Genomic DNA, 97,470 nt, shown 5'->3' with positions numbered 1-97,470 from the left:
AACGCTCGACAATATCTACGTCAGACAGTTCAAAGATAGCTTTCAGCAGTAAGTATTTAAACATGCGAATGGGGTCGATGGCGTTGCGTCCATTATCCAAACAATATTTTGCTTCCAATTCCTCGTATATGAAGGTGAAGTCCACCAGTTCATTAATTTGACGGAGCATGTTGTCCTTCGGCACGACGATGTCATACAATGCCGCATAAGGACTCAGAACCAAGGTTTGTTGTTGACGAATCATCTCGCTCACCCGCTCTCCATGATGCTTTCATTATAAGCGAAAAAAGGTACAGCTTCCTCAATTTTCTTGAGGGGCTGTACCTTTAACATGAGATGGACTTTTTCAGTGGCCTCAGCGAACTCCCCGTCTTTTTTACATCGTTCGACTAGAACCCTCGATGCATGAGCTGGATGTGCCGATGGAACCCCCTAATCACTCGTCCCATAAGGTTGAAATACCTCGCTCCAATTCCATCGCTCATAGTAATTGATCCCGAGTGTCAGATTTGGAATCCACACATGCGCATTCTTGCCATCAGGTCTTGACAACATAACATCTGCTGTCGAACGATTGCTTCGAATCCACGCTACCTTCCTTCCATCTTCCACGAACACAGGCGCATAATCGCCGAATCCCATGGCGGGAGCCGACAGCATCGCTTGTTGCCCTGAATCAAGGTCAACCTTCACAAGCTTAGGCAACGGCCTCTTCTCCGCATCGATTGACCACAACGCTTCGTCAGCTCTCGACGCGACAATTGTACGATCATTGTACCAAGTGAAGCCAGTCTCTACTTTGTCCGCAGGAGTATAGATTTGCTGTTTCATTGGTGTCAAGCTGCTTAATAAGGTCAATTTTTTATTGCTTGTTGCTTCTCTTCCCTCACCCGCAATATAAGCAAGTTGATTTGCACTTGGTGCCCAGTTGAACCATTCTTCATCATGGAGCATGGTTCCCACTTTCAGAAAGATTGTCCCATCTGAGGACAGCAGGCAGAGTGTATTGCTATCTGCAGATAATGACGCAGTGGGAACAGCGATAAAGGCGATCCATTTCCTATCAGGAGACCATTTGAATGTGCTGGTTAACACGGCGAAGAAATCATCAGTTTGATTGGGAATCCGATACAGCAGTACTTTATTGGGTGTACCTGTTTCGGTGTCTAAGCCAATACGATATAACAATATATCCTCCCATTTCCCAGTTGGCAGCAGCTTAGAGAGTGTGGATACCAAGAATCCATTTCCGCTCGGATTCCAAGCATAGTTCCCGATGTTGTCTTCTATCGTTGTCACAATTGGGGTGCTAGGTGTATCCACATTGGCCATTCGAAGCGTGTAATCGGTTTGAAATGCGACTATGCTGTGCTTGGGCGACCACTGTATATTCTGACCCTTTCCTACTTTTCGAAGCGATTTCGTAGTCATATGGTATACCCAAACCTCATTCTCTTCCTTGCCTTTTGTAAAAGCGACCCACATCCCGTCATGCGACCATTTGGGATTCCGGATGTACTCCCCTGTTGTGATCTGTGTCTCTTGTGTGCCGCTAGTTATCCATAAATCATTGTTGCGAATAAACGCAGCTGTATAGGACGAATTAGTCGGCCATCCACTAGAGGGTGTCGACCATACGAACAGCAGCACGAATACAACTATGGCTTGTATGCACTTTCTCATGACACACCTACTTATCATTTTCCTTAGTGTGCCACTGAAGCGAACAGCATATGTGTTGGCCGGATCATGCATGGATACATTTACATAAACCTTCTGGATCTTATCAAGTCGCAGCACACAATTCTGCGAGTGTCGTTACGAGAGGACAAGTAAGTAAATTACTCCATATGCTCCGCAACCGTCATTGTCAATGGCGTGAATCAACCGCGAATTCCCTAACAATTAAAAACACTCGATTATAAAGCTGCCGTCAGCTTCATAAATCGAGTGTCTATTACTCTTACAATTAGCGTTAAGCACTAATTGACAAACCGATATTCCCAGAATACTTCCTTGCTATATTTAGCTCGAAATGCCGGATCTTCCAACGTTCCATTGTCTAATAAGAACCTCACTTGCGATTGGTGTGCATGAATAGCGTGTATTTTCTGCTCGACAAAGTCACTAACATCATTCACAACGCTTGGCTCCCCTAACACAGCCTTGCGATTCGAAGAGAATGCGATGCACAATACCCTAGGGCGCTCGCTCTCAGGTAGCAGCTTCACCGCTTGCACGACCGCAGCTCCGGTTGCATCGTGATCCGGATGCACACTATGACCCGGATAGAACGTGTATACAATTTCCGGCTTAAGCTCTAGCAGCAAGTCAGCAATTCTTCCCGCCAGCTTCTCCTGTTGTTCGAACTCAATCGTTTTATCATGATAGCCCCACATGCGGACATCTTCGATTCCGATCCGCTTGCACGCCTCCAGCAATTCTTGCTTGCGGATGAGCGGCAATGTCACCCGATTGGCAAAGAGAGGGTTGCCCATGTTCCGCCCCATCTCTCCCAATGTCAAGCATGCATAAGTAACGGTCATGCCTTGATGAATATGTCTCGCTAATGTACCTGCCATAATCCCTTCATCATCGGGATGAGGCAGCACGACGACAATGCGCTGTTGTGATTCCATTTGATGTCCCCTCTTCAGTTGTCTCCTAATAATGATCATTCGCAATCAGCAGTGAGAAGGCTTGTTCCTTAGAATGGCTGCTCACTAAGCATGAAGCTGACAAGCAAACGTCCCTCCGAATCATGGCCAGCCATAATCAGGCGTTTCTCGTCGCTCTCTTCCCAATGTGTCAGCCCTTCCGCATAAATCCACCCTTGCTCTGTCTTTAGGCCGATACGATAAGGGCCTGTTCCTGCCAATGTGCCATGTGAATAGCGGACGGGGGCATTTTTAAAAAATACGGATGCTGTCATTTTTGATTTATCCCGATGTGCCGCATAAGCACCAGTAGTCATCTCAAGATGCGCATATAACAACTTATCCTGTAAGCTTTGCAGCTGCTGTTGAACGCGATCTGGTTGTATAAGTTGCATGATTCGTTCCTCCATGGATCAATTAACCGCTGACTTTATGATATGAATTTCAGTTCTCATTGTATCATATAAAGTTATAGCTTACGTACCTATTCGCGCAAACAACCCGCATCCTACCGTAACCCTGCTTTAGCTTGCAATTAATGACCTATCTCGTCTCGAGTTCACATTAACAAGGTATATGCTGAACAAAATGAAGACAAGTCCTACTACCAAATTGAACGTAAATTGTTCATGCAAAAATATGACACTTGCGATATTCGAGATGAGTGGAATTAAAAAAGTAAAGGCCCCCACCTTGCTGGCCTCCCCAGACCCGATCAGCACAAAGTAAGTCAGCCAGCCTAATGCGATGACGAAAATAGATATTAACAATAAATTCAAGATAAACGACAAGTCCCATACAATATCTGACCAGTTCTCAATGAATGCCCCCGAACCCGTTAGCAGCAAGCCTCCGATCGTTTGCTGCAGCGATACGACCCACAGGGAGTCGACACGCTCGCTAATTCGCTTCATATAGACGGTTCCGAATGCCCAGCTAAGTGCCGTACCAAGTGCGAGACCGATTCCAATCACCGATGCATGCCCAATAATGCCAAACGCACAAATGACGGCAACACCCAGGAAACCAAGCACTAAGCCGAACATTTTTCTCGGATGCATCGATTCGCCCAGCCATAGCCATGAAAACACGCCTAGTAAGACAGGCTGAAGAAATACAACTGCTGAAAAAAGCCCTGCAGGCGTATAGAGCAAGCCGAATGTCATTAGGCCATAGTACAGCACAATATTCAAAAAGGCAGACACTAAATAAATGGGCCACGTTTCCTTGAGCCGCAGGCTTTTGTATCGCGGCAGCGCAAGCAGGAGCAAAATGATCCCCCCGATAAAGGTACGCAGCCCCGCAAATAACAATGGAGGCGCATACTGAAGACCTATTTTCGTCAAAGGCCAGTTCACACCCCACATAATCACAAGAAAGACAAGCAGCAAAATCGTTTTATGTTTGGACAGCTGGTTCATCATATTCATCCATTCCTTCCCTACCATTCTATCTGTAAAAGTTTACTTACACCTCCATGTATCATGTTATATTGTTTATGTGCATAAATAAAATGAATCATTGTTATAAGGAGCATATCAAAATCGTTATGACCATTACCCAATTGCGTACTTTTTTGACCGTAGCTGAAACCTCCAGCTTTACAAAAGCCGGAGATATTCTTCATATGACGCAGCCTGCAGTTAGCCGTGCCATTTCAAGCTTGGAAGCCGATCTAGGCGTTACTCTTCTGATTCGTGATCGAAAGAACGGCATACTTCTAACAGATATAGGAAGGCGCATGCTCATCCATATTCGCGACATTATGATTGGAATTGAGAAGCTGGAACAAGAGGCTGCTGCTGAAAAGGGATTGGAGATAGGCACGATCCGCATTGGCTCATTTCCAACCGCATCTGCCTTTTTCTTACCTAAGATTATTAGCCGTATCGAGCACAGATTCCCTCAGTTGGAAATCGAATTGCATGAAGGGACAATAAACGAGGTTAAAAAATGGTTGGCTTCACGTGAAATAGACATTGGCATTATTACAGAGCCTAGTTTCGAATTTGAGACCATACCACTGTACAATGACAAGATGGTTGCACTCTTGCGGGAAGATCATCCCTTATGTCACAAGCCCATTATTTGCATTCAAGATTTGAATGATGAACCGCTCATCATTTGCAAGGGAGGTAATGAAATCCCCATAATTAACATTTTTGAGAAGACGGAAACCAGCATGAATATCAAGTTTGTCGTTCATAACACGGGGGCTCTGCTCAATATGATCCAGGAAGGGCTGGGGGTGGCCATTTTATCAGAATTATCGCTGATTACTACACCTCCTCATATTGTGACACGCGAGCTCGATCCGATGGTACGAAGAGAGATTTTATTAGCTGCCCCTTCCCTTACGGAATGTTCACTTGCCGTCCAATTGTTCATACGAACAGCACAGGAGTTATTTTGTCATAAAGAAGAGCCTTGATAATCAGATTCTGTTCTGATTCCATCAAGGCTCTATATGCTTCCAATTTTGCTTCTAGCACAAACAGCCCTGCCTCAATTGAGAACAGGGCTGTTCTTCATTTTATTCACTCTTCGACTACTAAAGCCATTACGAATCCATCATAGCCTTTGCTTCCAACGGTTTGAATCGCTGTAGCATTTAAGCGTGGCTCAGCAGCAATCAGTTCGAAGAAGCTGCGCACGCCTAATACGCTTGGATCATCGCTATACTCGTCTACGACAGCGCCGCCGCGGACGACATTGTCCCCGATAATGAGCGTTCCCGGACGGGACAGCTTTAAAGCCCATTTCAAATATTCTGGATTGCCCTGCTTGTCTGCATCAATAAAAATAAGATCGAATGGGCCGCGCGCTTCTTCGTCAAGCTGAGCAAGCGAATCAGCGGCAAGTCCTGTTCGAATCTCCACTTTTTCCGCTACGCCTGCGTTCAGCAGGTTCGATTGTGCGACTTCGGCGTGCTTGAGACTGGCTTCCAGCGTGTATAGCCGGCCGTCCTGCGGCAGTGCACGGGCAAACCATATCGTACTGTAGCCGCCTAATGTGCCGATTTCTAATATCGTTCGAGCATCTTGGAGTTTGGCCAGAAGATGCAGCAGTTTGCCTTGATTGGGCGATACATCATGAGCCGGCAAGCCTGCAGCGGCATTTTCAGCCAGTACTGCTTCCAGCACAGGATCGGAAGGAATGAGTTGCTGATTAAAGTAATGATCAACTGCTGTCCATGTATCTTGTTGATTCATGTCCTTGCCTCCTATTGACTCATATACTCTTACCTGCTTAGATAGAGACGTTCTACAATCTCTTTCATATGCGTCAACTTCTGCATACTCCTGCTGCAATATTGATGGGTACGCTGCTCTAGTCCGTAACGATCTATGATCACAACCACCCCTCTCATGATCCAGAGGTGGATATTTTCTAGCAGTAAGTCAGCGTCTACCTTCCCGTATAGCATATATCCCTCTATGAAACTGTGCAATGACCTAATACGATCTTCTTGTTCGCCAGTCCACTTCACACTAGAATCCAGCAGGGCAGCAAGATCAAAATGAATATTGCCGTAACGCGCTTCACCAAAATCAATGATGCGGCATCCTGAATGCGTATATATGACATTCCACATGCCAAGGTCGGCATGAATCATACCATTCTTCTCATGCTGGTAGGATATTGCTTGCGTGACTGGAGCCTGAAGTTCACACAGCCATTCTGCTTCCTCATCACGGTATCGCTTTTGCACTCGATTCCATGTCAAGTCCAAGTCGAACCGATCTGGCTGTTCTGGGATGTTATCCTCATGCTGCATGACAAGATGCATTTGTCCCACCGTTTGTCCCAATTCAAAATAGTCGATCTCCTCGCGCGCTATCGAATCCATATATGGTTGAAGGTTGTAGTAAGTTTCATCCAACTTGATACAAACATCTTCCGCTGCAAGAAGGATTGGAGGTGTAATGTTATAGGATTGAAGTCGATTCGCAAGCTTATACTCTGTCTCTCCTTGAAGCTCGTTTTTCAGCTTGCGCAGCACGTATTTCCCATCGCTTGCCACAACTAGCTTGGCATCTGAACTCGTTCCCTTCGCTAACGGTTCAATACGTATGATCTGTCCAATTGAATAGGCTCTCTCCAGCGTACTGATCCAACTGCTCCATAACGGCTCACTTATCATCTTCTGCATTCCATTCCTTATGAAATTGCTCCAAGAACTCTTCCATAACAAGATGACGCTTATGAGCCAATTGTTTGCCGCTGTTTGTATTCATGAGCGTCTTCAGCTTTAACAGCTTCTCGGAGAAATGATTAATGGCCGTGGAAGGCTGCTGCCTATACTCGCTTTCGGTCATCGCTTCCCTAGGAGCAAGATAGGGATCATGCATAAGGTGACCCTTCCATCCAGCATATGCGAATGTGCGTCCGATTCCGATTGCCCCCATTGCGTCCAATCGGTCTGCATCCTGCACGACTTGTCCCTCAATCGAGTCCATCGGCGGATTATGACCGCCATTGTAAGACATATTCGCAATGATCGAAAGGACTTTGTCGCGAATCTTTGATTCGACGCCATTTGACTCCAGCCACTGTGCAACTTTCTGCAAGCCGCTGTCATGATCCGGATTAAGCTTGGCATCTGCCACATCGTGAAGCAGCGCCGCCATTTCACATATGAGCACGTCCGCTCTTTCTTCACCTGCAATGCGGACTGCCAGGCGCCTTACCCGAACAATATGCCACCAATCATGCCCGCTGCTGTCGCGGCACAGCTCATCGTGGACATATTGCTCTGCTCGTTCAATCCATCCTCGCTGCTCCTCGTTCATCTTCATTCTGCTGCCTTCCGAATGTCCGCAAGCTGTGGCGACGCCGGATGTCGCAACGCCTCCAGGACAACCTGAGCTTCATACCCATCACGAAAATCGAAATAATCGGCATGCTCTCCGTGAATGGCCCGAATGACCTGAGCGACTATCGGAGTTTGCTCGATTTCTTCAACGGCAACTTTCTCCAGTGGCTGTCCAATTGCTCCAACATGCAGCTCACTCCAATTTTCAAGGGCAATTGTGCCTTTACTGCCATAAACAACGAGAGAAACACGTTCCGCGCCTGCCATGCCCGATAAGCCATTCACATAGATCGGAACCTCACTGTTCAGCAGCATTTTTGCACGTATCCCTGTTTCACAGCGTTCTTCATCCGCTGGCAGTTCCAACTCGCTCTGTACATGCGTAATCGTGCCGAACAGTTTCTGTATAACGTTAATCCAGTGAACGCCTACTTCTAACACGAATCCACCCTGTGCTCGTGTCGAAATCCAGCTATTATGCTGCCAACTGCGCGGCCACGTCGGAAAATGCAGGATAAGCTCCATACTGCGGATCGTTCCAATGGCCTGCTCCTTAATCATCTGCTCCATTCGTTTCACTGATGGCTCGTGTGGCATTGAGAAATGAATAGCATGAACTACGTTCGCTTCTTCTGCCAGCTTGAGCAATTCAGCAGCTTCTTGTAAATTGTTAGCAAGCGGCTTCTCACAGAAGACATGAATTTTTTTGCGTAATGCCGCGCATACGATATCATAATGATAGGTAGGAGGGACAGATACGTATAGAAGATTGATATCCAATTCTTCAATCATTTTGGAATAGTCTGTATAGTACTGCACATGCGGGTAATCCTTCTGATATTGTTCACGTGCAGCCGCATTCGCCTCACATATCGCAACCAGTTCCACTTGTTCTGCCAACCCTGGATTGGAAATGGTTCGAATCATGTAATTCCCCATATTTCCTAAACCTACAACTGCTAATTTGATTTTGTTCCTCGTCATTGTTCGTTCTCCATTCCATTCGCATGTTGTTGTATGTATAAGTTCCACAATTCGGCAACAGGGACAGCTTTTCTGCTGCTGCGCTCCGCCGAGCCTTCATCCGTCCATAACGGTGGATAGTAACTGATTGCTTCATTTCCTTTCAGCGCTGCTATATCGTTTTCCCAGCCATCCCATCTGAATGTACGGTAAAAAAGCTCCAAGTCCCCATTGGCCAGCCACTCACAAAAATCGGAGTAAGACAATTCCGTATCCTCCCACTCTAATGTATCCGGGGCAAAATAATAGACATTATGTCCTTCGCTAGCGAAGCAGCCGCCATTCAAGGCAAAGAAACCACCTGCCAAGTCATAGGCAATTATGCATGCACCATGTAGCAGAGTGATGCCAATGTCATTACCAAAGCCATTCCAGCTCAGTAAATCGCCAAATACAGCATCATTTCCGGAGCCAAGCAGCTTAATCCAACCGCCATCTACTAGGACACCTCCCGAATGACGCGCAATTGCACCTAGGTAACTGCGTTCGCTTACTTGCAGACTCGATACTGTATTCTGTGCTCGTGCAGGATCAACGAACAAGACGTTAATGCGGTTAGTTCCTTCGTCAAAAATACGGAGTATCTCGTTCCATGTCTGCTCATTCACGTTCACGTCACCATTCACATCACTGCTCAATATTTCATCCCCTTTTCCGACATGATATTCTTGTTGATAGAAAGTGCAAATTTCGTTAGTAGCTTCACATTTTCATATCTCTGTCCTACTATGCGCTATATGAACCAAGACCGTCAATCAAAATGAATGCCTTAAATTTGAAATGGTAGGCTCCCCTTGCCGTATGACAGATTATAGTCCAAGTTCTGCAGCATAGTTGCCCCAGTGAGGTCGGTTCCCATCCTCATCTACGAAATCATACTCGTCAGACAACCCCCACGAGCTAAGGGATTGCCCTGTCTTTTCCATTTTGTTCGGATCTGCCGCAAGCGCCGCAATTGCTCTTCCGACATACATCGGTGTTTCCGACATGATGAAATGCGGATCTTGCTTCACCGCATTTCTTCCAATTCTCCTTCGTCACACCGAAGAGTTCAAGCATCGCTTCCGAACGCAAAAATCCAGGCGTAACCGCTACAGCAGTTACTCCGTGTGGGCGCAATTCTTCCGCCATCGCTGCTGCTAAGTGAATAGCGGACACCTTAGCTAAGCTGTAATACAGATTGCCGCGATAACGATAGTCAACGCCGTCTGTAATCTCAATAAGGAGCCCTTGCTTACGCGCTACCATTAGCGGAGATCCATAATAACTTGTGATCATATGCGAGTGAACCGCACGCTCCTGCATGAGTAGACCGCCCGCAAGCGAATGTTCCCAGAACGGCGTTCCCCATTCGGTTAATGGGTCTCCTCCCCATACATCATTGACCAATATATCAAGACGGCCATTCTGTTCCCTGCGAACTCGTTCGAAGAGAGCCTTCACTTCTTCTTCCTTCGTATGATCCACGCGCACTGGAACTCCGACTCCCCCGTAAGCCGTCACGATGTCTGCCGTATCTTCAATGGTTTCACTGCGCTGCATATCGGAATGGAGGGATCGTGTGCTCCGCCCCGTACAATATACGGTTGCTCCAGCTTCTCCAAGCATCGCCGCAATCCCACGGCCTGCCCCGCGGGTTGCTCCTGCTACTACTGCAACTTGGTCTTGTAATGGCTTCATGAATTGTCCTCCTCAATCGACATGTCTTCGATCTCATTATATCGGGACATATATGACAGCAACTGTCATATTGGATATGATACACTAAGATCACCTTGCAACTAAGAAAGGATGAGTCCGCTTGAGAGCTGATCGTTTACTGTCGATTCTGCTCATGCTGCAAAGCTACGGGAAGATGACAACCCGAGACCTCGCCGACCGATTAGAGGTCTCCGAACGAACCATTATGCGGGATATGGAATCACTCAGTATCGCCGGTATCCCCGTCTACGCTGAGCGTGGTTCCTACGGAGGGTGGTCCTTGTCAGAAGGGTATCGAACGCAATTGACGGGAATGAAACCGCAAGAATTGATGTCATTGCTCCTAATGAAATCCTCGTCATTAGTTGACGATCTCGGTCTTCGACAAGAACTCGACAATGCTTATCATAAATTGCTTGCCGCAAGTCCGATTGAAATGAGGAGAGACGCCGACATCGCTAGAGAACGTATACACATCGATGGAGCGGGATGGCGCCAAACGGAAGAGGGTACTCAATGCTTATCAATCGTTCAGGAGGCTGTATGGATGCAGCATAATCTGCGCATCACCTATGAACGTCATGACAGTATTGTGGTTCGAGACATCATGCCACTTGGCTTAGTTGCCAAACGAGGGGTTTGGTATATCGTGGCTCAGGTAGAGGACGGGTTCCGCAGCTATCGCATTTCACGGATACGCAACGCAGAAATTTTGAATGAAGCCTTTGCTCGTCCTGACGGATTCGATCTGGCTCGCTATTGGGAGGAATCCACGAAACAATTTACGTCTACCCTGCCTCGGTACTCCGCACGAATTCGTGTAAGAGATGAATTACTCCAGCGCCTTAAGCATGAACGATACGTAAAATGGTTGCATATCGAACCCGATCATAACGGTTGGTCATGTGCAGACGTCGAGTTCCATACACTTGATTCAGCAGCAGAGATAATCCTAGGATTTGGTGCTGCTATGGAAGCTCTTAAACCAGCAGAACTTCGAGACAAAGTCATAAGTGAAATACGAAAAATGCTTTCAACTTATGAGGGAGAACAATAGAGCACTCCATTGTGATCTCCCTCGCCTCCTGCTAGCTTTCCAAGAATTCCAATATATCGTCGCGAGTCAGCTCGTAATGCATCCAGCGCAGCCGCTCGTTGACTTCTTGCCATAACCCCTCTTCTGCAATACGAAGCGTCGTGTCCACTTTATCCATACGGAATGGCCGAATGATGTTATACAGCATATTAACGGCACCCCGTTCCGTATCTGTTAACGAGTATTGCTGGGTATAACCGCTGTAAAATTGCTTAAAGCGCTGCTCCATATACGCGCATTTTTCTCGATGCAACCACTCTTTCCGGTAACATTCAAAGCTAAGAAAAATGCCTTCCTGCATCAGATACGTCACGAATTTGTCATTGCCAGCCAAATTATAATCAATTATTCCTGCAAATCCCTTCTCTTCATCTACTAAAATATTATTTGTCGAGAAATCACCTTGCACACCGCCTGCAGGCAAAGATGGATATATCGCCTCTAATTGCTTGCGCTTGCGATTGTAGATCTCCCATATTTCTTCTACCAATCGAACATCTGCTGGCGAATGCCTCAGCTGCTCATACCAAGACAGTGCATCACTGTAGTTTTCCTCGTCTGAATCTAGCAGAACATACGGGCTGCTCCATGCATATTCGATCCTCTCTCGCTTGGCAGCAGAATGCATGCTCCCTATGCAGGCTCCCAGTTGATACAGAAATTCAGAGCCCAAATCCTCTAAGTCGATCTCCAAATCATCTATTGTCTTAGCAGTCATGAATTCTTCTGCCCAGTAATGGAACTGTTTATTGTCGATTGTCATGACAGACCCATAAGCGCCATTCTTCGAACAATAAAATTGTGGAGTTGCAATGCCATTTCGGCGGTACACAGATGCTAAATGGGCCCACCCATCGACCTTGCTGCTGTCCGTATACGAATTGCTATAGCACTTTAAAACGATGTTTTCCCCACTCGTCATGCTGACGATCGCGACATACCTGTGTTCATCTTCCCAACTATTATCAATTAATCGATAGGAATCAACTGTATCATCCATATACTCCTGCAACATGTTCTCCACATGCATTTTCGTAATCATAATCTGGCCACCCTCGCAAGAAATATTTCCTAATTATTTTCTAACGACATAGAATCCTATAAATCTGCCTATCTGCCTTGAAAATATCAAATTATTAAACAACTCTTTCACATGTACAGTCACACACAAGTGATATATTACCAAATTAAATATAAATTTTGTTAACAACTTTGTTGACAATGGCCTTTTCATTGAATAACATATAACCATACGGTTATGTGTGAGGTGAATATTACGGATATTTATCGTGTTCTAAGTGACCCGACACGCAGAACGATTCTTCATATGCTTGCCCAAGGAGATCGAACGCAATCGGATTTCGTTCAGTTTTTCGACATCTCTCAACCCGCCGTTAAAAAACACTTGCAAATTTTATTAGAAGAAGGAGTGATCAGCGAGCAGAAGCAAGGGAAATATCGAATTTACCGTTTGGAGCAAGCCTTGCTGCAATCTGCCTATCAATCCCTTTTGCAAGATATGGGTTACATATTAGGAGATCGCTTAACTCGACTCAAAACATTTTTGGAAGGTGAGGAAAACTAATGAATAGCTTACAAACTGTGAAGAGAGATATGCTGATCGAAGCACCCCTTGAGAAGGTATGGAGCGCATTAACAGAAGCAGAGCAATTAACTCGGTGGTATGCCAGGGAAGCAAGTGTTGATTTCCGTGTTGGCGGTCGAATGGAACTCGATCATGGATGGGGAGCGAGCACTTCAGGCGTCATTACTGAAATTGAACACGGCAAGCATTTCATTCTGCAAGGCGAGGATATGTCGTTGACCATTACCACACTTACCCAAGAGGCTGCTGGCGTTCGGGTTTCAATCGAGTACCGCCTTGAACTTCCTTTTGGAGATGCGGGACAAGCGATTGCCGACAATATGGCGTATGGAACCCTTCTCTTCCTTCACAACTTGAAGAGCGTATACGAGACCGGTCAGGATTCACGAGAAAAAATGTGGAGAACATGGATCGGCATTCAGCATATGACTGTTCATCCGCAAGACGGGCAGCCGGCTGGCTCCAAGGTATTGTCGGTTAAGGATTCTTCCCCAGCCGCTGTTGCTGGACTCCAACCTGATGACATCATAGTGAACATCAACAACAAGACCATTTCTAGCTACTCTGACTTGGAAGCAGCCATCTGTGAACTGGCGATTGATGAGCAAGTTAGCCTAACCGCATGGCGTAACGGAGATATCATAAGCATTACGTGTGGCATTGGCAGCTATCCCGTTCCATATTGCGTATAAGCATCATTCCAAATAGAATTGAAGAAGAGCAGATCGTTTATTTATCTAACGATCTGCTCTTCTATTTGCATGATGCATGGAATTTTACGAGGTTGAACCAATCATCTGCTTCAAAATAACTTCATAGGCTTCAACAAATCGCTCCATCTCTTCGTCTGTTCCGATAGACACTCTTAGGAAATGTTCTGTTGGAGGCATCATAAAATGGCGTACGAGTATCCCTTGCGTTCTCAATTGGGCCTGCATGGTTTTCGCTGAGATATCTCTCTCTATATTTCTCTATTTCTTTCTCTTCTTTTTATAGTTTTTACTTTTTTAGCTCTCTCTAGATTCTATGTGCTACTCACTTCTACTTTTTGTTTCCCTTTGTTTTCCTATGTCATTCGTCACCTATGATTCACCTAAGAACGCGGGAACTAGCTCGTTTTCCGTAATGATTCCGTCTCTAGATTCTACGCAGTAGGCTCTTGCATGCGGTCTGGAGCTGATCACTCGATGTATGTTCCGATCCAAATAGTGAATACCTACACCATCGTCAACAGCTATGCCATGTCCAACCTTGCCTTCCTGCATTAACCGATGATAGCTGGGTCTCCGCTCTTGTTCCCCATCATAATGCGGACAATTGCTTCCCGACAAAAAACCTAAGCAAGTTAATCCGGTTAGCTCCCCGGGTATCGAATCTGTTACTCCTTCTTCGAACCAGCAGATGGAGCCAGCACTTAACCCAGCCAAAATAATGCCTTGCTCCCATGCTTTCTTCAGAATGGCATCCAATCCCCATTCCTTCCACAACACTAGCATATTGCGTGTATTGCCGCCGCCAACATACATGATGTCTTTGCTCAGCACATAGTCTTCCAAATCCGTCGTCGGAGGGTTGAATAATGACAGATGGGAAGGCTCACATGCATGTTCTCCAAATGCCTTATAAAACCGCTGTATATACCCATCCGCATCTCCGCTTGCTGTTGGCACAAAGCATACTTTCGGATTTTCCGAACTAGCTTGCTGCAAGACATACAGATCCAGAAGAGGGTTCTCCGGCTCCATCGAGAATCCTCCGCCTCCCATTGCAATAATTTGCTTCATCATCGTTCCCTCCTGAGATTACTTGTTCATCATCTTTTACAGATTTCATTGATTTACATGATCGATGCAGCTACTTTGATTTCATCCGCAAACCGTCTAATACAACTCCCAAGCTGTGCAACGCAACGGCCAGCTCCTTCTCCGCATCCTGAGCATTAGCTAACCAGAAGGCTGCGTTCATAAGCCCGCCGTTCAACATCCGTGCTAATGCATGACTATCCGTAACCGCAATGATTCCTTCATCCATAAATTGCTGAAGCATTGTTGCCATTGTCGCTAAGCATTGAGACTGAGAAGGATGAGTAAATCCATTCCCAAGCACGGAAGGCGCGTCTCTAAGTACGATGCGCTGTATTTCCGGCTCAATTGCCATTTCAATATACGCACGGCATCGACCAACAAAGCCTTCCCATGCCGTTGCTGCCGCATTCGAAATATCGTGAAGGCGATTATCCATCTCTTGATCAATCTCATCAACAACTGCCGCAAGCAGACCCTTCTTATCGCCAAAATGATGGTACAGCGCACCTCGCGTCAATCCTACGGAAGCAGTTAACTCATCCATCGACGTATTGGCATAGCCGATTGTTCCGAACGCTTCTCTTGCCGCTTCAAGCAGCTTTCCCTTTGTCTCCTCGATCATTTCTTTTCTTGCTTTTCGAACCATGTTCCCTCCTGCACCGTTATGCTGTTTGCACGATGCTAGCTCAGTTTTATATTTCGTTCTATTCTACAATAAAATTTGAAATTAACAAGATTTATAACATACAGGAGCGAATCATTTCATACCGCATTTTTCCTCGATTGTTATTGACATACGCTACGTATGTTAATATTATATTTGCATACGCTTCGTATGTAAATGGAAACTACCCTATTTCAGCTAGGAGGAACATTGTAATATGTTACGTGCTTATCGAGAATTATTTGCTGCTCCGGGTTCTCTTATTTTTTCTGCCGCTGGATTTATCGCTAGAATGCCGATCTCTATGACTGGAATCGGCTTGGTTACCATGATTGCTCAAATGCGCGGAGAATACGGTCTCGCTGGAGCCATCGCTGCTACTTTTGCCTTCGCTTCGGCGCTGCTTGCCCCGCAAATATCCCGATTGGTTGATCGGTTGGGGCAATCACGAGTTCTTCGTCCCGCAGCAGCGTTAAGCATTATCTCCATATCGGCTCTGCTGCTATGTGCACGATTAGGCGCGCCCGATTGGACGCTCTTTCTGTTCGCAATCATGGCTGGCTGCATGCCCAGCATGCCCGCAATGGTGCGTGCACGTTGGACGGAGCTGTATCGGGGATCGCCCAAACTGCATACTGCTTATTCCTTTGAATCCGTCGTCGATGAAATTTGCTTCATTATCGGCCCTGTCATTTCCGTTGGATTATGCGTGTCCGTTTTCCCAGAAGCTGGCCCTCTCGCCGCATGCTTATTTATGGCATTTGGCATTGTACTATTTACGATGCACAAGAGCAGTGAACCGGCAGTACAGCCGCAGCATAACACGAGTCAGGGATCTGTGTTCAAAATCGGGGCATTGCGCTTGCTTGCTCTTACGCTTGCTGCAATCGGCACGATATTTGGAACCGTGGATGTTGTAAGTGTTGCCTTTGCCGAACAGCAGGGGAACACCATCGCAGCCAGCTACGTTCTGTCTGTCTACGCAATCGGATCATGCTTGGCAGGTCTTATCTTCGGCACACTTACAATCAACATGCCGTTGTATCGTCAATTTGCAATTGCGGTTAGTCTTGCATTGGTAACCTTGCTTCCTCTATTCTTCGTCAACAATCTAACTACATTGGCGATTACTGTCTTCTTTGCGGGTATGTCCGTCGCACCTACGATGATTATCACGATGGGATTGGTGGAGAAGATCGTTCCTTCACATCAGTTAACCGAAGGAATGACATGGGCAACAACAGGACTTGGTATCGGGGTTGCGCTTGGCTCTGCGCTTGCTGGATGGATGGTGGATCATTTTGGTGTACATATGGGGTTCACGGTGGCAATTGCAGCTGGTGTGCTTGCGCTTGGCATTATGATGGGCGGTTATAAAACCCTTCGCTCAGCATACAACTTTGCAGTAGCAAGTTCTGATCCAAGTTCAGATCATTCAATGAATGTGCCGAGCAACAAAACATATGATTGCTGATAAGAGGAATTGAAGAAAGGATACGATCAGAGTAAACGTAGAAAACGAAATCTGTACTCGAAAAAAGTCCACAAACGTATTTCCCGAAGAGACATGACAGAATCATGTTTCTTCGGGTATCTGCACAACATACCACAAGTCTGCTTCTTCGTGAACGTTTTAAAGCATGACTAAATCCTGCTTCTTCAGGTATGCCATTCTAGACATAAATGAAAACTCATTTTGTCTACTCATCCCATATGTGATCCAGCTTATCTGCGTAGAAACGAATTGCTTTCTCGAAACTAGCGATTCCTGCATCTTTCGTCGTATCTGCTAACTCTGTCAGCAGCAATTTCATCGCTTCTGCATGCTCACCAACATTGTACAGTGCCATTGCATAGAACACCTTAAGCTCTCTATGATTCGGGAATTCACTCACACCCTGCGCCAATATCTCCTTCGCACTTTCGTATTGGCCCAGTGTCCGATAGGTGCTTCCTAGGCCTAATAAAGCTCCAGGTCGATGAGATTCATCTAATTGATTGCGAAGAGCTGCTACATAATAGGGCACCGCCTGCTTCTCTAATCCTAAGTTATCGTGTGCGCATGCCATTTGATACAGCAGCTCGGCATTATTCGGGTCCTTCTCCAGCAATTGTGCAAAGATTGTTATCGCCTGCCCGGCTTGCCCTTGAGCCCTCAATTGAACTGCTTCTTCATATGTGCTTTCCATTTCTACCGTTCTTCTCCTTTATTGACCAATTGATAAATGGATCTATAATGAAATTAGCAATCATTTCTTCATCTACCAGAAATAATCGCAACCATCTTATCACGTAAGAACTTTTGTTATCAATCTAAAATGCTCTTACCGTCCTCTTTGTCAATCAACATTGCCTTTCAGCAAATATCATCGCTCAAACCTACATTCAGTAAAAAAGGAGGAATCGTTGATGGTACCAGTAATCAGTCTTGTTGCGGCCTGCATCCTATTTCTCATCAGCCTGCTCCATGTATATTGGGCATGCCGCGGTACATGGGGCACATCAGCTGTAATCCCTGAACGAAATGGCAAGCGCACATTCTCTCCACGACCCGGACTGACCCTGGTCATTGCTGGTCTTCTCGCCCTTGCAGCCGTCATTTTACTTATGCGTGCATCCTACATTTCATTTCATTTCAATGCTGTTCTCCTGCAAGCAGGCGCATGGATATGCGCTGTCGTATTCGCCTTGCGAGTCATAGGCGACTTCAATTATGTCGGGTTGTTCAAGCGAATCAGCAAAACGAAATTTGCAAAAATGGATACCTGGCTGTATGTGCCTCTATGTACTTTCTTATCGTTTGCATTTCTACTATCTATTTTCTTTGGTGGAACGCAGCAATAAAACCATGATTCCTTCTGCATACAGCACACTGCGAATAAAAGACTCGCTTCCCCTTCCGGGAGCGAGTCTTTGTATTTCCTTCAGCGTTGCAACAACCCTTATGCCCATTTAACAAACTGGATTGCAGCATCGAACCACATTAGAAAATTGGGTAATTGTGGGTTGACAGAAAAAACCATCGGTTATATAGTTAGTTACATGAGTAATTAACCAATTTGGTGGTGTAGATATGACAGTCACAATGGACGACAGCCGCCCCATTTTTGTGCAAATTGCCGAACGGATTGAGGATGACATCATCGAAGGTCGATTGCCTGAAGAATCGCAAGTCCCTTCAACGAATCAATTTGCTTCCTTTTTTCAGATCAATCCCGCTACTGCGGCTAAGGGCGTCAATGTGCTGGTTGATGAGAACATTTTGTACAAAAAGCGTGGGATAGGTATGTTTGTATCGACAGGAGCGCGAGCGAAACTTATGGAAAAGCGAAAAGAACTATTTTACGAACAGTATGTGGTATCCATGATTCGCGAAGCAGAGAAGCTTGGCATTTCTAAGGAACAATTAACAGACATGATTCAGAGAGGAGATCGAACGAATTGAGAACCATTGCTGAAGTTCAGGGATTAACCAAGTCATTCGGTGATGTTACTGTCGTACACGATGTTAGCTTTACACTCGAAGCTAACAAAATTTATGGCCTGCTTGGGCGCAATGGCGCAGGAAAAACAACGATAATGCATATGCTGACGGCGCAGTTGTTTCCAACAAGCGGTGAACTTCTTGTCTTCGGAGAAGCGCCTTATGAGAATAATCGCGTTCTGAGCAAGATTTGCTTCATTAAGGAAAGCCAGAAGTATCCGGACAGCTTTCGAGTAATTGACGTCATTGAGCTCTGCCCCTCCATTTTCCCGAATTGGAATCAGGAGTTGGCGAGCAAACTGCTGAATGATTTCAATCTTCCTTTAACAAGACGTATCAAGAAGCTGTCACGCGGTATGCTTTCTTCCGTTGGCATTGTTATTGGATTGGCAAGTCGAGCTCCGCTGACCATTTTCGATGAACCCTATCTTGGACTTGATGCAGTAGCTCGCAACTTGTTCTACGACCGCTTGATTGAAGATTATGCGGAACATCCGCGAACGATCGTACTGTCCACACATTTAATCGATGAAGTCAGTCAATTTTTAGAGCATGTAATTGTGATCGATGGAGGAAGGATCATTTTGAATGAGGAAAGCGATGCTTTGCGTGGCCGTGCTTACTCTGTCGTTGGTCAGCGAGAAATGGTCGAGTCATTCATCTCAGGCCATACCATCATCAATCGGCAGCCATTAGGCGGACTATTGTCTGCAACCGTGCTGGGCAATCTAACTTCTCATATCCGAGAACAAGCCGCATCGTTAGGCCTTGATCTCTCAACAGTATCCCTGCAGCAGCTTATTGTTCACCTCACAAAAAGAAAATCTGATCGCAAGGCGGTGGAGACGCGATGAATCGAGTAACAACCGTTATGAAAATGTACAGCAAGGATCACATCATGTGGTTTTTCGCTCCGTGGTGCTTTGTACTGCTTCCTAGTTTTCTGATCAACGTGTTGATCGGTTACTTGCTTCAACCGGAACAAGGCTACTACAGCGGCGGTGTGGTCTCCATTTTTATCTATTTACTGATTCTCGGCATTGTAGCCGTGACCCAGAACTTTTCATTCGCTTTTGGAATAAGCATCCGCAGAAAAGACTATTATTTCGGGACTATATTAATGTTCCTGATAGCCAGCGTAACTGTAGCCACAATTGTGATATTATTGTCTATTGGTGAACGAAGTATTACCCAAATGCTAGATGCAAATTTTCATTTCTTTACCCTGCCTTATATTACGGATGGGAGTTTGCTCGAACAATGGTGGGTTTACTTCGCAACAGCTGCTCATTTGTCTACTTTAGGATTCATGTTCGCTATGTTTTTCCGTCGTTTTGGCCGCACGGGAATGTTTATCTTATTTCCAGTCACCCTTGCCATCTCCTCCATCTTCAGTTATCTCTGCACGTACTACAGCTGGTGGGGCAACATATTCTCGTGGTTCGGCAGCCATTCAGCTGCGCAGCTTGCTTCTTACTTTTTCGCTTTGGCGGTTATCCATTCTTTACTTACCTTCATCATGATCCGCAGAACAACAATTGCTTAGCATATCTACAAACAAAGCCGCCGGATATATATCCAGCGGCTTATCAGCTATATCATTACCTAGTGACTCATGATTTCATATTAAGAAATGATTGCTCTTGCTTCTGCTTATTTAATCGAGACTTCGAACTTAGCTCCCGCTCCACCAGCAAATACAATGGTACCACCGCTTGGCAATTCAATTCCTTGTTTCCCTGTTGATGATAAGGAGAAATGTACGACATGCCCCTGCTCATTGTACACTGCAAATGAAGATTGCTTAGGCATTGTCGTAACGGTCAGCTTCTTCCCAGCAACAGCTTTAGGAAGCTTAAACCATTTTGCATAACCATCCTCTTGAATCGTTACTGTAGATTTCGAACCTTGATACAATGGTTTAATTGTATCCTCTGATACCATAATATACCCTGAACTATCTAAGTACTCCACTCCGTCCTTTGTGAAGAACTGATATTCCATTGTATCCCTTCCGCCCATTGCTGGGATTTGCACCTGATTACTTGCCGAATCCGGGCCTGTAATGGTCTTATCGTCCACGTAACCAGGCAGATCGGCGTGTTTATTGATTTTACCCCCATCCATAAGCAAATAAGTGAGGGAACTATATTTTTCATTCACTGGAAAATACTTTTTGCCTATGCGCTTCGTCCATGCGGATTCAACTTCTTTGGAGATATCATTTTTCTCAAGCTTCTCGCCAGTATACTGAGTCAGAGCAAGTTGAGAAAGTCCTGGTACATCTAGGTACATACTTTGCCATAAATAAGTACGTCCATTGTCTTTCGCATCGAACCGTATCTTCGTCGTTCCTTCTTCATTCATAAATGTGCCGTCTGCTGTATACACATATTTCGCTGCGGGCATATCAGGCGCTTGATTATAAGTGATAGACAGTTCGCCATTCTTGGCAATGGCCACTTTCATGACAACATTGGTTGACGCATAGTAACCTGCATACTTGGCAACATCAGCAGGCATTGCCGCTTTCTTCGGCTTGCCGAATGACTTATCAGGTTGTAACTCCTTAATCGTACCTTTCTCTTTCAATGCCTGCAACACCATCTCGTTCGCCAACATCGCATTCGTCGAGCTGGAACCACCTGAAGACAAGACGGCCGCTGCCATATTGTGCTCTGGAAGTACAACGAGCGAAGCATGATACATGATCGTGTCGCCGCCCTTATTCTCAGCTTGGATACCGTATCTATTGAATGGATAGAGCTTTACACTGTCCCATCCAAGTCCATAGTTCACAACCGTGTCGACTTCTCCTTCTGGCCAGAATCCGCGCTTATATTCCTCTTGACGCATTGCTTTAACAGATGTAGATGACAAGATTTTGTCATTCTCCCCTGTAAAGATTTGCGCGAAACGAACTAAATCCTCAGCCGTCGAGTATATTCCCCCCGCACCGATGACATTGCCGTTTTCCGTAGGGAGCTGCCCTTCATATGCAGGGTGATACGTGCCTGCAAACTTTGTTTTATCTGCATTGTCCAACGGTGTTTTCGTATGAGACATAGCTGCTGGTTCAGTAATATATTGATGAAGGAATTTAGTAAAGCCCATTCCACTCACCCGTTCTACCAGAATCTCAGCTAATGTAAATCCATCATTGCAATAAACAGAGAATGCACCTGGATCAGCCTTCAGCGTCTGCTTCTTCAATTGCTCCAGCATCGTATCATGGTTAATCGTGTCATTGTCCCCAAGCAAGAAGCTATTTCCTAACGTTGATCCCCGGAGCCCCGAAGAGTGATTCAACAGCATCCGCGGTGTAATCTTCTTGTACCGCTCATCCTTCATTGTGAATTCAGGGATGTATTGCACAACAGGAGTATCTAGATCTACCTTTCCTTCTTCAACCAGTTTCATAACGGCTACCGTGGTAAATACCTTGCTGGTTGATCCGATTCCATACATCGTGTTTTTCGACAGTGGTACTTTTCCTTGAGCATCATTCTTACCGGCTTGCCCAGATACTACGATGTTACCATGATCAATGAGTGCATATTGAACACTTGTCGTACCGAAAGTGTCCGTCAACAGTGAAGCTTTTTCAGTAGCAACTTTTTTAGTAGCGGAGTAATTCAAGCCCCCATTTGAAGCTGCGGCCATTGCGCTCGTCGGAACAAGCATTGCAACAACCATACTTATTGCCAATACCAAAGACAAGCTTTTCTTCATTCTTATGCCTCCCCAATTATGTACTTATTGGATAGTACGTTTGAACGCTAAGAAAGTTCAGTTTATTTCCAGTAACATCTGATTTATCTCGACGAATCACCCCCCATTAGCATGTTGGATCCCTTGATTTAGCTTCAGCAGCAAAGCTTCCGGGTTATCACACCTGAATACCACGGAACGTTTCGGGATCGTCCTCCCGAACAACCCTTTTGTCTCGATTGGTTCTTTTAGAACAATTTCGTATTGTGGGGAATCACAGATAATGACAGCATAATGCATATCTTTCGGAATTTTCTCCCCCATGCTGATTTCTTTGGCCTTCTGTATGACGACAACATTGTTCAGGGGCACTTCAATCCTGTTTTGATAACCACAACGAATAAAGATTCGATTGTCCACAACTAGATGTGGCAAGTATTTCGCAGATTTATATAGTGCCATCAGATAGAACAGTCCATAGATATTAATAGCTGAAAGGATCCATGCAGCAAGTTCACTCCACATTTGTACGAGAAAATGAAACAATACACCTTCGATTATAAGTAAAATGGATAAAAAGATGGCCATAGTTTTGAACTGAGAATGTTGATGATAGGAGAATGCCTCTCCCCGCTCCTTACCTGGTTTCTTCATCCAAATCATAATCGAAAAATAGATCAGATGACGTACATCTGATACGATGCTTGACATCTTCAGCTCCTCCTTAACTGATTTTCCTCAAATCGATTTACGGCCTCTTTGATGTAATCCTCTACTTCCTTGGAGAATATGGACACGTAAAGCTGCGAATGATCATCGAGATCTAACTCCGCTATTTTCTCCTGATAATGTGGTGCAATGTGTTCATTCATAGTCGTAATCATGTGCTCGATGGTGCGCTGGACCACTACTTCGGATGGCGCGATACTCCTAATTTGCAATAATGCTGCAATTGATTCACAATAGCGAGCATTTCCCTCTCAAATTTTAGTCGTTCCTGTGGGGAAAGATGCTTTAGAAGCGCATGTTCGATAACTGATTGTGACAATCGGTCTGATAGCCACTCTTCTTGTTCCTTTTCACGCTGGATCGAGTGGATGATCGCTAGTAACAGGTCACTGTCTAAATCTTCATCTTGCATGATCTGCTCCACCCGCGTAATCGTATTGATTACATAATCAAGCTCTTCTCTTTTTTTCGCGAGCATAGCTTTCTGCTTTTGCAGTGTATCGCGCATTTGAGGTGAATCATGGTTCGCAAGGTAATCCGCGATTTCCTGTAAAGAAAACCCCAAATATTTGAGAGTAATAATTTTCTGCATGGTTGAAATGTCATCCTTACTGTACAGACGATGTCCATGTTCATTGTAACTAGAAGGAGCCATCAACCCTTTCCGATCATAAAAATGAAGCGTGCGTTCTGTAACACCAGTTAGTGTTGCAAAAGCTTTAACGGTATACATGTGTTCATTCAATAGAACATCTCCTCTCGTCATATTACCTTCAATGTACACTATGACGTAACGTCATAGGCAAGGCTTGAAAACAGAAAGAATCAGCATCTCACCTTAGATATGGAGAAATGCTGATTCCAGTAGTACCCTATTCCAATAGTTATTATGATATTACCGTATAACTGAGCTTCTTTTTGCCAAAGTTAATAGCCGCTTGATGATTGGCAGTGCTATATTTCCCGAAATAGACATCAATCCAACGATATGAGAGTTTAGCTGTATTCTTGAGATCCCCTGTATCTTCCACAACAAACGTGTTTATCACGTAACCGCCTGGAATCGATATGCTCTCATTATTATTTAATACAATCATTGTACCAAACGGAAAAACAGGCTTGTTCCAGTTTCCCGCCCCCCAGATTGTCGGATGCACAGCAACACCACCGATGTAGGCAGCTTTTCCACCAGCAAACACCGGGTTATTGTCTCCTGCTGCCCCTGTATAAGCAGTAAAATCTTCATTCATATACGTGATATCCGCCTTCGCTGTAGATACTCCGGTAACTAGAAGTGCTGCTGACATGATTATGGCTGCAAACCACTTTCTCATCTTAATCACTCCCCTTGTCCAGACAATATCCTCCCCGTTACAGCATCGAACTCGATCTGCTGCAGTTGATCTTGATCATCTCGGCCAATCACCGTAATTGTAGTCAATCCTTCTCCTGCCTGAAGAATAAAGTGATAGCCGTTAGCCCATCCATCTCCAGGCAGTAAATGTCTTGACCGTATGCTTTTGAGCACTGCCACATTACTGTCAATCTTGACCTTGTCGGTAGATACCATCCATTCGGAATTGTAATTACCTATTCCAGGTATGACCTTATCCACTTTTCCATCCCGAATCGCAATAACAGCGCGCTTGTTCGCCGGGGCACCCACTTGTAAATTCCATCGACTCCTTGTACCTTCTTGTCCACTTGTCTTCCCTAACCCGTCATCCACGCTTGTCACATAGAGTAGGACAGCTTCGGGATTCCACTTTTTTGCCGCTACCATTCCAACATGCAGTGCATCGATAAGCGATAATTGACTGTGAGAATTAGTACGTTCAACATGCGAATCATCCATTACAAAATGGTATATTAGTAATGAACATGCTAATACGATGACTGCACTTAGCGTGGCAAACATCTTATTCATCCCTAGCAAGCACCTTCCTGTAATGTACTATGATATAGACCAAAATCCTTTTATTGCCATTATTGCTATCATTACTCTATCAGACCTTTAAAAACAAGCTCAATAGACAGACATGGATCTTGGAACAATCCCATTAAAGCCTATGAATATCACCGATTGCAAAAGGACTTTTCCAACTCTGCAGCGAAATCAAAATTTCCAAAGTTCAATTATTGTTGACAACCAGTTGTCAGGTTACCAATGTCATACTATATACAGGAACTGAATAGGAGGGATAACACGATGACAGCATATTATTACAACAATAAGGCTGCCTTAATTGATGCAATCCAATATACCTACAGGCGGTTTGATGAAGAATTCAACGATATCGAGGACAGTGCAAGGGATGTGCGGATCACTGGGGTAGATCGAACTCCAGCCGAGATCATCGCCTATCAATTAGGCTGGCTGCATCTCGTTATGGGGTGGGACAAGCAGGAACAGGAAGGCGAAATCGTACATATGCCTTCTCCAGAGTATAAGTGGAATCAACTCGGTGCATTATATCAATCTTTCTACGAGCATTATTCATCTTACTCGTTAACTGAATTGAGGAATCAACTTAAGGATGCCGTACAGCTGTGGGTGAAGTGGATTGATAGCTATAACGATGAGGCGTTGTTCATACAAGGGGTTCGCAATTGGACAGGGGACAAGCAGAATTGGCCGATGGCTCGATGGATACATATTAATTCGGTTGCTCCATTTACATCATTCCGTACGAAAATCAGAAAATGGAAAAAAGGTTTTCTGAGTATGTCTTAACTCTATTATCCTAGTTGTACAGCGACAGATCAGTACGCTCGTAACCGGATATGAACCGTCTGCCGCTGATTCAACTAGGAATTTATCTATTCACCTTTTTATCTCTTCTTTTATATCTATATCTATATCTATATCTATCTGTAATCTATTTCAACTCTTCTATATCTAGTTCAAGCAAATGATTGTATCTATTGTTACCTCGTCATAATAGAGGCAACGTCCTGAATGGCCGTCCGTGCAGCGCCGCTTATGCCCGCGAGTTGGAAAAATCCGTGATTGACACCGAAGTACTTCCTGCACTCTGCACCAACTCCTGCATCAAGCAGCCGCCGATACAACATTTCTCCCTCGTCTGCAAGAGGATCGAATTCGGCAAGAAGAATATGTGTGTATGGCAATCCTTCCAAGTCGCTGCGCTGAATAGGACTTGCCTCTGGATGTTTTGCCGGAATGTCTCCGAAATAAGCTTCAAAACCGCTGAGCAGTGCGTCGCGAGTGATCACGTAATCATCTCCGTACCGTTGATAACTCTCGCTTGAACCACTAGCGTCCAACATCGGATAAATCAAGATTTGTCTTGTTGGCATCCATTCCTTCTGTGCCTTGAGCCGCAAGGACGTTACTAGCGCAATATGTCCGCCCGCACTATCACCTGCCAGTGTAATATCATTCGGATTTCCTCCCCAAGATACGGCATGTTCACGCACAATTTGTGCGGTCTTATAGGCATCATCATGAGCAGCTGGATAGGCATGTTCTGGTGCCAAGCGGTAATCAACCGCTACCACAATCGAGTTCCCCTTGTTAGCTAATGCTCTTAACTGGCGGTCATGCGTTGTGAAATCCCCGCTTATAAAGCATCCGCCATGATAATAGATCATAACAGGAAGATTAGACGCATACGACGGTCGGTAAATGCGTAAAGGGATGGAATCGATCGTATGATCAGTGATTTCCCATATAGGCTCCGCTTCTCCTGCCAACACAACCGATTGAACATAACCTTGACGGCGCTCCTGATAGCTCTGCTGTCTCGCAGAAGGACGTCCTGATTCAATAAATTCCTTAACGATGCTTCGAATGCCTGGTTCCAAATCATTCAAGCGCTCCATGATGTGAACTCTCCTCCGATTGAAATACATGATGTAATGGCATAATTCCACCAATATTCATGTTACACGTGAATGATCGAGGAATGCAATCCTTTCATCGAACGGGCAGCTTGAACTCCAGTTGTGGAATATAATTCTTATCCGGGCCTTTTCTAACAAACGGCTTAATGACGATTAAGCTAGGCTTCACCTTGAACGGCTCGTAAGAGGTTGAGAACACCATTCCTTTTCCTTCTCCTGAACCATTCCCAGCAATTGCATTCTGTTCATTTCCCTGCTCATCCTCGATATCGAACTCCAGATTGAGGAACCCATCAACTTTATAGCTATCCGGTATTGCATCCAGCATTTTACGATAATCTTCTTCTCCGCTTGCCCCGTGGACACCGACGAGCAAGCGGGTTGTGATGGGGGTAATTTCTACTCGATCGATCGACATATTTATCGAATCATGTGATTTGGTCTCTGATGTCTTCAGGATAATCGTTCGCTCCGTATCCTTCTTGATCGGGAAGAGGAACTCGTAATTCTCATCCACATCAGCCAAATACACGACCATCTTCATTTCGAACGAGTCTGGAAGCTCAAGATCAGCAGAATCTAAAGCGGTAACGATTATCGATTGCGGAGCATGCTCCCCACCCGGCTGCAGCCCCATCCCGGTATTTATCTGCTTGTCTCCCATATAAAAATCGATATTATTGGCTCGCTTGCTAAGCATGCGCTGCTTGTTCCATAACTGAAAAAAAGAATCCTTCTCCGCTTTCGAATCTTCTCTGCTGAGCACTAGAGATAGCCTGCTGCCATCATACATCATTTCAGAAATCGAGAGCGTTACTCCCTTATGGGATACGCGCTGATTGACTGAGGTGACCATCCCCTTCTCTCCAGCGGTTTGCAAGCCAAGATCCCCCACCAGTTTGAATACGCTATTCATGAACGGAATCTGCTTCAACGTCTGTGCGATCGCTGGAGAGGCAAGACCCGAGAAGATCATGACAATCCCGAGGCTCGCTACACCCGCTGTTGAAATCAACACTCTGCGCAGCCAGCGGTTCTTCCGACTTCTTCTCTTCCGTCCAGGAAGCATCTCGTCGATGATCTGGTATGTCCGATCCATTCGGTTGCGAACGGATTCTGGCAGCTCGCTAATATATGGTTCCCTAAGCTGTTCCAGTCGCTGATCGATAGGCAGTTGTATGTCTTTCATCCGTTCATCTTCCTTTCTTCAGTATCATCCAGCCATTCTGCGAGCGTGTGACGTGCCCGATGCAGCCGTGTCTTCACCGCGCCCACGGACATATCCATCATCTCGGCGATCTGATGCATTGGCAAATCCTGAAAATAAAACAAAATAACAATATTGCGAGATACTTCCTCAAGCCGATAGATCGCCTGACGCAAATCAAGATGATCACTGTATTCAGCCGTGGCAACACCAACTTCTGGGAGTTCAGCCAGCATGATGATGCGAGCCTGCTTCCGCAATATCATATTGCATTCATTGATCAATATCCGAAAGAGCCAAGTCTTAAAATAGGCATGATGATTTAGGTTGGTCAGTGCGCGATAAGCCTTGAGCACAGTCTCCTGCATCGCATCTGCACAATCCTCATCCCTTCTGACGATCGACCTGGCCATGTTGAACATTTGGGCTTCATGCTGCTTGATGAGTCGAATAAACGCTTCTTTGTTACCTTCCTTAGCCAATCTCACTTCTGTCTCTATATCGCTATGCAAGCCGTTTCTACTCCCTTCTTTACCCCATACACGCGAATCAAACTGTCAATTAGATGCACAAGATAGGCAAAAGGTTTCATTAAACGCAAAAAAACTGCCAAATGTTCACTTTCATGCATTTGGCAGTTTACTTAAGAACAGGAATCGCTTCCTGCTTCTATTTATTTTTCGGATTCCCTATGCTTCCAATATAGACGCGTCTCAGACACGACGACTCCAGACAAACCGAGCAGTGCAACTAAGTTCGGCAGCGCCATTAATCCATTTACAATATCAGCAAGCTTCCATATCATATCCAGCTTGATAAATGCCCCAAAGCCAATGATCGCAATGAACACAAGGCGGTACGGCAGAATCGATTTGACACCGAACAAATAAACCATGCACCGTTCGCCGTAATAGTTCCAGCCAAGAATCGTCGTGAATGCAAATAAAATCAAGCAAAACATAAGAATGAGGGAACCGTATGGCAGCGCAGCATCAAATGCTGCCTGTGTCATGGCCGCTCCTTCCATTGGGCCATTCCATACACCCGTTACAATCAATGTTAATCCTGTAAGCGAGCAGACGATGATCGTATCGATGAATGTTCCAGTCATTGATATGAGTCCTTGCTCAGCCGGCCATTTCACCTTCGCAGCCGCGGCCGCAATCGGTGCGCTTCCGAGACCTGATTCATTGGAGAATACACCTCTTGCAATCCCGTTGCGGATCGCCATCATAACCGTTGCTCCCAAGAAGCCGCCTCCTGCTGCTGTTACATTGAACGCGCCATGGAAAATCAACGACAGTGCGTGCGGTATCTGATCCGCAAATGCAATAAGCACCACAAAACTCGCGATAAAATAGATAATAGCCATGACAGGAACAATTGTCGTCGTCACATGCGATATACTCTGAATCCCGCCAATTGTAACAAGTGCGGTCACGATAGTGACGATTGCCGCAGTGACTACTGCAGGCACTCCAAGGCTTGCTTCTGTAGATGTGACGATCGCATTAATTTGCGGAAATGTACCTATTCCAAGTAAGGCAACCAACACCCCGCTAATCGCGAAGAATACAGCAAGCGGCTTGAATTTCATGCCAAGCCCCTTCTCAATATAATACATTGGGCCACCTAGCACTTGTCCATTGTCATCAATGTTGCGATACTTGACAGCAAGCAATCCCTCCGCATATTTGGTAGCCATTCCGAAGAATGCAGCAACCCACATCCAGAACAATGCACCGGGTCCACCCACCTTAATTGCAGTAGCAACCCCCACGATATTACCAGTTCCAATTGTCGCCGCCAACGCAGTAGCCAATGCACCGAAGCTGGATACATCCCCTTCTCCCTCATTCTTCGACTTGAATATTAACTTCAAGGCGAGCGGCAGGCGGAACAACTGCAGCCCTCCCAAGCGGATCGTTAATAAAATTCCCGTTCCTACTAATAAAATAAGAAGCGGTGCTCCCCATACCATGTTGTTCAATTTGTCTAACCATTGTTCCATCATTGTCAAATCAGTTCCCCTCTTTGTGAATAATAAAAAGAGTCAAATCGAATGATTTGACCCTGGGGACATGTGTGCAGAATAAATAACCTGACGTAAGTGACATACCTAAATAAGATCATCATACCAATGACTTACGATTTTTCTACGCTTCTGCATCCCTGTCCTTTTACCTGAGAGTTTTAACGAATCCACGAGAATCAAATTCGTCTTGCCCCTTCGGTGCCCCAATCATGGAGTCTCTCCAGAGTCCTGTCCATTTACGGTCCTGCTTATACGTATTCGAGCTCAAGGTTCGATATGCCTAAGCGCCTGAGAGCTTACCCCTTCGGCTAGACGATTCGTCTATCTCCCGCAAACTTCATCCAGTTATAAAGTTGTAGGTAACATTATAGTAGACACACTATCATTGTGCAATGATCCACTGCATTGTAATTTATCCCATACCATCTATCACACATGTGCTCGTTGACTGTAATATAGGGATCTGGCCTCATTTAATAAATGAATGAGTTCACTCACATTCTGCACATTCGTATCGTAATTGGTAAAGCATGCACGCAGCGTTGGTACACCATGAATGGTAAATACGGATAGCCACACTTTCCCTGTGCTCAATACGTGTTGATTCACAAATAGAGCGAAGTCCTGGTCGTTTCGTGTCCATGCTTTTTGATCAAGAAAGCAAATGACAGGCAGCACGGTATCATTGGCAACTGTCCAGCCAGATCGCATTAATTCTTCTCGGAATAGCTTGCCCATTTCAACTTGATGTCGCAAGACAGCCCGATATCCTTCCCAACCCGCTGTAGCCAGGGATAAATACAGCTTCAATCCTATAAATCTCCGTGACCATTGAATGGAATGCGTATATGGATCAATCGTGGGCAACTCCTCACCCTCCTTCGGCATATAATCTGCCGTTATACGGAAGGTTTCATTCAATATACGTGAATGCCGTGTGAAGTACATGCCCGCCCCCATCGGAACGGACAGCCACTTATGTGCATCAAACGCGATTGAATCTGCTTGCTGGATACCATCTATATGGGAGGACAGCTCGGAATCCAATACGATTGCACCGCCATAAGCAGCATCCACATGAAGCCACATCTGTTCATGCTCCGCTATTGCTGCGATGTCCATTAACGGATCAATTGCACCGGCTCCCGTCGTTCCCGCTGTAGCAATAATAAGAAATGGGGCTAAACCTTGCGCGCGGTCTGTACGTATTTGTTCTGATAACGCGTCTATATCCATTTGCAAGGAATCGTTCGTACGAATGGAGCGAATTGAATTCGTTCCAAGCCCGCAGGAACGAGCCGCTTTCACCAATGAATGATGACTCTCTTCAGAAGCATACAGAATGGGTGGCTTCTCCAGAGCTGCTAATCCGTCTGTTGCATACTTTGGAAAATGATAAGATAGAGCCGTTAAGACTGCAGTCAAATTAGCTTCCGCTCCCCCAGTCGTGAAAGTTCCATCAGCAACATCACGCGGGTAACCAAATTGAACGGCGAGTTCACGCAGTACGTAATTCTCAATTTCTACGGCAAACGGTGCATGACTCCATGCAGCAAGCTGGGGGTTAAACGCCGCTGTTATCGTGTCTGCCATAATTCCCATAAAGTTCGGGCGTGGATTGTATAAGCCATAATATCCTGGATGTGCTGTGTGCACTTGATATCGACGCAGTCCTTCTATAACATGCTGAACCGCAGTTTGAGGCTTGACAGGAGCAGCAAAGTCAATTTGCTCCGCATACTGTACGATTTCTAACGGGATTAATTCTGGAGTAACTACTACCTCGTCGGTGTATGATAGATACTGACAGATCTTCTCTAACGTATATGAGCCTAGCATGTGCTGTTCCTCAGTTGATAGATCCAAGATCGGATTCTGTCTAAGCATACGGATTCCAGCAACTCCCTTCCACTGTTCAATTCAAGAAAGATGTTCCAATTGAATAATAGCTTACCGACCAAGACGATAATTGAACAGGTACAGTTTATTAGCCCGCTATGAGGTCAGGCCATTTATCCCCCTATTATACATACCGTCCTACCATTTACATCGTATTTTGAATATGAGCGCAAGATTTCGAAATCTCAACTCAAAAAAACCGCCCCTATTTCCTAGAGACGGTGTCTATTGCTTCCTTACTTTCTCATTTATGGCAATCGGTATACAGCAAAAGGTTCACCATACCGATATCGACGGCTTATTTCATCCAATCGGTTCAACTGTTCTTCATTAAGTTCGACATTGACACTCGTTATATTGTCCTCTAACTGCTCCACCTTCGTCGCTCCTACAATGACTGTCGATACACAAGGCTGGTGCATAAGCCAAGCTAATGACAACGAGCTTGGGCTGCAGCCGATATCCGTTGCCAATTCGCTCACCTGTTCACTTAACGCAAACCGTTCTTCATTGAAGAACTTGTAGAAATTCGGATCCGTATCTGCTCGTGAGCCAGCTGGCTTCTGATCTTCTACTCGATATTTCCCTGTCAGAATTCCTCCCGCAAGCGGATAATATGGAATGATTCCCACCCCTTGATCCTGACATAACGGAACCAGTTCCAGTTCTGGCGTTCGATCAGCCAGTGAATAGCTGGTTTGCATGGACACATAACGATTTAGACCAAGCCGTTCACTGATGCCAATCGCCTTCATCAGCTCCCAAGCAGCGTAATTAGACGCTCCGATATACCGCACTTTGCCTGAACGTATCATATCATCAAGCGTCCGCAGCGTCTCCTCAAGTGGAGTATACGGATCAAATGTATGTATTTGATACAGGTCAATATAATCGGTATTCAGCCGCTTCAAGCTATTGTCTAATTCCTGCTGCAAATGAATGCGAGATGAGCCGCGCTCGTTCGGCCCCTGTCCTCGAATTAATCCAGCCTTCGTTGTCAGCACGACATTGTGTCGTTTGCCTGTCAGTGCCTCACCGATGATGCGTTCTGATTCTGAACCAGCATAAATATTAGCCGTATCAATAAAGTTAATGCCATATTCCAGTGCTTGATGAATAATTCGAGTCGAAGCCAGCTTGTCAGCCCGCTTGCCGAAAGCATTTGTTCCTAATCCAAGCACAGACACCTTCAATCCACTATTGCCAAGACGACGATATTGCATGACGATCAACTCCTTGCTTTCCTTATTTAGCAGTAATTATATCACAAGCTATCCCCTTGATCTGAATCCGATCAAATATGTGTCTGCCTTATGATTCCACTTCCGCGCACAAAAAGAAAAACTCATGCAAGCATGAGTTCTTAACAACAATAAAGAATCCAGAATCTCTATGGATTACAAGACATTTATACGAATGGAAAAATCGTCGGACATTGCAATGGAAGGCTGATGCTGCATGACTCCGGTATCGGGATTAATGCCCTAGGTTGACAGAATGTCGCTTCAACCATCAGCGGTATTGTAAATTTCGCGATAAGCTCCAAACACCAATCCAATTGCAACTCAATCGTTAAGCTGTCAGTAATTCGTGCAGCACAATGGATATCGAATATTTGAGAAGTAATGTTGGATTCATCTAATGGGAGCGGTAAGCAGAGTGATACTTTCTCGTTATTCTTGACTAGTAGTGTAAACGTGCATGTTTCTCCTGTTCCACTATCTGTTAACGTAATCGTTACCTCTGCAGAGCACGTGGTCAGTACAATAGCTGCTTGCGATCCGATAATGGGCAGCGGCTGCCGCTTTACAACCGTGATGCTGCATTCTCCCATAGCTGGCACTGCATTGCAGCTCACCAGCACTTGCCGACCGCCAGCAATTGCTTGTTCTACGAAAGCCCTGCAGGTTTCGGGAATAGACTCTTCCACGATGAAATCACTCCGAGTTACAACCCAATCGAACAGTTTGCTGACAGAAATGCACTCTAAAGGACGTACAACTAGCGTCGTAATCGTAGCTGTAACAGGAGGCGTATTATCCGCCTGAGCGGTAGCCGTGTTGGTAACCACCCCTTCTAACAATGGAATGACAGTAATGATAATCGTCTGTTCTTGTTGACCCTCCAATGTGCCCAAGAGACAAGTAACGGTCTGCCCGGATACAGAGCAAGTGCCTCCTTCAGATTGAACACTGACAAATTCAACCGTAGGAGGAATGACATCACGTACGATTACATTCGTCAGAGGAAGTTCTCCGAGATTCGCAACACTGATCGTATATTGCAACAGGCTGCCGACAAGCACCGGGTTGCTTGAAGCTTGCTTTGAAATGGCGAGCGGCTGTAATACCGTAATGCTTGCGGTTGCTGTTTCAGAGTCTTCAACATTATCAGCGGTCACCACTGCTGTGTTCGTTAATGTCCCTGTTACAGTCGTAATTGCTTCGATCGTAATCATAGCGCACGTTCCAGGGGCAATGACACCGAAAGATGCTGTGATCGTGTGCCCGACCTGCGTGAATGTGCCTTCAGATACTTGAATACCAGTGACTTCAACGCCTGCAGGTAATGTGTCCACTGCAACCACATTTGTGGCCGCCGTTTCACCCATGTTGCACACCGTCACTTGAAAGATGACTTCATTCCCAAGGGTTACGAGATTCGGCTCGGCAAGCTTCTCAATGGTTAAAAAAGCAGGAGGAAGCGCATTGACGGTTGTATTAATCGTGGATGATACAGGTGCCGTTTGATTAGATGTCGCTGTAGCTGTGTTCGTTACGATGCCTGGAGCTGTAGGAATAACGGTAATCGTGATGATTTCAGACTGACCAGGAACAAGATCGCCAATCAATGCTGTCACGGTGCCAGCCGCTTCAGTTACGGTTCCTTGCGTAGTTTCTGCAGATACGAAGACGAGACCAGGTGGCAGCACATCCACCACTTCCACGCCGGTTAATAATTCCGTCGTCTCGTTGGAGACAACGATCGTATAGATGAGTTCTTCTCCAACAGTTGCAGGATCCGGCCCTGCAAACTTCGATATCATTAACTCAAGTATCGGCTCTTCGATAACTAGAGTTTCGGTAGTAGAGGATTGTGGCGCAGTCTCATCTGAAAACGTCGTTGCCGTGTTCAAGACTGTACCTGTGACCGTTGGGATGACGACGATAAAAATGACCACAGTCTCTCCCGGAGCAAGTGAACCAATCTCATTCGTAATTGTCGTGCCATCGAACGAAATCGTCCCTTGATCCGATTCAGCGGATACAAAGGTGGTTCCTACTGGAAGCGGATCATTCATAACAACATTGGTCGCTGTGCTTCCTCCAATATTGGAGACAAAGATAATATAAACGAGTTCTGAATTTACGGCGACGATTGGGGGAAAGTCCAGCTTCTCAATTTCTAGAATTGGAGGTGGCAGAGGATTTACGGTGTTGACTGCGGTTGAGGAGATGATGCCGGTCTGATTGGCTTGGGCTGAAGCTGTATTGGATATGAGTCCAGCCGCTGTTGCCAGTACGGTAATATTGACGGTAACACTCTGACCAACCGGGATCGTCCCGATATCTACGGTAACCGTTCCAGCAGCAAACGATGCCGAACCTTGCGTAGTTTGAACCGATTGAAACGAAACACCAGCTGGTAGCGGGTCAGTAAGTACAGTGTTCACAAGCGGGGAGTCTCCATCGTTGCTGACGACAATGGTATATACGATCTCTTCTCCAACGGTGACTGTATCAGGAAAAGAGGTCTTCTCCAGCAGCAGCGTCGGTGGAATATTGTCAATTTGAATCGCCAGCAGATTGACAGTATATCCGTCGCCATTCGTTCCGAATTGAAGGGCCGCAGAAGTTTGCCCATTCACGAGACTATTGGAAATACTTACGTTGGAAATATCCCATCCTTGGCGATTTCCTTCAATGATATTTGTCCCCGGCTGACCAGGTATCGGATTGCGATCACCGAATGTGGCAGTCGGGTTGATATTTCCATTATCATCATAGATTAGCGATTGGAAAAAGTTATTCGTAAACCCTGCTGGCTGCGGGATTGTAGTAAGGCTGGCCAGATTGGGACCGAATCGTACAAAGTCGCCTGTAATAGAAGCGTCTCCTTCTTGCGCGCTAACCAGCAGTCGCCCATTAATAGGCCCGAATGAAGGGGTTTGGAAGTTCCCAATCATTTCATTCACTGGCGGAGATATAGCTTGAATCGGCACATTTCCGACATATAAATTCATGCTGCGGAAAGGTAATGAAGGATTCACGTATACGACCCCGAGTGACCACCCGGCAAAGCTAGTCGTACGCGGATCCGGAACCAGTGTTCCAACGATTTTGCCAGCCCCGTATGTGCCCGCACCTCCTGCGGCTACAAGCGCCGTTACGTTCGCAGATCGCACATAACCTAAATCGCCTTCAGTATTAACCGCGTAATTGAAGAACGTCTCTGGCTGAATATTGAACATTCCTGCTGGTGTACTGAATCTGACCGGGTCATTCAAACGGGCCGATAAATCCTCGCCGCCTGGTGTATTGATCAAATATGTCCCGCCCCATACCAATTCAGCGTATACAACTGTACTTCCAGGAGGGAGGACGAGCGAATTTGTTGAGAAATTTATCATATACATATTCGTCGTTCCCCCGCCAGTCGCAGGACTGGACGGAACCGTTCCGCACACCGAGTTCGGATCATTGATAATAAAGGAGCCGATCGCATCAGCCGTACCCGGTGTACAAGCAGGAGAAAATCTAGAGGCGCGGCTGATCCCTAGAGAATTCCCAGTGAACGTAATCGCACCTCTTGTTATCGTACTGAAGCGCAATATAAATGGCATTGTCTACACATCCTTACAGCATACGTGATCGTGTGATCATTATATTCTGTACGTGCGCTGATAGTTCATTGACCCGATGTAGGCTTATCCACCCGTCCAAGTCCCTAAATGAGGGGCAATCATTGATTACAACTGAAAAATTATTTACAAATGCAAATACATTTCATATTGCTCGAGCTCATTTCGATTGAATCCATGCTTAGATACAAAACCTTCTAGATAATGATTATTCGCAAAAGAAACCGATACTCGCTCTGGCTGCTTCTCTCTTATCATGGTCATAAGCATATCGGCAGCAATCCCCTGATTTCGATATTCAACATCAACATAGAGAAAACTAACCTTGCCACTATCATTCATACATAAACTTGCAATGACCTTATCGTCTTTATAAGCTGTGACATAGTTATTGGTGTCAGACAACCTCATGTAATCCAAATCATTCTGCCAATTGATATGCGGGATGCGCCAATTATGCACATGCCGCTCAAAACATTCGAACGGAATTGGCTTAATTTCATGCCCCTCAACATTTCTGCCCAGCATACTAGCTGGATGATTCAAGGTAAAATAGCTAAGATCGTATACTTTGGAGTAGCCTTTCTTTTTATAGAATTGAATCGCTCTGTCATTCCCAACAATGACTTCAAGGAACAGCTGCCCACAACCGCACTCCACTGCTCTAGCCTTGTGTAGCTCGAACAATTTTGAGCTCACTCCGATTCCACGATAATCAGGATGGATTGCAAGTGCTCCACAGCGCATCGTTAGTATGCCTTCATATCTCTTCAATCCGCCTAGTATCAGTCCGACTGTGCGTTCCCCATCCATCGCAATATAGGAATTCTCCAACTGGTTGCCTTCAACGCCAAAGAAACGAGTCTTGAACATCTCCTCGGAGATTTCCATATTCACGATATAATCAGAAAAGCCAACTGTAAACGCTTCATAAATGTTTGAAATATCTACTTCTGAACATGCAAGATACTTTACCATTTGCCATCATCCTCCAGTTCATTCCTCTCGGGACATATCTTACTCCACACAAAGAAAAGAAATCAACCAAAAGGTTGATTTCAAGGTAGCTCAATCTAACTTAGCTCAATGTAAAGTTGCAGGGGCAGACCTCTGCTGCCTCGCAGAGATGGAGGCGGGATTGGTATGCTTAAGTATGAAGGCAATTTGCCCTGCATGAAGACTGGTATGATACAACAGGCGTCCAACCGCTTGTAGCGGTGTGATCGTTCCCATTGGCGACTTCACCGGAACATGCCATGCTTGTTCGGGCAGCGTACACATCGCTTGACGAATATGATGTTGCGAATGTTGAATCAATTGCAGCATGTCAAGAATGCTTGTATATCGATTCGGGTCTCCTGACGGCCCTCGACTCGTTCGAATTTCCACATCCGCAGGCAACTCTTGGCCAAAGTACCACTCTGTGAATAAATATTCCACCTCTGCATTGTGTCTAATCATGTAGCCAATTGTGGCACTGCCCACTCCATAACTCAATTCATCATCAGTCAGTTCCTGCACCATCTGATAGAACCGTTCTTGGATCGTATCCCATATGACCGATACCGTATCATACGTCATTCCTTCATCTCCCTCCTACGTTGTTGATTCAGACTGTTGATGTCCATCTCTGGCAACATGATCGAAGCGCAATGCTTCCAAATCGATATCATAGGCTTGGCCAAACCCAGCAACATACCGTCCTTCTGTAGGTGTCAGTTCAAACAATGAGAAATCAAGTCCTCTTAGCATCTGAATTAGACTTGATCCAAACGACGCTTCAAACGCAGCAAATATGTCCTCATTCGCCTCATTGTCCAGCTTCGCCGCTTGACATGCGAAGCGAGCACGTTGTCTAGCGAACATATTTCCGGTCTTGGACTCATCTTCAATCATGAGAACATCTACACACGGATTATGCTCAAGATACCGATAATGCTGGGCAATTTTACTCAAATAAATATACAGCTTGCCATCCTTCCGCACATAGGGAGCGTATGAGCCAAACGGAGAGCCATCTTCGGCAATTGTGCTGAGCACTACAGATTGAACACTATCAATAAAATTCATATATTTTTGTTTCATTTTGTCATTATCCTGTTGCTTCATTCCCATTCCTCGCTTCCTTATTCCATTTATTCAACACATGTATTCGTGGATGTTCTCGATCCGGTAAATACTGAATATCTGCATCTACTCCATATACACTGCGAATCAGCTCTGATGTAAATACCGTACCCGGGGTCCCACATATGCGGATTCCCCCGCTCAGGATGACACATACTCGGTCACTGTAGGCACTGGCATGGTTCAAGTCATGCAGCACCATAATGACGGTTAGATTCAGATCACGATTTAGTTTGCGAACCAATTCCAAAACCTCAAGCTGATGCGCGATATCGAGAAAAGTCGTTGGTTCATCCAACAACAGCACTTTTGGCCGCTGGGCCAGCGCCATTGCAATCCATGTGCGCTGAGCCTCTCCGCCTGACAAGGATACAACCGTTCTCTCCTTATAGGAGGTCATCCCCGTTAGCTCCATTGCCCAGCAGATAATCTCCTTGTCCTCATCATTCATCCGTTCATACCATTTCTTATGGGGCATTCGCCCATATCCAACCAGTTCTTCTACAGTCATATCCGAAGGGCTTGAATTGGATTGGCACAACATGCACATGATCTGCGACAACTGTTTCGAGCTGAACTGCTGCAACTCCTTATTCGCAATACAAATTCGCCCACTATCACAGGGAATTAATCGAGTAATTGCCTTCAGAACAGTAGACTTGCCCGACCCGTTAGGGCCGATGATCGTAAGCACCTCGCCTTCATTCACATCAAGTGAGAAATCGTGCACAATCTGCCTGTTCCCATAACGAATATTCAGTGATGACAGATGCAGCATCGGTTAGGCATCCCCTTTCCGCATCAAATATAAGAAGTACGGCCCTCCTACCATGGCCATGACAATTCCTGCGGGAATCTCTACAGGACTGAAGATTGTCCGACCGATGGTATCAGCGATGAGGAGCACCATTGAACCAAGAACAAGACTAAGAGGAAGACGATAACGATAGTCAGAGCCGATTAGTATTCTCGCAATGTGCGGCACAAGCAGGCCTACAAACCCAACAAGTCCGACCGTGGACACGGATATCGCTGCTAGATAGACCGCAATAAAAGAAAGCAGGATTCGAATATGTGTCAGATTAAGGCCTAAATTGTGTGCCACCTGCTCGCCCAATCGCAAAATATTCGCATGTCGTATACATAGCAGTGCTGCTGCCCATCCTATCAACGAATACGGAAGGATGACGAGTACATCCGCCATGCTGGTACTGGATAAACTCCCGTTCAACCATTGCAGAGCAGCAGGAAGCCTGTCGCTATACAAGATGGAGAGCAGTCCAATCATTCCTCCAAATACTGCATTAACAGCTACCCCAGACAAAATGATGCGCACAGGTGTTAAACCGAAGTGCTTTTTCCATGCGAGTCCATAAACCATAAGCGCTGCAATACTGCCCCCAACAATTGCCGCGAGCGGAACCATCGAATAATACCCAGGAATAACAAGCATAATGAACAGCACCGTTACTGCTGCACCACTTGATACTCCGGTGAGTCCTGGATCTGCAAGCGGATTAAGCACCACTGCCTGCATGAGTGCGCCTGAGGCGGCCAGATTAGCACCAATACATAACGCCATCAGCACCCTCGGAATGCGAATATCCCACAATATCGTATTGGCGACATCATTCCCGTATCCAAGTACAGCATCTAGTGTTTCCTTCATACTGAACTGCACGCTCCCAATCCCAATGGAGAGCAGCGTCAGAATGGCAAGCAGAGCAACTGCTAGAAGCAGCAGGATATATTTATGTCGTGACGTACTCTTCTTCACTCCGTAAGAACCCCTTATTCACCAAATAGGATGTGTGCCATATCTTTATAGGCTGCAGGCGCCTTGACTATGGACGCAATACCGTACAATTTGGAATCAAGAGCCTTCAATTTTCCTTTTTTAAAGGCATTCATTTTCTCCCATGCGCCATTCTTCTTCACGTCATCCTCAAATTTCTTGGCAACCGCATTCGGATCGCCGTGCGCGACCAGCAAGATGGCATCAGGATTTGCAGCAATTACACTCTCCATATTGAGCGGTACATAGTCCTCTGACTTCTTCATGACGTCAGACAATACATTTGTAGCTCCTAAATTGCGAGCAATACTTCCGGCGAATGTATTGTCATTCATTAGCATTAAGGCTTCTGCTGAACCGAACAGAATCATAACCTTAGGTGCAGACTTGCCCTTCACGGAATTGAGTACTGCCTGCTCCTCATGCTGAATCTTCTCCAGATAAGCATTTGCCCTGTCTTCTCGGCCGAACACACGTCCTAGTACAGTCGTTGATAATTTCAACTGTTCTAACGAATCTGCCGGCAAATAAGCCGTAGGCAATGACGCTGGCTTCAACTTCTTCTCAATGCTGTCTTTAATAGACATTGGGCTTACGATTACATCTGGCTGCAGTTTAGCGATTTGCTCGAGATCAGGCTGGTGTGAAGAACCTACACGGGGGACGTTATCAAATGCTTCTGGCAGTTTATTGCTTGACTTAGGGACACCAGCTGGCGTTACCCCGATTTCGTTCAAAATCTCTGTAATGGAGACTGATAATGTCACTATCTTCTCTGGCTGCTTCGTCCCGAATTGCTTCAAGAGCTTCTCTACTTCTGGGACTTCTTCCGGCTTCTTATCAACATGATTTGGCGAGTCTTGACCTGAATTTGTTGTCGACGCAGCCATAGGTATCGAACCTGCCTCCTTCGACTCCCCCTTCGCATTCCCGCAAGCGGCAAGCACGACGATCATGAGTGCGATGACCCCATATTTAATTACTTTCATTGATTATGTAAGCCTCCTTATTACCTTATGTATGAGAATGATTATCAATATTATGATAACGATTCTCATTATATAGATATTGATTCTCATTATCAATGATATTTTTAATCTGATTCTCATTTGATTATCATAAAGCTCGATATTTGCTGTAGTGGTGCGGGATTCACGGATCGAAGGAAGATTATGGACGCAAAAAGATATGCTATGCTGATTGCGAGTCAACTAGTCGGCTATCACATTTGTTTATCCATAAGGAGGATTACAACATGAACAACATCATGGCAACACGAATGGGAAAAACTCTACTCAGCATCGGAATATGCGCAACGCTCGCCTTGTCGGGTAGCATTGTTAGTGACGCTGCAGTCATGAAGGTGGAAGCAGCATCCTCTACTTCCGTAGCAAATAAAGTGATTCAAACAGGCAAGAAATATATGGGAATCCCTTATGTATTTGGTGCAAAATCAGGAAGAACGAGTGCTTTCGATTGCTCTTCCTTTACACAATATATCTTCAAAAAGCATGGGATTAAACTACCACGCTCTTCCAGAGAGCAATCGCGAGTGGGTACGAAAGTCTCTAAGAGTCAATTGAAGGCGGGAGACCTTATCTTCTCTGACACGAATCGTGATGGCATCATCAATCACGTATCGGTATATATGGGCAATAACAAGGTCATCCACACGTATAAGAAAGGTGTAGGAGTGACGATTTCCAACTTTAAAGGCAGCGCGTGGGACAAGACCTTTAAAACAGCACGTCGTGTGATTAAATAAGCGTGAATTGGACGAGCACTTCCTAACATTCAGTTGTTAAGTAAAAGAAATTATTGAAGCAGAATAAATAGAGGAGCCCGTATCATTCGGATATGAGCTCTTCTTCTTTTTACCCTTCCGAGGAATGAATAAGGATAACGAAGAATATATTGTCCTCTCCAACTTCTCCCCCTGACCTATTTACTGCAGTTTCCACTCCTCATTATCGGTTCGATATATGTTATATCCGATCGGATCACACTGCAGCAGCAGCGCTTATGAACTAGTGGTGATATGTCGGTGCATAGAACGATTATTTATTGTACAATATAAGAAACTCTACCTGACGTATGGGCAAACCTAACCGATGAACGAATGCTTCTAGATTGGTTCAATACGGTTTGAACGCCTAGGCTCATGTGAACGCGTCAAGTTCTGTTTCTATTATGACCTCATTCTTAGATACGTTGCGTATACGAAGTGTCGAGGTCATCCATCCCACACATAGGAAGGAGAAACATCAATGAACAAGGAACAAGTGGAACGAATTCATACGGGAGAGGGTTTTATTGCAGCATTGGATCAGAGTGGCGGTAGCACGCCGAAGGCTCTGCTGCAATATGGGGTTACAGAAGATCGTTACTCCAATGACGAGGAAATGTTCGAGCAGGTTCACGAGATGCGCACACGCATAATTACGAGCACAGCATTTGATTCGAAGTACATATTGGGGGCCATCTTATTTGAGAATACGATGGATCGGACGATCGATGGACAGTTTACCGCAGATTATTTGTGGGAAAAGAAAGGCATCGTACCTTTTTTGAAGGTGGACAAAGGATTGGCTGATCTTGAACAGGGTGTTCAACTGATGAAGCCTATGCCTGATCTGAACGACCTACTGAAGCGTGCAGTCAAGAAGCATATTTTCGGCACGAAGATGCGCTCAGTCATTAAGGAAGCGAACGCAGAAGGAATACGTAAAGTAGTCGAACAGCAATTCGAAGTCGGCATGCAGATTTGGTCTATGGGTCTTGTCCCAATTATTGAACCTGAAGTCGACATCTATAGCAAGGACAAGCAGCAATCAGAACAACTATTGAAGGATGAGCTTCTGAAGCAATTGAATGCGCTTGGCGAAGACGTAAGAGTCATGCTGAAGCTGTCCATCCCTACTGTCGATAATTTCTATCGTGAATTGATTGAAGATCCGCATGTGCTCCGCGTTGTAGCCTTGTCAGGCGGATACGATCAAGATGAGGCGAATGAAAGACTGGCTCGCAATCATGGACTCATTGCCAGCTTCTCACGCGCCTTGTCGGTAGGATTAACAGCGCAGCAGACAGCTGAGGAATTCGATGAGACTCTGTCCCGCTCTATTCATTCCATCTACGAAGCCTCCATTAGCTAACACAAATGCTTGCATGACGGACATCTCAATTAGCAGTGGACAGTCATGTGTGTAAATATGAAAGGAACTCCCGTGAATGCAGCCATTCACGGGAGTTTTTTGTTTACTTAACCCTTAACTATCCCGCCGGTACAAGATGAGATCCGATATATAGACGCAAGGATTGTTCGTATTCCATTCACTTAGTAGATTGAGTGGTACCTTCTAATGAACACAGCTGATTACTTGTTAGAAAGGCTTCAATCGTAGGACTCACCGTTCGATAGACCAGACTGATGGGACGACTTGTCGCCTGCTTCAATGGTCTGATCGCGATCTGCTCATTGGACTGAAACAACAGCTTTGGCCCAATGGTAACACCGATCTCTTGGGATACCATATTCATAATCGTGTTACAATGCAGGACTTCCATCAGCACATTTGGCGTCACCCCATGATTGGACAGACACTCCATCACCTGTGAATGATAGGACGCCAGAGGCATGATGAAATCGACACCCTCAAGCTGCGAGATATCGATTGTGTCCAGCTGTGCAAGTGGGTGCTTCGGCGACATACCGATGACAAGCTCATCTTCAAGAATGAATACTTGATGCAGATCTTGGTTCTGTCCCGCATTCATCATAAATCCAATATCCACAGTTCCCTTTCGAATCCATTCTTGAACTTCTTCATACGTTCCCTCAAATAAAATCACTTTCACACGCGGATGATGTTTTTTGATTTGTGCAATCATCGGTGGCAGCAATTGTGACGCTGCACTTGTAAAAGCACCAATTCTAAGCAAACCTTCAAGCTGGTTGTTCTCTAGCGATACTTCCTCGCGAATAATTGCTTCGCTGCGCAGAATTTGCATCATATGCGGAATAAGACGATCTGCTAACACCGTCGTACTAATCTTAGCTTGCTTGCCTCGATTCAGCAGCGCATGACCAAGCTCCTTCTCCAAACTCGCAATCGCATGGCTAACCGCAGACTGAGTCATATTCAACTGCTCAGCAGCCTTCGTGAAATTCCCCTGCTCCACTACCTTCATGAACACTTCATAGCGCGCCAATGTCATGAGTTATCCTCATACCTTTCATGCCAAACATTAATTTCACTAATATAAGTATACTCGATACAATACATTCAGAACAGATGCTTGCTCTTACAGCGATCCATGTGTTTCATGCATATTATCATAAGGTTGGTGATCATCTTGAGAAACATTACACTTCTACTATTCGGCATGTTCGCCTTAGGTGCTGATGCCTATGTGATGGCCGGAATACTCCCCCTTATCGCAGGAGACTTCAACATTTCTATTGGTGCAGCTGGACAATCAGTCAGTACGTTCACCCTATGCTATGCCATCGCAGCTCCATTCTTTGCAGCTATCTTAAGTCGAGCAAATACGAAACATATTTTACTTGCTGCATTATCGCTCTTTACATTGGCCAATATCATGACTGCGATTACGCATCATTTTGGCGTATTGCTAATATCTAGGGGAATAGCTGGAATCGGAGCGGGGTTATATTCGCCATTGGCATCCTCTGCGGCCGTTCATCTTGCTCCTGAAGGGCAGCGAGGTCGAGCCTTAAGTTTGATCTTGTTTGGCATGAGTGCTGGAACGGTAATCGGCGTGCCGTTAGGGATTTATATTTCTTCCTTGTATAATTGGCGATTGACAATGTGGTTTATTGTAATTGTCGGTCTCTTGGGCATAATGGCACTAGCGAGTCAGTTTCCTACAATTCAGAGCAATAGCTTGCCGACGTTGAGCGATAGATTGTCGCTGTTCCAAAATAAGCAAATCACGCTCGTAATGCTTGTTACGGCGATTTTAAGCTTTTGCAGCCTAGGATTATATACGTATTTGGATCGAATCATCGCCGCATTCGAATATGAGCAATCGATTTGGTTCATTTGGATGTGGGGGCTGGGCGGAATCGCCGGAAGCTTCTTGATTGGCTCAATTATGGATCGATATAAGCGTCCGCGAACGATTATGCTTATTCTGATCATCCTGCTAATGATGTCCATGATGCTCATGGGTAGTGTTCATCAAAACGCAGCAAGTCTCGCATTCTTGCTCATACTGTGGGGTGCAGCGGGTTGGGCATCCATAGCTGCCCAGCAGAAAACACTTGTTGAAATCAGCCCAAGCCACGCGACAATCTCTATCGCACTGCTTAGCTCGATGAACTATTTGGCGGGATCTGTCGGTACAATGACCTTCGGTGCCTTGCTTGAGCGGAATGCAGATCCTGCCAATCTCCCCTATCTCGCAGGAATGGTTCTCGTCGCTGGATTCTTGCTTCAATGCTTCTTCATGCACAAGGCACGTACCAGTAGAATCCGCACATCAACATAAGGCGCTTACTACAAAAAAAGGATGGACTTCATAATGAAGCCCATCCTTCTTTCTATCATTCCGATAAATTGCGTACATTCGCTTCGTGATGCGGTTTGTCCACAATACGGCTTTTGCTGTCCTTGTCCTGAACCGGAACAATGCCGAATGCAATCCATGACCACGAAGTAACACGCGAAATCATATATACGATGAACCAAGAACCAATGAAGGCAAATATCCAGCCGCCTGCAATATACAGTGCATACTCGAGCATATTTCCCTTAATCCCTATTTTCCGATAAATAAAGAGCAGGAACGGATGCAGCAAATATATGCCGAATGAGCATGCTCCGATGGAAGTCACCCAGGAAGATACTTTTCTTCCACAACGGTAAAATAGAACAAATGAGATTTGAATCAAAATGATGCACGACAATAAGGAATGAATATACCAAACGAGCTCATACCACAAGGTGTTGACGAATATCTTGCCAACATTCGCGCGATAAAACATGTATGCATGATAGATTCCAAGCCCAATCCACACACTCCATAAGACGACCCAGCCTGCGATTTGCTTATATCCCTTCGACAAGTGAACAAGCCAATTCCGGATCGATTCGTAATGCATAGCGATCCATGCCCCGAATATGAAGTATGACAGATAGGAGATTGCCAGATTCCCTCTTGGGATTTGCCAACCATACTTATTAACAATGATAAATCCCCATTGGAGCAGTGCAGCTGCCAGGAACATGAGCGGCACAGTCCGACGCATCTTTTGGAATACAGCCAGCAATAACGGAAACAATATATAAAACTGAACCATAATAATTATGTAATAGAGGTGCGTATACGCCCTGCCGCCGAACAGAGCTTTTATAAAGTCATATGCCACCGCCCACGATAGATCGAATAACATGTCGCTGCGATAGAGCTTCAATAAATAATAGAAGGCGGAAAAAACAAGGTATGGTACTAATATGTACAGTAATCGTTTCCGGTAAAACTGTCGTATCGTTCCTCCGCTTAACGGCTTGTCCGCATAATTATAAAACAATACGAACCCACTTAAAAAAATAAAAACGGGTACGGCAAATTTACTAAAGGTATTTATCAATAAGTAAAGCGGGTATGCCCGACTGCCGATTGTCGCTGCCAGCGCTTCCGATGTCGCATGGATCGCCAGCACCGCCATGATAGCAAGTGCCCGATATGCATCGAGCTCTTGTATTCGTTCTCTCTTTGTCACGTATTTACAACTCCTCATTTGAGTTTTCTTATCATACGAAAAGTGCTCCTCACCATATCTAACAATCGAAAAGCCAAAAATGTGACATTGACAAAAAAATTTTTTATATAAAAATTGTAGCACAAAAAAAGACCGAGTGCGGGAACATTTCGTCCCTGCTCTCGATCTTCTTCTGAACATTTACTTTTGCTGCTTGGTTTCCCGCGACCTATCCAATATCTCTTGTCCCTTGATTTGAAGCTCAGCAACCGCCTCATCCAGTGTTTTCTCTTTTTCAATCACAGAATTTAATGCATCCGACAGTAAAGCATCAAATTCGGAATGGAATCCTGCCGGAATACTCTTTTTATCAGACACTCCACTGACTTGCATTGGCTTTAACAGATAGAACGCATCCGTTTCCCGCCCTCTAAAATCCTTGAAATAGTCTGACCGCGTGGGGAGCGTATCGTTCATTGCCTTCCCAGCGACCTGTGCCATTTCCGGCCCGTTCACGAACTTGACGAATTCCCAAGCCGCCCGCTTGTTGGGAGAATCTACAGATATGGCATAGATCTCCGACAATTTCACGTAAGCCGATTCATCGGGCTTAGCAGGATTAACAGGCGCGGCTGCAACGCCCCAGTCGATCTCCGGTGTCTTCGAGTAGTAGGGAATATCCCGCAAGAAGGAAGCAAACCACGGCGCTTGAATCGTCATTGCAGCTTGACCCATGTAGAACATCTCGTTAGATCGGCTGTACTGCTTCAAGTAGTCTCTATGTTTCTCATAGTCGGCGTCATCGTATCCATCAAGCTGTTCGCCTTCCTTCATTGGAGGAGGAGCATAAGCCGCATGATTGCGGACTGCATCTGCCGTCATCTTCATCGCTTCTTTCCAACCATCCGAATCGATCAACAGCTTGCCTGACTTCGCGTCAACTAGCTTAAGTGCCGATGCAGCAGCGATATCATACATCAAACTTGCTGGCCCTTTCGTTTGATACAAACCAAACACTTGCTTCTTTCCTGATTCAACGCTCGCAAATCTCTCTGCCAGATCAAGAAGCTCCTTCCACGTCATTTTCCCGTTTGGCGGCTCAATTTGATACTTCTTGAACAAATTGCGATTATAATAGATGACGTTTGTCTCAAAGGATGGAGTAAGCCCGTATAGCTTTCCGTTCCCTTTTGCCCGCAGCCTATCAATAAGTCCAGGCATGAATCCGTCCAGCTTGTATTGATCCTGGCTAATAGCCGGTTCAATGTCATACAACTTTCCTTCTTGAGCGAAGGCCTCAAACATGCTTTCATTCAAAAACAGCACGTCCGGCTTGTATTTATCGAGCAGCTTTTTCTTTTCCTCTGTCAAATTGAATGCCTCGTTTTTTTCTGCTTCGTCAAATAATTCTGCTTCACTGATAACCTCAATGTCGATATCAGGGTTCATCATTTTAAAGAAGTTCCCATAATCACTATAAAATCGATCTTCATCTTGATAGACGACCCTGATTTTCCCCTTGCCGTCCTTTAATGGCGCAAGCTCTGATCGTTCTCCAAAGCAACCGCTTAAGAGTGATATGATCGTCAACAGCATAATGACGGTCTTTCCATTTTTCAACACGTACTACACGCTCCCTATTTTGCCTTGTCTTTGTTTGCAGATTCTCGTACTTTCATTAGCAATTCCTGTGCCTTCTCCTCAAGAGCAGCTGCTGCCTCATCAACTGTTTTCTCGTTCGCGACGACGGCATCCAGCTCCACACGCAGCAGCTTATCGAATGATGGGAAGAACTCGGATGGGATACGCTCATCTCTCTCAATGTTGTTCTCCGCCCTGATCTTTGGCGTATAGTACGGATCCGTACTTCTGCCCTTTATGTCCTTCATATAGCCGTTGCGCGAAGGAAGCTGGCCCTTCAGTGTACGAGAGCGGGCCTGCGCCATTTCCGGGCCATTTACGAACTTGACGAATTCCCAGGCTGCACGCTTGTTGGCTGAATCGGCTGCAACTGCATAGATGAATTCAAAGTCGATACTTGAAGAATCCATTGCAGGATCTATTGGCGCCGTAACTACACCCCAATCTTTCTTGTTATTGATAAGCTCCAGGGATGTGTAAGCATTGCTTATCATCATCGCAGCTTGATCATTATAAAAATAACTTTTTTGCGAATAAATCTGGCCTTCCGGATGGAAAAATACCGTTTTGCTACGCATCGCATCTGTTGTCTGCTTGATCGCTTTTTTCCAGCCCTCAGTGTTCAGAATCACCTTCTCTCCCTTCGGATCGAACAGTCTCAATCCAGAGGTATCGGCGATTCTGAACAAGAAGTAGCGTAAGCTTCCTATCCATTCGTAGTACCCGTGCACCTTACTCTCGCCGCTTCCGATATTGGCAAATCTTGCAGACAAATCAAGCACTTCCTGCCAGGTCATATTATTCTTCGGCGGTTCGATGTGATGCTCTTTGAACAATGCTGCGTTATAGTATAAAGCCTGTCGATCTATATAAGGAGCAAGCCCATATAACTTGCCGTTGCCTAAGCTTTTCATTCTATCGATGACCCCCGGCAAAAAGCCCTCCATATCATAGTCGTCCTGCCGGATTACATCCTCTAACTCATACAACATGCCATTTTTCGCAAATAACGGAAACATATCCGTGCCCATCCTTAATACGTCAGCACCGGAGTTTTCTAGCAGTTTCTTCATTTCCGCATCCCAATCTTCTCCATTAATCGAAGAGCCGAGATTTTTGAGTATCTGAGTCTGCGGAATGACTTCGACTTCAATTTGCGGATATTTCATATGAAAATACTTACCATAATCTCGGTAGAAGGCATCCTCATCCTGATAAAGCACCTTGATTTTGCTAGGCTGCAATGGCTCCAGCACTTCCTTCTTGCCCAAGCAACCGCTCATTAAGGAGACGATCGTCAACAGCAGAATTGCAACTTTCCATCTATGATGCATATTTTTCTAGCTCCTTTTTTTGATTAAACCTGTACGTAGTAGCGAACCCTTTGCTTCTTCTATTGTGAAATGTAAGCATAGATAGCTTGTGAAGCCTTTTTAAGGCTTCTTCTCCGCTGCTTCGCGCGCTTTTAGGAGTACCTCTTGCCCCTTGATCTCCAGCTCGGCTAACGCTTCGTCCACTGATTTCTTATTATCAATAACGGCTTGCATCTCTTCCTGCAGCGGCTTATCGAACAATCGGAAGAAGATATCTGGAACATGCTCATTCATCCATAACGTGTTCCCCTGCTTGACCTTCAGCAGATAGAATGCCTCCATGCTCTTGCCGTCGATCTCCTTTGCATAGCCAGTACGTGACGGGAGTGAACCGTTTATTGTTCTTGAACGAGATTGGGCCATTTCCTCCCCATTCACGAACTTGACGAATTCCCAGGCTGCACGCTTATTCGGCGAGTCGGCTGCAATTGCAGCGATTTCGAAAAGAGAAATTGATTGCGATGGCTCCGCAGGATCAATTGGCACCGTGACTGCGCCCCAATCTATCGGCTTTTCTCCCTCCACATAAGTAGGTCGCTGCTTCAATTCCATCATTACGAAAGCATTCGCAACCATCATTGCGGCTTTCCCTTCGAAAAAATAGCTTTTTTGCGTATACGTTTGACTCTCAGGATGGAAAAATACCGATTTATTGCGTACCGCACCCACTGCCAGCTTCATTGCATCTTTCCAGCCCTCTGAATTTAGAAGCACCTTCTCTCCCTTTGGATCGAACAGTCTTAAGCCGGATGTATCAGCGATTTGATACATCAGCCTGCCAGGATCTCCGAAGTATTCATACAAGCCGTACACCTTATTGCCGCCAGCACCGACATTAGAAAATCTCGCGGCTAAATCAAATAGTTCCTGCCAGGTCATGTTGTTCCTCGGTGATTCGATTTGATGCTCCTTAAATAAGGCCTTGTTATAATATAAAACCTCCCTGTTGAAGGATGGCGCCAGTCCGTACAGCTTCCCGTTGCCCAAACTTTTGATCTTGTCCAGCAATCCCGGCATAAATCCATCCACATCAAAGTCATCCTGGCGGATCGCGTCCTCCAAATCATACAGCTTGCCATCCTGGGCAAAGATCTTGAATACATAATCGTCCAGTAAAAATACATCCGCGCCCGAGTTCTCCAGCAGCTTCTTTTTTTCTACAAAATAGTCATCCGCATTAATGATTTTCCCAAGCTTTTTCAGCACCTGCATCTCGGGAATAACCTCGACCTCAATTTGCGGATATTTCATATGAAAATACTTCCCGTAATCGCGGTAGAAGGCGTCCTCATCCCGGTAGACCACCTTGATTTTGCTTGGCTGCAGCGGTTCCAGCACTTCCTTCTTGCCCAAGCAACCGCTCATTAAGGAAACGATCGTTAGCAGCAGGATCGTTATTTTCCATTTGTGATGCACGTTTTCTCACCCGTTTCCTTACTTATGACTTTCCTTTTGTTTTCTGCTTTGCTTCTTCTTGCAATTTGGATAATAGCTCCTGTCCCTTTATCTCCAAGGCGGCAGCCGCTTCATCTACTGACTTCTTGTGATCGATAACGGCCTGAAGCTCTTCCTCCAGCGTCTTATAGAACTTCCCGAAGAAAGGAAATGGGACATAGTCATTCATCCAGACGCTGTTGTGCTGAGTCTTCAGCATATAGAACGGTTCCATGCTCTTGCCCTTGAATTCCTTCAAATAACCGGTACGTGAAGGTAAATTACCAGTCATCGTCCGTGATCGGGCATGAGCCATTTCTGATCCGCTTGTAAACTTGACGAATTCCCAAGCAGCGCGCTTGTTGGTCGAATTCGCAGAAACCGCAAAAAGCGGATAAAAGGAAACATTCGTCGATTCCACCCCAGGCTCAATTGGGACAGTGACGACCTCCCAATCTACCGGCTCGTCCTCATTAAATCTAACGGCATATGTAGCAGGTGGGCCGAATATAGTCATCGCAGCCACACCATCATCAAAAAAGTCGCTTTTTGACGAATACATCTGATCTTCTGAACGGAAATAAACCGCATTGTTGCGTACAGCATCCACAGCCATTTTCATTGCTTTTTTCCATCCATCCGAATTGATAAGCACCTTCTTCCCCTTCGGATCGAAGAACTTTAAGCCGGAAGTATCGGCGATATCGAACATCAAATTGCCTGCATGGCCATTCGAAAAGTACAAGCCATGCACAGGACGGTTTCCATTTTTAACATTAGAAAATCTCGCTGCTAATTGCAGCACCTCTTCCCAGGTCATCTTGTTCGTCGGCGGATCAATTTGATTTTCCTTGAACAATTTTGTGTTATAGTACAGAGCTCCAATGCTTACTTGTGGAGCCAGCCCATACAGCTTCCCGTTGCCCAGGTTTTTGATCGAATCGATAAGTCCCGGCATAAACTCCTCGATATTATAGCCGTCCTGCCGGATGGCTTCCTCAAGATCATAAAGCTTCCCGTCGGTGGCGAACTGCTTGAACATTCCGCTGTCCAGCATATATACATCTGCGTCCGTTTTTTCGAGCAGCTTCTTTACTTCCGCCTCGTATTCATCCGCGCGGATCATTTTACCGAGATTTTTGAGCACCTGAACCTGTGGAATGACTTCGACTTCAATCTGCGGATATTTCATATTGAAGTACTTTCCGTAATCACGGTAAAATGCGTCTTCATCTTGGTAAATCACTTTGATCTTGCTTGGCTCAAGCGGTTGCAGCACTTCCTTCTTGCCGAAGCACCCGCCTATGAATGACATGATCAATACGAGTAGAATTGAAACTTTCCAAACTTTGTTCATATCTCTCCTTCTCCATCTCTGCTTTTTCCCCCGGGGTAGGAAACCGTTTTAGATTCACCCTCTCATGAGGCTTTCCTATATATAACAATCTGGATGATGTGAAATGTGACACATTGCGAAATTTACTAGTCAGAAAAGTATCCTTATCGGCGATCTGTGCACTTAACGCAAGTCAGCGGCACGTCATTCGGATGTTAATCGCAATAGGTACGCAATAAAAAAAATCCGTCAAAGTGTGAACTTTAACGGATTTTAGACATTCAGATTAGTTATTGTACAAATTTGGCATTCATATTGTAATTCTATTTTTAGACCAATAACGTCTATTGGCACAGCAATCATGCTGGGCCATCTGATAAAATATACACCGCGTTCTTATCGGCATCCAATGCTGCTCTCATTATCGTTTCTTTGCCTTTAACGAAACCGTAATCTTTATTTGTGTTGTCCCATTTCACTTCATATCCCGTAATATCGATATTGAATAATTCCTTGGCAAGCGGAGCGACCACTTCCTGTGCATCTTTTGCCGTAATCCTTTGGTCGGTCATTTCTTTTTTTCTTGTATGATGAAATACGTTCACAATCTTTCCCTTTATCGCATCCATCTCAAGAGATACTGCATTATCCTTAATTGACAACATATGATAATTTTCCCCGCTAGAAACAAGCAACGCCTCTGTTACATTCAAATCATGATCGAAAGCCGTTTTCATCGCTTTCGATGCCATTTCCTGCCATTTTGAATCGAGTTCTTTCTTGGCAAGCTTAATTGTAACCTCACTGACAAAATCTGTTCCACTCCTCCATACTGCCTGAAAACCTTTCCCTGTCAAAGCATACGCGAAATGATCTTTTAGTTTCTCCTTTTTTCCATCATAAGGCCGCATTAGAATCGCTTCTTTATCAAGGACGTATGTTTTCTTTGCGTATGCCTTTTTCAGTGCTTTCAGAACCTTCTCCTGAGTCTCTTTGCTGATTTTATCAAGTGGAACCGCTCCGTCTATCGACCATACTCCTCCTTTATCATTAAAGTAGACAGTGTACTTACCATCTACCGATGTAACCTTCGCCTCTGAACCGCCCAATGACTCGGCAACATTCTGCAGCTTAATCTCTTTTCCAGCAAATTGATTTACCGCTTTTTGCAATTTGACTGCCATCGTTTTGTCAATTTGAACCTTCTTATTATTCGTTTGCTCCTGCTCATGCGCTGCCTCTGCTCCTACAGGAATTGGGCCTGCCACTGTAACCAACATACTTGACACAATCATAGCCGCTAGAATTGTTTTGTTTACATTCATCTTATTTTCTCCTTAGTTTCATATGTAAACCTCCCTTTTATGCTAACATTGAGCATCTAATACTCAACTTAACATTCAATGAATAAAATTTAAGAATAAAATCAGAAATGAATTTTCACAATTCGTCATTTATTTGTTGTCTTTGCCGCGCAATCGTTTCTCTTGCGCTAGATCATGCGCGACCCGAAGCGCTTCTTGGCCCTTCGTCTGCAGTTCATTCACCGCCTCATCCACCGATTTCTTATTGTCAATGATGGATTGCAGCGCTTCGGACAACAATAGCCAGAAGGAACTGTTAAAGTCATCAGGGACATTCTTGTTGCCCCACAAAGCATCCAATGCGGACAGTTCCTTCAGCTTCAATGCATAGAATGCTTCCGTGCTTCTGCCGTCCAATTCCTTGAAATATTCCGGTCTGGAAGGAATGGTAGGGATCATGCCGACAGTCGTTCGAGCTGCCACCTTAGCCATTTCCGTGCCGTTTATAAATTTGACGAGTTCCCATGCGGCCTCCTTATTGCCGGAATCAGCTGCGATCGCATAAATTTCGTGAATGGTTATATTTCCGGTTTCATCGGGTGTCGCAGGATCGATCGGAGCTGTCACAACATCCCAATTGATTTTCTCGGCTTTCTTATTCCTTAAATGCGCCAAATCCCACGGCCTTCCCAGCTTCATTGCAGCCTTACCTGTGAAGAAGAGCCCTTTCTCCGGTTCAATGGGCTGCGGACCTTTATTAGCTGGTGGTATATACAGTGCCTTGCTTCGCACCGCATCCGTCGCCTGCTGGATGGCCACCTTCCAGCCCTCCGAGTTGATCAACAGCTGCTCTCCCTTCGTGTCGAACAGCCTCAAGCCTGTTGAGGAAGCAATTTCATACATCAGGCTGTCTGCTCCGCCATATTCTTGGGCTAGCGCATACAGATGCTTATCCGTACCGCCTGCATTCGATATGCTTGTCGCCAGTTCAAAAAATTCCCTCCAGCTCATTTGATTTCGAGGAGGTTCAATATTATGCTCCTTGAATATATCACGATTATAGTATAATACAGTGGTATCTATAGTGGGGGAGAGTCCATACAATGTCCCCTTGCCCATTGCTTTGAGCCTGTCGGTAAGACCTGGCATGAACCCTTCGATATCATAACGATCTCGCTTAATGACTCCATCAATTGCATACAGCTTCCCGCCTTGGGCAAATTCTTTGAACGATGTCTCATCCAGCAGCAATACATCGGGCTTATACTTGTCCAGCAGTTTCTGCGACTCTTTCTCAAAATCGAATTCAGGATCTCCGAACTTGGAGTACAACTCCGATTTACTCACTACTTCAACATCAATATCAGGTTGCTTCAGTTTGAACAATTGCCCATAATCTCGATAAAATGCCTCTTTATCCTGATAGACGACTCTAATTGTCCCTTTTACCTTATTGAAGGTCTCTACTTCCGATTCTCTACCAAAACAACCGCTTACTAATAACATGATGATGAGAAGCATTATCCCCATTTTCCAGCTAGTCCGCACTCGCAATTCCCTCTCTCCCTTGCTTCGTTATGTATATGGCTCTTCATATTCGGGAACCAGAATTGAGATTCCCTTACGATTTCTTCGCCGCCGTTTCACGCGCTTTTATTAATGCTTGCTGCCCCTTCATCTCCAGCTCTGCGAGGGCTTCATCTATCGTTTTCTGTTTATCAATGATCGCTTGCAATGCTTCTGCTAATAACGGGTCGAACAGGTCATAAAACCCGTGAGGAATGTTCTTGTCATCTAACAGTCCTTTTCCTTGTTTCGGCTTCAAGAGATAGAACGGTTCCGTGCTTCTGCCTTCTAAATCTTTAAAATAGCCTGTACGCGTAGGCAGCTTCCCGTTATTCCCCAGCGTCGCAACCTGAGCCATGTCCGTTCCATTTACGAATTGGATAAATTCCCATGCTGCCCGCTTATTTTCAGAATTTGCGGATATCGCATAAATTTCTGACAAATGCACATAGGCTGATTCATTCGGGCTGGCAGGATCGACCGGTGTCGTAACAATGCCCCAATCGATATTCGGCGTTTTTTCATACATCGGAACTTCTTTCAAACGAACAGAGAACCAGGACTCTTGAAATGTCATCGCGGCTTTTTCTTGATGAAAAGGCTCGTAATAGCAATCCATACGCTCATTGTTGGCGTCTTGCTCCGGGATGTATACGGACTTATTGCGGATCGCCTCCGTGGTCATTGTTACAGCTTCCTTCCAGCCCTCGGATTGAATAAGCAGTTTCTCTCCTTTGGCATCAACCAGTCGAAGCCCAGATCCAGCCGCAATATCATACACAAGCTTCTCGGGTTTCTCCGTTTGATACAGGCCATATGCCCCCTCTTTCGCGAATCTGCTGGCCAAGTCCAACAATTCTTTCCAGCTCATTTGATCTCGCGGCGGTTCGATATTGTATTGTTTGAACAGTCCACGATTGTAATACAACACAGGTGTTTCGAAATAAGGCGCCAATCCGAACAGCTTCCCGTTCCCCTTCTCTTTCAGCCTATCGATAAGCCCAGGCATGAATCCGTCAATATCATATTTATCCTGGTTGATGACCATATCGAGGTCATACAGCCTCCCATCCTGGGCAAAGGCTTCGAACATGCTCTCATTCAACAGCAATACATCAGGCTTATACTTCTCTATTACTCTCTTCTTTTCTTCATTTAATTCAAAGGAAGAATTCTGCTCGGATTGATCAAACAAATCATCCTGTGCGATGACTTCAACTTCAATATCCGGATATTTCATCAAAAATAAATTTCCATAATCCCGATTGAATGATTCCTCATCCTTATACACGATCTTAAGCTTCCCTTTGCCGTCTTTCAGCGGCGCCATTTCTGAATTTCCGCCAAAGCATCCACCCAATAGTGACGTGATTGTCAGCAATAGAAGTACTAGTTTATATTTTCTATGCATAATTCGCTCGCTTCCCCTTTTTATTGTCGTTCGTGACATGATGTATATGTGGAGTACGCTGCCTCATCGCTTCCTACCAACGATTCCTTATTTTCCGGTTTCGCTGCGTGCCTGCATCAGCACCCCTTGTCCTTTTTCCTCCAACACGGCGGCTGCTTCATCAATCGTTTTTCGATTCTCAATCACAGCCTGCATTTCTGCTCGCAGCGGCTCCACGAACAGGCGAAAAAAAGATTCCGGAACATGGTCATTCCCCCACTTTTGCGCTGTTTCCTTCACTTTTAGCATATAGAAGGCTTCTAGGCTTTTTCCGTCGTATTCCTTCAAAAATCCTGTCCGCGACGGCAATGTCCCGTTATATGTTTTGGAATTGGATTTCGCCATGTCTGCACCGTTTACGAACTTGACCAGCTCCCAAGCTGCCCTCTTATTGGAAGAAGCGGCTGATATGGCGAAGATTTCACGTGAAGATATATTCACGGACTCATCATTTGAATGGACGGGCATGGTTGCGATGCCCCAATTCATTTGGATACCGTTCTGCTTGAGCGACAGCATGAGATCTGGCGAACCAAATATCATGGCCGCTTCTTTGTTCATAAAGTGTTTGTTGCTGCCATTCGAATTTAGAATCACCGACCCGCTGCGGACTCCATCCGTGACGAGCTTCATGACGCTTTTCCAGCCGTCCGTATTGATGAGCACTTGTTCTGCCTTCTCGTCGAATAGCTGTAATCCAGAATCGAAGCCGATATTCAGTACCTCGCGTCCGGGATCGGAATAAGTTTCCTCCAAGCCGTACACGTGCTGGCCGCTACTTCCTGAACCCGCAAATCTTGCTGCCAGTTCCATTAGCTCTTGCCAGGTCATTTTATTTCTCGGCGGTTCAACCTGATATTCCTTGAACAGATCCGCATTGTAGTACAGAGCATGTACGATGACGCGCGGCACAAGACCGTACAGATCATCCTTGCCTAACGCTTTGAGCTTGTCGATAAGTCCAGGCATGAACCCATCCACATCGAAGTTATCTTGATGAATGGCTGTCTCCAAGTTATATAGCTTACCCTCCTCAACGAAGGCTTTGAACATCTCCTCATCTAACAGCAATACATCAGGACTGTATGTATTCAGGAACTTCCTTGTCGCTTCCTTATAATCAGTAACATGATTGAATTCGGTGATGAGCTTCGACTTGCTGATCACTTCCACATCAATTTGCGGAAATTGTAGTTTGAAGTATTTCCCGTAATCCTCATAGAATGATTCCTCATCGAGATAGACGACCTTGATTGTTCCTGCTTGAAGTGGCTCGAGTTCTTCTCTTGGTTCGCCGCAACTGCTCAGCAGGGATAAGATCGTCAGCATGAAAATCCCCGTTCTCCATACCCTTTTCATAGATATCCTCCTACTCTCCTTCTCGCATATTTATCGCAAAGAACAGACCCCGACGTTTACCAATAAGGGACTCATGTATTTACTTGGAAGTTAAATTACTTGTGTGCTCTTTATCACGTAATTGGCGTAATGCAGCTTGCCCCTTCTCCTTTAGTTCGGCAGCGGCTTGGTCTACTGTTTTCTTCCCGTCAATGACCGCTTGCAGTTCTTCCGACAAGATTGGTTCGAAAACGAGAAAGAAATCACGAGGTACATTCCGGTTGTCCCATATGCCGTCTTCCATCTGCGGCTTCAATTGATAGAACGGCTCTGTTACTGTTGAATCAAAATCATTCAGATTGCCCATGCGCGTCGGCGCGTAGTCATAAACAAAGCGTTGGAAGTATGTCCCCATTGTTTCCTTGCCATTGATGAATTTGACGAATTCCATCGCAGCCTGCTTGTTATCAGAATCTGCTGCTACTGCATACACATAGGGCAGCTTCATATTCGCCTCTGCCAACTTCGGATTGCCAGGCGGCGACAGGACGCCCCATTTTTTGTGTAATTTTCTCTTATCGTCCGGCTGCATCACATCTTCATGAATAAAGGATGGATCACCGATTAACATGGCAGAATCCCCATCTAAAAAAATCCCATCATGGGTCATGTTGCGCTCTTTTGGATGAACAAGCAGCGCGCGGCTTCTCACTGCTTCTGTCATTTTCTTTATGACATGCTTCCATCCGTCTGTATCGATCAGCAGCTTCTCCCCCTTCTCGTCGAACAAGCTCAGTCCGGAAGAAGAACCGATCTGGTACATCATCGCCGGAGCGGCGGAGTACGTATGATAAATGCCGTGAAAATCCCGCTTCCCCGAACCGGGATCGGAGATTTGTCCAGCCAGCTCTAGCACTTCATCCCATGTCATATTGCTTCGTGGAGGAGCAACGTGATGCTTCTCGAACAAGTCCTTATTGTAAAATAAGACCTGTCTATAGAAGTAGGGGGCTATTCCATACAGCTTCCCTTCCCCTCTGGTTTTCAATCGATCGATCAGACCTGGCATAAATTCATTTAGATGAAAACTTTCATCTTGCAGATCAGCCTCCATGTCATAGAGCTTCCCTTCCCGCGCGATATCCGAGAACAGGTTCTCGTCAACAACAATGACATCTGGCTTGTGTCTGTCTAGGAACTTTTTCTGCCCCTCGTAAAACTCATCGAGAGATTTTCCATTCTTGAACTTGGCAAATTCGTTCGTCTGGACAATAAATTCGATTTGATCCACTGGATAGTTCATCATTTTTATTTTGTCGATATCGACGTAGTACGCAGCTTCATCCTGATACAGCACCTTGATTTTGCTTGTCTGTATGGACTCGTCATGCTCTAGCGTCTTGCCGGCACATCCACTTATCAATGCGATTATCATAAGGAGTGTGATTGTGACTCTCGATTTCCCCATACTTGCTGCCTCTCCTTCCTCGCTCCTAAGACGCTATTCCTTTTCTAGCTCTATGGTGAACTCTAGCTCTTTCATATAATGTTTTTCGATTTTCCGGGCTTCTAAAGACTCATAATCATACAAAAAAGGCTTGATCGTAATCGACTTCGGTTTTTGCCGGAATGGCTCGAACATCAAGTCCAATCCATAATCATTCGACTCTTCGTACTTATTAGCTAATCCTCCAAGTCCCGCATGTATCAGTCCTTTCGCCTTGTTCCCCTGATCATCGAACACGTCTGCACTGAACAGCAGGTTATCGCGCAGTCCAAAGTCTTTTTTCGGACCTATAAATTTATCGGGAACATGCTGCATTTCTCCTATTCCTCTCAGCATCACTCGCGTCGTGATTGGGGTTAACTCCAATTTCTCAAGCGACAGGCTAAGACCGTCATAAGATTTCGTAATATTCTCTGTAAACTTAATATTTTTCGTATTCTTCTTCACCGGAATATTGAACATGAACACCTCCCGAACTCCCGATAATGATACATTCATGCGGATATTGAACTCATCAGGTAGCGGTTTCGGCACGCTGCGGAGATTTCCATTTCTCGTTACTGAAGGTTCACTCCTACTTACTGAAATACCCAAATCTGGGTCTCCAGGAATTTGGTACATGCTTAAACTTAAGTCGTATGTTATCTCCTCAAGTGAAGAGTCTAAGAAACGAATTCGACGAATTACTCCCCTATCATCCGTTAAAGAGGGACTGAACAGATAGGAAGACAGATTTTCGCCTTCACGCTCCCACGTAAAAGCCAAGCGGATGCCATCATAAACCATGTTTTTAATCCGAAGCGTTACCCCGTCATGGGTGATGGATTGATTGATTTTCGTAACCAGATTGTTATCAACCGCATAAGAAAGACCGTAATCGCCGGTTTGCTGGAACACGACGCCGATGAATGGCAGCTTGCTTAATGCATGTGCCATCGTTGATGAGACGAACCCGCTTCCAATCACACCACCGCCAATAACGGCTGCTAAGGAGGTAGCGATTACTGCTGGCTTCCAGATTGATTTCTTCTTCGCTGCCTTCTCTTCCCGAATTCGATTCATGATCCGATGGCTATATGTATAGACCGGCATTTCGGTATCGTGAATGATCTGTTCTAGCTGATTGATTTCTTGATCGGTCAGCTTAGTTCGGTTGGACCATTTCGCCATTCGCAAAGACCTCCTTATCATTATTCCGAAGCTTGGTACGCAGCCGCTCATATTTCTTGCGAATCGCAGCTGGATTACTGCTCATAATGTCCGCTATATCAGTAAAGCTATATTGCTCAACTGCTCGTAGCAGCAGAATATGCCTCTCCTCCACTGTCAATAGTTCAAGCATATTCTCAATGATTGCTGCATGATTGATAGGAACAGGATTAGGTGCAATCTCTCTACTGCGCAAGAGCAGCCGATACCATCGTTTTCTCTTCTTCAGTACATTCATGCTGTGGTTATATGCAATCTTATACAGCCAAGCCGAGAAATTCGTGTTCTGTATGTATTGATTCAGATTGCGGTAGGCCTGTAGGAAGATCTCCTGCAAAGCATCTTCTGCTTCTTCTCGATTCGTTAATAGATAATAGCAGTAGCTGTACATTTGCTTCTCGAAATGATGAATAAGGATTGCAAAAGCTTCATCATCTCCTTCCTGCACCTTCACAACAATTGCCTCAATAAATTGCTGCTTCTGTTGTCGTTCACCCGGGCTGGATAGTTCCACAGGTTCACCTCCCTTGATGCTCTCCAACCTCTATAACAACCGTAATCTCCGATTTGTGACACGTGTCCAAAAATAAAAAAACAGATAGCGCCAACCGAATAGTTGTTCTATCCGATTGGCGCATACTGCTTATCCACTCCGGTATTCAATTCAAAAAATTCGTTCGTTACTAAGGTTAGTATGTAATCAGTTTCTTGCCTGCCTTGAAACTAAGTGGAATGCTGGCCATAATGACAACACCAGCAATGATCGTACTGATAATAAGCTCACTTGCTGAAATTACATTTGCAGCAAGCCCTGTCTTCATAATGAGGCTATCAATCGGAACGATGACCAATAGGCCCGTAAATAAACCTGGCGAATAGCAGCGTTCGATAATCGTCGATATCAAATGCGGGAAGATGATGTTAAAGATCATTCCACCCACATAGCCGAAATACGCATATTTGAACAATGCAACGTCTGGATAAATGATATAGAGGGCTGTAATCAAATAAGCAAATCCGGTTACCCAAAATAAGCCAAACAAAAACTGATCCTGAGTAACGGCTTTATGCATCTTCACCTTCCCAGCTGCGGAAGATTGTCTGGTGAGCCACACTGCTTCTTCTAAGTTATGTATCGTAAATGCGAACAAAAACAAGATAATAATAGAACTATTCATATTGTATTCCTCCTTATTGGAACATTCAAGCAATACCAAGTATTCTTACAAGGAACATCTTATGTTTAATTCAACCCATTCAAGAGAAAATGAACGGTGCATGCAGCAATCTCGTCAACACTCTCTGCATTCTCTTCTTTGACTGTTGTCTCGAACAAGTCATCTAGCGCAGGTACATTTCGAGTGAAAATGAGTGCTCCTATGATAAAGTGCAGCGTCTGCTTCAAGGAAGTGAATTGGAAGCATCCCTTCGCTCTACCCGCCTCCAGTATGTCGCGAAGCTGCTTCCACAATGTGTAGACATAGGCTTGCAATTTCTCCATACGCGGACTTTGCATAATGATCTCCTGCTGCAGCAAGTTAATGAGCTCAGGCTCTGTCTGACGCAGACGAACAAATTCATGTATAAAATGTGAAAAGTCAGCCTCTGGATCCTGCAGCGTATAGATTGCCGTTGCATAATTGGGAATCGACGACTCAAATAGTGCATAAAATACCTTTTCCTTGCCGCCAAAATGGTACGAGACAAGCGCAAGCGCTACTCCCGCCTCTTCGCAAATTTGCCTTACCGATGTTCCTTCGAACCCATTGCGTGCAAACAGCTTCTTCGCCGCGCCAAGAATCTTTGCCTTCACGTCATTTGTGTCTTGAACCATGTCTGTTCTCCTCTCATGTTGTTATTGATGAATAAGTTCTAGGTTGATATTGACACTAGCAGTGAACAAAAAATTGAACATTGAAATTGAGTATAGGAACTGCGAATATGCTGGCCCTATTTATTGAACATTCGTTTTGAACGATCGTTTTGAACAGTTGTTCAAAACTCTATATTCCCATCCTACTCCTCTATAACAACAGTGTCAACCCTAATTAGAAATATGGAGTATCTAAGAATCTGAGCCTCGGAAATCGGACACGATAACGGTATATGCCATTTCAACAAATAGAAGGAGGTACTTCCGTGAGTGATGGTATCAGTATATGGGCACTCAAGAAAATGCCCCTGCAGCAAGTGATTCAATATATAACGCAGCATAGTGCGCCTGAATTTCAAGCGCGAATGATAAGTATGCAGGAAGCAGACTTTGAAGCTCTATCTCCTGAGCAAGCTGAGGATAGACTTCGTGATGCCATATCGGGAATGAGCGAGGAAAAGTATACCGATTATTTGCTGGAGTTAATTGACGAGTAATACCGGATGAAGCACAAGTGACGGCGCTTCAAACACAAAGAAGCATGCCCTCTATAACGAGAGACATGCTTCTTCTATTCATGATGCTAAGACATAGCCTGAACAACAACATGACTGTCAACGTATTGCTTGAATGCTGTAATTTTTCCATCATCAAGCTTCCATACATGTACGAAATCTGCACAAATGGATTTCCCTGTAGCCTTGTATGTTCCGGTATAAACGCCTTCTGTAATTACGATATTTTTCTTCGTAACCTCATGGAAGGTGTGCACAGTGGCGACAAAGCCGTCCCAGTCCGTTCCTAAGCGTTCAAAAACATTACTCTTAATTCTAGCGGCTCCATGGAATGTGCCACCGTACGGATATCCGGCCGCTTCCGTCCATACCGTGCTGTCAGTTAATGCTCCAAACAGAAATTCAGGCCCTTCATAGGTGCGGCGGATGATGTCTACATTTGCTTGCTGACTTTCCATATCCAGCCCTCCCACGAAAACTAACTATTTTAGTACATAATCTTATTTGTGGAACGTTACAACTTCTTCAAACGGCAGGAAGCTGCGTTCACCTGGTTGCTCATTCGGCTCACCGAATGGCATTTGTGCGATCAACGACCACTCTTGCGGAATATCCCATGTACGTTTCACTTCTTCATCTACGATCGGGTTGTAGTGCTGAAGGGAAGCTCCGATACCCTCTGCTTCCAGCGCTGTCCATACTGCATATTGCAGCATTGCACTGCCTTGATGGGACCAGAACGGGAATTGCTCTTTATAGCTAGGAGCATTTTCTTGCATGCTCTGAATCGTTGCTTGGTTCTCGAAGAACAAGACTGTTCCTACACCATCGCGGAAGCCTGCCAGTCTTTGAACGGTTGCATCAAAGTTCTCTGCCGGAACGCGAGCACGCAGCGTTTCTTTCACGATGTCCCAGAACTTCTCATGTTCACCGTCCAACAATACGACCATACGGCCGCTTTGCATGTTGAATGATGTTGGAGCATGCAAGGATGTTTTCAAAATTTCACGGATGCGCTCTTCTGTAATCGCGGGATTTTTAGTTACTTTGCGAACGGAACGGCGGTTGATGATTGCGTCTTTGAATGTTGTCATTGAGGTTTCCTCCATTTATAAATAATGTGATTGGTATACATGATAAACTTAGCAATTTCCATCGAGATCGCACTGCATACCTTCAATCGAGTCAAATGACTGCTTGGAAGCTGCGCGATCAATGGCTTGAGCCAAACGCTCCTTGCTGGCCAGACCTTGAATCACCTGATCGCCGATAATGAATGTCGGTACAGCTGAGATGCGAGCCTCTTCATAAGCATGCTTGATCGCTGCTTGATGAGCTTCCCGATATGTGCGGGATTCGAGCGCTTCGCGGAACGCTGCTGCATCCAAGCCAAGTTCCTCTGCGACCTTCGTCAATACTTCGATCTCCCCAATATTCTGCTCTTCTTGGAAAAAGGCTGTAAACACGCGCTGAATATATTCGTTGCCCTTCCCTTGTTCCTTCGCATATTGATACCCTTCAAATGCTAGGTTGGTGTATGGATGAGGAGATACATGCGGCAGACGCATATCGATGCCGAGCTTCTCTGCTGTTGGCTTAATAAATGCATCCCACGATGCAAGCTTATCAGGTTCATTCCATGGATCGATCTTCGGATATGGTTCGGGACGAAGCTCGAATGGCATCCATTCCACTTCAACGTCCTTCTCCTTTACGATTTCATCCAACGGGCCTTTGCCCAGAAAACAAAACGGACATACAAAATCAGAATAGGCTTTAATCTTCACAGTCATATTCAAGTCCTCGCCTTCCATATCTCAATATGATGTAACAACTGTAGTTACACCGATAACAAAAAAATAATTCGTTCGATGTAACTATTATAGTTACAACCATAAAGAAAGTCAACTCTTCCTATTTTATCTTCCTTCTCTATTTCGAAATAAAAGACAAAACTGTCTCTGAAAATGTTAATAAATTGAAACTTTACATGATAATTGCTTCCATACAAACAAACATTTTCATAGATTTCGTATATCTGCTCAATCAAATCAGCTAGGAAACGTATAAAATGTATCATATTTTATCGAAAAATGAAGAAATCAGGTGAGACGCTTATGTGGTTCAGAGCAAATGAGAAAGAGCTGCAAGCACTGCTCGAAGGAATTAGCAATATTGTCAAACAAGCAGTGCATGATTCACTGCTTAGCAATCCAAATGAGGATAATCCCATCATCAAAAGACTCAAAGTTGAAGTCAAACAGGAAATGGAAAAACTGAACACGCCACATCCTCCCTCCTCTCCACTTCAGGAAATGATTGAGAGGTATGTGAATCGGAATGTGTCCATAAATACACCGGCTGGAATCGTAGAAGGGATAATCACAGAAGTCGGAAACGATTATGTAGAAATTATGGAATCTGAAGATTTGGTCGTTATTGTGCAGCTGGCCAATGCGATTTCTCTGCAAGCTGGTTAATCTCATGAGAGGAGGTGATGACCATGATGGACAAGCTTAGACCCCTAATCGGTTCTAATCTGCAAGTTGCTACTTCGCTGGAGACTACAACCGGTACGCTCATTTCTGTCGATGATACCAAGCTAACGCTGCGCACATCAAGCATATCTGGGTATGAGAATGGCCAATACGCTGTTTTCCCTTTAAAATCTATCTCTTACATTCGAATTATTTAATTTCATACTGAATTCTGAATTTGGAGTGGTATAAATATGACTTATTCTCGAATTAAAGGACTTGTCAGTGTGGTAATTCCCAATTACAACCGTGCAGCTTATTTGCAGGATTGCCTGAACGGCATCCTGCAGCAGACGTATACAAATTGGGAGATCATCCTGATTGATGATGGCTCGACCGATGATTCCATCCAACAGACACAAGCTTGGCTTCTCGATAATCGCATAAACTTACCCAATCATAATTCGATATTTACAATGGCACTTCCCCGGAATATCGGGTATGCAGGAGCAATGACAATTGGATTCTATATGGCCAAGGGAGAGTACATTGCAATCCAAGACTCCGACGATATCTCCCATTTGCAGCGGCTGGAAAAGCAAATCAATTATCTTGAAGCTCATCATAATATTGAATTGCTAGGCACAAACTATCACGTGTTCGAACATGACCCGAACGAGGTCGTTACAATCCCGAAGTGGCTTCGCTATGGAGAGCATATCCGTACAACCTATCGCAAGGGAGGGCACTGTGTATGTCATGGCACAATCATGATGCGCGGCGCTCTGTTCGATCGTATAGGCGGTCACACAAGACGTGTAAAAGGCGCGGAAGATTATGATTTTATTGCCCGTTCTCTGAATCCTAACCATTTGAATATTGAAAATATCCCTGACGTTCTCTATTACTACCGCAGTCACCCAAAACAACGCTCTCGAAAATATTTTTCAAAAAAGCAGGATCCATCGAATGAATCCTAATCGTATACGTGTAATGATGGTGATGGACAGCTTAGCCATCGGGGGTACAGAGACGCATGTGCTTAGCATTGTTAAAGCCCTTAAAAAGCGTGGAATTCACTCGATATACGCCGGCGCCAGCGGCAATATGTATGAGGCTTATGCACGAGCAGGATGTCAAATTCACGCTGTTGATTTATCGCCAGGAACACTTCTTCATTTGCAGAACCACATGCTTCCCAAAATCATCTCCTCATTAAAGCAAATCATGAAAACCCAGAAAATCAACGTCGTTCACGTTCACCAGTCACCGTCTGGCCTATACGCCGCAATGGCAGCAAAAGAGCTAGGAATTCCCGTTGTATTTACCGCTCATGGCACTTATTATCCTGAGGATCAATTGACTAGTATGAATCAATATAGTGACGCTGTCATTAGTGTAAGCCATCCAGTGAAGCAATTCTTGGAGAGCATGAATATTCAATCTGAGCTAATCCCAAATGGAGTAAATCCGGACGAGTTCATCGAAGTGGATTCCTCCTCTTTACGAAGCCGTCTCAGTATACCGGATCATGCAGACACCATCGTGTACGCCAGCAGGTTGTCATGGGACAAGGCTTATGTATGCACAATGCTCATCTGGGCCGCGAGAAGACTGCGCTTGGAAGGACGTTCTCAACTAAATATCGTCATCGTCGGAGATGGGCATCAATATCACGAAATTCGCGAATTGTCCAAAAGCATCGAATCTGAAATTGGACAACCGTTCATTCACATGGTAGGAAGTCAGAAAAAGGTACGCGATTATCTAAGTCTCGCCGATATTGTCGTCGGCACAGGGAGAGTAGCTTTGGAGGCAATGGCCTGCGGCAAGCCAGTAATCGCTATCGGCAACCATGGTTACTTCGGGCTTGTCACGCCATCAATATATGAACAGGCATGGAAGCAATATTTCGGTGACCATGCTTCTATCTGTAAGCCGTCCGAAGAGTTAATCGCGAATGAACTGCGCGAGGCATTGGCTAATAAAGCATCCTTGCGCAAGACCGGGTTACAGGGCCGTAAGTGGACGTTAGAGCATTTCGATATTCACAAAATCGTGAATCAGTTGGAAGATCTCTATCGACATGTAATCCTGCAAGCCGGCCAAGAGGAGGTGCAACACAAATGAGGAAAATACTATATCTGGGGTGGATTGGCTACAACAATTTCGGGGATGAATGGATGTGGAGCATGTTCCAGAACATGTCTCAGGCATATTTGGAACCGGATAAGTACGAAATTATTCCTTCATTGCCAGGTGTTGATGTGAACGATATCTCCCCTTATGACACCGTAGTGCTAGGCGGTGGTTCTCTTCTTATACCAGGGTATGTTGATATTATGTATCACGCTGCCAAGAAGAACAAAACAACAATTATCTGGGGCAGCGGGCATGATCGACTCAGTCGACTGATGATCAATGATGACCGCTCCTTAAGCCCTGAACCTGCAGCTGATAGTGCCGAATATCGCACAATGCTGCAAGAGGTTATCAGCAACGCATCATATTGCGGCATTCGAGGTCCATGGACTTACGAATACTTGTCCAACAACGGTGTACAAATGGATCGTGTATCCATTAGTGGGGATCCCGCCATGTTGGCCCCGCTCCCTACTTCAGACCATGCAGGTGTGAGACAAACTGGTGAACGCTGGATCGGTCTGAACTGGGGAACGTCTTATAATCGCATCTATGGACGCAATGAATCCGTTGTAGAAGATGAACTTGCCTATGCGGCGCAGCGCTGGATTCGAGAGGGATACAAGATCTACATTTATGTGGTATGGGGACCAGACCGTGAAGCCGCCAAACGTTTGCAGCAAAAAATCGGATTCCCGGACCATGTCGTATTCGATCAAGAGATTCATTCCCTTGACTCCTATTTAAAACTAGTACAAAGATTCGATTTCACTGTCAACCTGAAACTACACGCCAATGTATTGTCCGCTGCTGCAGGAATCCCATTCATCTGCTTGGGCTACCGCTTCAAATCATATGACTTTGTACATTCTATGAGTCTCCCATCTATTATCATACCAACTCATGCCGATTATATGGAGATAGCATTAATAGAAACAGCAAGCTACATTCAAGAAAATCGCGCGTCCCTCGTTAGTCATATGCAGGAGCTTCGAGAACGCGTGAAATTACAGCTTGTTACTCCTTTCGCAGACAAACTGCTGTAAAAGCAAGACGTAACATGTGCATGCAAGAAAGCCCTATGACATCGTCTAGGGCTTTCTTATATGTCCCTGAAATCAGGGGAAACCGTTAGTTTGCAGCATTCCAACTCTCTGCGATCTGAATAAGTTCTTCCTTCGTTAATGGGCTTTGCTTATTCGTAGAAATCCGATATTCAAGCTTCTTCTCTTTTACTTGCCACATCAATACATTCGAATATAGTGCATTGCTCCCTGTCGTATAAAACGCATCTAATCCACTTACACTCACCTTCTCCAGTTTTCCGCCGACAGGAGCAGCAGGTGATTTTTCAATAGTCAGAGGCTGAATTCTTGTCACTGTCAAGAAAATGAAGTCCGAATCCTTCGTATACATGACACCTGCCTCCCCGGCTTCCTTCCAGTTCAGCTTCTTCTGATACTCTTTTTTTCCTTTAGCTTCCTTTTTCATTTGGTCTAGAAGCACCCGATATGCCTCGCTGGAAAAATCAGGGTATGGAGGAGTGATTTCGCTTTTGATAAACTTATAACCTTCAGGCAAGAAAGCTGGCTTCGTAAACTTCGGAGCTTTATACTGAACAGCTTGTTTGAGAAGCTCCTCATAAGTTTCCCCGGTTATCGTTCTGAAACTAAAATTAATGGAGTTATCCTTGCTTGAATACGTAGCATAAAGCTCTCCATCCTTGATGATAAGCTCTCCATTTTGCTTGGCATCTTCCTTTTTCTGTGACTCCTTTTTCTTCGTGGACGCTCCGTTAGCTGCAGAAGCTTCCTTTGTTTCCTTTGCTTCCTTTGCCGTCACCACTTGGCTTATACTCATTGACATCGCAAGAACGGCGCACATGGTAATTAGAAATGATTTTGATTTCATGATTTGTCCATCCCTTTCTTCCCATTGTATTTGATGCCTATAATGGAACCAAATGAACTGACTCACCTGACCCTCACTATGTATAACACTTGGCACAAGTAAAACGGGACGGGAAAGATCAGTTTTTTAATTAAATTAAACGGCCCCTAGGGCCGCTTTCAAACATGCCTATTTCCCTACCATACTTTTCGCAATCTCAATAAACTCGGATTTGGATAGCTTACTTTCCGCTTCATCGGACAAAACATAATAAGAATTTTCCCCCTCCCTCATCCATTCCACTTGATGCTTGAAGCTGGCATTTTTCCCTTTTACATTTTCTTTGTACAGAACTTCCATCCCGTTCAACTTTAATTTGGAAACGGCAATTTCTGAAGTGTTTTGCGAGACCACTCGCGACTGAGTATGGTAAAACCCGATAAACTTTAGTTGATTTCCATTGTAATGGAAGTTCGCTCTTGAACTGCCTACTTCTTTCCAAGCAAGAGGTTTAATAAACAACTTTTGATTTTTTCCTTCTTGTATTGCCTGTTTTGCTTCTTTCTCCAATTGTTCTGCTAATCTTTTTATATCGTCAAATGGATATAAACTCGGAAATACCCATCCTGACTCAAACTTTAGCCCTGTTGGAGCATTTGCTATATCGACGGCAGGCACTCCAGCTTTATCCTTGATCTCCTGCTGCATACGATCATAATTGGTATGCACGACCGGATTATATTCAAAATTAACTCTATTTATTGTAGTCCAATGAGCAAACTGTTCATCTTCAACGTAATACGCAGCCCATTCTCCCGGCTTTAATTGTGCTTTCACCATTTCCCCATATTCCTTTAGTGTCTTATGTATGCGAATATCACCTGGAGTGTAATTCATTTCTCTTGTCTCAACAACGACATCTCCTTTGGAATTGATGATTTGAATAATTTTAGATGCCGCATATCCCGAGATAGAGGTTAACGCAACAATGATGGAGGTAAGAATTATGATCGTCTTTCTGCGCAATCTTGCTTTTGAACGATTCATGGATTTCCTATGTATGTGTAAACTATCAATGCGCTGCATAACGGGTTCGCGAATATCGATCATCAATTCAGTATCAAGTTCTCGCTCATATCGTCTTATTTCTTCATCTTCGAAAATAGATCTGATTCGCCCCATCGAACCCGCCCCCCTTCTTCAGTCATGAAATGCTGCAATTTGATTTTAGTACGTCCAAACCGTTTCTTCACTGTCTCCGTGCTTTTGTTCAGAATCTCACCGATCTCTGCAAAGGACTTTTCCTCAAATACGCGAAGAACTAATAAGTTCCGTTCCTCCACGCTAAGTTGCTTCAATGCGGAATGAAGCGGCTCATCAAATAATGACTTCCCGACGGTGTCTTCAGCACTCTCCGTTGTCGACTCTTGTGTAAACCACCATTTGAATTTTTGTTGGATGTTGCGCTTGCGAATTAGATTGAGGCAATAATGGTAAGCAATCTTATATAGCCAAGAAGAGAACAATACATTTGGCTTATACAAGTGAATTTTCTCGTAGGCTCTCACGAATATGTCCTGAACAGCATCTTCTGCTTCATGATTGTTTCCTAGCAGACGTGAGCAGTATCGAAATAACGGGTTTTGGTAGGTATTAATGATATGGATATACTCTTCGATTTGGCCTGCCTGCACCTGTTCAACAAACCCTTCAACAGACTCCATTCCAACTTTCCCCTCCTTCCCTCACCTATACAACACTTAAACTCACACAAAAGGGACATTGCCTAATAAAAAAGTTGCACCGCCTTCTGATCAGCAGTACAACTTTGATGGTAAGATTATGAAGCTGTGTTCCTGTTATTTGCGAAGCAGTCCCTCCGTTACACATTCAAGCAGCAGTTCCTTGACCTGATCGAACTTACCTCCAATTTCCTCTCTGTGCAATGACAGCAGCATAACCGAGCGCAGTAAACCGATAATGACTTCTGGGTCTTTATCAATAATGACCTGCTTCTCCTGCCACTGCTTAATCAGCTCGGCACCAGCTCGATTGTCAGCTTGAATATGTTCTTCCAACTTATCTTTAGGCAATTTTCTAATCAGCAATTCGTATTCGTCTCGTTGTTGAACTCGTTTCAGGAACGGATTTGTCTCCAGCATCTCAAATGACAAGTCGAACAGGCCCTTCAGCAGTTCCTTCGGAGATCGTTCACTGTTCAGCATTTCTCGAATCTTCTGATCCTTGAACGATTCTTCTTCTTGCATGATGGTATAATACAGTTCTTCCTTCGACTGGAAAAAGGCATAAAATGATCCCTTCGCGATGCCGCATGCCTTTACAATTTCATCAACACTCGTTTTTTTCAGTCCATATTGAGTGAACAGTTCCTTGCCTGTGGACATTAGGCATGTACGAACCGCTTCTCTTTCCATCTCACTAAACTTCGGAATAATGTCTCTCTCCTTTACTTCAGGCAGCGATATACCGCCTGGCGCACCGCATTCTCACGCGGATTATTGTCCATATACCCGCCTATCTCATTTAACCCGTAGGCATAACCCAGCTCATAGTCTGGGTCTGCATAGCAGAAGGAACCTCCGGCTCCCGGATGTCCGTATGCCCGGTGGCTGCTGCCGAACGTATGCCCTTCAATGGGCTTCCAGAATCCGACGGAATAAGCCAGCTTGGTTCGATTCACATGGTCATAGGCCCCTGATAATGGCAGCTCCGGTGGAGCCTCTAGTGTTCGAAGTACCGATTTGGACAACTTCAGCTTCTTGCCACCCGCAGCAAATTCACCATATATGGCAGCCATTGCGCGGACCTCGCCAATTCCATTGCCGGATGGAAATTCGATCGCCAGCATCTCACGACGGTTGAAGTTCTCATTCGCAACTAGCCGCTTCGGATCAACCATGCTCCGCGCTGTTAACGAGCGAGGGTTGAGGAACCCCAGCAGCATGGAGAAGGGAATCTCATGAATATGCTTCAAGATTTGAGCTGGGCTGTTAATGCCTCTCACCTGAGCCAGTCTTGCATCTGGCACCGAAGCAGGCAGACCAATATAGAATTCCGCATCAAGCGAACTCGCAATCTCCTCGTGGAAAAAACGGCCCAAGCTTCTTCCTCTTGGGTCTACTCGGCGTATAAGCTCACCGATATACCAACCAACTGTCCAAGCGTGGTAGCCATGCTTCACGCCTGGTGTCCATTCCGGCCTTGCGTTCGCAAGCTTATTGGCAACTTGAGCCGTATCTAAATCTGCAAACTTCTCCAATTGTAATGTATCTACCGTGCTCAGTCCAGCTTGATGCGACAACAACTGCCTAACTGTGATGCGTTCTTTGCCATGAACGGCGAATTCGGGCCAATAGGCACTGACTTGCTCATCATAATCGAGCAGCCCCCGTGATACCGCAAGTGCCCCTGCCAGAGCTGCGAAGCCCTTCGTGCTTGAAAATACCGGTACCATCGTATGTTCTTGCCATAATGTTCCGCTATAAGGGTCTGATACCCCGCCCCATAAATCTACAACCTTCTTGCCCTGTACATATACAGCACATGCTGCACCCGTTTCTTTGCGCTTTGTAAAGTTCCGTACGAACTCCTCTTCAACTTCTTCAAATCCTGCTGCCACCCAACCTTGTACATGAACCTGTGTCATTTGCTTCACGCTCCTATGTATGCTGCCAATAAACTTTCATTCATATGACTATTTTAGTTTGTTTAGTCATATAAACAATAACGCATCTTATTCCATTTGTATATAGACAAAAAAATAGACAGCTATCGGAGTCGGCGAACTGCCCAACTTCCTACGCTGTCTATCCTTCTGTGCGTCTGTACAGACTATAAAATCCCTACAGTAATTCATCCATTTGCTATCTGTACTCACTGGCTTTACTGGCTTTACTGGCTTTGCTGTCTATAATATCAATGTCTACGCTGGGGCAAAGCCCTTCTGGCTTATATGAAGTTGATCGGGAGCAAACACGCGGCTGAACCGATCATACACGAGCTGATATGCATCTGGCTCGTACCATTCTTCTAAACCGAGCTCCTCGTACAATCTGAATATTCCCAATTGTCTTGTTCTAGCTCCCCCGCTGCCATCACCCATTACGAAATCATCGATACAAATTCGATTCGTCAGACCTGCCAGCTTCTGTGGAAACGCCTCACTGCTTGGAAGAATGGGAGCGATCGTGGCCTGTGTCGGAATACCTGCCTGACGCAATTGTTCCAAAGCTCTCAATCTAGCCGCAATTGGCGGCGCCCCAGGCGTGAAATGCTTGCGAATCTCTTCTCTATCGGTCTCAATCGTCATACTTACGCGCACCTTGTCCTTCATCTGTTGCAGCAGATCGATATCCCGCTGAACAAGTGGGCTGCGTGTTTGTACCAAAAGGAAATCAGGCTGCTCATCAGCCATAACCTCCAGCAGCGAGCGCGTTACCTGTTCCTTATATTCGATCGGCTGATAGGGATCAGTACTCGATGACATGAAGATGGTGACATTGCCCTTCGTCTTCGCTCTCCTCAGTTCTTTACGCAGCACCACTGCCGCCTGCTGTTTAATATCGATCCAGCTGCCCCATTCCGCCTTGCGGAACTTAGCCACTGGCATTTGTCGCACATAACAATAAGAGCAGGCGAAAGAGCACCCGGTATATGGGTTCAGTGTATGGGAATAGTCGGCTAGGAATCCGGAACCTTTGTTCAGCAGCGTTTTCGGTGTAGTAAATTGCAAGTCAATCATTCGCCTCACTCCTCCCTTCGCCAGCGATCAATCTTTATCAACCTTCTACGTCATGACTTGTTCGCAGGCCGTTGTTCAACGTGCAGAAGACGCCTCTTCATCTCAAGCCCACCTCGATAGCCCGTTATAGAACCATCCTTCCCAATGACACGATGGCAGGGCACCGTAATCAGAATAGGATTCGCCCCGATTGCACTGCCAACGGCTCGCGCAGCCTTGGGCTTCTTTACCTGTTCTGCGATTTCAGAATAAGTTCGAGTTTCACCGTAGGGGATTGCACACAGTGCTTCCCATACTTCACATTGGAACGGAGTTCCCTGTATATCCAGCGGCACAGCGAATTCCGCACGATGCCCTGCCAAATATTCCGCTACTTCCGTAACATATGGACGCATACGTTCATCAGCACGTACTAGACCAGCAGCCGGATAGTGCCGCTCTGCCCATTGTCTAAGCTGTTCAAATGATTCATTCTGCCCACCAATATAACATACACCGCGTTCTGAAGCAGCAATATGCAGATGCCATGCATCATTTTGCAACAATGACCAATATATATTGAGGTTCTCAGTTCCCATGATTGTTCTCTCCTCCGCTTATCTCATCCTGATCGATATTCCATTCGCGCATCCGATAGGCTGCCGGTGTATGTCCGGTCATTTTTTTGAACAAGGTGATAAAATACGGGGTATTCGAAAGCCCTACTGTTTGTGCTATGTCCGCAACAGGATACTTGGAATGAATGAGTAGATGCTTGGCATGATGCATGCGCGTACGCTGAACATATTCCATCGGAGATACCCCCATTATCCGCTTAAATGTACGTTGCAAGTGATAAGGACTACCGTGACAAAATTCGGCGAGTGCTTGAAGCGTCAATGACTCCGCGTAACGACTGTGAATGCATTGAACGATCTGCAGAACCCATTCCTGATCCGGCATGCGCTCTCCTGATGGTTTGCACCGTTTGCACGGGCGAAATCCAGCCTTCTGTGCATGTTCCGCATTCTGAAATATACATATGTTCGCTCTAATTGGAGGTCTTGACTTGCATGAGGGTCTGCAGAAGATCCCTGTTGTCTTCACTGCATAGATGAAGTGGTGATCGTAGGATGAATCATTCCCTAAGATGGCCTGCCACTGTTCATCTGTCGCTATACCTAGCATGATGGTTGGCTTCCCCCCATCTTCAGACAAGCCTGTGAACCGAATAGGTTCGTTCCTCTCTGGCATAGAACTTCACCTCCTCTTCCAGTATAACCTGATAGACGGGGCTATGTACGCGAATAGGAATGGAAACGCAATATTTCGAAATCCATGTGATTCGGAAGTATGATACAACTATAATAGGAGATATTTCTCGTGCAGGGAGGGATAACATGACGATGGAACACAAGGAAAATCGGACGCGTTTGGAGGTTCCTAAGGAATTCAATTTCAACGAGAATCTGAACTACTTATCTCGTACGACCAATGAATGTCTATATGAGATACAACAACACAAGGTATGTAAGGCAATTCCTCTTGAACATAGTTCGCCAATCGTAGAAATTAGCGCCAATGAAGATCAATCTCTGAACATTGTCTATCTTGGAAATACGGTTCCTCGTAATCCGGAGGAACATCGTGCTGTCGAACATTACGTTCGAGATTGGTTCGACCTAGACACTGACTTGGCACCCTTTTACGCTCTGGCCCAGAACGATCCCTTGCTTCAACATGCTGTCCAGTCATTCTCTGGATTGCGAATCATTGGCATCCCTGACCTATTTGAAGCGATGAGCTGGGGAATTATTGGCCAGCAGATTAATCTTGCGTTTGCGTATACGTTGAAGCGGAGACTAGTCGAACATTTTGGCAAGCGAATTACATATGATGGGAACACCTACTGGATCTATCCTACTGCCCACGATATCGCTTCTCTAGCCGTCCAAGATCTGCAGCAATTGCGCATGACCGAACGAAAATGCGAGTACCTAATCCATACTGCACAGCTAATTGCCGATAAGCGATTGTCAAAAGAAATGCTGCTCGCGGCCGGCGACTTCAAGCAAGCCGAACAGATGTTGACGCAAATACGTGGAATCGGTCCATGGACGGCCAATTACGTACTCATGCGCTGCTTGCGAATGCCGTCTGCATTTCCGATTGATGATGTCGGACTTCATAATGCTATTCGCCATCGCCTCGGCTCCGACAGAAAGCCGACGAGGAGCGAATTGCGAGAGATGTCCGAGAAGTGGAGCGGCTGGGAAGCTTATGCGACATTTTACCTCTGGAGATATCTCTACTAATCCACAAACGATCCTATACAGCGGCAAGGATTATGGCATTAACACCAAATAGACCCGCCTTGCGTTCGAAGCAGGGCGGGTTTCCCATTCCTTATTTCTTGTATACAATTTTCTTGATGCTATCTACAGATAGGCAATATTGTTCAGATAACTGATCAATCGATGCCCCTTCACGGAAATAGTGCCGAATCTTCTCATTTCTAACTTGGAGCTCTCTTCGAATCCCAGAGTTTTCGCCCCATTTTTTACGAGATCCTTGCGGTGCTGGAATGTATATGAATTCACCACAGACGTATTTCTGTATTTCTAATAGCAGATGTTCTGGCAAGCATTCATTCGCCTTCATATATTTCATGATCCCTTCGCTCCTTAAAAAATTGGTCTCTTTTAAGGGAGCAAAGCCTACATTATAAACGTAAATTCACCATGAAAGTCAAAATGAAAGTGAACGGTTAAGCGATGTAACTCCACACAAGCAACCGTTCATGTCCATAATATAGACTTTGCATGGAGTAGTTCTAAGTCGATACGCATGTATAACAAACGATCCCCTCATTTCGTTATCTAGTAAAGTTTGAATATAACCAATTGTACCAGTATATCCCTTTACAATCAATGGAATGGCATCGTTTCCCCCTTTCTTACCTCTAAAGTGTATGAGCTGATGAAATGAAATTTAAATTTTGAAATTTACATAGTATTACATTGACATTTCAAACCTTCTATCCTATTATTCATACTAATCCTATCAGATTTAATATTTAACAACCGGTTGATTACGATTTCGTTAGGAGATTTTATTTAATTTTAATCCCGATTTATTCAATGTGTATTATGTGATTTTAAATGAACAGGAGACAAAAGAATAATGGCTGTGCTGAAACGCTTATTCGCCATGCTGGTCACACTATGGATCATTGTTACGCTGACCTTCGTGATCATGCACATGATCCCAGGTGATCCATTCGCTTCAGATTCGAAGACGCTGCCAGAGTCCGTATTGGATAACATGAGGGCAAGGTATAACCTGGATAAGCCTTTGCCTACACAGTACTTATTGTATTTGAAGAGCCTGCTCACCCTGGACTTAAGGCCATCGATCCAATCCAAGACTACGGATGTTAACACATTGATTGCCCGCGGATTTCTACCATCAGCGATACTCGGCATTCAATCGATGCTGCTTGCAATCGTGGTCGGAATCGGTCTAGGCACGGTTGCCGCCCTTCATCATAACCGCGCGCTGGATTTTGCAGCGATGATGATTGCGATGCTCGGTATCTCGATTCCCAGCTTCATCTTGGCACCATTGCTTATTAAGTACATGTCGGTGAAATGGGGTCTTCTACCCGTCGCTGCATGGGGAACATGGAAGCATACGGTTCTTCCCTCACTCGCGCTTGCAGTTACGCCGATCGCGATCATTGCCCGCTTCGTTCGAACGAGCATGTTGGAAGTACTGCAACAGGAATACATACATACAGCAGAAGCCAAGGGTCTGCCTACTTGGAAAATTGTGATTCGTCATGGATTGCGAAATTCCTTAATTCCTGTACTTTCCTTCATGGGCCCCCTGTTCGCATCCGTCCTCACAGGCACGTTTGTGGTGGAGAAGATCTTTGCGATCCCTGGTATCGGAAAATACTTCGTCGATAGTATTTTCAATCGGGACTATCCCGTCATTATGGGCACAACGATTTTTTACAGCGTCGTATTGGTCGTTACGTTATTTTTAATCGACATGTCTTACCGGATCGTTGATCCGCGAATTAAACTTGCTAGCAAAGGAGATTAGCATGAAAGCTTCATCAGCCGAATTGGATCATCTGTTCCATCCCATCGAACGCAGCCACCAAGCAGAGCATCAGCTCGCAACTCGCAGCGTTCCATTGTGGCAGGACAGATTGCGCAAGCTATCGCGCAACAAGCTCGCCGTACTCGGACTCGTGCTGCTGCTGGTCATTATTTTGCTCGCCGCGATTGGTCCATCGCTCGTTCCCTATTCTTCGAGCGCTCAATCGTTAACAGCTACGAACCTCCCCCCTTCCGGAGAACATTGGTTTGGAACTGACGATTTGGGACGCGATGTGTGGGCGCGAACTTGGGCAGGAGCACGTATCTCGCTTACGATCGGATTCGCAGCAGCGGCAATTGATCTTGTCGTCGGCATTTTAGTAGGTGGCATTTCAGGATATATGGCAGGTCGCGGCAGGCTCGGTGATCGCGTTGATAATGTGTTGATGCGCATTGTTGAAATTTTATACAGCATCCCTTACTTGCTCGTGATCATTTTGCTTCTTGTCGTTATGAAGCCAGGAATTTTCACCATGATTATCGCCCTATCTATAACAGGCTGGGTTGGAATGGCGCGTGTTGTACGTGGACAGATTCTACAGCTTAAGCAGCAAGAGTATGTACTTGCAGCGCATAAGCTTGGCACATCTCATGCTGGCATAATCTTTAAGCATCTGCTCCCGAATGCTGCGGGCATCATTATCGTCAACTTAACGTTTACAATTCCGGCGGCAATTTTCTCTGAATCATTTCTAAGTTTTCTCGGTCTAGGTGTACAAGCACCTGATGCCAGCTGGGGCACAATGGCCAACGATTCACTTGGCGTCATATTAAGCGGCCAATGGTGGCGACTGTTCTTCCCAGGATTGATGATTTCGCTCACCATGTTCGCTTTCAACGCATTTGGAGATGGATTGCAGGATGCCCTTGATCCACGATCACAACAATAAGGAGGTGCACTCATGAAGCATTTGCTCGAAGTTCAACAATTGCATATTGTATTCCAATCAAGAAATAGAGAGCTTCAAGCCGTGCGAGACGTGTCCTTCCATATTGATGAACGGGAAACACTCGCAATCGTCGGCGAGAGCGGCAGCGGCAAAAGCATAACCGCTCGAACCATTATGGGAATGCTCCCTGCTCCACATGCGAAGCTGAAGAGTGGAGACATTCATTTTCAAGGCCAAGACATCACTTCACTCTCTCGCTCTCAGATGAGGAAACTAAGGGGTTCCGAGATTGGTATGGTCTTTCAAGATCCGATGTCATCCTTGAATCCAACGATGAAGATCGGTACGCAGATCAGTGAAGGTTTGCGACAGCATCAGAAGCTTACCAGAACCGATGCACGAACGAGAACGATACAATTGCTGCAGCTCGTAGGCATTCCAGATGCGGAACGAAGATACAGTCAATACCCGCATGAATTTAGTGGAGGAATGCGGCAGCGTGTATCCATCGCTATTGCACTCGCCTGCAATCCCAAGCTGCTGATAGCGGATGAGCCTACGACCGCACTGGATGTCACGATTCAAGCCCAAATTCTTGACATGCTGACAACGCTGCAAGAACAGATGGGAAGCTCAATTCTGCTCATTACCCATGATCTCGGTGTCGTGGCTGAGGTCGCGCATCGCGTTGCAGTCATGTATGCCGGAATGATTGTGGAAACAGGAACAGTCGAAGATATCTTCGAGCGTCCGAAGCATCCATATACATGGGGCTTGCTTCAGTCCACGCCGAAGCTGGATACCTCCGAGGATGAACGGCTGACACCGATTGAAGGTTCTCCTCCAGAGTTATCCGAACCGATCACTGGCTGTCCCTTCGCGAAGAGATGTCCTTATACCATGCAGGTCTGCCTGCAGCATCTGCCGGACACCCATTCGTTCACAGATCAGCATAGCGCTCGCTGCTGGCTGAATGATCCCCGATCTCCAATCGGACACGGGACAGGCCCTGCAAGGAGGAATGAATATGTCGAAGCCTATTCTTGAGCTCCATCAACTGCATAAGCATTTTCGGACAGGTTCGAATCACAGCGTGAAATCAGTTGACGGAATCAGCTTATCCATCCTTCCCGGCGAGACGGTTGGCCTTGTTGGTGAGAGCGGCAGCGGCAAGTCAACATTAGGCAGAGTCGCTGTAGGCCTGCTGGAGCCTACAGCTGGAAAGGTGGTGTTCAATGGCAAGGAATTGGCTAGCGCACGTGGCCTGGAACGTCGTGAGCTGAATCGGAGCATGCAAATGATCTTTCAAGACCCGCATGCATCACTTAACCCTCGACTGCGTGTTGGCGACATTATTGCCGAAGGAATCGACGCACATCGCTTGGCAAGGGGCAAGGCCCGCAAAGAGCGCATTGCTGAGCTGCTTGAGAAAGTTGGGCTTCACCCGGATCATGCACTTCGCTTCCCGCACGAATTCAGCGGCGGGCAAAGACAGCGTATCGGCATCGCCCGCGCATTGGCCGTGAATCCGCAATTTATCGTCGCTGATGAACCGATCTCTGCACTCGATGTATCGATACAGGCGCAAATTGTAAATCTGATGAAGGATTTGCAAATCGAACAAGGCTTAAGTTATTTATTCATTGCCCATGACCTGGCGATGGTCAAACATATTAGTGATCGAATCGGCGTGATGTATTTAGGGAAAATGATGGAGCTGGCTGATCGAAGCTCATTATTCGCCAATCCGCTTCATCCATATACGCAGGCCTTATTGTCAGCAATTCCAACAACGAACCCTTCAAATAAGAGGCTTCGTGAACGTATTGTACTGCATGGCGATCCGCCAAGCCCGCTATCTCCGCCTACCGGATGTCCGTTCCATAGCAGATGTCCAGCAGCAACGGAGCTATGCGCAACTCAAATGCCGGAAGGCAAGCAAGTGTACAGCAATCACTGGGTTGCCTGCCACTTGTATTAAGAAGATCTATTACATATGAAGCTTTTTATTGGAGGAACGAGCATGAAAAAATGGAACCTAATGTTAGCAATTCTTATTTTAACCGCAACTGCCTTAACCGGATGCTCTGGAAGCAATAGCGGGACAGCGAAGGAATCATCTGCTGCCGGTACAGAATCCAGCGACAAGATTCCGCAAGTGATCACAACGAATCTATCGGGCGGCGAACCGTATACCCTAGATCCAGCTCTCGCTTCAGATACAACATCTTATTTTATTATCGATAACCTTTATGAAGGCCTCTACACATATGACAAAGCCGGCAAAATCGTAGAAGGTGCTGCAAGCAAAGTCGATGTATCTGCTGACGCCAAGACGTATACATTCACGATTCGCGATAATGCGAAGTGGTCGAACGGTGATCCTGTTACCGCACAAGATTTTGAATACGCTTGGAAACGGGTGCTGAATCCGAAGACAGCAGCGTACGACCCTTCCTCACTGTACTACATTAAAGGTGCAGAAGAGTACAACACAGGCAAAGGAAGCGCAGATGACGTAGGCGTTAAAGCCAAAGATGATCATACGTTGATCGTTGAATTGAAGGCACCGCTCGGTATCTTCCCGATTATCTCGATGGGACATGCGTATTTACCGGTTCGATCTACGGTCGTAGACAAAGACGAGAAATGGGCAGCTGAAGCGAGCACAATCGTCGGCAACGGCCCTTACACTTCGAAGGAATGGAAGCATAACGAAGTGATTACACTTGCAAAGAGCGATCATTACTGGAACAAAGACGCCATTTCGATGGATACCATCCATTTCAAAATGGTGCAAGATGCAACAACCTATTATCAAATGTACAAAACCGGCGACCTTGATTTGATTACAGCACTGCCAATCGACACACTGGATCAAGAGAAAGAAAATAAAGAATACTTGGCTCATCCTACGTTCAGTGTCTATACGTATTCGTTCAATGTAAATGAAAAACCATTTACGAATCCAAAAATTCGTCAAGCATTCTCCTATGCGATCGATCGCGAGACGCTGACGAAGAATGTAACGAAGGCAGGCGAACAGGCTGCTTACGGCTATGTGCCATACGGCATCAAGAACCCATCGGGCAATGACTTCCGTGATGATGCAGCTAAGTATTACGAGTTCAATCCTCAAAAAGCAAAAGAATTGCTCGCTGCAGGCTTGAAGGAAGAAGGATTGTCCGCTCTGCCGCCTGTTACATTCAAATTGAATTCTGCTGATAAGCACAAAAAAGTGGCTGAAGCATTGCAGGCAATGTTCAAAGAAAATCTCGGCGTTGAAGTGAAGCTCAAAGCACAAGAATGGAAAACGTATATTGATACGTTTAAGCAGAAGAACTTCCAAGTTGCACGTATGGGATGGGAAGGAATCTTCCTTGATCCGCTTGGCGTACTTGTTCACTATCAATCTTCGAACTCGAACAACTTCACAAATTGGAACAATAAACAGTATGATGACCTGATTGCAAAATCTACGTACGAGTTGGATCCTAACAAACGGGTTGAAATCCTCCAGCAAGCTGAAAAAGTATTGATGGAAGACTTGCCAATCATGCCGATCTTGTTCTCCGTGGATACAGCACTTGTAAGTCCAAAAGTAACAGGCATCGTGTTCGATGTTCGTTCTAATCCAGATCTGCGCTTCGCAAAGCGTGTTGAGCAATAATCATGTTGGCACGATACGCGGTATCGTCGATTATCGTCGTGGCCATCGTGTACATCATTAGTGCTCCCCCATTCGGGCTTATGAGTGATCGAATTGATGTAGGCAGTGTGAACAGATGCTTTCTGTATGGACTGATTCTATTGATTATTGGTGCATTCGCTTATGTTATGCGTACTGGATTTTTGAATCCAATTGTACGTGGAGCTTCTTCACTAGGCTCCATGTTCACAGCGACATCGAAAGCACTGCGCGAGGAAGATAGACATCTTCAAGCCGACACTTCACTTCAGCACTGGAAGTTGACAGTTAGCCGCAAGCTGAGCGCATATGCGCTTGGCTGTGGCAGCGGCATGTTAATCGGCGCGATTATCCTACAAATTCAATATTTCTAACCATGTGGCGCTATCAGGCTATCCCCTATTCTCAATAGGAGATAGCCTGTGCTTTACTACTTCATAAGCATTGGATGATTCCCGTCTGTACGGCTGATGCGATACGATTCTCTTAATCCTACTATTTTTCTAGTGATTACGCATAATAATGTGATATCCGTTATATTCATGCAGAAAATGCAAGCTTTTAGTCAAAAAATAGCTCTAATGGGGCTTGCAAAATAGCGTCCTGCACTATAAAGTGTTTATGCATCCTATATATGGGAATCACACGAATATTAAGGAGGATTGATTAATGATTGATTTTTTACGGAAAAATGTGTGGGCAGCAGCACTATTGTTGGCCCTCCGGCTTTATGTAGGCTACACCTGGGTTTCAGCCGGATTACACAAAATGACTGGTGGAGGCTTTGATGCAAGCGGATTTTTGAAAGGTGCTCTAGCAAAGGCTTCTGGCGAGAATCCTATTGTTCAGAGTTGGTGGGCGTCATTCCTCGAACATGTCGCAATCCCGAATGCCCAACTATTCAGCCTCGTGGTTCAATGGGGAGAACTTCTTGTCGGTATCGGCCTGATCGTAGGCGGGTTAACGAGAACTGCAGCATTTTTCGGCATTGTAATGAATATGTCATTTCTACTAAGTGGTTCTATCAGCGCCAATCCTATCATGATTATCCTTACGTTGTTCATTCTCGTCGCCTATACCAATGCAGGCCGCTTCGGAGTGGACCAACTGTTGTTCCGCAGACTGAAATTGACTCGCAGCCATTCACCTCAAAGCAGCACTTCAACCTCAGTAACCTCGTGAGTAACACAACTGCTCATCAACACGCTCACAATGGTAAACAACATAGCTCGATCACTATTGTTCTTTTTTTAGTCCTGCAAGTTATAGCGTATTTATTTTATTGACTATACAATTACAATTGTCAGCGTGACTCCCCAACCGCCTTTATTTAATCGCTTTAAATACACTCGATGTTGTAATCGTATCCAGCATTTCTTATTTACCTATACCTCATCAAAACATAAGCTTCCAATCAGTCTCCATCAATAAGGTATGTAATATTCACCTCTGTTTTCGCATATCTCCCATTTTATTTTGGTTCATCCTGTGCTAGGCTGAATGCACCGTAAACCATCCTTCTAACGGTTCCTGTCATTGAGCTGCTGCGAGAGAACACTTCTTAATAAGTGATTTCTTAGCGGCTCTATGGCAGCTAACCCATGATCGCAGTACAATATAGATGTCTAGATGGAAAATCAATGCAATGGGAGAGGATACTTTGATTGCAAATTCTATTGCCAGACTCGAAGCTGCCTTGAATACGGTGCCTGAACAGTTTCAAGCGCTGCAAGAGGAAGTCTATCAACCGCGTACACCAGGAAAATGGTCTCGCCTGCAAATTCTCGGACATCTATGTGATTCAGCAATCAACAATGTATCACGATTTATCCAGCTTCAGCAGAGTGGAATCGCCAATGTTTCGGCAGATCCACCAAGTATCACTCCATATAATCAGAACCATTGGGTTGATGCGCAGCAGTACAACAACGCGCCTATTGAAGACGTAATCAGATTATGGTGCAGCTTGAATCAAGCCGTCCTTCGAGTGATCACACATCTCTCTCAACCAAGCCTTGATGTGCGCTGCAAACTCCCTGACGGACAAATCGTGACCTTGGAATGGTTGATTCAAGACTACGTGGCGCATATGGAGCATCACCTGCACCAAATTTTCAGCAAGAGATCTTGCCTTCCAGTTCATAAATTAAAATGAAAAAAGGACGGTTAACATACCGTCCTGTCCTTTTTAGATCTATAACTTTGTGAGCACCACATCACTTGGTACCTACCCGCTTAGCCAGCTCAGTCAGATCATGCCCTTTCAACGCTCCTTCAACCAATTCTGGCAGCAAGCTTGGTGTACAAGCGAAACATGGTGTTCCATCCCGCGCTAGAATCTTAGCAAGATTCTCATCATAGAAGGGCTGGCCTTGATCAGATAGCGCGAGCAGGCACATCGTCCTTACCCCTGCTTCCCTTAGCTCCTTCATCCGGCGAATGAGCGCTCCACGATTGCCGCCTTCATACAAGTCGGACACAATGATGAACAATGTCTTCTTCGGCTCCGATATGTACTGCTCACAGTACGCCACCGATTTGTTAATATCCGTTCCGCCGCCCAATTGAATCCCGAACAGCATGTCAACCGGATCATTAGCACACTGTTCTGTAAGATCAACCACTTCGGTATCGAATACGACAACCCGTGTGTCCAACGACGGAATCGATGCAAATATTGACCCAATAACAGACGCCCATATTACGGAGTCCGCCATCGATCCGCTCTGATCGATATCTACGATGACCGTCCATTCTTTATTGCGCTGTGCGCGGTCGAAGAAATAGAACCGCTCCGGAATGATCTGTTTCCGCTCCATATCATAATGCTTCAGGTTGCGCGAAATGGTTCTCTTCCAATCGATACCGCTTACAGACGGAAGTGGAGAATGCTGTCTTCGATTTAGCGCCCCCGTAACCGCTCGACGTATATCATTTTCTAGCAGCTTCACGAGATCATCCACAACCGCCTGTACAAGCATGCGTGCCGTATCCTTAGTCTTCTCAGGGATTTTGCCCTTCAATGATAGCAACGTGCCCACTAATTGAATATCTGGCTTTACTTGTGCCAGAACCTCCGGTTCAAACAGCAGCTGCTTCCATCCTTTTCGCTCCATCGCATCATGCTGAATGATCGATACGACATCTTCAGGGAAGAAGGAACGCACATCTCCAAGCCATTTCGATAAGCGAGGTGCTGATTTGCCTAGTCCTGCGCCCTTGCCGCCAGCAGATGAGCCGGATCCACCTTGTGAATCAGTCGTCTCGTCATAGATTGCAGCTAATGCTTGATCCATGATCTGTTCTTCTTCCGACAGATGGGTACAACCATTCATGGAATAGCTGGACAGCTGCGCCTCCGCTGGCTGGCCGAGGATGAGCCGCCAACGTGTAAGTGCTTGTGATTCAGCGAATGTGCTCATGTTATATGTCCCCAAAATCAAAATCATTCAATTCGTCAATCATGCTCGCTTCTTCCTCCTTCAACTCACCCATAAGCAGCTCTTCGGCCTGTTCGGGTTGGACGCCCCACAATTCCCCAAGCAGCTCTGCTATCATCGCCTTCTCTCTCGGATCGAATGTGCTGAATGCTCGCCGCAGGAAGACGAGTGCTCTTACAAACTCGCTATCATCAAGAGATAGAATATATTCATTCAACTGTTCCCAGAGCGTCATGCGTGACAACAGCGCATATCGATTGCGCATTGATAATCCTTCGAACCACCCCGCACCCAGCTCTGCTGGGATACCTGGGGACAAGCGGCGTGACACCTCCTCTGCACATTGCTGTGCAGAGATGACGTTGCGTTCCATCAATATGGCACAGGCAAATCCGCATAACCGTGGATTCCGATCATCCCGCTCTGCCAAGTGTTGCAATTCTTGCAGCCATAGCGCTTCATCAACCCGTTCGCTATGATCGAGTGATATGCTGTTCAACTCGTTCATAGCGATGATCATGGCATTGGCAGCCTCATCATTGCAGCTGCTGGCATCGAGCAGGAACAGACAAGCGCGGAAGAACAGCTGCTCCAGCAGCGGCAGCAATGGCGTCATATCGATACGTCTTATATCACCGTAACGGATAATTGTAGATAGGTCTCTTGCAGCCGCCGCAATCTGAACGACATCCCGACTGTCCACTGCCAGCCGCTGCAGCGCTTGGCGAGCGGCTTCCATCTGCGTCAGCATGCCGCACTCGCAGGCGACGCGGATTAGCTTGGATGCCTCGTCAATCGTTACGCAGCCATCCAGCCTCTGCTGAAGCACGTAAGCAGCAGCTACCTCAACTGTCTCCCCCAGCAATGTCGATTCGACGACTTCAATTTCTACTTCCGGCGTCCATTGAAGAACCCAATGCTCGGCCCAGGTTGCTTGCTCTTGCGCGCTCGGCTTCTGCTTCGCAAGCGATATACCAAGCAGAGTTAGCCGATGGAGTAGAAATGAGCGATTCAAGTCAAGAAATGCAGCTTCTTCCGAGCTGACACGACGATTCTCGCGCAGATCAAGCGCCAGATCGGTCGCCACGGCCGTCTTGTACTTCTCCAGCTTCAGCTTGCGCAGCCAACGGTTCAGATCATCCTGAATCGGTGTCTGGCTAACACCATCAGCAAGTGATCCAATTGCAGTTCCGATATCAATTCGCGCTAATGCTTCAGCGATGACAGACAGTTCACCGCGACCGAGCAGTGTAAGTGCCGCATCACGTAAATCCAGCAAGGTCGGCGCACTCCCTCCGTGTAAGGAGGCAAGCGATTGCGCCAGACGTACGGCTTCAATTACCTCTGCTGTTGAGCGATGCGTCCCTGATTCACGCAGTTGACGGGCAACTGCTGATAAATAATGCATGGGCAGATCAGCAAGCGTGCCGTCCAGCATGTGCTCCCACATCAACTGGAAGTAGCCAGGCGCATGATTACCCGCTCCATAACCTGAGCGTGAGGACAATCGATAATAGGAATAAGGCATCAGGGTAAGCTTCGAGCTCCGCTTCGGCAGCTGCGCCACTTCTTCATCCGTCATCGCTGCCGTTAGATCCGCCAGTGCAGAAGCATGATACGCACCGCATATAACGACGATTTTTTCAGGAGCATGGCCTGCGTTTATCGTGTCTTGGATGCTCCGCCGCATATATGCTTCTCTAATCGCGTTGTAGGCATACTCCGTGCGATCGGTCAGTCGTTCTGTCTCTTCTGTTAACAGCCGCATCTCAGCGGAAAAAGCCAATATGGAATCACGATAGGCACCCGGGTTCAAGTTGTGCTCGTAGTTTCGTTCCCAATACGTATCATAGTCAGGCTCCCCTGCCAGCTCGGCAATTCGGCCGTAAATCGAGCGCTGTTCCCCTTCCTGTATCCGTTGTTCAGATGATTCAGTCTCCATGCTGTCACTTTCCTCATCAGCAGAATCTGCGCGATGCCGTGTTTCCTGCAAAGCAAGCGTGACAGAGGATGGAAGATCGATAAATGCAGCTTGTGCGCCATGTTGCTCTGCCCATCTCATGGCTTGCAGCTCTGGCGAATAAGCGGAAAATGGCCACATGACCGTCCGCACGGGCAAGTCATCCGTAAAGGCCAAAATGGCGATAGGCGGCTTCGTTACTTCGTTCGTCAAATGACAGATGACCGGCGTCGCATCCGAGGGGCCTTCGATAAGCACAGCTGTAGGCTGTATCCGCTCCAGTTCATCCAACATATGCTTCGCGCCGCCCGGCGATAAGTGCCGAACCCCGAATATGTTCACGGCAGAAGCCGCAACCACGCTCATCACTCGTTCAGCTCCTTACAAGCCGTGTATAGTCCGCGCCATTCCGCGCCGCGCTTTTTCATCACGTTGTCGAGATATTCCTTCCAGACGAGTTTATCCTTAACATCATCCTTCACGATGGCTCCCTGGAGTCCAGCCGCCAAGTCTTCATCGCTCAGTTCTCCGCTTCCGAAGCTTGCTGCAAGCGCCATGCTGTTCGTGAGCAGGGATATCGCTTCTGCCGTCGATATGACACCCGCCGGAGACTTCACCTTCTCCTTTCTGTCAACCGTCATGCCGCTGCGCAGCTCACGGAATATGGTCACAACCTTGTGAAGCGCCTCATCAGAAGGAGCAGCTGTCTGCAAATCATAAGCGGAAGCGATCTCCTGAACGCGCTTCTTCACGATCTCAACCTCGGTATTCATATCCGATGGCGTTGGCAGCACAATAATATTGAATCGGCGCTTCAGGGCAGCCGACATCTCATTGACTCCGCGATCTCTTGTATTTGCTGTCGCAATGATGGAGAAGCCCTTGCGCGCATTTACTTCCTTGCCGAGCTCAGGCACAGATATTGTCTTCTCGGAAAGTATCGAGATAAGTGCATCCTGCACCTCAGAGGCGCAGCGAGATATTTCCTCAAATCTAGCGATCCCACCAGCCTCCATCGCCCGCATAATTGGGCTCTGAACAAGCGCTTCCGGCGTAGGTCCGTTCGCAAGGAGCATCGCGTAATTCCACGAGTACCGTACATGTTCTTCGCTCGTTCCAGCAGTTCCTTGTACGACAAGACCGGAATTACCGTAAATGGCGGCAGTCAAATTCTCGGAAAGCCATGACTTGGCTGTACCCGGTTCCCCGATCAGAAGGAGTGCTCGGTCTGTCACAAGTGTTGCAATCGCCATTTCCACTAATCGTCTGTTGCCGATATATTTGGGTGTAATTGTCGTCTTTCCTGCCTTGCCTCCCGTGATGAACGTGAGCACCGCTTGCGGAGACATTTGCCATCCTGTTGGAATCTTTCCTTTGTCCGCCTTGCGTAGTGCCGCAATCTCATCCTCATACAAGCGCTCGGCTGAGAGTCGCATGATATCCTGCATTTGCTGTTGGCTCGTTGCCATCTCATCATCTCCCCTGACGTTTAATCTCGTTACACGCACCTGTCTTATAACTCTGACAATGCGCCCGCAATTCTTCAATTTCCGTGTTAGAAGGAATCAGCGCTATACCGATTCTGACGCAACCACTGCTTGCTTCTTCTCCATCTGTTCCACGACATAGCGCAGTTGTTCGCCAGCCGAATACTTGTATATAGGAAGAACCTCTGACAAGCGGGCGTGATACGAAGCTGGCAGCTCATATAAGCACGCATACACATTTCCATCAAATGTGTAACAATTCGAATTTTTTTTGTTCTCGATAGCCCCCACTAAAGCTTCCCACATTACTTCTTCAGGCAAGTCAGATCGTTTCAATCCAGACAAAATCAAGCCAGCGTACGTATTGCGGAATTCAGGATGCTGCTCCAACTTCCTCAACATAAACTTGGCGCTTATTTCGTGTCCCGGCCGTGCAAAAGCACATACGAGCTCAAGCTCATTCTGCTCAATGAACCAATCCAGCCAGCGCTCATCCCATGCAGCAAGAATAAGCGGAAGTGGTTGAATGACAATCGTGTATAGTGACATCATTCCGTTGGAATAGCTCCACTCTGCAGGCACCTCAACATATTCTCTGGACAGTACCAGTGCTTCGATTGTGGAGCACAGTTCCTTCTTCCTTCTCTGCATCTCTTTGTTCGTCTGCATCTTCCACTTGTTCCGCATCGATTCTACATAGTGATCGTACATTGCCTCTGGTGATAACAGATTGAACGAGGCGCGAACAGCATAAGACATGAAGCGTACGTCAAGATCTTCAATTTTTCGCAAATGAGCAAGTGCCTCTTCCGAATTCTCTGTCTCCATATACCAAGCGACAGTGTGGATCAGCTCCAGCCATTGGAAAGGTCTATATTCTTCATAGCGGCCCACGAAATTCGCATATACGTCGTAGAGTTCTGCGCACCGCTTCTCATGCAATGCACGAACTACATATCGGATCCTCGTCCAAGCCGCCTCCAGCTTCTTCTTATCGTCTGCTAGTTCCAACGCTGCGCTCAAATCGCGATCCAAATCCTGCACCAACAGGGCAGTCAGCTGCGGATGATCACATTCAGCTGCCGCTTCTGAGGCAAGTTCAATATCCTTGCCGGCAAACGCTTCATGCAACCGTTCCACCGCTCTGTCTGATCCATAGATCGCAAGCGTATGATACGCGGATTCCCGAATCGCCTTCTTCTTCTCTTTCGTCCATTCAAGAACTGATTCTTCATATTGGATATAGGCTGACAACAATCGGATTGCTGTCGCTCTCACTTCATCCGAGCCGGACTGTGCCGCTTCATAGATAAACGATGCCACGTCTTCTCCGCCGACGGTACCGATGACACGAAGCTTTCTCGCTTCCAGCTTGCCGCCATCGATTTGGAATGTCTTCATCAGATGTGGTACGACTTGCGATCCGTAGGAAGGAAGAATCTTATCCGTAGTTAGATCAGCAATTTCCGTATACGGGTCTCCAAGGGCTGCAATCGCGTACTGCAACAAGCGAAGATCCGCGAACATACCGTCCTCGAATGCCTGTAAGATCACTTCATAGCGTCCTCCGCCTGTTGTCGTTAGTGCTTCTTGCACCGCCGCCAGCTTGCGGTAAGACAGCTTCGTAGACAGATTGCTCGGATAGCTCTCCATGTCAGTCAACTGCCCTGCCGGAGCCGAGCTTCCCTGCGTATATAAGACGGAATGAAGGAGCATTCCAATGTCCTGCAGCGTCTCCGCTGAAGACTGCTCCTTGCCCGCAGGAGGCTCAATTAATGATGCAATTCCTTCTGCCAGCCGCTTGAAAATGGGGGCCCGCTCACCTAGCTGCTGGAACTGCGGAAGTAGTCGTTTTAGACGGAAGTCGCCGACTGCCAAATCACTGCCTGCAATATACAGTCGCCGTACTTCTTGATGAAGCTCTTGCAACAATGCTGTACTCATGGCCAATCCTCCTTAATACATGAGACGGATCATTTCCGCATCCTTCATTATTGTTAATGGCTGTGCAAGCAATCGTCCGCTTGCAAGTCGGTGCTCGAACATGACCAGCATCGAAGCATCCTTCGTCCAATCAGCAGGGAGCAGCGGGAGCAGAGACACTGTGGAATGATGAGAAGCGCACACATCATCCAGCACGATCTGCTGGCCCGCTTCATCCAACAATACATATTCATTCTGATCTGTCTGCTTTATGTCTGACACATGAAGGAGCATCACTGGATTTTTATCGCCGAGCGGATTTTTCAGCTGATTTTTCACTTTCTTGAGTACATCAGCATACGAACGCTGTGCATGTGCGGACAAGCATTCCACATCTTCCGCTCCTACTACTCTAGTAATCAATTCATCCCAGCGTACTCTGCGATTCATCTCTCCCGGATATCGATAGAGCGTCTTCACTTGTGCAACATCGAAGAAGCTATCATCTGCACGCATTTGCTTAGCCGCCTTATACGGACGATACTGCATCGTGCGATGAATATCACCAGTTTCTCTCTCCATCCAATAGCCCTGATCGACATATTCTTGTCGAGCTTGATCATCGTAGCTGAGGAAGGAGAGTTGAATAAGCTCCACATTCTCGCTCATCAATCCGCATTCTTTCAATTCGTTAAGCTGCCATGCATGACCCAGCCACTCTTCTACGGTGCTCTCGTGATCCAGTGCCAGTTCCGGATCATCCAGCTTCGCAGTCAGATGGCTCCGCCCCTTCTTAATGAAGGCATGTAGGAGAGTCAACTGCTCCATTACATTGGTATAGATGGTTTCTCGATCTTCATCACTCGATAAATATAAGGCCAGTCTGCGTAGTTCATTCTGCGCTCCAGGCAAATAGTGATTCCCTAGCTGCTTGGCATGATCCTGAATCATCTTAATCGTCTTCGTATCAATCGTACCGATGCCCCCACGCACGAGCGACAGCACCAGCTTCTCTAACGTCTCCAGTCCGTCCAGCTGTGCCTGAACTTTCTTCTTCAGCGCGGACTTGTTTACTTTCTTCGGCTTTGGCTCAGCATCATCCGCTGCTTGCTGCTGCTTCTTCTCTTCGCGTTTCTCGGCCTTCTCCCGCTTGGAGAGGATATCCTCAGGCACAGGCGCTGTTGCGAACTCCCCTCCGCCTACATAAGCATATAGCAGCCCAAGCGCATGCTTGCATGGCAGCTGCCTGCTTGGACAGGAACAGCGCAGAATTGGCTTCTCAGGCTGGATGAAGTCTGCCGAGCATTGATAATTCGATTTGCCGCTGCCCGAGCATTCCCCAAATAAGAGTGAACCGTCCTCTGAGCGGTTCAACTGTACGAAGCTCCGCTTTTTCACGAGCCCCTGTCCATTCTTGATGGCTGAGGCGTTCGGGGCAAGTGAATCTACGTATGACTCTGTAATTTCGATCATGTTGATTCCTCCTATCTGTCCAATGTCAACTATCCTTTTTATGTACTCGATTCCTATTCATACAACCACTTGCCAAAGTAATGTTCAACCGCATGATCGGAATACCCATCCACTCCACGCCAGTTTACAACAGCGAAGAAGTCGTTTTTCCCACCCCTGCCTGGCCTGTTCTCCGAACCAGCTCGCAGCACACCCGCATAAGACAAAATTTCCATCATCACATCGCGTTCCTGTTTATTGGATGGCAGCACATTGCTTAAGTTCTTCTCCAATTGACGCGCAGCATCGCTAGGCTGGCAGCTTTTTATCGCGGTCAGCATATGTTTGAGAATGGTCACATCCTCTTCCGTAACGTCAACTGTCCCTTCTGCTAGGAGCTGTTCCAGATCTAATAGACAATATAGGATATGGTTAAGACGAACGCCTCCCCATTTCATCCGCTCGAAATTCAGAACATTGATATCTTCATTCGTATAGGATTCAAGAACGGCAATCCCGCTCTTGTCACATTCATAGCAATCCCCATACATCGCGTATGTGCTGCTCTTGCATCTACCGATATTGCTCTCAAATGGATGGGGTAGCAAACTATGTGTTAGTGCCCAACTGGAGAGCGCACTTCGCAAATGCACCTTACGCGTAGACAGGCTGTGCAGGAAGGCTTGTGCCACCATCTCCTTCGTAATCAATTTATGCAATTCTACGATACGCAGCACACATTCATCGTGACTCATTGTCACGGGATCGAACATCAGACCTTTGCCCTTAGCGTACTCGAAATCCTCCCCAGCGAACGTTATCGTACGAGTATCTTTCCATCCCGCACTGCTCCAAAACGTTTTCATCAGTATCTGCTTCGCCTTCTTGTCCACTCCGTCCTCCTTCAAATTTACCGCATTCGTGTCATTTTGATGAAAATTTGCGAACATATGTTTCCTTTGATTGTGAAAAAAAACGCCGAAAGCAGTGCTTCGACGAATCTCTTCTTCATAATAACGAATTTATAAGCTCACAGAACAGGTCTCTTAGTCCCATTCCTTTCGTTTCTTCATTGCAAATTTATAGGAATATAGTACCACCTGCATATTCAGAACTACTTACAGATTGTTCTCGCGAGTGCGATCACAGCCATTATGCCCCTCTCCAATAGCTTACCTCCCCTAGTGGATATAAACAGTTATAGTACGTGTTGACCTGCGATTTCTTCCAGTCTATAAAACATGAATAATCCCCTCCAATATTATTGGAGAGGGATCATAAAAGTAAAATTCCTTCGTTTCTACTCTATCGGTTCATGCAACCATGAGATCATGATATCGTCTGCCCTCGAGCTTCATCCCAAGCAGATTTGAAAGCTGCAATGCTTGGAAATCGTTGTTCTCTATCCTGCTGAACGGCTTGCAGAGCGATCTCATACAGCACTTGTCCCGCTTCCCAGCGTTCCAAAGCGTGATTTCGTTCCCCACCTAACAGTCCAAAAGCAATGGCTCCTAAATTATACACATTCGTTCGGGAATCGATCAGCGCGCCTAATTCGTATTCCTCTGGCGATTTGGATCGCATCGCTCCCCAGAATTGTTCCCCGATATCATTGATAGCAGGAGATCTCCGATAAAAGTCGATATCACAAATCTTCGTTCGATTGGTTATGAAATCATATAAGATACTTCCATCATAAAAGTCTACAGCCACATATCCCTGTGCCTCCACATGCTCATGAAATGAGAAAATGACATCCAAAGAGTTCAATCTCTGCTGCATGGATAGGTGACGGTGGCGATAAAATGGAGATCTTGGATCATGGTACTTTGCTGGTGGCGGGAATGACCAGTGAGAATGTAGACATTCCCCTTCGAACCACTCAAATACGCCTGCATATCCACCACCCTGAACATCAAAGTGTTCCACGAGTTCAATCAAGTTCGGATGCTTCAGTTCCGTATATAACGGAATCGCCGCCTTTAACCGCTCGATGGCAGCTTCCGGCTCGCCCATATACTCCTTCGTTCTAGCACCTGCATATTTAATAAATCGCTTGCGTCCTTTTTGCTCAACGCCAAACGCAATATTCCCAGAATCCTGCTCGTCGAATACGCAGAATGCATGTCCATACTTGTAAATCCAATCGAAAGAATGAGCTTCCTTGAGCTCAAATGATACATTTCCTAGCTGAAGCGTTACAGAAGTGAATGATTGTGTTGTCACGATGCTTCCCCTCTCATCCTATCGGGGCTGCCGCAGTTTCGTGGGCTACTTATGCGTTGACCCCATCTCGTTGATACACCCAATTCATATTCGTCATTTTTGCCATAGCACAACGCCTCCTTCACTTTTCACGTTCCACCACCGTATCACATTCATAAACCGCGTACAATAGAAATCCGATTAGGATTGCTTCCTTTCTATCACAACATCGTTGTACGCTCTCAACGGCCTGTCCTCGAAGAAATCGATAATCATCTCATTGAAAATATCTCTGCGCATTGTGCTCAGCGGATCATAAGCATCTCTGAACAAGGCAAGAGTTGCATGATTAATATGATTATAAATGGTACGAGACCCTTTCCCCTCGTCAATACCAGTCATTATCTTTCTTTCTCCTCCCATGACTAAAGCTGGTGACTGAATGCGGTACAGTTCATTCGTATGCGTCGGGAAAGGAGCCGTCTTCATAGCAAGGAGCATCTTCTTATCAATTGAGAAAGAATTGCGTAATATTTGCTGTGTATATGGATCATCCTTATAAAACTTCATCATGAGATTCACGATCGTACGGTAAGGAAGCAGGCTGAAAAGAAAATTGGAAATGGACAGCACCCAGCCTGCTGCAACCG

General features: G+C 45.7%; 96 protein-coding genes, 1 pseudogene and 1 riboswitch (1 of these 98 running past the window's edge). Of the genes and pseudogenes, 28 read left to right on the top strand and 69 right to left on the bottom strand.

Annotation, left to right across the window (positions count from 1 at the left end; all coding sequences use genetic code 11):
- The 5 genes from BLS15_RS22510 to BLS15_RS22490 all read right to left on the bottom strand — a co-directional run.
- The coding region (locus BLS15_RS22510; protein ID WP_139170712.1) for a transposase at window positions 1–244 on the bottom strand (244 nt) is incomplete at its 3' end.
- A 188-nt stretch (window positions 245–432) separates the two neighbouring features.
- Window positions 433–1,683: a TolB-like translocation protein gene (locus tag BLS15_RS22505; protein WP_090513773.1), complete on the bottom strand. Its 1,251-nt coding sequence runs from the start codon at window positions 1,681–1,683 to the stop codon at window positions 433–435.
- A gap of 299 nt (window positions 1,684–1,982) precedes the next feature.
- On the bottom strand, window positions 1,983–2,639 hold the full coding sequence (gene bshB2, locus BLS15_RS22500; RefSeq protein ID WP_021253523.1) for a bacillithiol biosynthesis deacetylase BshB2: 657 nt from the start codon (window positions 2,637–2,639) through the stop codon (window positions 1,983–1,985).
- A gap of 68 nt (window positions 2,640–2,707) precedes the next feature.
- Window positions 2,708–3,052 (bottom strand): YojF family protein, encoded by a 345-nt coding sequence (locus tag BLS15_RS22495; protein ID WP_021253524.1) that lies wholly within the window; start codon window positions 3,050–3,052, stop codon window positions 2,708–2,710.
- Window positions 3,053–3,181: 129 nt separating this feature from the next.
- The gene (locus BLS15_RS22490; protein WP_028531428.1) at window positions 3,182–4,078 is read right to left on the bottom strand and encodes a DMT family transporter; all 897 of its coding nucleotides are present in this window, start codon (window positions 4,076–4,078) and stop codon (window positions 3,182–3,184) included.
- Between the two features lie 128 nt (window positions 4,079–4,206).
- Between BLS15_RS22490 and BLS15_RS22485 the strand changes: the two genes are divergently transcribed.
- The gene (locus BLS15_RS22485) at window positions 4,207–5,088 is read left to right on the top strand and encodes a LysR family transcriptional regulator (RefSeq protein WP_028531429.1); all 882 of its coding nucleotides are present in this window, start codon (window positions 4,207–4,209) and stop codon (window positions 5,086–5,088) included.
- A gap of 106 nt (window positions 5,089–5,194) precedes the next feature.
- On the opposite strand, the gene BLS15_RS22480 is transcribed toward BLS15_RS22485, so the two are convergent.
- From BLS15_RS22480 to BLS15_RS22455, 6 genes and pseudogenes are all read right to left on the bottom strand, one after another.
- Window positions 5,195–5,869 carry an O-methyltransferase gene (locus BLS15_RS22480; protein ID WP_021253528.1) on the bottom strand — a complete coding sequence of 225 codons (675 nt, stop codon included), beginning with the start codon at window positions 5,867–5,869 and terminating at the stop codon, window positions 5,195–5,197.
- Between the two features lie 29 nt (window positions 5,870–5,898).
- Window positions 5,899–6,810: a phosphotransferase enzyme family protein gene (locus BLS15_RS22475; protein ID WP_036666639.1), complete on the bottom strand. Its 912-nt coding sequence runs from the start codon at window positions 6,808–6,810 to the stop codon at window positions 5,899–5,901.
- On the bottom strand, window positions 6,791–7,456 hold the full coding sequence (locus BLS15_RS22470) for an HD domain-containing protein (RefSeq protein ID WP_028531431.1): 666 nt from the start codon (window positions 7,454–7,456) through the stop codon (window positions 6,791–6,793). Before BLS15_RS22470 ends, BLS15_RS22475 begins: the two co-directional genes overlap by 20 nt.
- Window positions 7,453–8,457 carry a Gfo/Idh/MocA family protein gene (locus BLS15_RS22465; RefSeq protein ID WP_028531432.1) on the bottom strand — a complete coding sequence of 335 codons (1,005 nt, stop codon included), beginning with the start codon at window positions 8,455–8,457 and terminating at the stop codon, window positions 7,453–7,455. Before BLS15_RS22465 ends, BLS15_RS22470 begins: the two co-directional genes overlap by 4 nt.
- Window positions 8,454–9,134: a DUF2625 family protein gene (locus BLS15_RS22460; protein ID WP_231515033.1), complete on the bottom strand. Its 681-nt coding sequence runs from the start codon at window positions 9,132–9,134 to the stop codon at window positions 8,454–8,456. Before BLS15_RS22460 ends, BLS15_RS22465 begins: the two co-directional genes overlap by 4 nt.
- A 171-nt stretch (window positions 9,135–9,305) precedes the next feature.
- A pseudogene (locus BLS15_RS22455) lies at window positions 9,306–10,176 on the bottom strand (SDR family oxidoreductase).
- A gap of 121 nt (window positions 10,177–10,297) precedes the next feature.
- Between BLS15_RS22455 and BLS15_RS22450 the strand changes: the two are divergent.
- Complete coding sequence (locus BLS15_RS22450) at window positions 10,298–11,254, top strand: helix-turn-helix transcriptional regulator (protein WP_028531435.1); 957 nt, start codon at window positions 10,298–10,300, stop codon at window positions 11,252–11,254.
- Window positions 11,255–11,285: 31 nt separating this feature from the next.
- Here the strand turns inward: BLS15_RS22450 and BLS15_RS22445 are convergent, their stop codons facing one another.
- On the bottom strand, window positions 11,286–12,335 hold the full coding sequence (locus BLS15_RS22445; protein ID WP_028531436.1) for a phosphotransferase enzyme family protein: 1,050 nt from the start codon (window positions 12,333–12,335) through the stop codon (window positions 11,286–11,288).
- Window positions 12,336–12,560: 225 nt separating this feature from the next.
- Between BLS15_RS22445 and BLS15_RS22440 the strand changes: the two genes are divergently transcribed.
- Together BLS15_RS22440 and BLS15_RS22435 are read left to right on the top strand one after the other, a co-directional pair.
- A complete protein-coding gene (locus BLS15_RS22440) occupies window positions 12,561–12,878 on the top strand; it encodes an ArsR/SmtB family transcription factor (protein WP_231515034.1) in 318 nt (105 codons plus the stop codon).
- Window positions 12,878–13,591, top strand: a complete 714-nt coding sequence (locus BLS15_RS22435) for an SRPBCC domain-containing protein (protein ID WP_021253536.1) — start codon at window positions 12,878–12,880, stop codon at window positions 13,589–13,591. Before BLS15_RS22440 ends, BLS15_RS22435 begins: the two co-directional genes overlap by 1 nt.
- Window positions 13,592–13,675: 84 nt before the next feature.
- Here the strand turns inward: BLS15_RS22435 and BLS15_RS29130 are convergent, their stop codons facing one another.
- The 3 genes from BLS15_RS29130 to BLS15_RS22425 form a co-directional block, all read right to left on the bottom strand.
- Window positions 13,676–13,825: a hypothetical protein gene (locus BLS15_RS29130; RefSeq protein WP_155987183.1), complete on the bottom strand. Its 150-nt coding sequence runs from the start codon at window positions 13,823–13,825 to the stop codon at window positions 13,676–13,678.
- Between the two features lie 156 nt (window positions 13,826–13,981).
- Window positions 13,982–14,683 carry a Type 1 glutamine amidotransferase-like domain-containing protein gene (locus tag BLS15_RS22430; protein ID WP_028531437.1) on the bottom strand — a complete coding sequence of 234 codons (702 nt, stop codon included), beginning with the start codon at window positions 14,681–14,683 and terminating at the stop codon, window positions 13,982–13,984.
- A gap of 70 nt (window positions 14,684–14,753) precedes the next feature.
- Window positions 14,754–15,350: a TetR/AcrR family transcriptional regulator gene (locus tag BLS15_RS22425; protein ID WP_028531438.1), complete on the bottom strand. Its 597-nt coding sequence runs from the start codon at window positions 15,348–15,350 to the stop codon at window positions 14,754–14,756.
- A gap of 235 nt (window positions 15,351–15,585) precedes the next feature.
- On the opposite strand from BLS15_RS22425, the gene BLS15_RS22420 reads away from it, so the two are divergent.
- Window positions 15,586–16,842, top strand: coding sequence for an MFS transporter (locus BLS15_RS22420; RefSeq protein WP_028531439.1), 1,257 nt, complete (start codon window positions 15,586–15,588; stop codon window positions 16,840–16,842).
- Window positions 16,843–17,068: 226 nt separating this feature from the next.
- Here BLS15_RS22420 and BLS15_RS22415 read toward each other — a convergent pair whose 3' ends face one another.
- Window positions 17,069–17,557, bottom strand: a complete 489-nt coding sequence (locus tag BLS15_RS22415; protein ID WP_090513770.1) for a tetratricopeptide repeat protein — start codon at window positions 17,555–17,557, stop codon at window positions 17,069–17,071.
- Between the two features lie 220 nt (window positions 17,558–17,777).
- Here BLS15_RS22415 and BLS15_RS22410 point away from each other — a divergent pair, with 220 nt between their 5' ends.
- The 4 genes from BLS15_RS22410 to BLS15_RS22395 all read left to right on the top strand — a co-directional run bounded on the left by BLS15_RS22410 (window position 17,778) and on the right by BLS15_RS22395 (window position 20,398).
- Window positions 17,778–18,212, top strand: a complete 435-nt coding sequence (locus tag BLS15_RS22410) for a DUF3995 domain-containing protein (RefSeq protein ID WP_028531441.1) — start codon at window positions 17,778–17,780, stop codon at window positions 18,210–18,212.
- 229 nt (window positions 18,213–18,441) lie between these two features.
- Window positions 18,442–18,813, top strand: coding sequence for a GntR family transcriptional regulator (locus BLS15_RS22405; RefSeq protein ID WP_021253543.1), 372 nt, complete (start codon window positions 18,442–18,444; stop codon window positions 18,811–18,813).
- Window positions 18,810–19,706: an ABC transporter ATP-binding protein gene (locus BLS15_RS22400; RefSeq protein ID WP_021253544.1), complete on the top strand. Its 897-nt coding sequence runs from the start codon at window positions 18,810–18,812 to the stop codon at window positions 19,704–19,706. The genes BLS15_RS22405 and BLS15_RS22400 overlap by 4 nt, the downstream gene beginning before the upstream one ends.
- On the top strand, window positions 19,703–20,398 hold the full coding sequence (locus BLS15_RS22395; RefSeq protein WP_028531442.1) for a hypothetical protein: 696 nt from the start codon (window positions 19,703–19,705) through the stop codon (window positions 20,396–20,398). Before BLS15_RS22400 ends, BLS15_RS22395 begins: the two co-directional genes overlap by 4 nt.
- Before the next feature lie 107 nt (window positions 20,399–20,505).
- Here the strand turns inward: BLS15_RS22395 and BLS15_RS22390 are convergent, their stop codons facing one another.
- The 5 genes from BLS15_RS22390 to BLS15_RS22365 all read right to left on the bottom strand — a co-directional run bounded on the left by BLS15_RS22390 (window position 20,506) and on the right by BLS15_RS22365 (window position 25,219).
- On the bottom strand, window positions 20,506–22,584 hold the full coding sequence (locus tag BLS15_RS22390) for a serine hydrolase domain-containing protein (protein ID WP_090513767.1): 2,079 nt from the start codon (window positions 22,582–22,584) through the stop codon (window positions 20,506–20,508).
- Between the two features lie 96 nt (window positions 22,585–22,680).
- Window positions 22,681–23,274, bottom strand: coding sequence for a hypothetical protein (locus tag BLS15_RS22385; protein ID WP_021253547.1), 594 nt, complete (start codon window positions 23,272–23,274; stop codon window positions 22,681–22,683).
- Between the two features lie 196 nt (window positions 23,275–23,470).
- On the bottom strand, window positions 23,471–24,037 hold the full coding sequence (locus tag BLS15_RS22375) for a MerR family transcriptional regulator (protein ID WP_175460823.1): 567 nt from the start codon (window positions 24,035–24,037) through the stop codon (window positions 23,471–23,473).
- A 142-nt stretch (window positions 24,038–24,179) separates the two neighbouring features.
- A complete protein-coding gene (locus tag BLS15_RS22370) occupies window positions 24,180–24,626 on the bottom strand; it encodes a hypothetical protein (protein WP_021253549.1) in 447 nt (148 codons plus the stop codon).
- Between the two features lie 5 nt (window positions 24,627–24,631).
- The gene (locus BLS15_RS22365) at window positions 24,632–25,219 is read right to left on the bottom strand and encodes a hypothetical protein (protein WP_021253550.1); all 588 of its coding nucleotides are present in this window, start codon (window positions 25,217–25,219) and stop codon (window positions 24,632–24,634) included.
- Window positions 25,220–25,501: 282 nt separating this feature from the next.
- Here BLS15_RS22365 and BLS15_RS22360 point away from each other — a divergent pair, with 282 nt between their 5' ends.
- Window positions 25,502–26,026 carry a ClbS/DfsB family four-helix bundle protein gene (locus BLS15_RS22360; RefSeq protein ID WP_021253551.1) on the top strand — a complete coding sequence of 175 codons (525 nt, stop codon included), beginning with the start codon at window positions 25,502–25,504 and terminating at the stop codon, window positions 26,024–26,026.
- Between the two features lie 194 nt (window positions 26,027–26,220).
- Here BLS15_RS22360 and BLS15_RS22355 read toward each other — a convergent pair whose 3' ends face one another.
- From BLS15_RS22355 to BLS15_RS22295, 13 genes are all read right to left on the bottom strand, one after another.
- Entirely contained in the window at window positions 26,221–27,138 is a 918-nt protein-coding gene (locus BLS15_RS22355; protein WP_021253552.1) for an alpha/beta hydrolase, read from the bottom strand.
- A 94-nt stretch (window positions 27,139–27,232) separates the two neighbouring features.
- The gene (locus BLS15_RS22350; protein ID WP_021253553.1) at window positions 27,233–28,348 is read right to left on the bottom strand and encodes a DUF4179 domain-containing protein; all 1,116 of its coding nucleotides are present in this window, start codon (window positions 28,346–28,348) and stop codon (window positions 27,233–27,235) included.
- Window positions 28,345–28,878 (bottom strand): sigma-70 family RNA polymerase sigma factor, encoded by a 534-nt coding sequence (locus BLS15_RS22345; RefSeq protein WP_021253554.1) that lies wholly within the window; start codon window positions 28,876–28,878, stop codon window positions 28,345–28,347. Before BLS15_RS22345 ends, BLS15_RS22350 begins: the two co-directional genes overlap by 4 nt.
- A 161-nt stretch (window positions 28,879–29,039) precedes the next feature.
- On the bottom strand, window positions 29,040–30,380 hold the full coding sequence (locus BLS15_RS22340; protein ID WP_231515035.1) for an alanine/glycine:cation symporter family protein: 1,341 nt from the start codon (window positions 30,378–30,380) through the stop codon (window positions 29,040–29,042).
- A gap of 148 nt (window positions 30,381–30,528) precedes the next feature.
- A riboswitch (glycine riboswitch) is annotated at window positions 30,529–30,635 on the bottom strand.
- Between the two features lie 195 nt (window positions 30,636–30,830).
- On the bottom strand, window positions 30,831–32,288 hold the full coding sequence (locus BLS15_RS22335) for a pyridoxal phosphate-dependent decarboxylase family protein (protein WP_028531446.1): 1,458 nt from the start codon (window positions 32,286–32,288) through the stop codon (window positions 30,831–30,833).
- 260 nt (window positions 32,289–32,548) lie between these two features.
- A complete protein-coding gene (locus BLS15_RS22330) occupies window positions 32,549–33,523 on the bottom strand; it encodes an aldo/keto reductase (RefSeq protein ID WP_090513759.1) in 975 nt (324 codons plus the stop codon).
- A 185-nt stretch (window positions 33,524–33,708) separates the two neighbouring features.
- Complete coding sequence (locus tag BLS15_RS22325; protein ID WP_021253559.1) at window positions 33,709–37,143, bottom strand: BMQ_0737 family morphogenetic spore coat protein; 3,435 nt, start codon at window positions 37,141–37,143, stop codon at window positions 33,709–33,711.
- A 144-nt stretch (window positions 37,144–37,287) separates the two neighbouring features.
- Window positions 37,288–38,139 (bottom strand): GNAT family N-acetyltransferase, encoded by an 852-nt coding sequence (locus tag BLS15_RS22320; RefSeq protein WP_090513756.1) that lies wholly within the window; start codon window positions 38,137–38,139, stop codon window positions 37,288–37,290.
- Window positions 38,140–38,244: 105 nt separating this feature from the next.
- Window positions 38,245–38,742, bottom strand: coding sequence for a DinB family protein (locus BLS15_RS22315; protein ID WP_072731747.1), 498 nt, complete (start codon window positions 38,740–38,742; stop codon window positions 38,245–38,247).
- A 15-nt stretch (window positions 38,743–38,757) separates the two neighbouring features.
- Window positions 38,758–39,276 carry a HugZ family pyridoxamine 5'-phosphate oxidase gene (locus tag BLS15_RS22310; RefSeq protein WP_327194883.1) on the bottom strand — a complete coding sequence of 173 codons (519 nt, stop codon included), beginning with the start codon at window positions 39,274–39,276 and terminating at the stop codon, window positions 38,758–38,760.
- Window positions 39,254–40,066 (bottom strand): ABC transporter ATP-binding protein, encoded by an 813-nt coding sequence (locus BLS15_RS22305; RefSeq protein ID WP_090513753.1) that lies wholly within the window; start codon window positions 40,064–40,066, stop codon window positions 39,254–39,256. The genes BLS15_RS22310 and BLS15_RS22305 overlap by 23 nt, the downstream gene beginning before the upstream one ends.
- A 3-nt stretch (window positions 40,067–40,069) precedes the next feature.
- Entirely contained in the window at window positions 40,070–41,065 is a 996-nt protein-coding gene (locus tag BLS15_RS22300; protein ID WP_021253564.1) for a FecCD family ABC transporter permease, read from the bottom strand.
- Between the two features lie 14 nt (window positions 41,066–41,079).
- The gene (locus BLS15_RS22295; protein WP_090513750.1) at window positions 41,080–42,072 is read right to left on the bottom strand and encodes an ABC transporter substrate-binding protein; all 993 of its coding nucleotides are present in this window, start codon (window positions 42,070–42,072) and stop codon (window positions 41,080–41,082) included.
- 266 nt (window positions 42,073–42,338) lie between these two features.
- On the opposite strand from BLS15_RS22295, the gene BLS15_RS22290 reads away from it, so the two are divergent.
- Together BLS15_RS22290 and BLS15_RS22285 are read left to right on the top strand one after the other, a co-directional pair.
- Window positions 42,339–42,848: a C40 family peptidase gene (locus BLS15_RS22290; protein WP_021253566.1), complete on the top strand. Its 510-nt coding sequence runs from the start codon at window positions 42,339–42,341 to the stop codon at window positions 42,846–42,848.
- A gap of 502 nt (window positions 42,849–43,350) precedes the next feature.
- Window positions 43,351–44,238, top strand: a complete 888-nt coding sequence (locus BLS15_RS22285; RefSeq protein ID WP_021253567.1) for a fructose bisphosphate aldolase — start codon at window positions 43,351–43,353, stop codon at window positions 44,236–44,238.
- Window positions 44,239–44,416: 178 nt separating this feature from the next.
- Here BLS15_RS22285 and BLS15_RS22280 read toward each other — a convergent pair whose 3' ends face one another.
- A complete protein-coding gene (locus BLS15_RS22280) occupies window positions 44,417–45,301 on the bottom strand; it encodes a LysR family transcriptional regulator (RefSeq protein WP_028531448.1) in 885 nt (294 codons plus the stop codon).
- A 138-nt stretch (window positions 45,302–45,439) separates the two neighbouring features.
- Here BLS15_RS22280 and BLS15_RS22275 point away from each other — a divergent pair, with 138 nt between their 5' ends.
- The gene (locus BLS15_RS22275; RefSeq protein WP_028531449.1) at window positions 45,440–46,597 is read left to right on the top strand and encodes an MFS transporter; all 1,158 of its coding nucleotides are present in this window, start codon (window positions 45,440–45,442) and stop codon (window positions 46,595–46,597) included.
- A 55-nt stretch (window positions 46,598–46,652) separates the two neighbouring features.
- Here BLS15_RS22275 and BLS15_RS22270 read toward each other — a convergent pair whose 3' ends face one another.
- The 14 genes from BLS15_RS22270 to BLS15_RS22205 form a co-directional block, all read right to left on the bottom strand.
- Window positions 46,653–47,831, bottom strand: a complete 1,179-nt coding sequence (locus BLS15_RS22270; RefSeq protein WP_021253570.1) for an acyltransferase — start codon at window positions 47,829–47,831, stop codon at window positions 46,653–46,655.
- Window positions 47,832–48,011: 180 nt separating this feature from the next.
- Complete coding sequence (locus BLS15_RS22265) at window positions 48,012–49,433, bottom strand: ABC transporter substrate-binding protein (protein WP_028531450.1); 1,422 nt, start codon at window positions 49,431–49,433, stop codon at window positions 48,012–48,014.
- A gap of 14 nt (window positions 49,434–49,447) precedes the next feature.
- Window positions 49,448–50,785 carry an ABC transporter substrate-binding protein gene (locus BLS15_RS22260; RefSeq protein ID WP_021253572.1) on the bottom strand — a complete coding sequence of 446 codons (1,338 nt, stop codon included), beginning with the start codon at window positions 50,783–50,785 and terminating at the stop codon, window positions 49,448–49,450.
- Between the two features lie 99 nt (window positions 50,786–50,884).
- On the bottom strand, window positions 50,885–52,240 hold the full coding sequence (locus BLS15_RS22255) for an ABC transporter substrate-binding protein (protein ID WP_021253573.1): 1,356 nt from the start codon (window positions 52,238–52,240) through the stop codon (window positions 50,885–50,887).
- A gap of 22 nt (window positions 52,241–52,262) precedes the next feature.
- Window positions 52,263–53,615, bottom strand: a complete 1,353-nt coding sequence (locus BLS15_RS22250) for an ABC transporter substrate-binding protein (RefSeq protein ID WP_021253574.1) — start codon at window positions 53,613–53,615, stop codon at window positions 52,263–52,265.
- A gap of 338 nt (window positions 53,616–53,953) precedes the next feature.
- On the bottom strand, window positions 53,954–54,919 hold the full coding sequence (locus BLS15_RS22245; RefSeq protein ID WP_028531452.1) for a hypothetical protein: 966 nt from the start codon (window positions 54,917–54,919) through the stop codon (window positions 53,954–53,956).
- A gap of 129 nt (window positions 54,920–55,048) precedes the next feature.
- Window positions 55,049–56,446: an ABC transporter substrate-binding protein gene (locus tag BLS15_RS22240; protein WP_028531453.1), complete on the bottom strand. Its 1,398-nt coding sequence runs from the start codon at window positions 56,444–56,446 to the stop codon at window positions 55,049–55,051.
- A gap of 73 nt (window positions 56,447–56,519) precedes the next feature.
- The gene (locus tag BLS15_RS22235; protein WP_021253578.1) at window positions 56,520–57,875 is read right to left on the bottom strand and encodes an ABC transporter substrate-binding protein; all 1,356 of its coding nucleotides are present in this window, start codon (window positions 57,873–57,875) and stop codon (window positions 56,520–56,522) included.
- 87 nt (window positions 57,876–57,962) lie between these two features.
- Complete coding sequence (locus BLS15_RS22230) at window positions 57,963–59,273, bottom strand: ABC transporter substrate-binding protein (protein ID WP_021253579.1); 1,311 nt, start codon at window positions 59,271–59,273, stop codon at window positions 57,963–57,965.
- A 79-nt stretch (window positions 59,274–59,352) separates the two neighbouring features.
- A complete protein-coding gene (locus tag BLS15_RS22225; protein WP_021253580.1) occupies window positions 59,353–60,720 on the bottom strand; it encodes an ABC transporter substrate-binding protein in 1,368 nt (455 codons plus the stop codon).
- A 33-nt stretch (window positions 60,721–60,753) separates the two neighbouring features.
- Window positions 60,754–61,929, bottom strand: a complete 1,176-nt coding sequence (locus BLS15_RS22220; RefSeq protein ID WP_021253581.1) for a DUF4179 domain-containing protein — start codon at window positions 61,927–61,929, stop codon at window positions 60,754–60,756.
- Window positions 61,904–62,482 (bottom strand): RNA polymerase sigma factor, encoded by a 579-nt coding sequence (locus BLS15_RS22215; protein ID WP_021253582.1) that lies wholly within the window; start codon window positions 62,480–62,482, stop codon window positions 61,904–61,906. The genes BLS15_RS22220 and BLS15_RS22215 overlap by 26 nt, the downstream gene beginning before the upstream one ends.
- Window positions 62,483–62,657: 175 nt before the next feature.
- Complete coding sequence (locus BLS15_RS22210; protein ID WP_021253583.1) at window positions 62,658–63,146, bottom strand: HXXEE domain-containing protein; 489 nt, start codon at window positions 63,144–63,146, stop codon at window positions 62,658–62,660.
- 65 nt (window positions 63,147–63,211) lie between these two features.
- Window positions 63,212–63,802, bottom strand: coding sequence for a TetR/AcrR family transcriptional regulator (locus tag BLS15_RS22205; protein ID WP_021253584.1), 591 nt, complete (start codon window positions 63,800–63,802; stop codon window positions 63,212–63,214).
- 305 nt (window positions 63,803–64,107) lie between these two features.
- On the opposite strand from BLS15_RS22205, the gene BLS15_RS22200 reads away from it, so the two are divergent.
- Entirely contained in the window at window positions 64,108–64,338 is a 231-nt protein-coding gene (locus BLS15_RS22200) for a hypothetical protein (RefSeq protein ID WP_021253585.1), read from the top strand.
- An 86-nt stretch (window positions 64,339–64,424) separates the two neighbouring features.
- Here BLS15_RS22200 and BLS15_RS22195 read toward each other — a convergent pair whose 3' ends face one another.
- The 3 genes from BLS15_RS22195 to BLS15_RS22185 are packed head-to-tail and all read right to left on the bottom strand — an operon-like array spanning window position 64,425 to window position 66,149.
- Complete coding sequence (locus tag BLS15_RS22195; protein WP_021253586.1) at window positions 64,425–64,814, bottom strand: nuclear transport factor 2 family protein; 390 nt, start codon at window positions 64,812–64,814, stop codon at window positions 64,425–64,427.
- Between the two features lie 42 nt (window positions 64,815–64,856).
- Window positions 64,857–65,450 (bottom strand): nitroreductase family protein, encoded by a 594-nt coding sequence (locus BLS15_RS22190; RefSeq protein ID WP_090513749.1) that lies wholly within the window; start codon window positions 65,448–65,450, stop codon window positions 64,857–64,859.
- Window positions 65,451–65,498: 48 nt separating this feature from the next.
- Window positions 65,499–66,149: a DsbA family oxidoreductase gene (locus BLS15_RS22185; RefSeq protein WP_028531455.1), complete on the bottom strand. Its 651-nt coding sequence runs from the start codon at window positions 66,147–66,149 to the stop codon at window positions 65,499–65,501.
- Between the two features lie 324 nt (window positions 66,150–66,473).
- Between BLS15_RS22185 and BLS15_RS22180 the strand changes: the two genes are divergently transcribed.
- The 5 genes from BLS15_RS22180 to BLS15_RS22160 are packed head-to-tail and all read left to right on the top strand — an operon-like array spanning window position 66,474 to window position 70,021.
- Window positions 66,474–66,836, top strand: a complete 363-nt coding sequence (locus BLS15_RS22180) for a DUF2642 domain-containing protein (RefSeq protein ID WP_021253589.1) — start codon at window positions 66,474–66,476, stop codon at window positions 66,834–66,836.
- 23 nt (window positions 66,837–66,859) lie between these two features.
- Complete coding sequence (locus BLS15_RS22175; RefSeq protein ID WP_021253590.1) at window positions 66,860–67,051, top strand: hypothetical protein; 192 nt, start codon at window positions 66,860–66,862, stop codon at window positions 67,049–67,051.
- A gap of 36 nt (window positions 67,052–67,087) precedes the next feature.
- A complete protein-coding gene (locus BLS15_RS22170) occupies window positions 67,088–67,813 on the top strand; it encodes a glycosyltransferase family 2 protein (RefSeq protein ID WP_021253591.1) in 726 nt (241 codons plus the stop codon).
- Window positions 67,803–68,963 (top strand): glycosyltransferase, encoded by a 1,161-nt coding sequence (locus tag BLS15_RS22165; protein WP_021253592.1) that lies wholly within the window; start codon window positions 67,803–67,805, stop codon window positions 68,961–68,963. The genes BLS15_RS22170 and BLS15_RS22165 overlap by 11 nt, the downstream gene beginning before the upstream one ends.
- Window positions 68,960–70,021, top strand: coding sequence for a polysaccharide pyruvyl transferase family protein (locus tag BLS15_RS22160; RefSeq protein WP_021253593.1), 1,062 nt, complete (start codon window positions 68,960–68,962; stop codon window positions 70,019–70,021). Before BLS15_RS22165 ends, BLS15_RS22160 begins: the two co-directional genes overlap by 4 nt.
- An 85-nt stretch (window positions 70,022–70,106) precedes the next feature.
- Here the strand turns inward: BLS15_RS22160 and BLS15_RS22155 are convergent, their stop codons facing one another.
- The 8 genes from BLS15_RS22155 to BLS15_RS22120 all read right to left on the bottom strand — a co-directional run bounded on the left by BLS15_RS22155 (window position 70,107) and on the right by BLS15_RS22120 (window position 76,794).
- Window positions 70,107–70,886 carry a hypothetical protein gene (locus BLS15_RS22155; RefSeq protein ID WP_051249900.1) on the bottom strand — a complete coding sequence of 260 codons (780 nt, stop codon included), beginning with the start codon at window positions 70,884–70,886 and terminating at the stop codon, window positions 70,107–70,109.
- A gap of 168 nt (window positions 70,887–71,054) precedes the next feature.
- Window positions 71,055–72,047, bottom strand: coding sequence for a DUF4367 domain-containing protein (locus BLS15_RS22150; protein WP_028531458.1), 993 nt, complete (start codon window positions 72,045–72,047; stop codon window positions 71,055–71,057).
- Window positions 72,008–72,589: an RNA polymerase sigma factor gene (locus BLS15_RS22145; protein ID WP_021253596.1), complete on the bottom strand. Its 582-nt coding sequence runs from the start codon at window positions 72,587–72,589 to the stop codon at window positions 72,008–72,010. The genes BLS15_RS22150 and BLS15_RS22145 overlap by 40 nt, the downstream gene beginning before the upstream one ends.
- A gap of 135 nt (window positions 72,590–72,724) precedes the next feature.
- Window positions 72,725–73,300 (bottom strand): TetR/AcrR family transcriptional regulator, encoded by a 576-nt coding sequence (locus BLS15_RS22140; protein ID WP_231515036.1) that lies wholly within the window; start codon window positions 73,298–73,300, stop codon window positions 72,725–72,727.
- A 32-nt stretch (window positions 73,301–73,332) separates the two neighbouring features.
- The gene (locus BLS15_RS22135; RefSeq protein WP_021253598.1) at window positions 73,333–74,532 is read right to left on the bottom strand and encodes an EstA family serine hydrolase; all 1,200 of its coding nucleotides are present in this window, start codon (window positions 74,530–74,532) and stop codon (window positions 73,333–73,335) included.
- A 276-nt stretch (window positions 74,533–74,808) separates the two neighbouring features.
- Window positions 74,809–75,627: an SPL family radical SAM protein gene (locus tag BLS15_RS22130; RefSeq protein ID WP_021253599.1), complete on the bottom strand. Its 819-nt coding sequence runs from the start codon at window positions 75,625–75,627 to the stop codon at window positions 74,809–74,811.
- 50 nt (window positions 75,628–75,677) lie between these two features.
- A complete protein-coding gene (locus tag BLS15_RS22125; RefSeq protein WP_021253600.1) occupies window positions 75,678–76,205 on the bottom strand; it encodes a methylated-DNA--[protein]-cysteine S-methyltransferase in 528 nt (175 codons plus the stop codon).
- Entirely contained in the window at window positions 76,195–76,794 is a 600-nt protein-coding gene (locus tag BLS15_RS22120) for a bifunctional transcriptional activator/DNA repair enzyme AdaA (RefSeq protein ID WP_028531460.1), read from the bottom strand. The genes BLS15_RS22125 and BLS15_RS22120 overlap by 11 nt, the downstream gene beginning before the upstream one ends.
- 212 nt (window positions 76,795–77,006) lie before the next feature.
- Here BLS15_RS22120 and BLS15_RS22115 point away from each other — a divergent pair, with 212 nt between their 5' ends.
- Window positions 77,007–77,921 carry a DNA-3-methyladenine glycosylase family protein gene (locus BLS15_RS22115; RefSeq protein ID WP_021253602.1) on the top strand — a complete coding sequence of 305 codons (915 nt, stop codon included), beginning with the start codon at window positions 77,007–77,009 and terminating at the stop codon, window positions 77,919–77,921.
- 91 nt (window positions 77,922–78,012) lie between these two features.
- Here the strand turns inward: BLS15_RS22115 and BLS15_RS22110 are convergent, their stop codons facing one another.
- Complete coding sequence (locus tag BLS15_RS22110; RefSeq protein WP_021253603.1) at window positions 78,013–78,276, bottom strand: CD3324 family protein; 264 nt, start codon at window positions 78,274–78,276, stop codon at window positions 78,013–78,015.
- A 513-nt stretch (window positions 78,277–78,789) separates the two neighbouring features.
- Between BLS15_RS22110 and BLS15_RS22105 the strand changes: the two genes are divergently transcribed.
- The 8 genes from BLS15_RS22105 (at window position 78,790) to BLS15_RS22070 (ending at window position 86,508) form a co-directional block, all read left to right on the top strand.
- The gene (locus BLS15_RS22105; RefSeq protein ID WP_090513747.1) at window positions 78,790–79,716 is read left to right on the top strand and encodes an ABC transporter permease; all 927 of its coding nucleotides are present in this window, start codon (window positions 78,790–78,792) and stop codon (window positions 79,714–79,716) included.
- A 1-nt stretch (window position 79,717) separates the two neighbouring features.
- Window positions 79,718–80,665, top strand: a complete 948-nt coding sequence (locus BLS15_RS22100; protein ID WP_021253605.1) for an ABC transporter permease — start codon at window positions 79,718–79,720, stop codon at window positions 80,663–80,665.
- A 12-nt stretch (window positions 80,666–80,677) separates the two neighbouring features.
- Window positions 80,678–81,712 (top strand): ABC transporter ATP-binding protein, encoded by a 1,035-nt coding sequence (locus BLS15_RS22095; RefSeq protein ID WP_021253606.1) that lies wholly within the window; start codon window positions 80,678–80,680, stop codon window positions 81,710–81,712.
- Window positions 81,693–82,646, top strand: a complete 954-nt coding sequence (locus tag BLS15_RS22090; RefSeq protein WP_021253607.1) for an ABC transporter ATP-binding protein — start codon at window positions 81,693–81,695, stop codon at window positions 82,644–82,646. Before BLS15_RS22095 ends, BLS15_RS22090 begins: the two co-directional genes overlap by 20 nt.
- A gap of 42 nt (window positions 82,647–82,688) precedes the next feature.
- On the top strand, window positions 82,689–84,335 hold the full coding sequence (locus BLS15_RS22085; protein ID WP_090513744.1) for a peptide ABC transporter substrate-binding protein: 1,647 nt from the start codon (window positions 82,689–82,691) through the stop codon (window positions 84,333–84,335).
- 2 nt (window positions 84,336–84,337) lie between these two features.
- Entirely contained in the window at window positions 84,338–84,727 is a 390-nt protein-coding gene (locus BLS15_RS22080; RefSeq protein WP_021253609.1) for a DUF3899 domain-containing protein, read from the top strand.
- Window positions 84,728–85,022: 295 nt separating this feature from the next.
- Complete coding sequence (locus BLS15_RS22075; protein ID WP_028531462.1) at window positions 85,023–85,535, top strand: DoxX family protein; 513 nt, start codon at window positions 85,023–85,025, stop codon at window positions 85,533–85,535.
- 478 nt (window positions 85,536–86,013) lie between these two features.
- Complete coding sequence (locus tag BLS15_RS22070) at window positions 86,014–86,508, top strand: DinB family protein (RefSeq protein WP_161627130.1); 495 nt, start codon at window positions 86,014–86,016, stop codon at window positions 86,506–86,508.
- 61 nt (window positions 86,509–86,569) lie between these two features.
- Here the strand turns inward: BLS15_RS22070 and BLS15_RS22065 are convergent, their stop codons facing one another.
- From BLS15_RS22065 to BLS15_RS22030, 8 genes are all read right to left on the bottom strand, one after another.
- Window positions 86,570–87,775, bottom strand: a complete 1,206-nt coding sequence (locus BLS15_RS22065) for a VWA domain-containing protein (RefSeq protein ID WP_021253612.1) — start codon at window positions 87,773–87,775, stop codon at window positions 86,570–86,572.
- A gap of 1 nt (window position 87,776) precedes the next feature.
- The gene (locus tag BLS15_RS22060) at window positions 87,777–90,119 is read right to left on the bottom strand and encodes a DUF5682 family protein (RefSeq protein WP_090513741.1); all 2,343 of its coding nucleotides are present in this window, start codon (window positions 90,117–90,119) and stop codon (window positions 87,777–87,779) included.
- Entirely contained in the window at window positions 90,119–91,222 is a 1,104-nt protein-coding gene (locus tag BLS15_RS22055; RefSeq protein ID WP_036590943.1) for an AAA family ATPase, read from the bottom strand. The genes BLS15_RS22060 and BLS15_RS22055 overlap by 1 nt, the downstream gene beginning before the upstream one ends.
- Window positions 91,223–91,324: 102 nt before the next feature.
- Window positions 91,325–93,184, bottom strand: coding sequence for a HEAT repeat domain-containing protein (locus BLS15_RS22050; RefSeq protein ID WP_021253615.1), 1,860 nt, complete (start codon window positions 93,182–93,184; stop codon window positions 91,325–91,327).
- 12 nt (window positions 93,185–93,196) lie between these two features.
- Window positions 93,197–94,636: an SWIM zinc finger family protein gene (locus BLS15_RS22045; RefSeq protein ID WP_028531466.1), complete on the bottom strand. Its 1,440-nt coding sequence runs from the start codon at window positions 94,634–94,636 to the stop codon at window positions 93,197–93,199.
- Window positions 94,637–94,689: 53 nt separating this feature from the next.
- Entirely contained in the window at window positions 94,690–95,508 is an 819-nt protein-coding gene (locus BLS15_RS22040) for a hypothetical protein (protein WP_028531467.1), read from the bottom strand.
- A gap of 436 nt (window positions 95,509–95,944) precedes the next feature.
- On the bottom strand, window positions 95,945–96,841 hold the full coding sequence (locus tag BLS15_RS22035) for a serine/threonine-protein kinase (protein ID WP_036666656.1): 897 nt from the start codon (window positions 96,839–96,841) through the stop codon (window positions 95,945–95,947).
- Window positions 96,842–97,021: 180 nt separating this feature from the next.
- Window positions 97,022–97,470 carry the 3' portion of an alpha/beta fold hydrolase gene (locus BLS15_RS22030; RefSeq protein ID WP_090513738.1) on the bottom strand. 376 nt of this gene lie beyond the right edge of the window, so only the last 449 of its 825 coding nucleotides appear in the window; the start codon falls outside the window, past its right edge; it ends in the stop codon at window positions 97,022–97,024.

Source organism: Paenibacillus sp. cl6col (assembly GCF_900102125.1).
Lineage (GTDB): Bacteria > Bacillota > Bacilli > Paenibacillales > Paenibacillaceae > Paenibacillus_B > Paenibacillus_B suaedae.
This window is presented reverse-complemented; position numbering and strand designations above follow the sequence as displayed.

Bases quoted from the DNA above. Each gene is read 5' to 3' on its own strand.
- BLS15_RS22220 (WP_021253581.1), bottom strand. From the start codon at position 61,929: ATGGCGAAATGGTCCAACCGAACTAAGCTGACCGATCAAGAAATCAAT.
- BLS15_RS22330 (WP_090513759.1), bottom strand. From the start codon at position 33,523: ATGCAATATCGTCGTCTTGGCAATAGTGGATTGAAGGTGTCTGTGCTT.
- BLS15_RS22210 (WP_021253583.1), bottom strand. From the start codon at position 63,146: ATGAATAGTTCTATTATTATCTTGTTTTTGTTCGCATTTACGATACAT.
- BLS15_RS22045 (WP_028531466.1), bottom strand. From the start codon at position 94,636: ATGATCGAAATTACAGAGTCATACGTAGATTCACTTGCCCCGAACGCC.
- BLS15_RS22425 (WP_028531438.1), bottom strand. From the start codon at position 15,350: ATGGTTCGAAAAGCAAGAAAAGAAATGATCGAGGAGACAAAGGGAAAG.
- BLS15_RS22290 (WP_021253566.1), top strand. From the start codon at position 42,339: ATGAACAACATCATGGCAACACGAATGGGAAAAACTCTACTCAGCATC.
- BLS15_RS22280 (WP_028531448.1), bottom strand. From the start codon at position 45,301: ATGACATTGGCGCGCTATGAAGTGTTCATGAAGGTAGTGGAGCAGGGG.
- BLS15_RS22390 (WP_090513767.1), bottom strand. From the start codon at position 22,584: ATGAAGAAAAGCTTGTCTTTGGTATTGGCAATAAGTATGGTTGTTGCA.
- BLS15_RS22415 (WP_090513770.1), bottom strand. From the start codon at position 17,557: ATGGAAAGCACATATGAAGAAGCAGTTCAATTGAGGGCTCAAGGGCAA.
- BLS15_RS22310 (WP_327194883.1), bottom strand. From the start codon at position 39,276: ATGGGAATGAAGCAACAGGATAATGACAAAATGAAACAAAAATATATG.
- bshB2 (WP_021253523.1), bottom strand. From the start codon at position 2,639: ATGGAATCACAACAGCGCATTGTCGTCGTGCTGCCTCATCCCGATGAT.
- BLS15_RS22060 (WP_090513741.1), bottom strand. From the start codon at position 90,119: ATGAGCGTGGTTGCGGCTTCTGCCGTGAACATATTCGGGGTTCGGCAC.
- BLS15_RS22120 (WP_028531460.1), bottom strand. From the start codon at position 76,794: ATGCTAGGTATAGCGACAGATGAACAGTGGCAGGCCATCTTAGGGAAT.
- BLS15_RS22490 (WP_028531428.1), bottom strand. From the start codon at position 4,078: ATGAACCAGCTGTCCAAACATAAAACGATTTTGCTGCTTGTCTTTCTT.
- BLS15_RS22125 (WP_021253600.1), bottom strand. From the start codon at position 76,205: ATGGGAACTGAGAACCTCAATATATATTGGTCATTGTTGCAAAATGAT.
- BLS15_RS22360 (WP_021253551.1), top strand. From the start codon at position 25,502: ATGACAGCATATTATTACAACAATAAGGCTGCCTTAATTGATGCAATC.
- BLS15_RS22055 (WP_036590943.1), bottom strand. From the start codon at position 91,222: ATGGCAACGAGCCAACAGCAAATGCAGGATATCATGCGACTCTCAGCC.
- BLS15_RS22410 (WP_028531441.1), top strand. From the start codon at position 17,778: ATGGTACCAGTAATCAGTCTTGTTGCGGCCTGCATCCTATTTCTCATC.
- BLS15_RS22485 (WP_028531429.1), top strand. From the start codon at position 4,207: ATGACCATTACCCAATTGCGTACTTTTTTGACCGTAGCTGAAACCTCC.
- BLS15_RS22405 (WP_021253543.1), top strand. From the start codon at position 18,442: ATGACAGTCACAATGGACGACAGCCGCCCCATTTTTGTGCAAATTGCC.
- BLS15_RS22230 (WP_021253579.1), bottom strand. From the start codon at position 59,273: ATGAAAAGGGTATGGAGAACGGGGATTTTCATGCTGACGATCTTATCC.
- BLS15_RS22160 (WP_021253593.1), top strand. From the start codon at position 68,960: ATGAGGAAAATACTATATCTGGGGTGGATTGGCTACAACAATTTCGGG.
- BLS15_RS22445 (WP_028531436.1), bottom strand. From the start codon at position 12,335: ATGATTACGAAAATGCATGTGGAGAACATGTTGCAGGAGTATATGGAT.
- BLS15_RS22470 (WP_028531431.1), bottom strand. From the start codon at position 7,456: ATGAAGATGAACGAGGAGCAGCGAGGATGGATTGAACGAGCAGAGCAA.
- BLS15_RS22245 (WP_028531452.1), bottom strand. From the start codon at position 54,919: ATGAATGTAAACAAAACAATTCTAGCGGCTATGATTGTGTCAAGTATG.
- BLS15_RS22115 (WP_021253602.1), top strand. From the start codon at position 77,007: ATGACGATGGAACACAAGGAAAATCGGACGCGTTTGGAGGTTCCTAAG.
- BLS15_RS22430 (WP_028531437.1), bottom strand. From the start codon at position 14,683: ATGAAGCAAATTATTGCAATGGGAGGCGGAGGATTCTCGATGGAGCCG.
- BLS15_RS22285 (WP_021253567.1), top strand. From the start codon at position 43,351: ATGAACAAGGAACAAGTGGAACGAATTCATACGGGAGAGGGTTTTATT.
- BLS15_RS22180 (WP_021253589.1), top strand. From the start codon at position 66,474: ATGTGGTTCAGAGCAAATGAGAAAGAGCTGCAAGCACTGCTCGAAGGA.
- BLS15_RS22320 (WP_090513756.1), bottom strand. From the start codon at position 38,139: ATGGTAAAGTATCTTGCATGTTCAGAAGTAGATATTTCAAACATTTAT.
- BLS15_RS22130 (WP_021253599.1), bottom strand. From the start codon at position 75,627: ATGATTGACTTGCAATTTACTACACCGAAAACGCTGCTGAACAAAGGT.
- BLS15_RS22145 (WP_021253596.1), bottom strand. From the start codon at position 72,589: ATGGAGTCTGTTGAAGGGTTTGTTGAACAGGTGCAGGCAGGCCAAATC.
- BLS15_RS22090 (WP_021253607.1), top strand. From the start codon at position 81,693: ATGTCGAAGCCTATTCTTGAGCTCCATCAACTGCATAAGCATTTTCGG.
- BLS15_RS22065 (WP_021253612.1), bottom strand. From the start codon at position 87,775: ATGAGCACATTCGCTGAATCACAAGCACTTACACGTTGGCGGCTCATC.
- BLS15_RS22095 (WP_021253606.1), top strand. From the start codon at position 80,678: ATGAAGCATTTGCTCGAAGTTCAACAATTGCATATTGTATTCCAATCA.
- BLS15_RS22085 (WP_090513744.1), top strand. From the start codon at position 82,689: ATGAAAAAATGGAACCTAATGTTAGCAATTCTTATTTTAACCGCAACT.
- BLS15_RS22195 (WP_021253586.1), bottom strand. From the start codon at position 64,814: ATGGAAAGTCAGCAAGCAAATGTAGACATCATCCGCCGCACCTATGAA.
- BLS15_RS22350 (WP_021253553.1), bottom strand. From the start codon at position 28,348: ATGAAAGACATACAACTGCCTATCGATCAGCGACTGGAACAGCTTAGG.
- BLS15_RS22165 (WP_021253592.1), top strand. From the start codon at position 67,803: ATGAATCCTAATCGTATACGTGTAATGATGGTGATGGACAGCTTAGCC.
- BLS15_RS22505 (WP_090513773.1), bottom strand. From the start codon at position 1,683: ATGAGAAAGTGCATACAAGCCATAGTTGTATTCGTGCTGCTGTTCGTA.
- BLS15_RS22080 (WP_021253609.1), top strand. From the start codon at position 84,338: ATGTTGGCACGATACGCGGTATCGTCGATTATCGTCGTGGCCATCGTG.
- BLS15_RS22185 (WP_028531455.1), bottom strand. From the start codon at position 66,149: ATGACTGTGAAGATTAAAGCCTATTCTGATTTTGTATGTCCGTTTTGT.
- BLS15_RS22190 (WP_090513749.1), bottom strand. From the start codon at position 65,450: ATGACAACATTCAAAGACGCAATCATCAACCGCCGTTCCGTTCGCAAA.
- BLS15_RS22260 (WP_021253572.1), bottom strand. From the start codon at position 50,785: ATGCATCATAGATGGAAAGTTGCAATTCTGCTGTTGACGATCGTCTCC.
- BLS15_RS22370 (WP_021253549.1), bottom strand. From the start codon at position 24,626: ATGAGAAAGTGGTTTGCAGCCATAATCATGTCAGCAGCACTTCTAGTT.
- BLS15_RS22420 (WP_028531439.1), top strand. From the start codon at position 15,586: ATGTTACGTGCTTATCGAGAATTATTTGCTGCTCCGGGTTCTCTTATT.
- BLS15_RS22315 (WP_072731747.1), bottom strand. From the start codon at position 38,742: ATGACGTATGATACGGTATCGGTCATATGGGATACGATCCAAGAACGG.
- BLS15_RS22050 (WP_021253615.1), bottom strand. From the start codon at position 93,184: ATGAGTACAGCATTGTTGCAAGAGCTTCATCAAGAAGTACGGCGACTG.
- BLS15_RS22465 (WP_028531432.1), bottom strand. From the start codon at position 8,457: ATGACGAGGAACAAAATCAAATTAGCAGTTGTAGGTTTAGGAAATATG.
- BLS15_RS22225 (WP_021253580.1), bottom strand. From the start codon at position 60,720: ATGGGGAAATCGAGAGTCACAATCACACTCCTTATGATAATCGCATTG.
- BLS15_RS22335 (WP_028531446.1), bottom strand. From the start codon at position 32,288: ATGCTTAGACAGAATCCGATCTTGGATCTATCAACTGAGGAACAGCAC.
- BLS15_RS22295 (WP_090513750.1), bottom strand. From the start codon at position 42,072: ATGAAAGTAATTAAATATGGGGTCATCGCACTCATGATCGTCGTGCTT.
- BLS15_RS22395 (WP_028531442.1), top strand. From the start codon at position 19,703: ATGAATCGAGTAACAACCGTTATGAAAATGTACAGCAAGGATCACATC.
- BLS15_RS22325 (WP_021253559.1), bottom strand. From the start codon at position 37,143: ATGCCATTTATATTGCGCTTCAGTACGATAACAAGAGGTGCGATTACG.
- BLS15_RS22435 (WP_021253536.1), top strand. From the start codon at position 12,878: ATGAATAGCTTACAAACTGTGAAGAGAGATATGCTGATCGAAGCACCC.
- BLS15_RS22175 (WP_021253590.1), top strand. From the start codon at position 66,860: ATGATGGACAAGCTTAGACCCCTAATCGGTTCTAATCTGCAAGTTGCT.
- BLS15_RS22495 (WP_021253524.1), bottom strand. From the start codon at position 3,052: ATGCAACTTATACAACCAGATCGCGTTCAACAGCAGCTGCAAAGCTTA.
- BLS15_RS22305 (WP_090513753.1), bottom strand. From the start codon at position 40,066: ATGCTGCATCTGTCATCACTGAATATTCGTTATGGGAACAGGCAGATT.
- BLS15_RS22150 (WP_028531458.1), bottom strand. From the start codon at position 72,047: ATGGGGCGAATCAGATCTATTTTCGAAGATGAAGAAATAAGACGATAT.
- BLS15_RS22385 (WP_021253547.1), bottom strand. From the start codon at position 23,274: ATGTCAAGCATCGTATCAGATGTACGTCATCTGATCTATTTTTCGATT.
- BLS15_RS22135 (WP_021253598.1), bottom strand. From the start codon at position 74,532: ATGACACAGGTTCATGTACAAGGTTGGGTGGCAGCAGGATTTGAAGAA.
- BLS15_RS22475 (WP_036666639.1), bottom strand. From the start codon at position 6,810: ATGCAGAAGATGATAAGTGAGCCGTTATGGAGCAGTTGGATCAGTACG.
- BLS15_RS22170 (WP_021253591.1), top strand. From the start codon at position 67,088: ATGACTTATTCTCGAATTAAAGGACTTGTCAGTGTGGTAATTCCCAAT.
- BLS15_RS22250 (WP_021253574.1), bottom strand. From the start codon at position 53,615: ATGAACAAAGTTTGGAAAGTTTCAATTCTACTCGTATTGATCATGTCA.
- BLS15_RS22365 (WP_021253550.1), bottom strand. From the start codon at position 25,219: ATGAATAAGATGTTTGCCACGCTAAGTGCAGTCATCGTATTAGCATGT.
- BLS15_RS22105 (WP_090513747.1), top strand. From the start codon at position 78,790: ATGGCTGTGCTGAAACGCTTATTCGCCATGCTGGTCACACTATGGATC.
- BLS15_RS22100 (WP_021253605.1), top strand. From the start codon at position 79,718: ATGAAAGCTTCATCAGCCGAATTGGATCATCTGTTCCATCCCATCGAA.
- BLS15_RS22480 (WP_021253528.1), bottom strand. From the start codon at position 5,869: ATGAATCAACAAGATACATGGACAGCAGTTGATCATTACTTTAATCAG.
- BLS15_RS22075 (WP_028531462.1), top strand. From the start codon at position 85,023: ATGATTGATTTTTTACGGAAAAATGTGTGGGCAGCAGCACTATTGTTG.
- BLS15_RS22110 (WP_021253603.1), bottom strand. From the start codon at position 78,276: ATGAAATATATGAAGGCGAATGAATGCTTGCCAGAACATCTGCTATTA.
- BLS15_RS22205 (WP_021253584.1), bottom strand. From the start codon at position 63,802: ATGGTTCAAGACACAAATGACGTGAAGGCAAAGATTCTTGGCGCGGCG.
- BLS15_RS22235 (WP_021253578.1), bottom strand. From the start codon at position 57,875: ATGCATAGAAAATATAAACTAGTACTTCTATTGCTGACAATCACGTCA.
- BLS15_RS22340 (WP_231515035.1), bottom strand. From the start codon at position 30,380: ATGATGGAACAATGGTTAGACAAATTGAACAACATGGTATGGGGAGCA.
- BLS15_RS22355 (WP_021253552.1), bottom strand. From the start codon at position 27,138: ATGGAGCGCTTGAATGATTTGGAACCAGGCATTCGAAGCATCGTTAAG.
- BLS15_RS22155 (WP_051249900.1), bottom strand. From the start codon at position 70,886: ATGAAATCAAAATCATTTCTAATTACCATGTGCGCCGTTCTTGCGATG.
- BLS15_RS22140 (WP_231515036.1), bottom strand. From the start codon at position 73,300: ATGGAAAGAGAAGCGGTTCGTACATGCCTAATGTCCACAGGCAAGGAA.